Here is a 114,104-nt window from a genome sequence, read left to right as displayed (position 1 = left end):
TGAAATGAATGAGCATCAGCCCGATTTTAAAGAGTGGAAAGCCAATATTAACGGAGTTGATTTAAACAATCAGTTTCCGTCTGATTGGGAAATAGAAAAACGGCGTAAACCCCCTAAATCACCATCATATCGGGACTACCCCGGAGATGAACCGTTGACCGAGCCGGAGGCGATTGTCATGAGGGACTTAATAGCCAGCCAGCCGCCTGATCGTCTTGTAGCTCTTCATACGCAGGGAGAGGAAATTTATTGGGGGTATAAAGGACTTGAGCCTCCTGAATCTAGCAAGGTGATTCAAACATTTGAGCGTCTCAGCGGATATAAGGGAGTCAGATTTATTGACAGCTATGCCGGTTTTAGAGATTGGTTCATTCATTTTTATCAAAAAGAAGGGTATACAGTTGAACTTGGAAAGGGAAAAAACCCTTTACCGCTGAGCCAATTTGACGATATATATTGTAAAAGCAGAGGAATACTTTGGGCATCCTGTTTTTTTGAGAGCTGAAACTTTTTGCTCTGCAGATCGTAAAGTTAGACAGCCAATCATTTATGGAGGGAGAATGGCCGGTTTGAGAGTTTCATTATGGATCATTGCCGCTGTGATGACGGGGTTAACAGCTGCCTGTGCTCCTTTACACAAGGGCGGCTCAGAAAGCGTTTTTCAGGATGAGTCCGAAGGAAAGCGGAAAAGCGATGGAGAAGTTCATGAAAAAAAGATTATAGCGCTCAATGACCGGCGATTTGATGAGACGGCGGGTTGGCTTGATAATGAAACGATTTTATATACAAGAACAGATCCGATTGCAGGAAGTGAAGTAAGATCATATGATATATTTAAAGGGGCGGGCGAAACGATTTACAAAACGGATGACAGGCTGATATCTGCGGAATTGAACAGGGAAAAAGGCATGATTCTCATCCAAACCATGGGAAATGACTCTGAAATCAAATTGACGTTGATAAATTTGCAGGGTGAACAGCTGTTTGAAAAAAGGTTTCACAGCCATGAACTACAAGTCGACTGGAATGAGTACGATCCTTATCTTTTATATGTGACAGCATTTACGAAAGATTGGAATTTTGATTCATTTTTGATCAATGCAAAAGAAGATAAAACGGAAAAGGACGTCGCTCAGGCGGCATTTATTCACTGGACATCCTCAAGCTCTTTCGAATATATCAAATGGAATAACCAGGACCGGGAGAAGCCGGCTCCTGTTTATTCCAATGACATAAACGCCGGACGGGAAAAGAAAGTCGCCGATGATGCCATACTGCTCGACGTTTTCAAAAATCTGCGGATGATCGTCACTTCATCAGCAGACAGCGGGAATGGCACTTACATATTTTCAGATGTGTCTTCTTCGAAAAAGCGGCTGTCTTTCACGCTTCCGCTGTTCTCGCAATATTCAAGTCTTTCTCCGGCGGAATACAGCTATGATGACAAAAATGAATTGTTTTACACATATCAGCCGAGTGAATCCAGCTCTCTGTTTGATCTGATTGCCATCAATCTCAGGTCGGGGGAACGGCAGGTCATTCGTAAACATGCAGAAATGCTTCCGATTACAATATCTCCTGACGGGGAATATGCATTGTACGGCTATACGCAAAATGAAATTATATCACTCGGTTCGAAAAAATCCGAGCCCCTTGTGATCAAGGAATAGAGAGGAGTATGAAACAGTGGCAATAGCAGATGTAACCATTATACCGATAGGAACAGAAACTCCGAGCGTCAGCGCCTATGTTGCGGACATTCAAACGATCTTAGAGGGATTTGAAAAAGAAGGAAAAATCAAATACCGGCTGACACCGATGAATACTCTAATTGAAGGGGAATTAAGCGATTTATTTCAGGTGATTCAAACGATTCACGAAGCGCCTTTTCAAAAGGGCATCCACAGAGTGGCGACAAACATCAGAATCGATGACAGACGCGATAAGAAAACGACGATGGAAGGAAAGCTTTCAAGCGTTCAACACCATTTGAATCAATAAGAAAACAGCCTTGTTCCGGAAATGGCGGAACAAGGCTGTCCATAAGGGAAGGCCGTTAGTGCGCTGTCGGGTACCCGCTGTTTATGATCGTCATGACTGTAAACCAGCCGAAGACGATAAAAGCCGCTCCGCCAAACAATATCCCAAGAAGATTGATTTGTTTAAGCGAACGAAGAACCCCAAAAGCAGATAATATTGTGACAAGGCCGAAAATGATCACAAGCAACATCAATATAAACCCCCTTCGTTTGGATCCCCTGCAGTTTATTTCCAATTTCATTTTAACCGTTTTCATCCCTTTTGTCGAGGGCAACCTGATTGATTGAAAGTTTCTCACAAAACCTTCATAATGGAACAAAGACAGATCATTTCGAGGTGAAAAGAATGAAGTGGAGAAGAATGCCCTTAGGGCCTATTCAAACAAATGCGTATATCTTAGCAGATGACGATGGCACATGCCTAATATTTGATCCTGGCAGTGAAGCAGGCAAATTAAACGGATACATAAAAGAAAAAGGACTTAAACCGCTTGCTGTCCTTCTGACACACGCTCACTTTGACCATATCGGAGCGGTGGACAAGGTAAGAAAAGAATGGGGTATTCCTGTATATGTACATAAAAATGAAGCTGACTGGCTGCAAGATCCATCATTAAACGGTTCAGCTCTGTTGACGGGGCAGCCGATCACAGCGGAGAAAGCCGATCATCTCATCGAAGAGGAACAGGAGCTTAAGATCGGTTCATTTAAACTCCGCGTTTTCTTCACGCCGGGCCATTCCCCGGGAAGCATTTCTTATTATGCGGAAGAAGAACAGCTGATCATCTCCGGAGATGTTTTGTTTAAAGGGGGCATCGGCCGTACAGATCTGCCTGGAGGAAATCACGAGGTTTTGCTTGACAGCATTCATAATAAGCTTCTCTCGCTCCCAGAAGAAACGCTTGTGCTAAGCGGGCACGGTCCTGAGACAGATATTGCGACAGAACAGGAACAAAATCCGTTTATCAACGGATTCACCATCTAGCCAAAAAAAAGAGACGTATCCAAGAGGATCGTCTCTTTTTCTTAATGGCCGCCTTGACCGGGAACCATAATAAAAACAGAATAGTATGTAAAAGCAGCAAAAAAGACAGTCAAGTATGCCCCGAAAATATAAATATACATCCGTTCAGTCAAGTTGAGATACGATAAGAAAACGAAGAACACCGTTTGACCGAAAAACAGCAATGATGCATCTTTCATATTTCCTAAATAAAACATGACCGCAAAGATACCTGTCCAGAAACCTAATACGCGGAACATGCGATTCATTGATATCCCTCCCAAAAGCCCCTTTGCCTCTATTATAAATCAATTTATCTTAAAATGTAAACATTTTCATTTTGGGAAAATCAATTCATTTTTTACAATTTTGTGATGGAATCGAGGATCGAAAAATAATTCAGATCGTGTTTAATGAAAAAAGATCACGGGTACTACACATAACAAAGACAAAGGCAGATCAATCAAAGGAGGAGCAATAACATATGGAAGAGCTGATTTTTTATTCATACCCAAGCTGTACATCTTGCCGGAAAACAAAACATTGGCTGAAAGCAAATCAGGTTGAATTTACGGAGCGCCATTTATTCAGAGAGACACCAAGTCAAGAAGAACTAAAACATATTTTGTCGCTCACGACTGAAGGTATTGATGAAATATTGGCGACAAGGAGCCAGGCATTTAAACAGCTTAATCTGAATATTGAAGAATTAAAGGTAAGCGAAGTATTGGAGCTGTTAATTCAAAAGCCTAAACTGCTGAGACGGCCGATTATTGTTAATGGGGAAAAGCTGGTTGTCGGATATCATCCGGCCGAGCTGTTAAAATTAAAGAAAAACACGCTGCATCGATCTGTTTCATGAAAAAAACGAAGATTGCTGAAAGGACATTTCAGCATATCTTCGTTTTTTCGCCTGGAAAGACTGGGCTAGCTGGATTCGAACCAGCGCGTCACGGAGTCAAAGTCCGTTGCCTTACCGCTTGGCTATAGCCCAACGCATGATAGGACTAGTTTTGGCAATATGTTTTGTTTTATACATATGTATGAAAACAAATTCAACCTTAAATGCCCGCTGTACAAGCCCGTGTTAGAAGCAATTCAATGAGGAGGATTGGCATGGAAAGCGAAAATTCAGCCCTTTATGATTATCTGATGAAACAGACGGACAAGATGGCGGATGAATGGCTGTCCCAAACAAAGGCTGAAAAAGAAAGCACTGCAAAGCAATATCACAATTTTATTCATGCGGTTTTGAATATACTAACCGAAAGAAAATCGACGAATGATTGGGAAGAAGCTGTAGGATGTACGAAGGAAATGGCCCATGACAGGGCGGTGAACCAAATTTCCGTCATTGAAAGCATAAAAGGATTTAAAATTTTCCGCAGTCTATTGATGGATGAAATCGAGGCGTTTTCAAATGAATATGAACCCGGCTGTTCAAAAAAAAATATTTTGGCTTGGAATAGACGTCTTCACTTGATCATTGATGAAATCGTTGAACAATTTATTGCGGAATATGATCAGACGACGACAAGCCAGCTGAAAGCCCAAAAGGAAATGATTCATGAATTAAGCGCTCCGGTCATTCCAATATCGACACATATCGGTGTTCTGCCGCTTATTGGAGAAATTGATACACATCGGGCAAGAGTCATTATCGAATCGGCTCTCGGTCAATGTGCAGAACTCCGCCTGTCCCATCTGTTTATTGACATTTCGGGTGTGCCGCTTGTCGACACGATGGTTGCCTATCAATTATTCAAGGTCGTTGACAGCACAAAACTCTTAGGCATTGAAACGATTATTTCCGGCATCGGTCCGGAAATCGCCCAGACGGTCGTAAAGCTCGGCGTCGATTTTTCACATATTAAAACGGAACAGAGTCTTGCGAAAGCTCTTCGCAATAAAGGTTTCTGTATCAGGGAAGAGGATGGTCTGCCTGAAAATGAAAACAAAGTCGGTAAAAGTATGATTTGATGAGACATTTTTTTAAAATGAGTGCGGAAAGCTCTGCAAAATAGCAGATTCCACCGTATAAAAATTATTTTTTTCCTTGTCATCAACCCGATTTTCGCTTTTTGATCATTTGAGGCCTCTGGTGCTTTTCGTTTAAACTGCGATTAGAAAGGAGGCGCAAGGATTTTGTACACGATTGAATCATTAAGCGGGAAGCTCATTGAAGAGGCATGTATGATGAATGCGTCGGATATTCATATTGTTCCGGGAGAAAATGACGCGGTGATACGTTTCAGAATTGATGATGAATTATTTAGAAAGCACAGTGTGACGAGAAATGAGTGTGCGCGGCTCATTTCTCACTTTAAATTTCTATCTTCCATGGATATTGGTGAACGAAGGCAGCCGCAAAGCGGTGCGTTAACCCTGCATGTCAAAAATAGACCGGTTCATTTAAGAATGTCCACTTTGCCAACCATACATGAAGAAAGCTTGGTGATCCGCATTCTTTCGCAGACAAGCACTCAGCCGCTCGCAAAGCTGTCATTGTTTCCGAGCGCAACGGCTAAGCTGCTGTCTTTCCTGAAACATTCCCACGGCCTGATGATCTTCACTGGTCCGACCGGATCAGGAAAAACGACGACCCTATATTCGTTGATTGAATATGCGAAGCGGCATTTTAACCGAAATATTATTACTCTGGAAGATCCGGTTGAATCACGCAGCGAAAATGTTTTGCAGGTACAGGTGAATGAAAAAGCGGGCATGACTTATTCGGCAGGTTTAAAGGCCGTGCTCCGCCATGATCCTGATATGATCATTTTGGGGGAAATCCGCGATGCCGAAACAGCCAAAATCGCAGTAAGAGCCGCGCTGACAGGACATCTCGTATTATCGAGCATGCATGCGAAAAATGCAAAAGGGGCGATTTACAGACTGCTTGAGCTTGGCATTGATATAACTGAAATCGAGCAGACACTAATCGCTGTCAGCGCTCAGCGTCTAGTCGGGCTTACCTGTCCTTTTTGCGGAGACAGGTGCTCCTTATATTGCAGGCTGTCAAGGTCTGTGAGAAGAGCAAGCATCTTTGAGCTTCTGTATGGGAAGAGCCTCCAGCTTTGTGTGAAAGAGGCCAGGGGCGAATATGTCATCAGCCGTACAGAAACCTTGAAATTGCTGATCAGAAAAGGTATAGCGCTCGGCTATCTGCCGTCGGAAGCCTATGAACGCTGGGTTTATGATGAGACAGATTAAAAACAGGTGGCCTGTCCGGGAACAGGCGGAGCTTCTCGAAAAGCTTGGTAAGATGATGGTAAGGGGTTATACGCTTCTGGACGCTTTAAAAATGTTAGAACTGCAATTGAACAAAAAACAAAGAGCGGACATATCATTCGGGATGCGAAAACTGACTGAAGGGTATCCGGTTTTTCAAGTGATGAATCTGATTTCGTTTCATAAAGATGCCGTCAGCATCATTTATTTTGCCGAACAACATGAGAATCTGGCCTTCGCTTTCAGCCAAAGCGGAGAGCTGCTTCAACGCAAAATCGATCAGGCCGAAAAAATCAAGAAGGCTGCGAAGTATCCGTTATTCTTAATTATGACAGTCTGTATTATTGCTTATATTTTGAAAGCTGCTATTGTTCCGCAATTTTCCGCGATTTACGACTCCATGAATATAGAAACACCCTTTCTGACAGCTTCTATACTTTCACTTTTCGACAGCTTCACGTTTTTGTTTATTTTGATGCTGCTCATGTTTATGGCTGCGGCTGCGTACTATTTGTTCCGCTTACGAAAGCAATCTCCTGAAGCCCGAATGCTTTTTTTCATCAGAATTCCCCTGTTGGGCAGAATCCTCAAATTATTTAACAGCTACTTTTTATCGCTTCAGCTGAGCAATCTTCTAAAATCGGGCTTATCGATATACGAAAGTCTAAAAGCGTTTGAAAGCCAGCCCTTTTTGCCGTTTTATCAAAAGGAAGCAAAGTGTTTCATCAAGAGACTAAAACAAGGGGAAGCGATCGATGAAATTTTAAAAGGGCGTCCGTTTTATGAAAAAGATCTGTCAAAAGCGATCGCTCACGGCCAGTTAAACGGTCAGCTTCACAGAGAGCTGTATTCATACAGCCAATTTTTGATCGGTCGGCTGGAAAAGAAGGCTGAACAGTGGACGGGCATCATCCAGCCGCTGATTTACGGGTTTACCGCGGCCATGATTTTAATTCTTTATCTGTCTATGCTTTTGCCAATGTATCAAATGATGAATCAATTATAAAGGAGGTCGGCAAATTGAATGAAAAGGGATTTACATTAATTGAAATGCTTGTCGTCATGCTTGTCATATCCATCCTGCTACTGATTACCATCCCAAATGTCACAAAGCATAATCAAAGTATTCAAAAAAAAGGCTGTGAAGGCTTGAAAAATATGATTCAAGCGCAAATCACGGCTTATCAGATGGATCATGACGGTCAAACGCCGAGTATCGGAGATCTTGAATCAGAAGGATATATCAAGAAGAATTCAACATGTCCCAACGGGAAAGCCATTGTGGTTTCAAATGGCAGGGCGCAGACCGAGTAATGACGATAGATCATAAAGGGTTTACCCTTCTTGAAAGCTTAACCGTTTTAATGATCAGTTCAATTATGATGATCACTTTGTTTTCCGGACTGCCTCCCATTTATGAAAAAAGAGTCGTTCAGCACTTCGTTTCCCAGCTTGAAGAGGATTTGCTTTATGCCCAGCAGACTGCTCTTGCTCAAAATGCAAAGGTGAAGGTGCATCTTGATTTCGACCGTTTCAAGTACGCCATTATGCCCGCGGACGAAAAGGCAGATCCTTATCTTGTCAGAACTTTTGATCATAAAATCGCCATAAAGGAATCGACATTGAGACAACATTTAACATACAGTCCGAACGGAGTTCCGAATCAAGGAGGAAAAATAGTGATTGATACGCCTTGTGCCTCTTTTCAACTGACGGTTTATTTAGGGAGCGGAAAAATCAATGTTCAAAAGAAATAAAGGCTTTACGACAATTGAAACGGTTTCCGCACTCGGAATATGGACGATGATCACCGTTTTGTTTATTCCGATGTTCCATCAGCTCGCATTAAAAAATGAAATGGCAAGAAAAGAGGAAGAGGCATACCGCCTATTGGATGAACAGATCAGCCGCTATACGCTGACCGGTTCCTTTCAGCCGCAGGAAACCGCGGTTTATCAGGGAACCGCCTATTATATAGAATGGAAGGAGAAAGGAGATGACTATAAAGTCTGTATTTCCATCAAGCCTGGAAAAGAACAAAAGCACTGTCTCTCGATTTTGCAGACAAAAGGGCTTTACCCTTCTTAATGTTTTAGCCGCATTAACGGTTTATATGTTTATTGCGGGGACAATGGCATCGATTTTTCATCTGTTTTTATCTCAGGAAAGAAAAGAAACAGACATTCATCCGCAGGAATGGACCATAACGGCAGAGCAGATTTTAAAGGAATGCAGAAATGCCCTCGATATAAAAGCAGCAAACGGCCATCATGCGCTGGAGATGACGAACTCAAAGGGTGAAACGGTCCGCTATGAACAATATCAAACAACCATTCGAAAAAGGGTCAATTCTAAAGGTCATGTGCCGATTTTGCAGCATGTCAAACATGTCACGTTTAAGATACAAGATCATCAATTGATGATTGAAGCTGTTAGTCTCAGCGATAAGACATATCATGCAGCATTTCCAATCTATCATTCAGCTTAAGGGTGGTTCATGTGAACAATTCAAAAGGGTTTATTTATCCCGCAGTGGTTTTTATGGCTGCTGTCTGCATGCTGTGTGCTGGTCATTCGGCTGTCTCCTTTATGATCAAGCAAGGCTTTGCCAAACAAACAAAAGAGTTTTATACTCAGCAAAATCTCCTGCAAAATGGAATTCTCCATTCCATCAGGCATATTCAAGAAGACACGGAAGGAGAGGTGAAAACGGCATATGGAGTGGTAACATATGCTGTTTCAACTACTGCTGATAAGCAGATGAAGGATGTGAAAATAACGGTAAAGACGACAGCTGGAGCGGCTGGAGCAATGAGAAGCGCCGAATTTCAATTTTATCTGTCGGAAAAGAAAATCACTCATTGGAAGGAGTATTAACATCTTGGGTGTAAGATGAAGAATGTATAAAAAAAAGGCCGTGGGACAACACTTCATCATATAGGAATGATGAGGTGATCTGATGAAAACAAACGATTACGTAAAATATATGACCGAACAGCTAGTTAAGTATATGGACACACCAAAACATGAAAGAAGAGAAATGAAAGAGAAGAGAAAAGAGTCTAAGCCCTCGTCAAGGGTTTATCGATGGTTCGGCATAATTCCGATCGGCTGCGCTATGTTATTCAAGCGCCATAAATAAGGCAGCAGCCCGATCAAGAGATCAACTTAGTCAGGTAAGAGCGTGATTTTCTGCATTCAGTGTGTAGACGCCTCGTATTCATTGTCAGGTCTGCGAGTCTGTGCTCATGTCCAGGGAAGGAACGGCGGATAAATCGCTCCAGTCGTCCTGCCTGAACGCCGCCGTGAGAAAATCCGCTCCGATGACTCCCTAAAATTCCAGGATTTTAAGGTCACACTGAAAAGATGACAAAACCCTAAAACTTAAACCGTTTTAGGATTTTGCCAAACAATCTAAACCGCTTTGCATCGCAAAGCGGTTTATTTATATTCTTCAACGACTACCACTTTATTCACTTTATGTGTTGTGGGTTCATATGAGATGGTGACAAAAACTCCAAAGTGTTTATTTCCTTCGCTAAGAGTCACGTGATATTGTTTGACTGCTTCGTCTGTGCGTTTTCGATCCCATACTTTTTTTGTGAGGAGCACTTCGGCTGTCGGATACCGTTTTTTCGCTTCCTCAACAGCCCTCTCTTCCCATTTTGACATGCGGGATGTTTCATGAGCTGTTGCATGAGCATTCAGCGGTCCGAACCCTGCAGATAGCAAAAAAAAGCATAACATGATGTTTTTCAGCATGGGTCATCATCCTTTCTTCACTATTTTTTTCCTTGTCAACACGATTTATACAAAGAATAAGAAGAAATTGTGTACACTATAAAGAACTTCAAAGTTTTCAAAAAGATGAGAATTTGAGAGGTTTTTTGAGAAATTAAACGATAATGTTCTATAAAACGAACTCAATCGACTTTTTTGACAGTTTTCAACCTTCCTCTTGTTCTTTATACTCTAACTATAAAGTTCTTTAAAACGAACGAAAGCCACTTCAGACTCACTAGGAGGGTAGTCATGATCCGATTATCTCGAACTAGGAGATGCCGAAAAAGAGACAAAAAAACAGTCATCGGTTTTCAAATGATGTTGATCATTTACCTTTTGATTGGTTTGGCTAGTCAGCTGAATCAACATACAACCGCATCCTTTCATGATGTGGAAAAATACAGCATGCCAATGAAAGCGTCTGCAGTATTCGATCATGCGGATGACAAACAGTGGGACGGAAGCGATCTGAAGCTTCAAAAACAGACAAAGACGAAAGGAACGGTATGTGCACCTTTAACATTATTTGCAGAATTTAAAAACCGCGGTCAAAAAATAACCAGCTCCGACTGGAACTGGGAACTGCATAAAATAGAGAATTCAGCAAAGCCGCTTAAAGATGGAGTTGTCATAGACAAAGGCGCGGTTTCAAAAGAGGGCACAGGCCGTGAGTACAGGATAGAGTCAAAGCGTGCGGTAAAGGGAGGATTATATGCCTTTAAATTGATCAAACCTGAAGGCCATCCAGATTATAAACGTGGAAAGTCCGTCATTTGGTCGAAGGTAATGGAACTTCAAGATTGCAAGGAAGAAACGCCAAAGCCTCCTAAAAAAGCTTCTTCACAGCCAAAACAAAAAGAACAAACACAAGCACCGCAAGAGTCTGAACAAGAACAAAAAATACAAAAAGAAACGACAGACGAGAGTCGTTCCGTAAATGAAGAAAAAAGTAAAGAAGAACATTCATTGGAAAGCGGGGAAGCGTCATGAAAAAAGTGATGAAATGGGTCAGCAATTTCTTGTATGTGATTATTTTCACGCTGATCATCGCGGCGATCATCGTCGTAATTTCAACAAAGTCGTCCGGCGGAGAGCCGCAGCTGTTTGGCTATCAATTGAAAACTGTTTTATCCGGATCGATGGAACCGGAGTTTCAGACAGGTTCTGTAATCGCCGTTCAAAAAATGAAAAATCCCGAGAATTTGAAAAAGGGAGATATCATTACATTCATGCAAGACCAAGACACAATGGTTACCCACCGAATTATCGGTATAACAAAAAATAAATCAAATCTTATGTTTAAAACAAAGGGTGACAACAATCAAAACCCTGATTCCGATCCTGTTTTGGCGGAAAATGTTGTAGCTGAATATTCGGGAATTACGGTTCCGTATGCCGGATATTTGCTGGATTTTGCAAGTAAACCTATCGGCACGGCCATCTTGTTAATCGTGCCTGGACTCTTGTTGATTCTTTACGCAGTCATTACTGTGTCAGCGGCTTTGCGAGAAATAGATCAAAAAGCAAAAGCGATCGAAGCCGCCGGAAAAGATCAATCAGTCTCCATGTAATCTTCGTTGGCAACCTGATATTCAGGTTCCATATATAGCAGTTTTCTTATTATAAAAGGAGGAGTTATCAATGGGTACAAAGAAAAAAATCGGATTGGGCGTTGCGTCTGCTGCGCTGGGATTGGCATTAGTAGGAGGAGGAACTTGGGCTGCGTTCAATGATATTGAAACAACTCAAGCAACATATGCAGCAGGGACGCTTGACTTAAATGCTAAAGATACATCTGCAAGAGTCAGCTTGTCTAACTTAAAACCGGGTGATAAATTCAAAAAAGAATTTGAATTTAAAAACGACGGCTCGCTAGCTATTAAAGAGGTGCTGATGCAGCTTGGATACAGCAATTTCGTTGATGCAAAAGCGAAAAACGGCGGGAAAAACTCTGCTGAAGACTTCCTGAAACAATTTAAAGTCAGCCTGCTGACAGTCGGAGTTGAAGGCGGAAACGGCTATCCTAAAAACATCATTTTAGATTCCGCAAACCTCTATGACCTGTACAATATGTCTGCGAAAAAAGACAAAGCTGCATATGAAAAAGTCAAAAAATTAATTGAGCCGGGCTTCTTGCATGACAACGGCAAAATCAATGTGGCGACAATCAACGGAAAAACTGCGCCAGAATATGATGGAGTTCCTAAAGATCCATTTGATTTTGACAAAGTGGAAATGGTTATTGAATTTGTCAATGATACAACAACAGACAGCAGCGGCAAAATGCTTCAAAACAAATATCAAGGAGACTCTGTAGAGCTTGACTTCTCATTTGAAGCCACTCAATGGAACGGCTTAACAATCGACGGCAAAAAACATGCTGATGAAAACGGATATGTTAAAGAGAACGAAAGAGCTCACAGTGAAGATAAATAAGAGGGAAGCAGAAAAAACGGATCTTTCAGATCCGTTTTTTTTTATGTCATTCATAAGGAATTGGCGCTGTATCCGCTTAAAAAATACCAAAGGGAGTAAGATATGCGGCCCCTTACTCCTTTTCCTGTCTTTTCTTCCATTTTTGATAATCTAAAAATTCTCGAAATTGTTTTTTAGAAACCCCTGAAGCCATAGCGTCACGTACTAGATTTTCCCATTCACTATCTAATTGACCATCGTATTCGGTTTCATCTTTTTCATCAAGCAGGGTATGAACCGAGACGTCCAGAACTGCGGAGACTTTTTCTAGAAATTGAATGGAGGGGTTTGTTTGTAAGTTTCTTTCTATAGAACTTAAATAAGACTTCGCTACCCCAGCCTTTTCAGCTAGTTCAGATAGTGAGTAGCCTTTTTCTTTTCGATATTGTTTAATACGCTGGCCAATCAATGTCATCACCTTCCTTTCGATATTATAGCACATTCAGAAAGGATTTATTGAATGACTTCTTTCAATTGATGTGGAAGCTTTGGAAGACTTCTTTCCTAAATTGAGAAAAAATCGTATTTCATCTGGACTAATACCTTCCTTCAGGGCGTTTTTTATCAGCTCAGCCCACTCTTCATCCAATTCTTCTTTCTCATTTTTATCTTTATTCATACATTTCCCCTCCCAAAATACTTGATTATGTATTTCAGTCAACCGTGCTGTGATAAACAAAGATAAATCTCAAGACTCAACACTTTTCCATCCTTGTCCAATTCATGTTACGAAAGTTTTCCTTGTCTCCGTAGTTCTATTATAAGCTCCTCTTCATGAATAAAAACAAGAACGGTGTCGAATCGGAAGAATTATCCTGAGATTTTTTTCTGTAAATAAAATAATCCTCCGTTTTCAACCTTAATTTCGATTTTTGGCTCGTAAAGCGCTTGGAGCGCTTTTTTCTCAATTTCATATTCTTCCGGTTTTTCTTCTGTTTCTTCATAAAATTGATTCAGCAGCGCAAGGTCATTTTTCCATCTTTTAATGGAAGCTTCCGCCCAATCAAGCGGTTCATTTCTGGCGGACTGTTCGATATACCGCTCAAGACGTTTGATGCCGCTTTCCGGTTTGATCAAAGGCGACATGGTGTAGCAGTAGTCGGATATTTGCGAAGAGAGCGGCTGGGCCTCCATTTGCTCTTGAAACCCCTCTATGAGCTGTCCGCTGATTAGATGGAGGCCGAGAGACAGCAGCTTATCTTTTTTCTTGTCAGACTGATAGGAGATGGTCACATTTATGCCGAGCCATGGTTCAAGGGGAATGTGCGCCCCTTGTGAACAGATTTTTTCATACAGGCGAATAAATTTGCCGTTCTTTTTAACAGCCTGAAACATTTGAAAAAGTCTTGGAGAGCCAAAATGAATAAATTCACCTTCTATATCAGCCGGAGCCTGATCTTCATCCGTAATCAGGGTGATTTTCATCGGATTCGGCTCGCCGCCCGTCTTTTCAAGCCAATGCCAGTAAAATGGCCTGTTCATGATTTGCTTATCGACTTCAGCAGTCAGCTGCACGGTTAAATGGCCGGCGCTTTTGTCTGTGATGGTGCAGCCGTTTGCTGTGAAAAAGCGTTCCAGAAACCGGTGTATTTCTTCCTGCCGCATATGTTAGCCTCCAATCTGTTTGTGGTTTGAAACGGCTTCATTCCCATAGGAAATGAATGATGTCAGGTTTTCCATTTTGATTTTCATTTCTTCGTCCGTAGCCGAATAAAAAAGGATGTCATGCAGATGCTCTTCGAAATTTCCGACCTCTATTTTAGTTAAAATATCATCTAAATCACCGACTACTTTTTCGAACAAATGAATTTTTTCATAGAGCAGTTTTAAAATATGTTCCTCAACCGTATGCTTTGTCGCCATATTGTAAATGTACACGTCCCGTTCCTGGCCGAGGCGGTGAATCCGTCCGATCCTCTGTTCAAGACGCATCGGATTCCACGGGAGGTCATAATTGATGATTTTGTTGCAGAATTGAAGGTTGATCCCTTCACCGCCAGCTTCGGTCGCGATCAGAACCTGAACTTTGCCGCGGAATAAGTCTTTCATCCAGTCTTTCTTTCCTCTTTTAAAACCGCCTCTAAACGGAACAGAGCTGATGCCGTTTTGCTGGAGAAACCATTGCAAGTAAATTTGCGTGGCTCTGTACTCTGTAAAAATAATGACTTTGTCATTGAGTTCTTGAATCAGTTCGACGACTTTCATTGCTTTTGAATTTTGCGCCACTTCATTTACCTTGCCGATCAGATGATGAATCACAGCTTCTCCGATAACGGGGGCTTCGCGGTCTTTCCGGTCAAGCATGTTTTTCAGCGTCATGTAGACGGCCTCTCTGCTTGAACAGCATTCGCGCTCCAATGTCATAATCGAAAACATGCTTGATGAATGGAGATGATCTTTTTTCAGTTTTCTAATCTCATCATATAAAGCCTGTTCAGTCGGTGAAAAGGAAATGGGCACGGTTTCGACGTGGCGCTTTGTCCAGGTGATGCCCGTATCCTGCCGCCTGTTCCTGATCATGACTTTATTGACCAGGGATTTCAAGCGTTCATGCGTTTCCGCTGAATTGATTTGTTTTGAATAATCTTTGTTAAAATTGCTTTCATTGCCCAGATGCCCGGGCTTTAATAAGGAGACGAGGTTGAATATCTCGTCAATCTTGTTTTGGATAGGTGTAGCCGTGAGCATCAGGCAATATTTTTTCTTTAAATTGCGGACGAACTCGTAGTTTTTGGTTTTATTGTTTTTCAGTTTGTGAGCTTCATCAATGATCACCACATCATATTGAATGGATAAAACGGTTTCCCTGTGCGGCGATCTTTTGGCTGTATCGAGAGAGGAGACGACAACGTCACACTGCTCCCATACATAGCTTTTTTTCTGTTCGACAGCCGAGATTAAGAACTTTTCGCGCAGCTCTTTCACCCATTGGGATACAAGGGAGGCAGGCACGAGAATCAAAATTTTCTTCGCCAGCCCGCGAATCATGTATTCTTTTAAAATCAGCCCGGCTTCTACGGTCTTCCCGAGACCCACTTCATCGGCTAAAATGGCTTTTCCGTTCATCTGCTCGACCACTTTCTGCGCGACTTCGAGCTGGTGGGGAAGCGGGGTGAAATCAGGCAGGTGAAACGGAGCCTGCAGTCCTTCAAAGGTTGGAATCGCCAGCCTTTTTTGCACCTCGCAGGAAAGTTTGTAAAGCTCCCAATTCGCCCATGGTCCGTCCTTATCAAGGTGTTTTTTGAACTGTTCTGGCCACTCATTGTCAAAATGAATGTCTGGTCTCATCATAACGCCGCCTTTCCTCTATCATAAATCAAATAAAATGTTCTCTTTTTTAAGGGAATCTTGTGTGAATGAAGCTGATTTTATACAGAAATCAATAAAAGACGAACATTTCGATCGTAAAATAATTGAATGTTAACGATTTTTTCTATTGCCCAAACGCTTTGATGATGGTAGGATATTTGTAGATCATCAGTGAAAAAATCGTAAGCTTTATTTAGTATGTCCATGATAAGAAATGAATATGAGCGAATGACAGCAAGGGGAGAGACCGATAGGGGAGACCTTACCACGGCGCCGAAGGAGCAAACTAGAGAAATAGTGAATCTCTCAGGCAAAAGAACTCTTGCTTGACGCAACTCTGGAGAGAGTTTGTATCATAATCATGTTTAACAAACCGCCAAAGGGGACATCTTTGCTTTTACGCAAAGTAAACTTTCAGGTGCCAGGACAGAGAACCTTCGAATTGTCAAAGGGGGTTCTCTGTCCTTTTTCGTGCTGTCAAAGCGACAAACTTTTTAAAAAATGGTGACGGAATCTTTCGCGTTTTCTGATGATTGGCAAACTTGTTTCTAGTTTGAAAAACAAAGGGGGAAGCAGAATGCTTAAACGAACGCCTTTATTTGATCTTTATAAAGAATATGGCGGGAAGACGATTGATTTTGGCGGCTGGGAGCTGCCTGTTCAGTTTTCATCGATTAAAGAAGAGCATGAAGCGGTTAGGACGAATGCTGGACTGTTTGACGTTTCGCATATGGGGGAAGTCGAGGTTTCTGGAAGCGACAGCCTTCCGTTTTTGCAGAAACTTTTGACCAATGATGTTTCCGCCTTGGCGGAAGGCGGTGCACAGTATACGGCAATGTGTTATGAAAACGGCGGGACGATTGATGATCTTTTGGTTTATAAAAGAGGGCACAGCCGCTATCTGCTGGTTATCAACGCAGCCAATATCGACAAGGATATCGATTGGCTGAACCGGCATGCCGAGGGCGATGTTTCGGTCAAAAACTTGTCTGACGAGATCTCATTGCTCGCGCTTCAAGGACCGAAAGCCGCACAGATTTTAAAACATGTGACAGACATTGATCTTGCCGCGCTAAAGCCGTTTACCTTCAGGGATGAAGCAGCGGTCGGCAGTGTTCGGGCGCTTGTGTCCAGAACGGGGTACACAGGAGAGGACGGCTTTGAAATGTATTGCAGGAATGAAGATGCGGCCTGCATTTGGAAGCTTCTCCTGAAAACAGGCAGGGACGACGGCTTGGTGCCGTGCGGCCTCGGGGCAAGGGACACCCTCCGGTTTGAAGCAAAGCTGCCGTTATACGGGCAGGAGCTTACAAAGGAGATTACGCCGATTGAAGCGGGCATCGGATTTGCCGTAAAAATAAAAAAAGAGTCTGATTTCTTCGGCAAGTCCGTTTTGGCAAGCCAAAAAGAGCATGGAGCAGACAGAAAACTGGTCGGCCTTGAAATGCTTGATAAAGGGATTCCGAGATACGGATACACCGTTTTTTATCAGGGTGAAAAAGCCGGTGAGGTAACAACTGGAACACAGTCGCCGACTTTGAAAAAAAATGTCGGCCTTGCACTGCTGAAAAAAGAAGCCGCTGACATCGGCACCGTCGTCGAAGTGGAAGTCAGAAAAAAGCGGCTCAAAGCAAAAATTGTGAAAACCCCATTTTATAAACGGCAGCCGTAAGTTTGCCATGATCATGAAAGGAGACTGAAGATGAAGCATCGCTACCTGCCAGCGACAGATCAGGATAAAAAAGAAATGCTTGAGGCGATTGGAGTCGGCAAGATTGACGATTTATTCTCTGATATCCCGGAAAGCGTCAGATTTAAAGGCGAATATCAGATCAAAAAGGCAAAGTCCGAGACGGAGCTCACCAAAGAGCTCGTAAAGCTTGCGGCAAAAAATAAGGACACGGGGGCATACGCCTCATTTTTGGGGGCGGGCGTTTATGATCATTATCAGCCCGTTATCGTCGATCACGTGATTTCGCGGTCTGAATTTTATACGGCCTATACACCGTATCAGCCGGAAATTTCTCAAGGAGAGCTTCAGGCGATTTTTGAATTTCAAACGATGATTTGCGAGCTGACGGGAATGGATATCAGCAACTCATCGATGTATGACGGAGGAACGGCATTAGCGGAAGCCGCGATGCTTGCTTCAGGGCATACGAAAAAGAAAAAAATCGTCGTGTCCGAAACCGTTCACCCGGAATCGCGCGAAGTGTTAAAAACATATGCAAAAGGGCAGTACATCGATGTGATTGAAGTCCCTTCCAAAAACGGAACAGCAGATCTTACGGCCCTCGATGAGGCAGTCTGTGAGGAAACCGCTGCAGTGATCGTCCAATACCCTAACTTTTTCGGACAGATTGAACCGCTGAAAGAGATTGAGCCGATCGCCCATAAAGGAAAATCCATGTTCATTGTTTCCGCCAATCCGTTGGCTCTCGGCCTCTTAACACCGCCTGGGGCATTCGGTGCGGACATCGTCGTCGGAGATGCCCAGCCATTTGGGATACCGGCCGCTTTCGGTGGGCCGCACTGCGGGTTTTTTGCCGTCACGAAAAAACTGATGAGAAAGGTCCCGGGGCGTCTGATCGGGCAGACTGAAGATGAAAATGGCAAAAGAGGCTTTGTTTTAACACTGCAGGCGAGGGAACAGCATATCAGGCGCGATAAAGCGACATCAAATATTTGCTCCAATCAGGCGCTCAATGCGCTTGCCGCTTCTGTAGCCATGACGGCGCTCGGCAAAAAGGGCGTCAGAGAGATCGCTTGGCAGAACATGCAAAAAGCGGCTTATGCAAAAGAAGCCGCTAAACGGGCGGGCCTTGCAGTCGCCTTTGAAGGACCGATGTTCAACGAGTTTGTTGTCAGGCTGAATGAGCCTGTTTCAGAAGTTAACGAACGCCTGCTTGAAAAAGAGATCATCGGCGGCTACGACCTCGGCGCTTCATACCTTGATTTAAACCAGCATATGCTGATCGCTGTCACAGAGCTCAGAACAAAAGAAGAAATTGATACACTCATGAATGAATTGGGGGATCGCCATGAATAATCAGGATCAATCGCTTATTTTTGAAGTGTCGAAAGATGGCCGGGTCGGCTACAGCCTGCCTGAGCTGGACGTCCCTGAAACAGATGTATCAGACCTCATTGCTGAAGCGTATATCAGAGATGAGCCGGCTGAGCTCCCCGAAGTGTCTGAGCTCGATATCATGCGTCACTATACCGCTTTATCAAGGCGCAATCACGGCGTCGATTCTGGCTTTTATCCGCTCGGTTCCTGCACGATGAAATACAACCCGAAGCTGAATGAAAAAATCGCGAGGATTCCCGGTTTTTCTTCGATTCATCCGCTTCAGGATGAACGGACTGTGCAAGGGGCACTAGAGCTGCTGTATGACTTGAGCAAGCATCTGGAAGAGATTACAGGAATGGATGAAGTCACACTTCAGCCGGCTGCTGGGGCGCATGGAGAGTGGACCGGTCTGATGATGATCCGAGCTTTTCATGAAGCAAACGGCGATCATAAAAGGACAAAGGTCATCGTTCCAGACTCTGCACACGGCACAAATCCTGCGTCGGCAACGGTTGCCGGTTTTGAAACGGTTACAGTCAAATCAAATGCTGACGGGCTTGTTGATCTTGAGGATTTAAAGCGGGTCGTAGATAAAGAGACAGCAGCTTTGATGCTGACCAATCCAAACACCCTCGGCCTTTTTGAGGAAAATATTTTGGAAATGGCTGAAATCGTCCACCAAGCCGGAGGAAAGCTGTATTATGACGGAGCGAACCTGAACGCCGTACTCAGCAAAGCGCGACCGGGCGACATGGGATTTGACGTCGTGCATTTAAACCTCCACAAAACCTTCACAGGCCCTCACGGAGGCGGAGGACCAGGCTCAGGGCCCGTCGGTGTCAAAAAAGAGCTGATTCCGTATCTGCCGAAGCCTGTTCTAGTGAAAAAAGACGGCCGCTATACATTTGACAATGACCGCCCTCAATCAATCGGCAGGGTCAAGCCGTACTACGGAAATTTCGGCATTAATGTAAGAGCCTATACGTATATTCGCTCAATGGGGCCGGACGGGCTGAAAGAGGTCACAGAAAACGCCGTATTAAATGCGAATTATATGATGAGAAAACTGGCGCCTTATTACGATCTGCCGTTTGACCGCCATTGCAAGCATGAGTTTGTACTGTCGGGAAGGCGCCAGAAAAAGCTTGGAGTCAGAACGCTGGATATCGCCAAGCGTCTGTTGGATTTCGGCTTCCATCCGCCGACGATATACTTCCCGCTTAATGTTGAAGAATGCATCATGATCGAGCCGACAGAAACAGAATCAAAAGAAACGCTCGATGCGTTTATCGAAACAATGATCCAGATTGCCCGAGAAGCGGAGGAAAACCCTGAAATCGTTCAGGAAGCACCGCACACAACCGTGGTCAAACGAATGGATGAAACGAAAGCGGCCCGCCAGCCCGTGCTTCGATTTGAATAGGCTGAATGAAAGCCGGCGAATTTGATTCGCCGGTTTTTTTCATTTTTTATAATGAAAGAATCCATTCGGTGTAAGCGGATTCTTTAGCGGGTGAGAAGGATTTTACCTTTATCAAGCAGTTAAATTCATAAAATTTAAATTAAAAATAATAATTATCTTCGAAAACATGATAGTTTCAGTGTTTTCTCATGATGTAATGGTTTAATTTACCTTAATAAAAGAGGATTGCAGAGCATTTAGAAGCATTTGCAAGGTTGCAGAGGGATAATCGATTATATGAAGGTATGATACAAAATTAAAGCGAATATGCCGTTTGTCTCATATGTTACATAAATGTTACGGTATATTAGATTGCTTAATACGGGAGGAGAAATATGAGTCCAGACGATAAATCAATTAAGATAAAAGTCGAAAAAGTATCCAAGGTTTTTGGAAAGCAGACAAAAAAAGCCACACAGTTGCTTGCCAGCGGTAAAACCAAAAAAGAAATTCTGAAAGAAACCGGAGCAACCGTTGGGGTGAATCAAGCAGACTTCAGCGTATACGACGGCGAGATATTTGTCATCATGGGTCTATCAGGGAGCGGTAAATCAACTTTGGTTCGGATGTTGAACCGGCTGATTGAACCGACTGCCGGAAATGTATATATAGATGGTGACATGATAACAAATATGTCCAAAGACCAGCTTCGTGAAGTGAGACGAAAAAAAATCAGTATGGTCTTTCAAAAGTTCGCTCTCTTTCCGCATAGAACAATTCTTGAAAATACCGAGTATGGATTGGAGCTGCAGGGAGTAGACAAAAGCAAACGCCAGCAAAAAGCGCTTGAATCCTTAAAGCTCGTCGGCCTTGAAGGATATGAGCAGCAATATCCTGATCAGCTGAGTGGCGGGATGCAGCAGCGTGTCGGGCTGGCCCGTGCCTTGACGAATGATCCCGATATTCTGCTGATGGACGAAGCGTTCAGCGCTCTTGATCCGCTGATTCGTAAGGATATGCAGGATGAACTCTTGGATCTGCATGAATCGGTGGGAAAAACGATTATTTTCATCACTCACGATCTGGATGAAGCATTGCGAATCGGCGACCGCATCGCGCTGATGAAAGACGGAAACATCGTGCAAATCGGCACGCCGGAAGAAATCCTGATGAATCCATCAAACGAATATGTTGAAAAATTCGTTGAAGATGTTGATTTATCTAAAGTGCTGACGGCCGGACACATTATGAAGCGTGCGGAAACCGTGCGTGTTGATAAAGGTCCGCGCGTTGCATTGACGCTGATGAAAAATCTGGGGATCTCATCCATTTACGCTGTCGATAAACACAATAGGCTTCTTGGCACAATTGATGCGGAGACCGCCAAGAAAGCGGCTGAAAAAGGCCAGGTTCTTGAGACGGTGATTTCAAAAGAAATGAAGACGGTACAACAGGATGTTGTACTGACTGACATTTTTGAAATGGTTTCTGACGCCAGCATTCCAATCGCTGTTGTCGATGAAAAAGAGCGGATGAAAGGCATTATTGTCAAAGGCGCTCTGATCGGAGCCCTTGCCGGCAGTGACCAATATATCAACGTAAATCATGTATCAACTGATGAAATTGAAGCCGTTATGCAGGAGGTGAGATAAAGCATGTTTACATTTTCCTCACTTCCCCGTATTCCTTTAGCCGATTGGATCGATCAGTTTGTGGATTGGCTGACCATGTCGTTCGGAGGCGTATTTGACGGAATTGCAAAAGGGGTGGAAGCTTTTGTTGATGTGATTGTCCAAGGCTTAGGCTTTATTCCGCCGGTGTTATTGACCGTTATATTTGCGGCTCTCGCTTGGCTGATCAGCAAAAAGGGAATTGCACTCTTTACATTGATCGGATTTTTTATTATCGATTATTTGGGTTATTGGGACGCAATGCTGCAGACATTGGCACTTGTCGTCACTTCCGTTCTGATTTCAGTCATTATCGGAATTCCGGTCGGCATCTGGGGTTCTCAAAAGAAAACAGTCCAGAGAATCGTTACGCCTATCCTTGACTTAATGCAGACGATGCCGGCATTCGTTTATTTACTTCCAGCTATTTTCTTCTTCAATATCGGAGTTGTTCCGGGTGTTGTGGCTTCCGTTATATTTGCGATGCCTCCAACCATCCGGATGACGATCTTAGGTATTCAGCAAGTGCCTGAGGATCTGATTGAAGCAACAGAAGCCTTTGGTTCTACGACAAGTCAGCGGCTCTTTAAAGTTCAGCTGCCGCTCGCAACAAAAACCATTTTGGCGGGTATCAACCAAAGCATCATGCTTGCTTTGTCAATGGTTGTTATCGCATCTATGGTGGGCGCTCCGGGACTCGGAGAAGAAGTCTATCGCGCTGTCACACAGCTGAAAACAGGTACTGGTGTAGAAACCGGGCTTGCGATTGTCATTATCGCAATCGTACTGGACCGGGTTACACAAAATATAAGAATGAAAAAAAGCAGGGGGAATGCGTAATGTGGAAAAAGATAGCAGGAATTGGCGCCGCAGCCGCACTGACATTAGGTCTGGCTGCTTGCGGCAGCAGCAATGATGAAAATGCTTCAGTAGGTGATCAGGTCGATTATAAAATTACAGGCATTGACCCGGGGGCAGGCATCATGACTGCGACGGATCAAGCGGTGAAGGACTATGATCTCAGCAAATGGACAGTAACATCTGGGTCAAGCTCAGCGATGACCGCTGCTTTGAAAAAAGCGTACGACAAAAAAGAACCGATTATCATTACGGGATGGACGCCGCATTGGATGTTCTCAAAATACGATTTGAAATACTTGAAAGATCCTAAAGGTTCATACGGTGATGCTGAAGAAATTCACACCATCACGCGCAAAGGGTTTAAAGATGATCATCCAGGCGCAAACAAACTGCTGAGCCAGTTCAGCTGGACAGAAGATGATATGGGTGAAGTCATGCTTGCCGTTCAGGAAGGCAAAAAACCGGAAGAAGCTGCAGCTGATTTCGTGAAAAAACATCAAGATCTCGTTGAAAAATGGACAAAAGGCGTCGATAAAGCAGACGGCGAAGAAATTAAGCTTGGCTATGTCGCGTGGGACAGTGAAATTGCCAGCACACATGTAGTAGGCAAAATTCTTGAAGATCTGGGCTACAAGGTCACGCTCAGCCAAGTTGAAGCAGGCCCGATGTGGACCGGAATTGCAGATGGAAGTGTCGATGCTTCACTCGCTGCATGGCTTCCGCAAACGCATAAAACATATGCCGAAAAATACGATGGCAAATTTGAAGATGTCGGTACAAGTATGACAGGCGTAAAAATTGGCCTTGTCGTTCCGACATATATGAAAGATGTCAATTCAATTGAAGACTTGAAAAAATAATGAACAAAGCCGGCGAAACTCATTCGCCGGCTTATTTTTGGTTATAAAAAAGCTGTCTCAGATCGAGACAGCCTTCCATTATTTCTTCGTTTTAATTTTTCCGCCCCATTTTTTAAAGCCGCCTTTCAGGTTGTAAATCTCCTGACAGCCGTGTTTGCGCAGTGTCTGTGCGGCTCGTCCGCTTCTGACATTGTTTTGGCAGTAAAGATAAACAGGTTTGTCAGGACGGACTTCGATTTTTCTTTGCTTAAGCTGTGAAAGCGGAATGTTTCTCGCACCTAAAATATGGCCGCCTTCAAATTCGTTCGGTTCACGCACATCAATGAGCTGTGCTTTGCGATAGCCGGCCCGGAATTCTTCTTCTGACAAGGTTTTCATAATGCGCTGCTGGTAGATGTATGAAACCACCGCGTAAATGATCAGCGCGGCGCAAATGATGAGAACGATAATGCTGCTGGTAGACAATCTGATCCGACTCCTTTTTGACTCATCCCGCCTGAATGCGGGAACTTTTTATCGATATGTTAAGACACATACTATTATAGTAAAGGCTAGGAAATCTGTCATCTGATTAGCCCGAATTTATTTTCAATTTTAAGAGGGAATGGTAGACTTATTTTATATCAAAGAAAAAGAGGGTAGGTTATGGAAAAAGAAACATGGCGTTTTATTGACTCGGGACGGCAGGCTCCCGCTTTTAATATGGCTCTTGATGAGGCGCTGCTTTATTGGCACAGCCAAAAAAAAATTCCGCCGACGATCCGCTTTTACGGATGGAACCCGCCAACGCTTTCGGTCGGCTATTTTCAAAATATTGAAAAGGAGATCGATCTTGAGGCTGTCAAAAAACACGGTTTGGGCTTTGTCAGAAGGCCGACCGGCGGAAGAGGCGTTCTCCATGATCAAGAGCTCACCTATAGTGTGATTGTATCTGAAGAACATCCGGAAATGCCGCAGACGGTGACAGAAGCATACAGAGTTATTTCTGAAGGCATCCTTAAAGGGTTCAGAGAACTGGGGCTTGATGCATATTTCGCAATTCCGAGAACGGAAAAAGAAAAGCAGAGCCTCAAAAGCCCAAGGTCATCCGTCTGCTTTGATGCGCCGTCCTGGTATGAGCTCGTTGTCGAAGGCAGAAAGGTCGCCGGAAGCGCTCAGACGAGACAAAAAGGGGTTATTCTGCAGCATGGATCGATTCTGCTTGATCTGGATGAGGACAAGCTGTTTGATCTGTTTATCTACAAAAACGACCGCCTCAGGGAGCGCATGCAGCGGAGTTTTAAACAAAAAGCGGTTGCCATAAATGAGCTGACAGCTAAAAAAGTGACAATTGAAGAAGCGAGCGCAGCATTTAAAAAAGGGTTCGAAAAAGGCCTGAACATCGATCTGCAGCCTTATGAGCTTACGAAGGAAGAAATGGAGTTTGTCGAGGATCTGTCCCGGACCAAATATGCGACAGATGAATGGAATTTTAAAAGATAATACCGGCTGAAAACGTTATCCGATTGCTTGTTTTTTACATGCACATAGTGTAAACTTGTTATGATTTGAATAGGTGTGATTTGGAGGGATTTGATGACAACACCGAGTATGGAAGATTACATAGAACAAATTTATATGCTGATAGAAGAAAAAGGATATGCCAGAGTCTCAGATATTGCAGAAGCTTTAGCCGTCCATCCCTCCTCGGTTACAAAAATGGTTCAAAAACTCGATAAAGACGAATATTTGATTTATGAAAAGTATCGCGGCCTCGTGCTGACGCCTAAAGGGAAAAAAATAGGCAAACGTTTAGTATACAGACATGAATTATTGGAGCAGTTTTTACGAATCATTGGTGTTGACGAAGAGAAAATTTATGATGATGTCGAAGGAATTGAACATCATTTAAGCTGGAACAGCATTGACCGTGTCGGAGATCTTGTGCAATATTTTGAAGATGACCGCAAAAGAATCGACGACTTGAGAAACGTTCAAAAAAGAAATGAACAGGACAATCAATAGAAAAAGCTGACCGGATCACCGGCGGCTTTTTTCATTTTGCCGGCTTATTGTCTCATGGTCTTTTTTAACCGTTCCCTTCTTAAAATGGTGTTAGGGCCATCTTTTAAGGGGGGAGAACGACATGTACATAGACGGGGTTTTCTCAGGCGGCGGAATGAAAGGCATTGCACTTGTAGGGGCATATGAAACGCTTGAAAAACGAGGCTTCCGTTTTAAGAGACTGGCCGGAACAAGCGCCGGTTCGATCATTGCATCACTTATCGCAGCCGGATATACGAGCGCGGAGATCAGCCGTATGATGGAGGAATTAAATGAACGTGAGCTCCTCGATCCGAGGTTTTCATTTTTGCCTTTAAAAATGCTGCAATGGGCTTCAATTTATTGGCGGCTTGGCCTTTATAAGGGAGATAAATTAGAAAACTGGATTTCCGAAAAATTAAAAGCAAAGGGCATTTCGGTGTTCGGCGATTTTGACAAAGGAAAACTGAAGCTGATCGCTTCAGATTTAACGAATGGCAAAATGCTTGTTCTGCCTGATGATTTAAACAGATACGGCTTGAACCCCGAGCGTTTTTCCGTCGCCAGGGCGGTGCGGATGAGCTGCAGCATCCCTTACTTTTTTGAACCGGTTAAACTGAAATCTTCCGCCGGCATCTGCACAGTGGTTGACGGCGGGGTGCTGAGCAATTTTCCGATCTGGCTGTTTACCGCCGAAAAAAAACGGCCGGTTTTAGGTGTTACATTAATGCCCAATGAAAAAGAAAGACCGAAGAAAACGATCGGTAATGCGTTTGAGCTGTTCGGAGCGCTTTTTGAGACGATGAAGGAAGCCCATGATGCCAGACATATCGCAACTAAACATGAACGGAACATTATTTTTTTGCCGGTTGAAGAAGTGCTGTCGACAGAATTTGCGATTTCGGCAGAAAAAAAACTAGCTCTGATTGAGCTAGGAAAAAAACGAACAGAATTATTTTTGAAACAGTGGACGTATTAAAAGAAAGCCCTGTTTTTCTTTTTGCTTTTTTTGCCTTCAATCACCGTCAGCTGAGTCTGGCTTTTTTTCTTAACCGAAACGGGCTTGGATTTATTGATAGACGGCACACTTCTAAGATGATTGACCCGGCCTTTTACGGAGCGCTTTTTATGATCCTGAAAACGCCTGTTGGATTGTTTGGCTGCTTTCTTAAAAGCGGCTCCTTCACTCCCCATATCGCGATTGGAAATGCGTTTGATCACAAAGTAAATGATCGCGCCGACCGCGGCAAATACAAGCAGGTATTGCAGCAGCCGGCCCGGACTTGTGATAGCGAAATAGACAAACCCAAAAATACCAAGCGCAATAATTAAAGCTGAGACAGGATGTACGCGTTGCTTCATAACTGTCCACCTCCCAAAAAATTAACCAATTCGTTAGAATTTAAATTACGATATTAGAAGGTTCCTTCTGTTCGTCCTCTGCTTTGGTCTCCATATGAAGAAGTTCGTTAAAGCTTTCGATTGCCACTTCCACCTGGTCGTCAGACGGCTCTTTTGTCGTCAAAAGCTGCAGCCAGAGGCCCGGATAGCCCAAGACCTTAAGCACTGGTATGTTTCTCACTTTGTTTGTCAGCTGCAGCACTTCAAAGGAAATGCCGAGAACAACCGGTATCAGCGCGATTCTATTCAAAATACGGACCCAGAGAGGGTCAGCAGGAACAAGCAAGTAAACAAACATGCCCACGATCACGGTAAATAAAATGAAGCTGCTTCCGCATCTGTAATGAAGCCTTGACTGGCGCTGAACATTTTCAACCGTAATCGGCAAATTTTGTTCGTAACAGTTTATGACCTTGTGTTCGGCTCCGTGATATTGAAAAACCCTTTTAATAAAAGGAGTGCACGATATCGCGTAAATATAGCCTAAGAGAAGGATCAGCTTAAAAAAGCTCTCGATCATAATCTGTGCGACGTCAGACTGGAAGACCGGCCGGGTGAGCTCCGCTAGAAAAACGGGAACAAGTGTAAAGATAAATTTGCTGAAAAGGAATGAAAGCACACCGACTGCGGCAAGGCCGAAGATCATCGTTAGTTTTGACTGCTTCTCTTCTTGCAATTGATCATCTAAAGAGGGGTCGCGGTCATATCGTTCACTTGAAAAGTTCAAATGCTGGGTGCCGTTTGCGCTGGCCTCAACAATTGCGATGATCCCTCTGAGAAAAGGGATTTTCTTCAATTTTTCAAGTGTCGGGTTTGTTTTGCGGCGCAGCCTGAAAAATTCAATGCTCCGGTCTTTCCTGCGGATCGCGGTTACATAATGGCGTCTGCCGCCAAACATAACCCCTTCGACGACAGCCTGCCCTCCGTAAGCGGGCCGTTTATTTTGATTTGACATATGCATCAACCTATCTGTATCAATCTATGATTAAATTAACCATTTCCTTACACCTATTGTACAGGAAAAACGCTGAAACCTCTAGATTGACGAGCCTAAAAATTTAAGAATTTCGAACCCCTGCGAATGTCAAATCTAATTAAAGTATACCCTTTTTCGTTATTTTTACACGCCGGTTTAAAAAACTTGGCAAAATGATGTTGGGGCCGCTGTTTTTGGACATACTGGAGATGGAGGTGAACGAGAGCAGTATGAGCAATGAAGACAATCAGAAACAGCCGGAAAAATTGGAGCAAAATAAGCGGGAAACCCCTATGTCCTTCACAGGACGGGTGATCACGACGGGTTTTGTCGGCGGCGTTCTCTGGAGCGCTTTAGCTGAGCTCGCCTATCTTTTTAAGTTTTCAGAAGTCAATCCGAACATGATTCTCCAGCCTTTTGTACTCGGTGAGTGGAAAAACGGATTTCTTGGAACGGTAATCAGCATTCTTTTGATCGGGGTTATTTCCATCGGGGCGGCATTGATTTACTTCGGCTGCCTGAAACAAGTAAAAGGCATATGGGGCGGTGTGGTATTCGGAGCTGTTTTGTGGGTCATTGTGTTCTATCTGTTTAATCCGATGTTTCCAGATGTTCAGACTGTGCCTGAATTAAAGAGGGAAACGGTGGTGACGACACTTTGCATCTACTTGCTGTACGGTTTGTTTGTCGGCTATTCGATTTCATTTGAATACAATGAATTGAATTCTGAAAAGCTTTCGCGGGCGCTTGGAGAATCAAGAGAATAGTGTTGATAAGTAAAGCAATATGATAAAATGTTCACTGTAAGTGGACATTTTTTTTGGCGTGAAGTTCTTGAATTAAAAAAGGAGGAAAAGAGTTGCCGCATATTTTAATATTGAACGGTCCGAATTTAAACCGATTGGGAAAGCGCGAACCTGAAGTTTACGGGAAAGACACATTAACCGATTTGGAAAAAAAGCTTTTTCAATTTGCTGAAGGCGTTCAAGCTGAGCTGACTTTTTTTCAATCGAATCATGAAGGAGATATCATTGATGCGCTTCATGAAGCAGAGGAGCAATACGATGGCGTTGTTTTAAACCCGGGTGCTTTTTCGCATTACAGCTATGCCATCCGCGATGCAGTGGCTGCCATCAGCATACCGGTGGTCGAAGTTCATCTTTCAAATCCTCAGGCAAGAGAAGCGTTTCGCCATCAGTCAGTCATTGCTCCTGTCGCGAGAGGCCAGATCGCCGGACTTGGTTTTGAAGGCTACAAGCTTGCCGTCTGTTATTTTTTGAACAATAACAAATAGGGGGGACTTAAGACAATGAAACTTAATAAATTGAGAGAGCTTTTCAGCGGTCTTGGAATCGAAGGGCTTTTGGTTACGAGCAGCATCAATTTGCGGTACATAACAGGGTTCACCGGCTCTTCAGGTCTTGCGGTCATTTCTGAAGACAAAGCGGTCTTTATTACGGATTTCCGTTATATGGAGCAGGCGAAAAAACAAGCCAGCGGCTTTGAAATCGTTCAGCATTCCGGCGGAATCGTGCAAAAAACCGCTGATGTGATCAAAGAAATGGGACTAAATAAAATCGGATTTGAGCAGGAAAAGATGACATACGGGACATATGCTTCCTACAAAGACAGGCTTGGTGCGGCCGAGCTTGTTCCGGTTTCTCAATCGGTGGAAAAGTTGCGCTTGATTAAGTCAAGTGAAGAGATTAAGATATTAAAGGAAGCTGCAAAGATTGCAGATGATGCATTCAGCCATATTCTGACGTTTATCAAGCCCGGCATCGCAGAAATTGCAATCGCCAATGAGCTTGAATTTTACATGCGAAGCCAGGGGGCGGATCATTCTTCATTCGATATGATCGTTGCTTCAGGATTGCGCTCAAGTCTGCCTCACGGCGTGGCAAGCGATAAAGCCGTCGAGAAGGGCGACCTTGTGACGTTGGATTTTGGGGCCTATTATAAAGGATACTGCTCGGACATTACGCGTACGATCGCGGTAGGCGAGCCGAGCGACGAACTGAAAAGCATTTATCAAACCGTATTTGAAGCGCAGGCTATCGGCATGCGGAATATCAAGCCGGGAATCACCGGAAAACAGGCTGACGCTTATACAAGGGACTATATTTCTTCAAAGGGCTACGGCGATTATTTCGGCCATTCAACAGGCCACGGCCTCGGTATGGAAGTACATGAAAGTCCGGCGCTTTCAGCACGTTCAGATCAGCCTCTTGAAAAAGGCATGGTCGTAACGGTTGAACCGGGAATCTACATACCGGGCACAGGTGGAGTCAGAATAGAGGATGATATCGTGCTCACTGACGGAGGGAACGAGTCCCTTACCCATTCCGCAAAAGATTTAATTATTTTATAATCCGTTGATTGGAGCAATAGGAGGATAATCATGATTTCAGTAAACGATTTTCGCACAGGTTTAACAATTGAAGTAGATGGTGGCATCTGGCGCGTTGTTGACTTCCAGCACGTCAAGCCTGGAAAAGGTGCTGCCTTTGTCCGTTCAAAACTGAGAAATCTCCGCACAGGCGCGATTCAGGAAAAAACATTCCGTGCAGGGGAAAAAGTGGCGCGCGCCCAAATCGAAACAAAAACGATGCAGTATTTGTATGCAAACGGCGATCAGCACGTTTTTATGGATACAACCAGCTACGAACAGCTTGAGCTGAATGCGTCGCAAATCGAACACGAGCTCAAATTCTTGCTTGAAAACATGTCCGTTCACATCGTGATGTATCAGACGGAGACACTCGGAATCGAACTTCCGAATACAGTCGAGCTGAAGGTTGTGGAAACAGAACCTGGCATTAAAGGCGACACAGCGTCTGGCGGAACAAAACCAGCAAAAACTGAAACAGGTCTGGTTGTCAACGTGCCTTTCTTCGTTAACGAAGGGGATAAGCTCGTTGTCAATACTTCTGACGGATCTTACGTATCAAGAGCATAAATCATATTAGAGAGACAAGAGCCGGCTTTTATAAAGCCGGCTCTTTTTCTGCTGCCTGAATCTTGTATAAGAGCTCCCAATAGAAAAATCAGAAGACTACTTTTTAAAGAGAGAGCATAGATTGTAAAAAAAGCCCGAAGTGTTACTGGAGGTTTAAGATGATGAAGTTTTTCTTTGGACAAGTCAATCCGACGGTATTGTCAATGGCGGCTTTAAGAGTGGTGTCTTCCCTGATCGAGCTGACGGCGGCTGTTGTGATGCTCATGACGAACGACGTCCGTAAAGCCGTGGCGGTGAACAGCGTTCTTGCAATGGTCGGACCGCTGATCTTTATTATTACGATGACAATCGGAATATATCAAATTGCAGGGCAGCTTTCATATGCAAAGCTGATATTGATTTTTATGGGAGTTGTTTTCATTATTGCGGGCATCTACAAATAAAGAAAGCAGGCTGAGAGAGTCCGACTTGTCATAAAGTCTTCCTTTGATCATACATTTTTATAGAAGACAAGCTAAAAAGAGGAGGGAGTGTTTTTGCATCACATCACAGAGATTCTCCCTGATACGATTAAACGTGCGCTTAGCGGAATTAAAGAACATGAAGTTGATCAGATAGAAGAAATTCGGATTAGGACAAGTCGTCCGCTCGAACTGGTCAAGAAAGGCAGTCCGCTTTTTTTGAATTATGCGGCAACATCTGAAGATGCAGCGCTGCTCTTGAACAGGCTGGGCAATTACAGTATGTATACGCTTGAAGAGGAATTGAGAAAAGGATATGTCACCATCAGAGGCGGACACCGCGTAGGTCTTGCCGGGCGGGTTGTCGTAGAAAATGGGGCTGTAAAAGGAATCAGGGAAATTTCATCATTCAATATTCGCATTGCAAAAGAAAAAATCGGCATATCAAAGCCGTATGTGCCGCATTTATTTCAAAGCGTCTGGCTGAATACGCTGATCATCGGCCCGCCTCAAACCGGTAAAACAACCTTGCTCAGGGATCTTGCAAGACTGATCAGTACGGGAAGCGGCAGCATCCCCGCCAAAAAAGTCGCGATCATTGATGAAAGATCTGAGATTGGCGGGTGTGTAAACGGCATTCCCCAATATCGGTTTGGTGACCGCGTAGATATTCTTGACGCCTGCCCAAAGGCGGAAGGTCTGATGATGATGATCCGGTCGATGAGTCCGGAGGTGGTGATTGCAGATGAGATTGGCAGAATGGAAGACGCCGAAGCGCTTTTAGAAGCGGTGCATGCGGGTGTTTCGGTCATCGTCTCCGCCCACGGATTCACATATTCAGATATCGCAAAGCGGCCTTCGCTGAAACTGCTCAGGGAATACGGTGTTTTTCAGCGGATCGTAGAGCTTTCTAGAAAGAACGGACCCGGCAGCTTAAGCCGCATCTACAACGGAGACGGAGAGCCGCTCAAAACGAATCAGAGGGTTTTATCATGCTGAAGCTTTTGGGGGCCGTGCTGATTTTGGCCGCTGCCACATGGACGGGGTTTGAAATGGCCAAACCTTTCAGTGAAAGGCCGAAGCAAATCCGTCAGCTTCTTGCCGCTTTACAGTCATTGGAAGCTGAAATCATGTACGGACACACACCGCTCCGCATGGCTTCAAAACATATCGCAGAACAGCTGTCGAAACCCGTTTCCTCCTTGTTTGAAACATTTTCAGAAAAACTGGAAGAAGGCAGCGCTTCAGCCGGAGCAGCCTGGGAGGAGAGTTTGCAGACCGTATGGCCTGAAACGTCTCTTAAGAAAAAAGAATTTGATATTTTAAGGCAATTTGGAGAAACCCTTGGCCGTCATGATCTGATTTCTCAGCAAAAGCATATCAAACTGGCGTTAACCCATTTAGAAACGGAAGAAACTGAAGCAAATCTCGCCCAGGCAAAAAATGAAAAAATGGTCAAAAGTCTTGGGTTTTTATCGGGACTGCTGCTGATTCTTCTATTGATGTAATGAAGAGGGGAGCATACATGAAATGGGAGTAGACGTAAATATTATTTTTCAGATAGCCGGCGTCGGAATCGTCGTCGCATTTCTCCACACCATACTGGATCAAATGGGGAAGAAAGAATATGCCCAATGGGTCACGCTTTTAGGATTTATTTATATTTTATTCATGGTGGCTACTGTCGTCGATGATCTGTTCCAAAAGATAAAAGCTGTCTTTCTATTTCAAGGATAGGGGGGCTCACTCATTGAAATCGTTCAAATCGTAGGATTAGGAATGATTGCAACCTTCCTCAGCTTGATTGTTAAAGAGCAGAAACCGACATTTGCTTTTCTGATTGTCGTTTTTGCAGGCTGCACGATCTTTTTATTTCTAGTGGACCAGGTCTACGAAATCATCCGTATGATTGAAAAAATAGCCGCCAATGCAAATATCAATATGATGTATGTCGAAACGATTTTAAAAATCATCGGAATTGCTTATATCGCGGAGTTTGGCGCGCAGCTGACAAAAGATGCCGGGCAGGGGGCGATTGCCTCGAAAATTGAACTGGCGGGAAAAATCCTCATTTTAGTCATGGCCGTTCCCATTTTAACCGTTATTATCGAAACCATCATCGGGCTGATCCCTTCCATGTCATAGTCAGAAAGGAGGATTTCCTGAGTATGAAGCGTTTTCTGTTCTGGCTGTTTGTCATCGGAATCATCTGTTTCGGAGCGCGTGATGTACAAGCTGTGCAAAAAGACGGGGAAGAGCCGCAGGCTGAAGCGGGAGCAGCTGAGAAATCAGCCGAAGCGATGGCGGAAAAGCAGGCTGAAACACTGGAACTCGACCGGGTCGGAGAGTTTTGGAACAAGATTATGACAGACTATGGCGGACACCTTCCTGAAAGTCAAAAAGGAAGTTTACTGGAATTTGTCAAGGGGGAAAAGCATTTTTCGCCTGAAGAGTGGGTCAAGGCGCTTTTTTCCTACATGTTCCATGAAGTGCTGGCAGGAGGCAAGCTGCTCGGAACCTTGATCCTCTTAACCATTTTCTGCGTGTTGCTTCAGCTTTTGCAAAATGCGTTCCAGCAAAGCACCGTCAGCAAAGTCGCCTATGCGATCGTTTACATGGTTCTGATCATTCTTGCGCTGAACAGCTTTCGGATCGCTGTCACATATGCGAATGAAGCGATCCAATCCATGACAAGCTTCATCTTATCGCTCATTCCCCTGCTTCTCGCGCTTATGGCGTCCTCGGGAGGGGCTGCTTCAGCCGCCTTTTTTCATCCTGTGATTCTCTTTTTAATGAACTCAAGCGGTTTGTTTATCCAATTTGTCGTCCTGCCGCTTTTGTTTTTATCAGCGATTTTGAGCATTGTCAGTACCATGACAGAGCAATACAAAGTCACACAGCTCGCCCAGCTTTTAAGGAATGTGGCAATCGGGACGCTGGCCGCTTTTTTAACCGTATTTCTCGGGGTCATATCGGTTCAGGGCGCCTCAGCTGCTGTCACGGACGGGATCACGTTGAGGACGGCGAAATTCATCACCGGCAACTTCATTCCCGTATTGGGCCGCATGTTTACGGAAGCGACAGATACCGTGATCAGCGCTTCTCTTCTGCTCAAAAACACCGTCGGGATTCTCGGGGTTGCGATCTTGATTTGCATCGCTGCTTTTCCCGCTATCAAAATCCTCTCGCTTGCGCTGATATACAAAATAGCTGCCGCTGTTTTGCAGCCGCTTGGGGGAGGCCCGGTCATCAGCTGCCTTGATGTCATCAGCAAAAGCGTCATCTACATTTTTGCGGCGATGGCTATTGTGTCTCTCATGTTTTTCTTAAGCTTAACCGTCATTATTACAGCCGGGAATCTGACCATGATGATGAAGTAGGGGAGGGTCTGATGTGGGATTTTTGACGGAATGGCTCACAAATATTATTTTATTTATTCTGCTTGCCATCGTCATCGATATGCTTCTGCCGAACTCCAGCATGCAAAAATACGCGAAGATGGTCATCAGCCTGCTGCTGATCGTTGTCATACTGAATCCGATCTTCACGTTATTCCGTACAGATCCTGACGTCATCTTTGAACAGCTGACGAAAAACGGACAAGTTCAATCAGGAGAAATAAAAAATCAGCTGAATTCAGAAAAAAAAGAAATACAAGCCTCACAACAAGCATATATTTTAGAACAGATGGCTGCCCAATTAAAAAAGCGTGCAGAGGAGATGTTCAATCATGACAAATATATGATAGAACAAGTGAAAATCTCTTCAGACGGACACTTGAAATCTGAGAAAGACATCGCTGAACATATGAAAGTCTCAGTCTTCATGAACTCCGCTTCCGAAAAAACGGTCCAAGCCGTCGCTCCAGTTGACATCAACCCGGGGGAAAGCTACGAGTCCAAGCGCGGCGAACAAAAGAAAGAGGCCGCGAACATCCAAGAGCAGCTTGCAGGCATATGGGAAATGAACCCCGAGAAGATTACAGTTCATATAGAAGGGGGAGAAAAAATCGGCGATGAATAAAAGAAACTGGATCGAGAAGCTGATCGGGCATCTGCTCCCGAAAGAAGAGAAAGAAGGAAAAAAGCTTACGAAATATCACTATTTCCTGCTATTGTTTGTTCTCGGCGTTTCCTGCATGCTGGTAAGCCAGATCTTTTCTTCCGAACCTTCCCAAGATAAAGCGGATCAGCCAGTATCATCATCGAAATCTCAGCCTGAAAACAACGGACAGGGCCAGGAAAAGGAAGTGTTTAAACCGGCTGGTGATGACAAACCAAAGGACTCTATCAAAGATTATGAACAAGAATACGAGAATCAGCTTAAAGAGATTTTGGAAACGATTATCGGCGTAGAAGATGTGTCGATCATCGTCAATGTTGATGCGACATCATTGAAAGTGTTTGAGAAAAATAAGAAAACGCAGGAGACATCGACAAGTGAGACAGACAAACAAGGGGGAAAACGAACCGTGTCTGAAATCTCTTCCGATGAAGAAATCGTCATCATCAAAAACGGCCAGGAAGAGACACCGGTTGTCGTTCAGACGAAAAAGCCCGATATCAGAGGTGTTCTCGTTGCCGCTCAGGGAGTCGACAACGTTCAAATAAAAAAGACCATTATTGAAGCAGTGACAAGGGTTCTTGATGTTCCGAGCCATCGTGTCGCTGTTGCCCCTAAAAAAATGAAGGAGGATTCATAAAGTGATGCTGAAAAAACAAACGGTCTGGCTTTTAACCATGTTAAGTCTTGTCGTTGTGCTGAGTGTTTATTACATCATGTCGCCTGAAGGAGAGAATGTCGTCTCGGTCGATGATGAAGGACAAGTCGCCGCAGAAAAGGAAAAACCAAAGGAAGAAAAACCGATGAAAGAGGAGCCGGCAAAAGATAAAGGTGCAGAGTCCGAAAAAGGCAAAACCGAGGGGAAAGAAACAAAGGATAAAGAAACGTCAGCCAGCGAACAAAGCGGTGAGAATGGAGCGGTTGTGACAGAAGAATCTTCGGGCGAAGACTTATTTACGACCTACCGCATGGAAATGGACGATCAGCGCAGCAGGGAAAGAGAGGAATTAACCGAAATTGTCAGAAGCGACAAAGCGACAGCAAAGGAAAAAAGCGAAGCCTACGATAAAATGACTGAGCTCAGCGAGGCGCAAGGAACGGAAAAAACGCTTGAAACCTTGATCAAAACAAAAGGGTACAAAGACGCTTTAGTTAATGCGGACGGCGACAAAGTCAACATTACGGTAAAGGCGAAAGAGCATTCCAAAGCTGCTGCTACCGATATCATTGACCTCGTCGCAAAAGAAGTAAAGAACCTGAATGATGTGGCCGTTACGTTTGAGCCAGCAGAATAAGAACATTTCCCGCTTGCGGAAAGCGGGTTTTTTTATGTCTTAAGTACCGACTAATGAGGCGCTCTTATGATAGTAGTTGAATTCGCCATTCCTCTCCTGTAAGATAAATATAGTATGTACTTTTAGTACTAACTGATAATAACCATTGATAAATTTTTCATTAGGGGTGCGATAGCATGTTAAAAATTGATGAAATTAGAGAATTGATAAAATTAATTGATGAATCTTCGATAAATGAATTTACATATGAAAGCGAAGGATCGAAGGTTGAGCTGAAAAAACAGAGCAATGCTGTACAGACCATTCAGCAAGCGCCGGCTGTTCCTGTTCAGGCGCCGGTTGCAGAAGCTGCCGTTCAGGCAAAGCAAGCACCTGTCCAAGAGGCGCCGGTCAAAGAAGAAGCTGCGCAAGATAACGGAAACCTTCATAAAATCACGTCTCCGATGGTTGGAACGTTTTATGCGTCTTCTACGCCTGAAGCTGATCCTTATGTAACCGTAGGTTCAAAGGTTGCGGAATCTTCTGTTGTCTGCATTGTCGAAGCGATGAAGCTATTCAATGAGATTGAAGCGGAAGTAAAGGGCGAAATCGTTGAAGTCTTGGCTGAAAACGGCCAGCTTGTTGAATATGGACAACCTTTATTTTTAGTAAAAGCAGAGTAAGGAGCAATAAGATGATCAAAAAGCTATTAATTGCGAATCGGGGAGAAATTGCTGTCAGAATTATCAGAGCTTGTAAAGAAATGGGGATCGATACGGTAGCCGTCTTCTCAGAGGCCGACAGAGAGGCGCTTCATGTTCAGATGGCGGATGAAGCATTCTGCATCGGACCGAAGCTTTCAAAAGACAGCTACTTAAACATCACCAACATCGTCAGCGTTGCTAAGATGACCGGAGCGGATGCGATTCATCCGGGCTACGGCTTCCTGGCGGAAAACGCGGATTTTGCCGAGCTTTGCGAAGAAGTAAACGTAACATTCGTAGGGCCGACGTCGGAAGCGATCTCCAAGATGGGGACAAAAGATGTTGCAAGAGAAACGATGCAGCAGGCCGGCGTTCCGATCGTACCTGGATCTAAAGGAATTATTGAAGAAATTGAAGATGCGGTTTCATTAGCACGCGATATCGGGTATCCTGTGATTATAAAGGCAACTGCCGGCGGCGGCGGAAAAGGTATCAGGGTTGCCCGAACAGAAGAAGAGCTGATCAACGGAATCAAAATCACCCAGCAGGAAGCAGCAACAGCATTTGGAAATCCGGGTGTGTATATTGAGAAGTATATAGAAGATTTCAGACACGTTGAGATTCAAGTACTTGCCGACACACACGGAACCACGATTCATTTGGGTGAACGTGACTGCTCGATCCAAAGAAGGCTGCAAAAACTGCTGGAAGAGACCCCTTCACCTGCGCTGGATGAAGGGATCAGGGAACAGATGGGCCAAGCGGCCGTCAAAGCGGCGGAAGCCGTTCAGTATACGGGTGCGGGAACAGTCGAATTTATTTATGACTACCGTGAGCAAAAATTTTACTTCATGGAAATGAACACGCGGATTCAGGTTGAGCATCCGGTGACAGAGATGGTGACAGGCGTTGATTTGATCAAAGAGCAGATCAAAGTGGCATCAGGCGAAAAATTAAGTCTTACACAAGCGGAAGTTACCTTTAACGGATGGGCGATCGAATGCCGGATAAATGCGGAAAACCCTGAGAAAAACTTCATGCCTTCACCGGGGAAAATCGAGATGTACCTGCCTCCTGGCGGCCTTGGCGTCAGAGTGGACTCAGCGGCTTATCCGGGCTACTCGATTCCCCCTTATTATGACAGCATGATTGCGAAAGTCATCACCTACGGACAGACGAGGGAAGAAGCTGTTTCTAGAATGAAGAGGGCTTTGAGCGAATTTGTGATCGAAGGTGTTCATACGACAATACCTTTCCATTTGAAACTGCTTGAGCACGAGACATTTGTAAGCGGAGAATTCAACACGAAGTTTTTAGAAATATATGATGTAATGGGGTCGTAATTTTTACGGAGGTGAGCAAATTGAAAGACGACAACAGCTTATTGGAAATGAGCCATGAAGAAAATCATTTAGGGAAAGTGGAGATCGCTCCGGAAGTCATTGAGGTGATTGCCGGAATCGCAGCTTCCGAAGTCGAAGGCGTGGCCGAGATGCGCGGCAATTTTGCAACAGGCGTTGTAGAACGCTTTGGCAAAAAGAATCACGGAAAAGGCGTCAAAGTTGATCTGTCTGACGGCGGAATTACGATTGATGTATACTGTGTGATGTTATTCGGCGTTTCCATTCCGAAAGTTGCAAATGCTGTCCAGGATAATATCCGCCAGACACTCCTCAATATGACGGCTCTTTCGATTAATGAAATTAATATTCACATCGTTGGAATTCAATTTGATTCAAAAACACAAGAAGTGGAAATTGATCAAGAGATGTAGCGCGGTTGAATGGGAGAACCAAGGGGAATGACGGCCCTTTGGTTTTTTCATGTTCCGTGTTTCTAAAAAATCATTTTCATAAGCATCATTCCGGCGGTGTCGATCAACAATAAAAGAAATGGCAATAAGTTTTAAAAACGAATGATATAAAGTATTTTTTATTTATTATTCGGTTATAACCGATAAAACCGTGATTTTTCCATGCGAAAAGACCAAAAATATGATATGATCTCTTTGTGGCTTAAGCGGCTGCAGCAAAGAGGATTAAAGGAGAAAAAGTAAGAATGAAAAGAAGAACAGCAAGAGAAAAGGCTTTGCAGTCACTATTCCAGATTGATGTCAGTGATATTGAACCAATAGAAGCGATGCAGCATGCCCTTGATGGCCAGGAAAGCGACGCTTTTTTCGAACAGCTTGTTTACGGGGTCTTAGAGAACAGAGAAAAAATCGATGAGATGATCACGCGCCATCTCGTCAATTGGAAGCTTGACAGGCTCGCCAATGTGGACCGTGCGATTCTGCGTTTATCTGCTTATGAAATGGTGTTTTTAAACGACATACCTGTCAATGTCTCTATGAACGAAGCGATCGAACTGGCAAAACAATTTGGGGATGACAAGTCGGCGAAGTTTGTAAACGGTGTTCTTTCTAACATTAAATCCGATCTTGAATAATTTAGGAGGAGAGCAAATGACAGCAACCATCATCGACGGAAAAGAAACAGCAAAAGAAAAGCGCGGGCAGCTGGCCAAGGAAGTTGAAGAGCTAAAAAAACAGGGAGTTACCCCGGGACTGGCCGTTATTTTAATTGGTGACGATCCGGCGTCCCTTTCATATGTACGCGGAAAGAAAAAGGCAGCAGAGGCTATGGGGATGCGTTTTCAATTGGATCATTTTGACGCAAGCTTCTCTGAACAGGAGCTTCTTGAGGTCATTGACCAATACAACAATAATGACGACTTTCACGGAATTCTTGTCCAGCTGCCTCTTCCGGAGCATATTTCCGAACAAGCGGTGATTGAAAGGATATCTCCTGACAAGGATGTCGACGGTTTTCATCCGTTGAACGTAGGGAAGATGCTGCTTGGCGAAGATACATTCCTGCCTTGCACACCTGCGGGCATCGTCGAGCTGTTAAAGAAAACCGGCATCGATCTGTCAGGGAAAGAGGTTGTTGTCGTCGGCAGAAGCAATATCGTCGGGAAACCGGTAGGTCAGCTGCTTTTGAACGAAAACGCAACCGTCACATATTGCCATTCAAGAACGGCCGATATTACGGCGCACACGAAGAAAGCCGATATTCTCATTGTGGCTGTGGGGAAAGCCAATTTTATCACAGCGGATCAAATCAAAGAGGGAGCCGTTGTCATTGATGTCGGCGTCAACCGTCTTGACAACGGAAAGCTCGCCGGAGATGTGGCGTTTGACGAGGCAAAAGAAAAAGCCTCCTATATTACACCTGTACCGGGCGGCGTCGGTCCGATGACGATCACAATGCTGGCCCATAACACGGTTAAATCAGCGAAACGTTTTAAATAACGCGAAAGCCGTTCACCCGCCAGACTTGATCTGGCGGATGAACGTTCATTGTGTCCGCATAAGAAAGGAGACTGTGCCATGAGTGAAGTATCATTTGTCACGGTCACGGCATTGACAAAATATATTAAACGCAAATTTGACGTCGACCCCCATCTCGATGATCTGTGGATCAAGGGTGAGCTGTCAAATGTTAAAATACATAGCAGAGGCCATATTTATTTTACGCTCAAAGATGACAATGCCCGCATCCAAGCCGTCATGTTTGCCAGACAAAACAAAAGCCTCAGCTTCACTCCCGAAAGTGGAATGAAGGTGTTGGTAAGAGGCGGCATTTCGGTCTACGAACCAAGCGGCAGTTATCAGCTTTATGCAAAAGAAATTCAGCCCGACGGCATCGGCGCGCTTCATCTGGCTTATGAAGAATTAAAGAAAAAGCTTTCACAAGAAGGTTTGTTCGATGAAAAACATAAAAAGACCATCCCCGCCTTTCCATCTGTCATCGGTGTTGTCACTTCTCCTACAGGAGCGGCTGTACGGGATGTCATCACCACCATTAAAAGACGATACCCCCTCGTAAAAGTCATCGTCCTCCCAACTCTCGTCCAGGGAATAAATGCGAGCCAGTCCATCGTCAACAGCATTGAAGAGGCCAACCGCAGGCAATTATGCGATGTATTAATTGTCGGGCGCGGCGGAGGATCGATTGAAGAGCTGTGGGCGTTTAATGAAGAGGCTGTCGCCAGAGCCATATTTTCTTCCGGCATACCGATTATTTCCGCTGTCGGGCATGAAACGGATTTTACAATCAGCGATTTTACAGCTGATCTGCGCGCGGCTACTCCGACGGGAGCTGCAGAGCTTGCGGTCCCTAATGTGCTTGATTTGTTGGAGCGCCTGAAAACGCTGGAAGCAAGAATGACGAAAACGATGCAGCAAGATTTGAGAAAACGGCAGGAACGAGTGAAAAACCTTCAGTCCTCTTATGCTTTCAGATATCCAAAACGCCTTTACGCGCAAAAGGAACAGGAGTTTGATCTCGTATTTGACCGTTTTCAAAAACAGCTTGCCCTGACACTAGATCGAAAAAAGCAGAAGCTGAACGAACAGACTTACAAATTGGAAATGCTTCATCCTGCAGAACAGCTGAAACAAGCGAAAAAGCGCCATGTAGAACAGACAAACCGGCTGAAACGGAACATGAATGTGCAGCTCAAGCAGATTCACTCGCAGTTTCAAACGGTTCTTGGTAAACTGAATGCATTAAGCCCTCTCGAAGTCATGGAAAGAGGGTACAGTCTGACATATAAAGAAAATGAACTGATTAAAAGTATTGAACAGGTTCAGGAAAAAGATGAACTCCTGATTAAATTAAACGACGGGACGCTGACCTGTGAAGTACAGCAAAAGAGAGGCGAAACAAATGGCTGAAGATAAGAAGAAAAACCAAGAAGATCTAACCTTTGAAGAGGCCATGAAAGGTCTTGAAAAGATCGTATCAAAGCTAGAAGAAGGGGACGTGCCTTTGGAAAAAGCGATCGACTATTTCCAGGAAGGCATGGTTCTTTCGAAAATGTGCCACGAAAAACTGCAGAATGTCGAAAAACAAATGGACTACATTTTGCGGGAAAACGGGGAATTAGCTCCTTTCAGCGTTCGGGAGGAGGAAAAAGGTGAGAGTTAAGCTGGATGGTTTTTTAAAAACAAGAAAAGCATTAATCGAAGAGCGCCTTCCTTTATATATTCAAGATTTGCAAGCGCCGTCAACCCTTAAACAATCCATGCTTTATTCTTTGGAAGCAGGAGGAAAAAGGCTGAGACCGATTTTGGTGCTTGCGCTTCTTCATGCTTACGGCAAAAAAGAAGAGAATGGAATTCCGGTCGGCTGTGCGGTCGAAATGATCCATACGTATTCATTGATCCATGACGACCTGCCTTGTATGGATGATGATGATTTACGGAGGGGAAAACCGACAAACCATAAAATGTTTGGAGAAGCGACGGCCGTTCTTGCAGGAGACGCATTATTGACTGAGAGCTTTAAATTGATCACCTCCCATATGCCGGCTGAAGTGCCGGCTGAAAAACGCCTCAGGCTTGTAAATGAGCTTATTTCAGCCGCTGGAGCTGAAGGAATGGTCGGTGGTCAGATTCTAGACATGGAAGCGGAATCAAGATCCATTTCCCTGCAAGAGCTGCAGTCGATTCATGAAGGCAAAACGGCCAAACTTCTCAGTTTCAGCGTGATTGCTGGAGCTGTGCTTGCAGATGCTCCTGAAGAAGAAATTGAAAAGCTTCGCGAATTCAGCCATCATATCGGAATCGGCTTTCAAATCAGAGACGATATGTTGGATCTGGAAGGATCCGAAGATAAAATCGGCAAACGGATCGGGTCTGACACAACCAATGAAAAATCAACCTATCCGGCAATCCTTTCGTTAGAAGGAGCGAAACAAAAGCTGGACGAACATATTGAACAGGCCAAACAGCTGATTTCAGAGCTATCCCTTGAAAAAGAGCTCCTTTATGAATTCTGCGACATGATTGCCCGCCGGGACCATTGAAATACCGGGGCTTCCATTTGAGCATTAAAGGCTGATTATGATAAACTGTAAACAGTTGAACAATCAAACGCCGCGCCGTTATCACGATGTGTTAGCGGCTGTTTTTTCAGACTGGAGCGTCCGCATATGCAAGTTTGCGCACGAGGGTGAGTTCATCATATAATAATCCAAGCTGGCAAAATGGAAGCTATCCTTTTTAAATAAACTTTAAAAATGAGCAAGGCGCATACTTGCAGAAATCATGCTGAAAGTGAGTTGATCCGATTGGATCTGTTATCTATAAAAGACCCTACGTTTTTAAAACATCTTTCAAATCAAGAATTGGAAAGCTTGAGCGCTGAGATTCGCCGTTTTTTAATTGAAACGCTTTCTGAATCTGGGGGCCACATTGGTCCGAATCTTGGCGTCGTTGAGCTTACCATTGCTTTGCATAAAGAATTTAACAGCCCGAAAGATAAATTTTTATGGGATGTCGGGCATCAATCTTATGTACACAAGCTCTTGACCGGCCGTGGAAAGGATTTTGCGACGCTGCGTCAGCATAAAGGATTGTGCGGCTTTCCGAAACGGAATGAAAGCGAACACGATGTCTGGGAAACAGGCCACAGCTCAACCTCTCTTTCCGGAGCCATGGGAATGGCAGCTGCAAGGGACTTAAAAGGAACAAACGAATATATCATCCCGATCATTGGAGACGGCGCTCTCACGGGCGGTATGGCACTTGAAGCGTTAAACCATATCGGACACGAACAAAAAGATATGATTGTCATTTTAAATGACAATGAGATGAGCATTGCTCCGAATGTCGGAGCGATTCATTCCATGCTCGGACGGCTTCGTACAGCCGGGAAATATCAATGGGTGAAAGATGAGCTCGAATATTTGTTCAAACGGATTCCCGCTGTTGGCGGAAAGCTTGCTGCAACAGCTGAGAGAATCAAAGACAGCCTGAAATACCTTTTGGTATCAGGGATGTTTTTTGAAGAGCTCGGTTTTACGTATTTGGGGCCTGTAGACGGACATTCCTACGATGAGCTGTTTGAAAACCTGCAATATGCGAAGAAAACAAAAGGCCCTGTACTCCTTCACGTCATTACAAAGAAAGGAAAAGGGTATAAGCCTGCCGAATCCGACAAAACCGGTACATGGCACGGAACAGGCCCTTATAAGATTGATACGGGAGACTTCGTAAAGCCGAAAGCGGCTGCTCCGTCATGGAGTGCGCTTGTGAGTGAAACGGTCCGGAGGCTTGCCCGGGAAGATGAACGGATCGTAGCCATTACCCCGGCCATGCCGGTTGGTTCAAAGCTTGAAGGTTTTGCGAGTGAATTTCCGGAGCGAATGTTTGATGTCGGCATTGCAGAACAGCACGCCGCCACGATGGCCGCCGGTCTTGCAACACAGGATATGAAGCCGTTTTTGGCGATCTATTCCACCTTCCTTCAGCGCGCTTATGACCAGGTTGTCCATGACATATGCCGGCAAAATTTAAACGTATTTATCGGAATTGACAGAGCGGGGCTTGTCGGTGCGGATGGCGAAACCCACCAGGGCGTATTTGATATTGCCTTTTTAAGACACATTCCAAACTTGGTTCTGATGATGCCGAAAGATGAAAATGAAGGCCAGCACATGGTCAACACGGCAGTCAAATACGATGACGGCCCTATCGCTATGCGCTTCCCGCGCGGAAACGGACTGGGCGTCAAGATGGATGAAGAGCTGAAAACGGTTCCGATCGGGACATGGGAAGTGTTGAGGCCTGGAACAGACGCGGTGATTTTAACGTTCGGCACCACCATTCCAATGGCGCTTGCGGCTGCGGAAGACCTTCAAAAAGAAGGAAGGTCGGTCAGAGTGGTCAACGCCCGTTTTATCAAACCGCTTGATGAAAAAATGCTGGGGGATATTCTGCATGAAGGGCTTCCGATTTTAACCATTGAAGAGGCTATGCTTCAAGGAGGATTCGGCAGCTCCATTCTAGAATTTGCCCATGACCATCAGTCATACAGCCCAATGATTGACAGGATGGGGATACCTGATCAATTCATCGAACACGGAAGCGTTGCAAAGCTTCTTGAAGAGATCGGCATGACGAAAGAAGATGTCATCAGACGAATAAAGATGCTGACCCCCGTAAAGACTCATAAAGGAATTGGATCATGACAGCTAAAAAAGAACGGCTCGATGTTTTATTAGTAGAAAGAGGGTTAATGGAAACACGGGAAAAAGCGAAAAGAGCGGTCATGGCAGGCATTGTCTACACGAATGAAAACAGGCTGGACAAGCCGGGTGAAAAGGTTGACCGCACCATTCCGTTAACCATTAAAGGAAACCCGTTAAAATACGTCTCAAGAGGCGGACTAAAGCTTGAAAAAGCATTGAAGGAATTTCAGCTTTCCGTCCGCGGCAAAATGATGATCGATATCGGCTCGTCAACAGGCGGCTTTACAGACTGCGCCCTGCAAAACGGAGCTGCACGCTCTTACGCGGTCGATGTCGGCTATAATCAGCTTGCTTGGAAATTGAGGCAGGATGAACGCGTCATCGTGATGGAGCGCACCAATTTCCGGTATTGCACACCTGCCGATTTTACGGCGGGGCTGCCGGAGTTTGCAACAATAGATGTTTCTTTTATATCGCTGAAAATCATATTGCCTGTGCTTAAAACGATTTTAGTGGCGGGCGGCGACTGCATCGCTTTGGTGAAACCGCAGTTTGAAGCCGGACGGGAATCGGTAGGAAAAAAAGGAATTGTCCGTGATCCTCTCGTTCACAGGGCTGTGCTGGATGACATCAGTCAGTTTGCGGCCCGGGAAGGCTATCATTGCAAAAGCGCATCATTTTCTCCGATTACCGGCGGCGACGGAAATATTGAATTTCTTCTTCATTTGCATTGGAGCGGGCAAGATCAGCCCGGAACACCAATATCTGAGGATATGATCAATCAAATTGTCGAAGAGGCTCACAAGACATTAAAAGCGAAAAAGTCGGTTGAAAAGGAATAATAGTGGGCTATTATTCCTTTTTTACTGTAAACATGTACTTTCTCGTCAAAATCGTATAACATAATTGTATAAACATACACAATGTGTGTATAAACAGAGGTGTAAAATGAACAAAGGTCAAAGGCATATTAAAATCAGGGAAATCATCACTGCAAATGAGATTGAGACACAGGATGAACTTGTCGATATTTTAAAAAAGGACGGCTATAATGTCACGCAGGCGACCGTCTCGCGCGACATCAAAGAGCTTCACCTCGTGAAGGTGCCGACAAACAACGGTTCCTATAAATACAGCCTGCCTGCCGATCAGCGGTTTAACCCGCTCTCCAAATTAAAAAGATCATTAATGGATGCGTTTGTTAAAATTGATTCCGCAAGCCATATGATCGTCCTGAAGACAATGCCTGGAAACGCCCAGGCGATTGGTGCGCTGATGGACAATTTGGATTGGGAGGAAATCATGGGAACCATCTGCGGCGATGATACAATTTTGATCATCTGCCGGACAAATCAAGATACGGATTTGGTTCAGAAAAAAATCTTGGAACTTTTATAAAATGAATGCCTGAAAAGAGGTGTCACAAAACCTTGTTAGCTGAATTATCGATCAAAAACTTTGCCATTATTGAAGAATTAACCATTTCATTTGAAAAAGGGCTGACCGTATTAACCGGAGAAACAGGCGCCGGAAAATCGATCATCATCGATGCCGTATCATTGCTTGTCGGAGGCAGGGGATCGTCTGAATATGTCAGGTATGGAGAAAAAAGAGCCGAGTTAGAGGGGCTTTTTCTGCTTGACAGCGGACATCCGGTTTTTGATCTGTGCGGCGAACTCGGAATTGAAGCTTCAGACGAAATGATCGTCATGAGAAGAGACATTAACGCAAACGGCAAGAGTATCTGCCGTGTCAATGGAAAACTTGTAACTATCGCCGCTCTTCGGGAAGTCGGCAGACTGCTGCTGGACATCCACGGTCAGCACGACAACCAGCTGCTCATGGAAGATGATCAGCACCTGCAGCTTTTGGACAGATATGCAGGCGAAGACATTGATCAAGCAATAAAGGCGTATCAAGAAGTATACAACCGCTACATGAATGTCATGAAAAAGGTTAAACAGCTTTCTGAGAGCGAACAGGAAATGGCGCATCGGCTCGATTTGATCCAATTCCAGCTCGATGAAATCGAATCCGCAAATCTCCAGCCGAAAGAGGACGAGCTCTTACAGGATGAACGGAAGCAAATTTCAAATTTTGAGAAAATATATGAAGCGCTGCAAAATGCCTATAATGCGCTGCGCCATGAGCGGGCGGGGCTCGATTGGGTCGGAATGGCTTCAAGTGAGCTTGAGAATGTCTCCGGCATTAACGATGGACTCAAAAAAATGTCTGAATCAGTTGCCAATGCATACTACATTCTTGAGGATTCAACCTTTCAGATCAGAAACATGCTTGATGAATTGGAATACGATCCTGAACGGCTCGATTTCATTGAATCGCGCTTGAATGAAATCAAGCAGCTAAAACGTAAATACGGCGCTACTGTCGAAGATATTCAAGCCTATTCAGCCCAAATTGAGGAAGAAATCGACCGCATCCAAAATCGAGACAGCCACCTTCAAACATTGAAAGCAGAGCTAGAGTCGGTCGGCAAAGATGTCGCGATTGAGGCAGCCAATGTATCAGACATTCGGAAATCCTGGGCGAAAAAGCTCGCCAAGCAAATCAAGCAGGAATTAAATGAGCTTTACATGGAGAAGTCGACATTTGATACAGAATTTCAAATCAAAACGGCGGATGCCCGTGATGATGCGCCAATCGTCAACGGCACTCCTGTCCAGCTGACAAAGCAAGGCATTGACAGCGTTCGCTTTTTAATCTCAACAAATACGGGAGAACCGCTCAAATCTTTGTCAAAAGTCGCTTCAGGTGGTGAATTGTCAAGAATCATGCTGGCGATGAAAAGCATTTTTTCGGCGCAGCAGGACGTCACCTCGATCATTTTTGATGAAGTGGACACAGGCGTCAGCGGAAGAGTCGCACAGGCGATCGCCGAAAAAATTCACCGTGTATCGATCGGTTCTCAAGTTTTGTGCATTACCCATTTGCCGCAAGTGGCCGCAATGGCGGATACCCACCTTTTGATTACGAAACAATCGAAAGACGGGAGAACGACGACGAGCGTTACACCTTTGTCAAAACAGGAAAAAATATCTGAAATCGGCCGGATGATTGCCGGCGTTGAAGTGACAGATTTGACAAAGCGCCATGCAAAAGAACTTTTACATCAAGCCAACCTCGTCAAAACCACCGGATAAGCTGTTCATCGTGAACAGCTTATTTTTTATGGGCATTTTCTTATACACACGTTTCTTTATCATTTTATCCAATGATTTTCTTCCGTTCACAGTTATAAATCACTGTCAGGAAGGCAAAAGTAATGATGTAGCGTAAAGAAATTTTCATGGTGTGGGTTAGGTGCGAGGAGAGTGAAAAGGTGGATGTTGAAAAAATCAGAAAAGCTGTGGGTATAATTCTCCTTGTTGCTTTAATAAGTGTAGGATTTTACAAACCGGTCAAAGAATACATTGAGATACCAAAAAACATGAACATTTTTGAGACGGGTTCACGAGCCATAGAAACAAGTTTATCCGTCCGTACTCCCCAAGATGAATCATCAGAAGCATTCACATTAAAAGAGAATCAACATGAAGTGGAAATCAAAGGCGAAAAAAACGGAAAGGCGGACCTCGTTTATGATTTTGCCGGATTTCCGGTTAAAAAAACAAAAGTAAATGTTCTGTCTGATTTAAAAGTCGTACCAGGCGGGCAGTCGATTGGTGTTAAACTTCACTCTGTAGGCGTATTGGTTGTCGGTTTTCATCAAATCAATACGGCTGACGGCAAAAAATCGCCCGGTGAAGCCGCCGGAATCGCGGTAGGCGACATTATCACCGAAATCAACGGCACAAAAATTGAAAAAATGAATGACATCACGCCTTTCATTCAAAAAGCAGGGAAAACAGGCGAGACCTTAAATCTGTTAATCAAGAGGGATAAACAGGAAATCAAAACAAAACTTGTTCCAAAAAAGGACCAAGCTGAAGATAAATACAGAATCGGCTTATATATCAGGGACTCTGCCGCAGGAATCGGGACGATGACCTTTTATGAACCGAAATCGAAAAAATACGGGGCGCTCGGCCACGTGATTTCCGATATGGATACGAAAAAGCCGATCGTTGTGGAAAACGGCCAAATTGTTAAATCGACGGTAACCTCAATTGAAAAAGGAAAGGGCGGAAACCCCGGTGAAAAACTGGCGCGCTTTGCTTCCGAACGAAAAGTGATCGGCGATATTAACAGAAACAGTCCTTTTGGAATCTTTGGCACGCTTCATGAATCCATCAAAAACCGTGTTGCCGACAAAGCGATTCCGATCGCATTTTCGAATGAAGTCAAAGAAGGACCGGCACAAATTTTAACAGTCATTGAAAACGATAAGGTTGAAAAATTCGATATCCAGATCGTCAGTACAACCCCGCAAAAGTTTCCTGCCACAAAGGGAATGGTGCTGAAAATCACAGACCCTAAGCTGTTGAATAAAACAGGCGGCATCGTTCAAGGGATGAGCGGCAGTCCGATCATTCAAAATGGCAAGGTCATTGGAGCGGTCACACACGTTTTTGTCAACGATCCGACGAGCGGCTACGGTGTTCACATTGAATGGATGCTGTCAGAAGCGGGGATCGATATTTACAAAAAGGATAAAGCGAGCTAAAAACTGCCGGAGACACCGGCAGTTTTCTGATTTCACCTTTTATTCTTCAGCATTGTGAGTTAAAATAAAAATGGAAAGATTTTTCGACAAATTCACGTTCTCCCGTTTGTCAAATCTCATTTCTAGTCGAAAAATCGAGAAAATCAGAAAAAAACCGAAAATAAACGAGATATACCACTAATATTGGAAAATTCATTTTTAAAAAAAGGGAATAAAGTGGTGCTGTCGAATTAAACATATTAGAAAAAGAATGATGAAATTTATCAACATACACATTGGGGAGGAAGAAACGTGGAGAAAATTAAAGTATGTGTTGCTGATGATAACAGGGAGCTTGTCGGCCTATTAAGCGAATATATTGAGGGGCAAAACGACATGGAAGTGCTCGGTGTGGCATATAACGGACAGGAATGCCTTTCTTTGTTTAAAGACAAGGAGCCTGATGTGCTTGTGCTGGATATTATTATGCCTCATCTTGACGGTTTGGCTGTGCTTGAAAGGCTGCGGGAGTCCCAGCTGAAAAAACAGCCGAACGTCATTATGCTGACGGCGTTCGGCCAGGAAGACGTGACGAAAAAAGCTGTTGATTTGGGTGCGTCGTATTTTATCCTTAAGCCATTTGATATGGAGAATCTAGTCGGTCATATCCGTCAAGTCAGCGGAAACGGTTCTCCAATGGCACACCGCGCGCCGTCTGCGCAAAGCAGTGTGCTTCGTCCGCAGCCGGAATCGCCAAAGAAAAACTTAGATGCCAGCATCACGACCATCATCCATGAAATCGGCGTACCTGCTCATATCAAAGGATATCTATACTTGCGAGAAGCCATTTCCATGGTGTATAACGATATTGAACTGCTCGGCAGCATTACAAAAGTGCTTTATCCTGACATCGCCAAAAAATTCAATACAACTGCAAGCCGAGTCGAACGGGCAATCCGCCACGCCATCGAAGTCGCATGGAGCAGAGGCAATATCGACTCCATTTCGTCTCTGTTCGGCTACACGGTCAGCATGTCAAAAGCAAAGCCGACCAATTCAGAATTCATCGCGATGGTTGCCGATAAACTGCGGCTCGAGCATAAGGCTTCTTAAGCGTTGATGTAACGCGGGTTTGGCGCTGATTTATACGTTGAATTGACGTAGCTTTTCTAACGAAAAGTTTATCGTAATTCCGATGAATTTTTCGTCCTTATTGCGATGAATTTGTCGCTAGTTCTTACGCGATAAGGGTATTACTAAAAACGAAATAGCGCAAGAATTTTCGCCGTCCGGTAATCGGGCGGTTTTTTCTTTTCGATGTTGCAATCGGTTGTTACAAGTTTATAATTGGGGTTTTCGCTGTGAACGCGGTCTTGCCGGCTACTACAACGGCGTGCTGGACCGGCTGTTACGAGACAAGATTCGATTCGTTACCCGTCTCGTTAACGCCCTCGTTCGTTAGTTCGTCGTGGAGCTCCGTCTATTCATTGTTCCGTTTTTCATTAATATATTGTCTCTATTTGCGTTATATAGTTCGGTTTTTAATTGTGTTCTTTGTTTTTTTCTTGTGTTAAAAAGACTATATTTCGGTTTTTGCTTGAATCACGAAAAAAGTTAAGCTATTCTGACATTGAGGAGGGGATGGAGTGTACATGCGGGGGAAACGAAGGCCAACGATTAAACAAAATGTCGAAAAGAAAAATACATACAAAAGTAAGACCCTCTCTGATGTGTGTAAGCAGATATGTATCGTAAAGATGTCGGAAGGGCTTACGAAAGAAACAATTGATCGTTACCGACGGGTTTGTGAGAGCGTTGAAGAATTTGCGAAAATTAAAGGTCTGTCCACTAATATTGAGTCTATTGATGTTGGCTTTGCAAGGGAGTATATGACCTTTATATCCTGCGCGAGAAGAAAACATTTAAAGGACATAGATATAAACCGGATAGAGTAAAAACTCCAGGATGTTCTCCGACGTATGCAAATGACCACCTGAAAACTTTGAGAACCATTTTTACTTTTTGTGTTGAAGAAGACATGGTTAATGAAAATCCATTTCAAAAAGTAAATAAAGTTAAGCAACCGGAGAATATGGTTCAAATACTATCTGTGGACGAGATGAAAAAGCTTTTAAAAACACCAAACAAACGAAAATTCTTAGAGTTTAGAGACTACGTGGTTATGATGTGTTTAATTAATTCTATGGCCAGAATAGGGGAAATCGTCACCTTAGAAGTCGAAAATATAAATTTTGAATTGAATTATATTATCCTTGATGCGCGAAAAACCAAAACAAGAAAAGGTCGTATGATACCTTTAGACAAAAATACGATGAAGTTATTAAAAAAATTGTTGCTAAGGAATACACGATTTAAGCCTAGCAAGTACGTCTTTATATCAGAAGAAGGGACGAGACTAACGACTGACAATTTTAGAAAACGACTCGGGATTACGTTGAACGGGCTGGAATAAACAAAAGAGTCCATCCGCATTTATTTAGACACACTGCAGCTAGTATGTTTTTGCAGGCTGGAGGAGATCTCAGGCGATCATCGGCCATAAAGATTTACGAATGGTGTTGCGCTATACTCACCTGTCGTTAGAATCGCTTACAAGGCAGCAGAATGAATACTCGTTAATAAATCGAGTGATAGATGACTTAAATAAATCAAGGAAGACAAAAAAGAAAATACGAAGGTAGGCGTTAGGATGACTCAAAAAAAATTTTCACGGTAGAAGAAAGCCTTCCTGATCTTTCCGACATGTTTAGTAATTCCTCCGAATCACCTAAACCAAAGCGAATTACAATCGAACAGGCACTTGCGGTTATTCTCCGACAGATGGAAGTGGGCGGGAATAGGGAACGTACGATTAGCGATTATCGTCTTCATGTGTCTCATTTTAAGAAATCAGAAGAGTTAACATATCTGCACGAAATCACATACGAGTCAATTCATTCATGGCTTGAAAAAATGGACGTTAGCGCACAAACGAGGCTCACACGTTTGAAATGTTTTAAAGCGTTTTTGTCGCCCTGTTTCGATAATGGATGGTTCAAATCGAAGTTTTGGAAGAACGTTAAGGTCAAAGTTGACAGGCGGATTAAAGAAGGTGCGACGGAACTTGAAATCAAAATTTTACTTTTGGTATTAGATTTAACCGATTTTGTCCAATTACGTGATGCGGCAGCAGTGCTTCTCATGTATAAAACAGGTATGCGTGAGGGACGCTTGCAAATTTAAAAGAAGAACATATTGATTTTAGCGGGGACATCATTAAAAATCGCGAGCCTTTACTATTACCCTTTGACGACATTCTTGCTCAACTTCTCTCCATAATGCTGAAGAAAAACGGCGAAATCCGCCGAGCGTACAATAAGGATAATACATTTGTTTTTATAACAAAGTACGGTAATCAAATAGCGGCAGGGCCATCGAATAACAATATTCAAAAACGATTGAACAGGTATGCGCGTGAGTACGGATTAAAGAATATAAATCCACACGCTTTACGGAGGGGCTTTGCGAAGGTTTTTATAGTAATGAAATTTCAAACTAACCACCTACTTATAGAAGTGAAATACATCTACAGTTTTACACAATTAAAAGGGGGATATGATGAAGCGTTTTCCCCCTATGTTGAAATTTAACCTATATACATTGGTTTTGCATACGGCCACTTGGTATTCTTTAAAAATAGACAATAACATTCATGTTCAGGATTGATCACCAGGAATCCTGAATTTTAGTTTAAATGTTAGCTTGATAATGGCCAATGTACCAGCCGTTAGAATACTTAATGTCTTTTAAATACCACGTGATTCCATTTCTTGTGAATGAGTTAGCAAATTTATTCTCTCTACTATAAACGTAGTCATCAACGAGTTCTTGTGTAGAGGCATCAGATTGAATCGCAACACTTTGAGTTTCAACATGACCGGTACTTGCAAAAGATGGAACACCAACTGTCAATAAGGAAAGAGAGAGAGCTGAGCACAGTAAAATTTTTTTACCATACATTTGAAACACTCCTTTAAATTTTTTGGTGATCAAATATATTAATTCGACGAATGGATGTATTTACCTTGTAAAAATGTGTAAACATTTTGTGAATTAAATTGATATGCTCATTAAACCGGTATTTTTCCTCTCATGATAACTTCCAAAACGAAACTTAATCTTTTTTTATGCAGTGTTACATCATTCATAAGTATGGGGGATTCTTTATGATACGATATCCATTTTTAAAAGAGCGTGCAACGATTGGAGTTACTGCTCCATCTTCAGGAATGCCGCATGAGCTGCATGAATTGCTGAAGGCTGCGTGTGAACGTATGGAAAAGATGGGCTTTAGCGTCATATGCGGCGATACGGTTTGGAGTCAGAATAAGGCGAAATCAGCTCCTGCTAAAAAACGGGCGGAAGAATTTAACCGTATGATGCGCTGTGAGGATATTGATTTCATTTTTCCTCCTTGGGGCGGGGAACTGCTGATTGAGACGCTTGAATATATTGATTTTGAAAATATGAAGAATAAGTGGGTGCTGGGCTATTCTGATGTTAGTCTGCTGCTTTTGGCTATTACATTGAAAACGGGTATAGCTACTGCCCATGGAACAAATTTGGTCGATTTAAGAGGAGAGTATTCTGATCAGACGACAGTCATGTGGCAAGCTGTTTTAACGACAAAAGAAAGTGAGTCAATCCTTCAGCACTCATCAGAAAAGTACCAGAAGGAATGGCAGTTTGATCAACCTACCTCCTGTATTTTTAATCTAACCGAAGAGACCGATTGGAAAACAACGATAAACAATAAAGTGAAGATAGAGGGAAGGCTGCTCGGCGGCTGTATTGACGCGGTCAGGCATCTGGTTGGAACACCTTATGGGGATGTGCGGAACTTTAAAGAAAATGTTATTCACGGAGATCCTCTGATTTGGTTTTTCGAAAATTGTGATCTGTCAACAACTGATTTGCGCAGGTCGCTCATCCAGATGAAATTAGCTGGCTGGTTTGAGGATTGTTCAGGCATTATGTTTGGCCGAAGCCCTGTTCATGCTTCTATTCAAGGTTACACAGCTGAAGATGTTTATCATGAGCTATCAGAGGAACTTCACTTCCCGATTATATTTGATATTGACTGTGGTCATGTTCCTCCGCAAATGACGTTTATCAATGGAGCATATGCCGAAATAGAGTCGAATCATGGGAAAGGGACGGTTTTGCAGCATTTGAGATGAACATTCAAACTCATATAAGAGGGAGATTCTTATCAGAATGGGGTCTCCTTTTTAGTTTGCTGTGCATCTGTCTAAATTTCGATGATTGTCTCACGGGATTTCGTCCTTATCATAAACTGAATCATATAAAGCGAGAAGCCGCATGTTAAACGTCTTTTTCCAAAAGAAAAAGGCGTTTTTTTATTCAGAAAAAAATCGATCATCGATGTCTTGTAAAAAAATGATGAAAAAGATCTGATTTCTTCCATTTCACATCCAATTCCCGCCTGTGTTAGATCGTTTTTCATGGACGGATCAGAGCGAATGGCTGCTAACAACCGGAAATCGCTGAGCCATTAGGCGGTGGAATGTCGGATATAGGAGATGGTGTAAGCAGCTTTACAGCTGAGGAGGATGAAAGATAATGTACATGGTGAAGAAAAATCCAGCGGATGAGGTGATCGACATGAAAAAGGGAGTCATCCTAGTTTTGTTCACTGTGCTGCTTTTGGCAGGCTGCGGCACATCGCAACAAAAAGGCCGGGAAGGAAATGGCGCAGAAACATTGACAAAGGAAGGCACCTTTGTCGGATTGGCGGATCAGCATACTGTCGCTGTCAACATTGACGGCAAAGAGACTATGCTGCAGGTTCCTCCCGAAAAACGGGACAAATATAAAGGAATCGAAGAATACACAAAGGTGGAAGTGGAGTATACGAAAGCAGAGGACGGAACATTACAGCTTGAAGATATGAAAAAGAAAGAATGATAGATGATAAAACGGAGATGTAGGAGGAAGAAACTGTGAAATTGCTAGCGAAGAGCTTGTTTTTACTGCTGTATTCGTTTGTGATGATTCTTCCCGGTGCTTTTGCGGCAGAGACGCTTTCGGGAAAAACGATTTATATCGATGCAGGGCACGGAGGAGAAGACAGCGGTGCGGTCGGAAACGGTCTTTTGGAGAAGGATGTCAATCTCGACGTATCGAATTTGCTGAATGAAAAACTGAAAGATGAGGGAGCTGACACGGTCATGACCAGAACGGATGATGCGTTTTTGTCCCTTGAAGAGCGTGTGGCCAAGGCGAGCGCAAACGGTTCAGACCTTTTCATCAGCATTCATGCAAACTCTGCCGTTCCTGAAGCGTCAGGAACAGAGACGTATTTTGACTCCACCTATAAAGCGGCTGACAGCGAACGGCTTGCTTCAGAGGTTCAAGAACGGCTTCCCGGTGCTTTGGACACCACAGACAGGGGAGTGAAAGAATCGGGGTTTTACGTCATCAAAAATTCAAAGATGCCGAGTGCTTTAGTGGAGCTGGGCTTCATTACGAATGACGCAGACGCCGATAAACTCAGAAGCTCGGAATCTCAGAAAAAAGCAGCGGATGCGCTCGCTGAAGCGGTGGTTTTTTATTATGAATAAACCGAAAACCCCGGCATCGCCGGGGTGTTTTTAATGTTGAAGAAAAACGTTATATTTATGTTAAGAAAAGCCTTAACTGTGGAAAGAAAATGATAAAGCCTTCATAATGAGGGATAACTTATTTCTTTCAGGGGTGAACAATACATGACGAAAATTTTTGCACACAGAGGCGCTTCAGGGACGCTCCCTGAAAATACAATGACTGCATTTGAACATGCGGCCGCTGCAGGCGCCGACGGCATCGAGTTGGATGTGCAAATGACGAAAGACGGCCGACTTGTCGTGATTCACGATGAAAAGCTTGACAGGACGACCTCGCTGAAGGGCTATATTAAAGATTATACATATGAAGATATGAAACAGGGGGATGCAAGCTACCGATTTTCTGAAAAGACCGGTTTTGTCGCCGTGCCGACGCTCGAAGAAGTTTTTGATTGGGCGGCAAAAGGCGATTTTCTTCTTAATGTTGAGCTGAAAAACAGCATTGTCCGCTACGAGGGGATGGAAGAAAAAGTGATGTCCCTCATTGAAGCGTACAATCTTCAAGACCGGATCATTCTTTCTTCCTTTAATCATGAAAGCCTTGCTTTATGCAGCAGGATCAATCCCGATATTGAATTGGCTGCGCTCTTTATGGATGTTCTATATCAGCCTGAACAATATATCGATATGATTCCCGCCTCCGGCTTTCATCCGTATCGCCGCTCCATGTCGGAAGACACGATTCAAAACGCCCATCTGAAACAAAAAGCCGTCAGGCCGTTTACCATCAACCGTGAGGAGGATATGAAAAAACTGATTGAAGCGGGAGTTGACGGCTTTTTCACCGATTTTCCCGAAAAAGCGCTGAAAATAAAGAAAGAGATGACATGAAAAAAGCCGCGGAATTCTGCGGCTTTTTGCTGTCTGATAAAGCGCTCATGCCCCGCGATCGCGCTGTTTTTTTCTGAAACGGGGGCTCACCTGGTTTCTTTTTCTGTCTCTGTAAAAAATAAATCCGCCTAAAAGATAAAGCCCGCCCGCAAAAAATATGATGCCTGTCAGTCCCTGAAGCCAAAGGATCTGAAAAGGATTGATTAAAACCCCGAAAACAGTGTCCCTCATCAATTTAATGCCGGCGGCCGCCAAACATCCCGGAATCAGCAAAATCAGCAGTGCGATCAGTCTCCCCATACACGAATCCCCTTACCAAAGATTTACCTTTATTGTCTATTTGAAAAAAAAGTTTGTCAAGAAAGGAAAACGTGATAACATAGATGTTGTGCAAATTGTTGCAAATGAACGTTATGGTGTGCAAAAAATTTCATACAAAGGGGTTAAGGGATGATACAAAAAGTGCTCATTGTAGGTGCTGGAAAAGGGGGAACAGCTCTCTTAGATTTGCTGCTGAAAACAAAAACGATGCATATTGCCGCCGTCATTGATAAAAACCCGAAGGCTCCGGGGCTGTTGTTCGCACAAAAAAACAATATCGAAACGGCTCTGGACTGGACGCCATACATAACAAAACAGATTGACATCATCATTGAAACGACCGGAGATTCTGATGTATTAAAGCAGCTGATGCAGAACAAACATGACAGAACGATTGTTGTGCCGGGATCGCTCGCCTATATTATTTCTCAGCTGATGAATGAAAAGCAGCAGCTGATCCAAATGCTGAAAGAACAAACCTATAAACATGACCGCATCTTTCATTCTATGAATGACGGTATGATCTTTATCGATATTCAAGAAGAGATTATTTTATTTAATAAAATGGCCGAAGAAATGACCGGAACAAAGCGCCATGAAGCAATCGGCCAGCATATTCAACAGGTCATACCGACCACGAAGCTTCCGCGCATACTGAATACGAGAGAGCCTGAATACAACCAAAAACAGTTTTTGCATCCAAACAGGCAGATTGTCACGACAAGAATACCGATCATTGATGATGGGGGAACGCTTTTAGGCGCGCTCAGTATTTTTAAAGACATTACCGATGCGGTCGAGCTGGCCGAAGAGGTGACAAACCTGAAAGAAATCAGGACGATGCTTGAAGCGATCATTCAATCTTCCGATGAAGCTATTTCTGTTGTCGACGAAAACGGAAACGGGATGATGATCAACAGGGCGTATACGAAAATGACAGGTCTGACGAAAGACCAAGTCATTGGAAAACCCGCGAACACAGACATTTCTGAAGGCGAAAGCATGCATTTGAAAGTGCTTGAAACGAGGCGTCCTGTCAGGGGCGTCAGAATGAAGGTCGGTCCGAATAAGAAGGAAGTCATCGTCAATGTCGCGCCGATTATCGTCGACGGTATTTTAAAAGGCAGTGTCGGCGTTATCCATGACGTTTCAGAAATTCAGTCGCTGACAAATGAGCTGAACAGAGCGCGCCAGATTATCCGCACGCTGGAAGCGAAATATACATTTGCCGACATTATTGGTTCAAGCGAGCAGATGCTCGTCGCGCTTGAACAGGCGAAATTGGGGGCGAAAACGCCTGCGACGATTTTGCTGAGGGGCGAATCGGGAACGGGAAAGGAGCTTTTTGCCCATGCTATACATAACGAAAGTGACCGAAAGTATAATAAGTTTGTCCGGGTAAACTGTGCGGCCATTTCGGAATCATTGCTGGAATCAGAGCTGTTTGGCTATGAGGAGGGCGCTTTTTCCGGAGCGAGGCGCGGCGGAAAAAAAGGTTTTTTTGAAGAGGCGAATAACGGAAGCATTTTCTTGGACGAGATCGGAGAGCTCTCGCAAAATACGCAGGCGAAGCTGCTTCGCGTTCTTCAAGAAAAAGAAATCGTCAGGGTCGGCGGGACAAAACCGATTCCTGTGAACGTCAGAATTATCGCCGCAACAAACGTCAATATTGAAAAAGCGCTGGCTGAAGGCAGGTTCCGCGAAGATTTGTACTACCGCATCAACCGTTATCCGATATCGATTCCGCCGCTCAGGCAGCGAAAAGAAGATATTGATGCCTTAAGCCGCCATTTAATCGCAAAAATTAATCAAGAGTACGGCCGCAATGTAAAGGGACTTACGAAACATGCGCTCAAATCATTGACGGCGCGAAAATGGCCGGGGAATGTCAGAGAGCTTGAAAATGTCCTGGAGCGGGCCATGATCTTTTTAAAACCGCAAATGGAATGGATTGATCTTGAACATCTGCCTGAAGCAGACCGCCCGAAGAAAAAGGTTGAAGTCGGGCTCGCTTTTCCTGAAATTGAAAATGAAAAGCTTTCAGCCGCCGTTGAGCGGTTTGAAGCTCATGTTATTAAAGAGACGCTTGAAAAGCATCAGTATAACAGAACAAAAACAGCAAAAGCGCTTGGAATCAGCATCCGCAATCTTTATTACAAAATGGATAAATACAACCTTGCAAAAGACAGCATGCAATAATTTGCAGTAATTCGTGCAGAATCTTGCAAAATGTAAACAGGTTCACAGTACCGAACCGCATTTATGATACTGGCACGAAACTTGCATAATAAAGAGAGCGGATGTTTGCTGAGAAAGGTGGGTACTATGAAGCTGACACAACTATTTCAAAAAGCGGCGGAGCTGGAAAATAAAACGGTCGCCGTCGCACATGCAGAAGATGATGAAGTGCTTCAAGCCGTCAAACTTGCGGTTGACAAACAATTCGCCCGATTTTTATTGATTGGGCACAGAGAAAAAATCAGATATATGATGACAGAGCAGAACATTTCAAAACGGCATGTCGATATCATTCATTCGGAAACGCCCGCAGACTCCGCAAGAATCGCTGTTCAAGCTGTAAAAAGCGGAAATGCGGATGTTCTCATGAAAGGAAATGTCCCGACAGCCGTGCTTTTAAAAGCCGTTTTGAATAAAGAATACGGGCTGCGTTCCTCTCATGTGCTGTCACATGTTGCGGCATTCGAAGTCAATGGGTTTGACAGGCTGATTTATGTGACAGATGCGGCAATGAACATCAATCCGAAGCTTGAAGAGCTAAAACAGATTTTAGAAAATGCCGTGCGCGTCGCAAGAGCAGTCGGGGTCAAAATGCCGAAAGCTGCTTGTCTTGCCGCTGTCGAAACGGTGAATCCCGTAATGGAAGCCACTTTGAATGCAGCGGCTTTAACGCAAATGAATCACAGGGGGCAGATCAGGGACTGTATCGTTGACGGTCCGCTTGCTTTAGATAACGCGATATCAGAGCTTGCCGCCCGGCATAAAAACATTTCTGGAATTGTGGCGGGTCAGGCCGATATTCTGCTTGTTCCTTCAATTGAAACGGGTAATGTGCTCTACAAATCATTGATTCATTTTGCGGGTGCAAAAGTGGGGGCCATTTTAGCAGGAGCGAAAGCACCCATCGCCTTGACGAGCAGGGCCGATTCCGCTGAAAACAAGCTGTATTCGATTGCTTTGGCGCTATGTACGTCAGAAGTACGACATGAGGAGGAATAAAAAATGGAGTTATTTCGATATATGGAGCAGTATGACTATGAACAATTGGTGTTTTGCCAAGATAAACAGTCCGGTTTAAAAGCGATCATCGCGATTCATGATACGACACTCGGACCGGCTTTGGGCGGAACGAGAATGTGGACTTATGAAAATGAAGCAGCCGCAATTGAAGATGCGCTCCGCCTTGCGCGGGGAATGACCTATAAAAACGCGGCAGCCGGATTAAACCTCGGGGGAGGCAAAACAGTCATCATCGGAGATCCCCGCAAAGATAAAAATGAAGAAATGTTCCGCGCTTTCGGCCGCTATATTCAAGGGTTAAACGGAAGGTACATCACCGCCGAAGATGTCGGCACCACTGTTGAAGATATGGATATCATCCATGATGAGACAGATTTTGTAACAGGGATTTCACCGGCTTTCGGTTCGTCAGGCAATCCGTCTCCTGTCACGGCCTACGGTGTATACAAAGGGATGAAAGCAGCGGCGAAAGAAGCGTTCGGTACGGATTCGCTTGCAGGAAAAACCGTGGCGGTCCAAGGCGTCGGCAATGTCGCGTACAACCTTTGCCGCCATCTTCATGAAGAAGGTGCAAAACTGATCGTCACAGACATCAATAAAGAAGCGGTCGAACGCGCTGTTGCTGAATTTGGCGCCCGTGCTGTCGACCCTGATGATATTTATTCGCAGGATTGTGATATATATGCGCCGTGTGCACTCGGAGCGACGATCAATGATGATACGATTCCGCAGCTGAAAGCGAAGGTGATTGCGGGTGCGGCCAACAATCAGCTGAAAGAAACCCGTCACGGAGACCAGATCCATGACATGGGCATCGTCTATGCGCCGGATTATGTCATCAATGCCGGCGGCGTCATCAATGTTGCCGATGAGCTTTACGGCTATAATTCTGAACGCGCGCTGAAAAAAGTCGAAGGCATTTACGGAAACATTGAACGGGTGCTTGAAATATCGAAACGCGATCGAATTCCGGCATATTTGGCGGCGGATCGGTTAGCCGAAGAGCGGATTGAGCGCATGCGCCAATCAAGAAGTCAATTTTTGCAAAACGGCCATCACATTTTAAGCAGACGTTAACATCACAACCCTTTTATACTGGAGGCTTAAAGCAAATGCAGGTAATGGAAAAACGTATTCTCGTCATCAATCCGGGATCAACATCTACAAAGATCGGCGTTTTTCACGATGACCGTTCAATATTCGAAAAAGCAATCCGTCATGACGAGGCAAAGCTGCAGCAATATCAAACAATCATTGATCAATATTCGTTCAGGAAGCAGGCTATATTGGAGACGCTGCATGAACAGGGAATCAATATATCAAAACTGAACGCCGTGTGTGCGAGAGGGGGCCTTCTCCGCCCTATCGAAGGCGGCACATATGAAGTAAATGACGCGATGATCGAGGATTTGAAAAACGGCTATTCAGGGCAGCATGCCTCAAATCTCGGCGGAATCATCGCCAGGGAAATCGCCGCCGGATTAAATATTCCGGCTTTTATCGTCGACCCCGTTGTCGTCGATGAAATGTCTCCTATCGCAAAAATTTCCGGCACACCGGCCATTGAAAGAAGGAGCATTTTTCATGCTCTCAACCAAAAAGCGGTCGCCCGCAAAGCGGCCTGGCAGTTTGGGAAGCGCTATGAAGATATGAAAATGATCATCACCCATATGGGAGGCGGGATTACGATCGGCGTCCATTGTAAAGGACGTGTCATCGATGTCAACAATGGCCTCCATGGGGAAGGTCCGCTCAGTCCAGAGCGGGCCGGAACCATTCCGGCTGGCGATCTCATCGATATGTGTTTTTCCGGCGAATATACCCGTGACGAGCTCATGAAGATGCTTGTCGGCGGAGGCGGTCTTGCCGGCTATCTCGGAACGACCGATGCGGTGAAGGTTGAAAAAATGATTCAGGAAGGCGATCAAAAAGCAGCGCTCATCTATGAAGCGATGGCTTATCAACTCGCCAAAGAAATCGGGGCGGCCAGCGCCGTTTTACAAGGAGAAGTCGACGTCATCATTTTGACGGGCGGCCTGGCTTATGGAAAAGCGTTTATTTCCTCGATCAGAAAATACATAGACTGGATTTCGGATGTCGTCGTATTCCCCGGCGAAAATGAGCTTCAAGCTTTGGCGGAAGGCGCTTTTCGCGTGCTGAATGGAGAAGAACAGGCAAAACAATATCCGAACTAGAGGAGGGAAAGTCATGGCAACTGAATATGATCTCGTCATCCTAGGTGGAGGAACGGGCGGCTATGTTGCGGCAATCAGAGCTTCGCAGCTGGGGCTGAAAACAGCCGTCGTGGAAAAACGAAAACTCGGCGGCACATGCCTTCATAAAGGCTGCATCCCGTCAAAGGCGCTGCTGAGAAGCGCCGAGGTATACCGGACGGCGAAAAAAGCGGAAGAATTCGGAGTGGTCATTCCCGAAGTCGAACTGCGGTTTTCTCAGGTTCAAAGCAGAAAACAAAAAATTATTGATCAGCTTTATAACGGTGTCAAACATTTGATGAAAAAAGGAAAAATCGATGTTTACGAAGGAATCGGGCGAATTCTCGGACCGTCGATTTTTTCTCCGATGCCCGGCACGGTGTCCGTTGAAATGGCAAACGGAGATGAAAACGAAATGCTCATTCCTAAAAACGTCATCATCGCAACCGGTTCAAGACCGCGCGCGCTTCCCGGGCTTGAGCCTGACGGGGAGAGCATTCTCTCATCAGATGAAGCGCTTGAACTTGAGCAACTTCCATCTTCCATCCTGATTGTCGGCGGCGGTGTCATCGGAATAGAGTGGGCTTCAATGCTCAATGATTTCGGCGTTGATGTGACGGTGATTGAATATGCGGAACGCATTTTGCCGACGGAGGATGCTGATATTTCTAAAGAAATGCAGACCCAGCTGACGAAAAAAGGCATCAACATTATCACCGGTGCGAAAGTGCTGGCAGACACCCTGAAAAAGGGAGAAACGATCAGCATTCAAGCAGAAAAAGGCGGAGAAGCGCAAGAATTTACCGCTGAAAAAATGCTGCTGTCAGTCGGAAGGCAGGCCAATGTTGAGGGAATTGGCCTGGAAAACACAGAGATTCAGGTGGAAAAAGGTTTTATCTCAACAAACAGCATGTATCAGACAAAGGAGTCCCACATCTATGCAATAGGCGATGTTATTGGCGGGCTTCAGCTGGCTCATGCGGCTTCTCATGAAGGGATTACCGCTGTTGAGCATATCGCTGACGGGGAGCCTCCTGCCATCGACTACTCGCTTGTGTCTAAATGCATCTATTCCAGCCCTGAGGCGGCGTCAGTCGGCTTGACCGAGGAAGAAGCAAAGGCGGAAGGCCGCAAGATCAAGGTGGGCAAATTTCCGTTTCAGGCGATTGGCAAGGCGCTCGTATACGGTGAAACAGACGGTTTCGTCAAGATAGTCGCAGACGAGGAGACAGATGATATTCTGGGCGTCCATATGATCGGTCCGCACGTGACGGATATGATTTCCGAGGCGGGGCTCGCTAAGGTGCTTGATGCGACGCCGTGGGAAGTCGGTCAAACGATCCATCCGCATCCGACGCTTTCTGAAGCCATCGGAGAAGCCGCTCTTGCCGTGGATGGAAAAGCGATTCATTTTTAAAAAGCATGAAGGAGTGAAAAGAATGAGCAATAATCGTCATGAAGCAGCGGGATTAACAGATGAACAAGCAATCGAAATGTACAAAACCATGCTTTTAGCCAGAAAGCTCGATGAGCGGATGTGGCTCTTAAACCGTTCCGGCAAAATCCCATTTGTTATTTCCTGTCAAGGGCAAGAAGCAGCGCAGGTCGGTGCGGCTTTCGCTTTAGACCGCGACAATGACTATGTGCTTCCGTATTACAGAGATATGGGGGTTGTGCTCGCTTTCGGCATGACCGCAAAAGATTTAATGCTGTCAGCTTTCGCGAAAGCGGAGGATCCGAATTCAGGGGGCAAACAGATGCCGAGCCATTTCGGCCAAAAGAAAAACCGGATTGTCACAGGGTCTTCTCCTGTGACGACGCAAGTGCCCCATGCTGTAGGTGTAGCGCTTGCGGGAAGGCTCGACAATAAAAATATCGCGACCTTTGTCACCTTTGGAGAAGGGTCTTCAAATCAGGGAGATTTTCATGAAGGGGCCAATTTTGCAGCGGTTCATAAGCTTCCTGTCATTTTCATGTGTGAAAATAACAAATACGCGATCTCGGTTCCTTACGAAAAACAGGTGGCCTGCGAAAATATTTCCGACCGCGCCGTCGGCTACGGCATGCCCGGCCTGACGGTTGACGGAAATGACCCGCTTGAAGTATACAAGGCGGTGAAAGAAGCAAGGGAACGGGCCGGAAGAGGCGAAGGCCCGACATTGATCGAAACGATTTCATACCGGCTGACCCCGCACTCGAGTGATGATGATGACCGAAGCTACCGAGAACGCGAAGAGGTGGCGGAGGCGAAGAAAAACGATCCGATCATCAAATTCGCACAATACTTAAAAGAAGCTGGACTTCTTGATGAACAATCTGAAAAAGAAATTTCAGATGAGTTGACAAACATCGTCAATGAAGCAACAGATTATGCTGAACATGCTCCATATGCTGATCCTGAAGAGACGCTGCGGCATGTTTATGCAGAGTAAGGGGGAAAAACAATGCCTGTTATGTCATATATAGATGCTGTCACTTTGGCTATGAAAGAAGAAATGGAACGAGATCCCCGCGTCTTTGTGCTTGGCGAAGATGTCGGAAAAAAAGGCGGAGTATTCAAAGCGACTGCCGGCCTTTACGATCAGTTTGGAGAAGACCGGGTGATGGATACGCCTTTGGCTGAATCCGCGATTGCCGGAGTCGGCATCGGCGCTGCGATGTATGGAATGAGGCCGGTTGCCGAAATGCAGTTTGCCGATTTTATCATGCCCGCTATCAATCAGATTATTTCTGAAGCGGCAAAAATACGCTACCGCTCAAACAATGATTGGGATTGTCCGATTGTCATCCGCGCTCCTTACGGCGGAGGCGTTCACGGAGCACTGTACCATTCCCAGTCGGTAGAGGCGTTGTTTGCCAACCAGCCCGGATTGAAAATTGTAATGCCTTCGACACCTTATGATGTGAAGGGGCTTTTAAAAGCGGCCATTCGCGATGAAGATCCGGTTCTGTTCTTTGAGCATAAACGAGCCTACCGTCTGATCAAAGGCGAAGTACCGGATGATGATTATGTATTGCCGATCGGAAAAGCTGATGTTAAACGGGAAGGCGACGATATCACCGTCATTACTTACGGACTTTGCGTTCACTTTGCGCTTCAGGCTGCAGAGAGACTGGCAAAGGACGGTATTTCCGCCCATATCCTTGATTTGAGAACGGTCTATCCGCTTGATAAGGAAGCGGTCATTGAAGCGGCATCCAAAACGGGCAAAGTTCTTCTCGTCACCGAGGATACGAAAGAAGGCAGCGTCATGAGCGAAGTGGCTGCCATCATTTCAGAGCATTGCTTATTCGATTTGGACGCGCCGATCAAGCGTTTGGCGGGGCCTGATGTACCGGCCATGCCGTATGCGCCGACAATGGAAAAATATTTTATGGTCAATCCGGATAAAACAGAAGCGGCAATGAGAGAACTGGCCGAGTTTTAAACATATAAGGAGGACAATCGTATGGCAGTGGAACAGATGACAATGCCCCAGCTCGGAGAAAGTGTGACCGAGGGAACGATCAGCAAATGGCTCGTCAGCGCCGGAGATCATGTCAACAAATATGACCCGATCGCTGAAGTGATGACAGATAAAGTCAATGCTGAAGTGCCTTCCTCATTTACTGGAACGATCACCGAGCTTGTCGGAAAAGAAGGGGAGACACTGCAGGTTGGAGACATCATCTGCAAAGTCGACACAAATGAAGAATCAAAACAAGATAGTAAGCCTGCTCCTCAGGAAGATCAAATAGCGGCTGAACCTGCACCGCAGAAATCAGCACCGGCAGACACATCCAATAAGAAACGCTATTCACCGGCCGTTTTGAGACTGGCAGGAGAACACAATATTGATTTGGAACAGGTGGAAGGAACGGGAGCCGGCGGCCGTATCACCAGGAAAGATATTCAGCGCATCATCGAATCAGGTGCCGTTCCTGCAACAGAGACAGCTCGGGAAAAACAGCCGGTTGAACATGCAAAGCCGGCTTCAGAACCTGTCCAAAAAGCTGCAGCGCCGTCTCCTCAAAGCGCAGCGGGCGACATCGAAATTCCGGTTACGGGCATCCGCAATGCCATTGCTTCCAATATGGTCAGAAGCAAGCATGAGATCCCTCATGCCTGGACGATGATGGAAGTGGATGTAACAAACCTCGTCAGCTACCGCAACCGCCTCAAAGACGAATTTAAGAAGAAAGAAGGTTTCAATCTCACCTTTTTTGCTTTCTTCGTCAAAGCGGTTGCACAAGCGCTGAAAGAGTTCCCGCAGATGAACAGCATGTGGGCCGGCGATAAAATCATTCAGAAAAAAGACATTAACATCTCCATTGCAGTGGCGACAGAAGATGCTTTATATGTTCCTGTCATTAAGCATGCCGATGAAAAAACCATCAAAGGGATCGCCAGAGAAATTGCCAACTTGGCGAACAAGGTGAGAAACGGCAAGCTGACAAGCGATGATATGACGGGCGGCACGTTCACAGTGAACAATACCGGTTCATTTGGCTCTGTTCAGTCGATGGGGATCATCAATCATCCGCAGGCGGCGATATTGCAGGTTGAATCGATCGTTAAGCGTCCGGTCGTCATGGAACACGGAATGATCGCAGTCAGGGATATGGTTAATCTATGCTTATCACTCGACCACAGAGTGCTTGACGGCCTGATTTGCGGCAGATTCCTGGCTCGTGTGAAAGAGATTTTGGAACATATTGATGAAAATACATCTGTTTATTAAACAGAAAAAAAGCTGGCCCAATAAGGGTCAGCTTTTTTCTCTATCTGCCGGGGTAAGCATGCGGAGATGCCCGTTCAGCACTTCAATGGAAGCGGGTGCTCTTGTGCGAATTTCGCCGTCAGTATCGGCGTCCATCTGTTCAGCCGGTTCCACTTTGATTGTCTTTCCCTGATAATACGAAAGCTCTCCTTTAAAGGATTCAGGTTCCGGATCATCCATGGCAAAGAGCTCTTTTAATGCTGCAAGATTCGTGTTCCGGCAGATCAGGACATCTGCTTTGCCGTCATGGATGCTTGCTGCCGGAAGCGGAATCCGGTTGGTTCCGATGAACCGGCCGTTCAGCACCAAAACCATTACCGCTTCATCTGTCAAATCTTCCCCGTCGATCGACAGCTTGACAGGGAAAGGCTTGAGATTGGAGATCGTCCGCAATGCACTGGTAAAATAGCTGATTCTCCCCAACACCGCTTTTTCCGTCTGCTTGATGCCGCTCGAAGCTTCTGTAATAAACCCGATGCCCCAAAAGTTTAAACAGTAATGATCCTCTGTTTTCAGCACATCGACCGAGACCGTCTTCCCGTTGACAAGCGCTTCCGCCGCTTTTTCGATGTTTTGCGGTATCTCGAGCGCCCTCGAAAAATCGTTGCATGTTCCGCCCGGGAGAATGCCGATCTCAGGCTTTTCATCCAGCTGGCTGATTCCGTTTATGCAATCGTGGACCGTACCGTCCCCGCCTAAAATAAACAGCCGGTCTATATCTTCTCCGATGTGCCGGCAAAAATGAAAAGCACCATCCTCTCGTTTTGTCGGTTTAATGATCAGTTCATCTATTGTTTGAGAAAGGATTGGCACCGCCATCCCAAGCGTTTTCTCGATGTTTTTTTGTCCGGCATTGCCGTTGTAAATCAACATGGCTTTTCGTCGGCTCATATGGTTCTCCTTTACCTGAATTGCTTTTTCTTTTTATTTTCCCCTATTGGTTCATTAGGTAAACCCCATTGAAATTGAAACGCCTGATTTGCGGTATGAACCGTTTCAAAGTATCATAAGAAAAGATGATCAAACAGCACTTGGCTTGAAACAATGCCAAGCGGCTAAAAAGGAGAGGTCTTAAAGTGAACATGGATTTTAATTTGTTTATGAATGACGTCGTACGCCAGGCCAGACAGGAAATCACAGCTGGCGGCTACACTGAGCTGACAACGGCTGAAGAAGTGGATGAAGCGCTGACGAAAAAAGGGACAACACTAGTCATGGTAAACTCCGTCTGCGGCTGTGCAGGAGGAATCGCCAGACCTGCCGCACATCATGCAGTCCACTATGATAAGCGCCCTGATCAGCTTGTGACTGTATTTGCGGGGCAGGACAAAGAAGCTACCGCAAGAGCAAGGGAATATTTTGAAGGATACCCGCCTTCCTCCCCGTCATTCGCTTTGTTAAAGGACGGCAAGATTTTAAAAATGGTTGAGCGCCATGAAATAGAAGGATATGAGCCGATGGCTGTCATAACGAAGCTTCAGGGATTGTTTGAAGAGTATTGTGAAGAAGTATAAGACATAAGAGAACACAGAACACCGCCTGCCGAACATATACGGCAGGCTTTTTATATGTATAAAAATGCTATATATATGCAATTGGACAGATGGAAACAACAGTCTTTCACCGTTTTATAGATGCTTTACACAAAGGTTTTTAATTATTTTTTAAAAGGGTATTGCATCAGACTGAGAAAATGTTTAAAATACATAACAACGAATAAATATTCAAACAGATTCAGGGGGATATACAACATGAAAAAATGGATTTTACTGTTAGTGACAGCTTGTGTCACAATTGCTTTGGCCGCTTGCGGGACGAGCAGTTCTGACGATAAAAAAACATTGGTGATGGGAACTTCTGCCGATTATCCGCCGTTTGAATCGAAGGACGGGGATAAGATCGTCGGCTTTGACGTTGATCTGGCCAATGCGCTCGCCAAAAAAACGGGCCATGAAATTGAAGTCAAAGACATGGACTTCAACGGTCTTGTAACAGCTCTTAAAACGAATAAAGCAGACATTGTGCTGTCCGGTATGACGCCGACTCCTAAGCGCAAAAAGCAAGTCGATTTCTCAAACGTCTACTATACGGCTCACAACATGATCGTCACAAAAAAATCGAGCGGTATCAAATCGCTTGACGACCTGAAAGGAAAAACGGTCGGTGTACAGCTGGGCTCCATTCAGGAAGAAAAAGCGAAAGAACTGACGTCTGACTACGATTTAAAAGTTGAAAACCGCAACCGCATTTCGGATTTAACAGAAGAAATCAAAGCGGACCGATTTGATGCAGCCATTATTGAAGACATTGTGGCTGAAAAATACATTCAAAAAAACGAAGAACTCGTCGGCTACAACTTGCCGAAAGAACCGGATGAAAAGGCCGGATCCGCGATCGCGTTTAAAAAAGGAAGCGAACTGACGGACAAGTTCAACAAAGCGCTTGAGGAAATGGAGAAAGACGGAGAATTGGATAAGCTGAAAGAAAAATGGTTCAGTGGAGAAACAAAAAAGTAAGCGTAAAAAAGTTCAACTTTTTGTTGAACTTTTTTTTCTAAAGCGATTGTACGCCTCATTTGTTATCGAGGCGGGAGAGGGAGAGTCATCATGAATTTTCTTGATTTTTCAAGTACGATACCTGAGATGCCTTTTATACTGGAAGGCCTGGGCGTTACATTAAAAGTAGTCGCGGCTGCGGCGGTATTTGGATTTTTGCTCGGGGTTTTGATCACGCTGATGAAAATCAGCCCGTTTAAACCCCTTGCCTGGATTGCGGATTTTTACACATCGATATTCCGGGGGACACCGCTCGTTCTCCAGTTGATGATTGTTTATTACGGATTGCCTCAAGTACTGGGGTTTGATATTGATGCCTATTGGGCGGCTGTGACTGCGTTCGGCTTAAATTCAGCCGCCTATGTATCAGAAATCATCAGAGCCGGAATCAATGCGATTGACAAAGGCCAAAAAGAGGCGGCAATGGCTCTCGGAGTGCCATATCCGAAAATGATGAAGGATCTGCTGCTTCCGCAGGCTTTTAAAAACATCATGCCCGCTCTGATTAACGAATCGATTACCCTGACAAAAGAATCCGCGGTTGTCACAGTCATCGGGCTCGGCGATATTATGAGACGGAGCTATCAGGCCGGAGCGGCTATTTACAGCCCATTGGAACCGATGCTGTTCGCAGGACTCATCTATTATGTGCTCGTTCTTATTCTGACGTTTGCCGGTAAAGCGATTGAAAGGAAGCTGAATATCAATGATTAACGTTAGCCATCTCTCAAAATCTTTCGGAAAGCACGAGGTGCTTAAAAATATTTCTGTTTCCTTTGAAAAAGGCGAGGTCGCCGCAGTCATCGGACCATCGGGTTCAGGCAAGTCCACATTTTTGCGCTGCCTGAACCTGCTTGAAAAACCGACGAAAGGAAGCATTTACATCCAGGATGCGGAGATTACAAACTCAAAAACAAATGTCCTGAAAGTCAGAGAGAATATCGGAATGGTCTTTCAGCATTTTCATTTATTTCCGCATAAAACCGTTCTTGAAAACATTACGTATGCGCCTGTTCATGTAAAAAAAGAAAGCAAACAGGCGGCTGCTAAAAAAGCGGAAGAACTGCTTGAGAAAGTCGGCCTTCTCGATAAAAAAGACGATTATCCAAACCGTTTGTCAGGCGGCCAAAAGCAGCGCGTCGCAATCGCGAGGGCGCTGGCGATGAATCCGGATATCATGCTGTTTGACGAGCCGACGTCAGCCCTTGACCCTGAGATGGTCAAGGAAGTGCTTCAAGTCATGCAGGATCTGGCGAAAACCGGAATGACGATGGTGATTGTAACCCATGAAATGGGATTTGCAAAAGAAGTCGCGGACAGAGTGCTGTTTATGGATGAAGGGACGATTGTCGAAGACGGAGATCCAAAAGCATTTTTTTCGTCTCCGAAATCAAAAAGAGCTCAAGACTTTTTAGAGAAAATACTATAAAATAAGCTGAAGAAGATCAAGATCTTCTTCTTTTTCATTTTAGCCAACTATAGAAGAAAAGATTGGGGTTTACGATGTTTAAAATAGGTTATCGCACATTAAAAACAGCGCTTGGAACAGCATTGGCCATCTATATTGCGCAGCTCTTGGGCCTTCACAATTTTGTTTCAACAGGCATTATCACCATACTCTGTATTCAAGTGACGAAAAAGCGGTCTCTTCAGGCGTCATGGGCCCGTTTTGCCGCATGCTGTCTGGCGATTGTTTTTTCATACTGCTTCTTTGAACTAATCGGCTATCATCCGATTGTTATTGGGATCATGCTGTTATTTTTTATTCCCACAACCGTTTTTCTCAAAATAAAAGAAGGGATCGTCACAAGTTCCGTCATCGTCCTTCATCTTTATATGTCAGAGGGAATCACCCTTTCCCTTATTTGGAATGAATGTTTAATCATTATTACCGGCATCGGTGTCGCCCTTCTCATGAACTTGTATATGCCGAGCATGGACAAGCACCTCAAGCAGTATCAGCAGAAAATCGAGGACAATTTCGCTAAAATTTTTGAGGAAATCGAACGCTACTTGCTGACCGGGGAGCAGGACTGGACGGGAAAGGAAATCCCTGAGACGCACCGTTTGATCGATGAAGCGAAAACATTAGCATACCGCGATGTTGAAAATCATTTTCTGCGTCATGAAAATCTTTATTACCATTATTTTGAAATGCGGGAAAAACAGTTTGAAATTATTGAAAGGGTGCTGCCGAAGATCACTTCGATTTCGATGACGGTAGAACAGGGGCATATGATCGCAGCATTCATTCATGACTTGAGAGGAGCTATCCATCCCGGAAATACGGCTCATAAATTTTTAAAACGCCTCGTCAAGATGAGAGAGGAATTTGAAGAGATGGAACTCCCCACGACACGCGAGGAATTTGAAGCCCGAGCAGCTCTTTTCAACTTTCTCGGGGAAATGGAACAGTATTTGGTGATCAAAAGCTATTTTAAAGGAATTAAATCTCCTGCCTGAATCGCATGAGTTTCTCCTTCATTGGTCAATCTAATGAAAAAGGAGGAGCTTATGCGATCTTTTTTATTTGCACTGTTGATTGTCGGACTGTCGCCAATCTGGCCGATCGGGCAAAATCCGCTTCCGGGGGATCCGTATGTCATCGTCAATAAAGAGACGAACCGGCTGGCTTTTATTCATGAAAATAAAGTGGCCGCCGTGTATGAAGTGGCGACGGGAAAAACAACTGATCTCACCCCGGAAGGTGAGTTTTCGATTATTGTGAAAGCCAGAAATCCTTACTATCGAAAGAAAGACATTGAAGGCGGTTCGCCTGATAATCCGCTTGGGCCGCGCTGGATCGGTTTTGACGCCGGCGGCACAGACGGCAGAATGTACGGGATACACGGCACCAACCGGGAGTATTCCATTGGCAAATATATGACATCGGGCTGCATCCGCATGCATAACAAAGACGTGATTCATTTATTTGACCAGCTGCCGATTGGAACAAAGGTGCTGATCACGAAAGAAAAACGGCCTTTTGCCGAAATGGCCGCTGAAAAACACGCCTTGACAAAAAAGCAGGCCTCTCCATAAGAAAGCCTGCTTTTTCAGCCGGATGTATGCATATTAAAATATCATGCTGATTCCCGCAAGCAGGCTCGTCAGCACCATGACACTGATCATGACAATAACCATGATTTTAATGAATTTTTGAGACAAGCTGTTCACCTCTGTTTTTTATTCTTCCACTATTTTATCCTGCTTTTCTTCATCGGACAAGTTTCGCGAGAGAACAGCATTATTAAGAGAAGGAGCAAATATGATGGATATGTTTGAAAGAGTCGATGGTTTATATAACAGCCGCCGAATGGCATCTCTCGGGGGAGGAAAGGAAAAGATCGACAGACAGAAGCAAAAAGGGAAGCTGACTGCCAGGGAACGAATCGAGCTGCTGCTTGATCGGGGAAGCTTTATGGAACTGAACGCCTTTGTGAGAAGCAGGCAGTCAGGCGGCCCTTTAGGCGACGGCGTTGTAACGGGTTTTGGAAAAATCCACGGGCGGCCGGTTTATTTATTTTCTCAGGATTTTACTGTGACCGGTGGAGCGCTTGGGGAAATGCACGCCAAAAAAATCGCGGCCGTCATGGATCTTGCCCTTAAAAATAAGACCCCTTTCATTGGCCTGAACGACTCAGGTGGTGCGAGAATTCAAGAGGGTGTGCTATCATTAGATGGATACGGTCATATTTTTTACCGAAATGTCCTTTGCTCTGGCGTCATTCCGCAAATCTCTGTCATTCTTGGACCTTGTGCCGGAGGAGCTGTGTATTCTCCGGCTTTGACCGACTTTGTCTTTATGAACGAAAAGACCGGGCAGATGTTCATTACCGGGCCGAAAGTCATCAAAACAGCAACAGGAGAGTCTGTCAGCGCCTGTGAATTGGGGGGCGCGTCTATACATAATTCAATCAGCGGAAATGCACATTTTTCCGCTGCTTCTGACGAAGCCGTCCTCAAGGAGGTGCGGAAGCTGTTATCCTACATCCCCCAGAATCACGAAGAAAAGCCTCCTGCTCAAGCCAGACCTGAAAAAGATGATGATATGAGACCTGCCCTGATGACTGTATTGCCTGAAGACGTCCGGCAGCCGTATGATGTGAAAAATGTCATTTTCGAAATCGCGGACAAGGGTACATTTTTTGAAGTGCAGCAGCATTTTGCAAAAAATGCCGTGGTCGGTTTTGCAAGAATTGCCGGAGAAGTGGCTGGAGTCATCGCTAATCAGCCGAAACATTTGGCCGGCAGCCTGAATATGGACGCTGCTGATAAAATTTCTCGATTCATCCGTTTTTGCGATTCTTACCAAATCCCCATTTTGACATTGGTGGATGTTCCCGGTTTTCTTCCGGGAATACGGGAGGAGCACGGCGGGGTGATCAGACATGGAGCAAAAATCCTTTATGCATATGCAGAAGCCACCGCCGCCAAGGTGACGGTCATTTTAAGAAAAGCGTACGGCGGAGCATATGTGGCCTTAAACAGCAAAGCGCTTGGAGCAGACGCCGTGTTTGCCTGGCCGAATGCCGAGATCGCAGTGATGGGGGCGGAGGAAGCAGCTGATATGCTGTTTGCCAATGAAATAAAAAGCGCGGCAAACCAGAAGGCGGCAAAGGAGCAGAAAGTCCGGCAATGCATGCAGGCCGCAAGTCCCTTTATCGCCGCCCGCCACGGGATGGTCGATGATATCATTGATCCGAAAGAGACGCGCAAAAAGCTGATTCAAACTTTCGAGATGCTAAAGAGCAAGCAGGAAAATCGGCCGAAAAAAAAGCATGGCAACATACCGCTATAAAACTGGAGGGGAACAAGCATGAATGAAAAACGCCTACTGGAAGAGTTTTTAGAACTTGTGCAAATCGACTCTGAGACTAAACATGAAGCAGACATCTGTAAAGTGCTGAAAGAAAAATTTACGGCTCTTGGAATGGATGTCGTTGAAGACGACAGTGCGCCTTCAACCGGGCACGGAGCCGGCAACCTGGTGTGCACACTTCCCGGAATAAAAGAGGCAGACACGATTTACTTTACGTCGCACATGGATACGGTAGTGCCGGGTAAAGGTGTAAAGCCTGTTATTGAAGATGGCTATGTCAAAACAGACGGCACAACGATTTTGGGAGCGGATGACAAAACAGGACTTGCAGCCATGCTGGAAGCTGTTAAGGTGCTTAAAGAAAAGAACATCCCGCACGGAACGATCCAATTTATCATTACAGTCGGTGAAGAATCGGGGCTTGTCGGCGCGAAAGCCTTAGACCGTTCACTGATCAAAGCGGAATATGGATATGCCCTTGATTCAGACGGTAAAGTCGGCAATATTATCGTGGCTGCGCCGACACAGGCGAAAATTAAAGCAACGGTCTACGGCAAAACCGCCCACGCCGGAGTTGAACCGGAAAAAGGAGTCTCCGCGATCACGATCGCTTCAAAAGCGATTGCCAAAATGCCGCTTGGCCGCATTGATGAGGAAACGACAGCAAACATCGGCCGCTTTGAAGGCGGAACACAAACGAATATCGTCTGCGATCAGGTTGACATTTTGGCGGAAGCCCGCTCTCTCGTCCCTGAGAAAATGGAAAAGCAAACCGAGAAAATGAAGCAGGCGTTTGAAACGGCAGCCGTCGAAATGGGCGGCAGAGCCGAGGTGGAGATAGACGTCATGTATCCAGGCTTTAAATACAAAGACGGGGATCTCGTTGTTGAGGTCGCAAAAAAAGCCGCCCAAAACATCGGCCGTCCATATGAGCTGCTGACAAGCGGCGGAGGAAGCGATGCCAATATCATCGCAGGCCACGGCATTCCAACCGTCAACCTTGCAGTAGGATACGAACAGATCCACACCAAAAATGAAAAAATGCCGATTGAAGAGCTGTCCAAAACAGCGGAAATGGTCATTGCGATTATTGAGGAAGTGGCAAATCCATCATAAAGGCAGGGGTTTTACATGGAAAATCAACATGCCATTCTTTTTCAAGTGAATCAGGAAGAATTCGGGGTGGGCATCCGTTATATTCAAGCGATTGAACGGATGGGAAATCTAAAAGAGATCAGCGGGCTTCCGAAAGAAGTCCGCGGAATCACCAATATTAGAGGTGAAATGATCCCGGTGATTGACGCTGGCGTCATTTTGCATCATCAACCGCTTTCGATTAACGAGAAAAGCAAGCTGCTGATTTTTTCATCAAACACAGGACCGGCCGGCTTGCTGGTAACAGAAGCAAAAGAGATGATCGAGATCAATGAGGACGACATCAAACCTTTTCATCTGCAGGCTGATGAATTCAGCGGTGTTCTTGAACGAAACGGGCAGCTGATCATTCAATTAAACCCGGATGTCATCGTGCAAAAAATCGAAGGTTTTGAGCATATTTCCGATCAGTTTGAAGCTGAAGAAACGGCGGCCGGATAAAAGTAAAAAAAGGCTGCGCCTTGTTAAAGGCGCAACCTTTTTATTTTGATGCCGGTTCAGCAGATTGAACCGCTTTTTTATTCTTTTGGTACACTTGATGAAAGACGACGGACTGAACGGTCAGGAGCAGCCCGCTTGTCATCCAGTAAAGCGGCAGAGCAGCCGGGACGTTGAGAGAAAAGATCGTCATCATGACCGGGAAAAACAATCCCATAATCTTCGCAGACTGCTGAGCCGCCGGATTTGATTGGGCAGATGACTGCGCGTTCAGCTTTTGCGACACATAAAACTGGATGAAATACATCAAGCCTGCGCATAAAGACATGATCATATCCGAATGCCCCAAATTAAACCAAAGGAAAGAATGGGAAGCAATTTCAGGCGTTGACCGAATGGCGTAATAAAGACCGATCAAAATCGGAAATTGAATCAGCATCGGAAGACAGCCGATTGCCAGCGGATTGATGTTGTGTTTTTGGTATAGCTGCATCATTTCCTGCTGGATTTCCTTTTGTTTCACAGGATCTTTCGTCTTTTTTAATTTGCTTTGAATAGCGTCCATTTCAGGCTTGACCAATGCCATTTTTTCCTGCATCGCCCGCTGTTTTTTAAACTGGTTGGCAAACAGAGGCATGACAAGAAAACGAACGATGATCGTCACAACAATAATGGACAGTCCGTAGCTTCCGTGGAAAAAACCCGCGATTCCCTTGATCAGCTCAGAAAATGGAACCACCACATACTGTTGGAATATGTTGCCGCTCTCTGCCGAAGCATTTCCGGTGGCAGCAGAAGCATGCTCCCCAATCATCATGGTCATCAACAAAAACATTACAGTCGTAAATATTCGCTTTAATTTCGTGTTCAACACGTTCTCCTCCTTCTTCAATGAGGCGCTCTTCATCCGAGGCCCCTTGCACGTTTTAAAATGAAAGAAGAAGGGAACGATGGTCTTCATCATCATTCGATGAAGCCTTCATGCGTATAACTTTACTTATCCATACCGTAATGCGATGATATAGGATAACGAGAAAATCAATTTTGTAGATAAAATGAATCGCTTTATATTCTTCAAACCGTTTTGTTTTCCAATCTTCACCCGTATTGCAATCCCTTAAGATAAGGGCGATGCCAATGGCGGTCAGTGCGGGAAGAATGATTGTGAAAAACTCAAACAGAAAAAAAGCATCATTAAAAGATTCGAGAATCATCATTATCACTTCCGTTTCAATAACATCTTACTATATGAACGTTTGTATGTCTAATGAAAGCATCAGGAGGGAGCCGCTTTGACTGCAGGAAAACAAAAGGGAAGAGTCATCTTTCATATCGATATGAACAGTTTTTACGCATCTGTTGAAATGGCGTATGACCCTTCGCTGAGCGGCAGGCCGCTTGCCATCGCGGGAAATGCGAAGGAGCGCAAAGGGATTGTCGTGACATGCAGCTATGAGGCGAGAGCCCGCGGAGTCAAGCCGCCGATGCCGCTTTGGGAGGCGAAGCGCATCTGCCCCGAACTGATTGTAAAGGCGCCGAATTTTGACCGCTACAGAAGCTCTTCAAAAGAAATGTTTCAAGTGCTCAGGGAGTACACGGACTTAGTGGAGCCCGTTTCGATTGATGAAGGATATATGGACTTGACACAGACGCCTTATCGAGATCAAGCATATGAAACAGCCGTGAAAATCCAAAAGCGCCTTCAAAAAGAACTCCTGCTGCCCTCAAGCATCGGAATTGCGCCGAATAAATTTTTGGCGAAAATGGCTTCGGATATGAAAAAACCGCTCGGGATTACGATTCTAAGAAAGCGGGAAGTGCCTCAATTGCTATGGCCCCTCGATATCAGCGAGATGTACGGAGTCGGCCAAAAAACCGCTGAAAAGCTTAAAACGCTGCAAATTGAAAAAATCGGGGATTTGGCTGCCGCTGATGAGCACGCTTTAAAGCAGCTTCTTGGCATCAACGGCCCGAGGCTGAAAAGGCGGGCAAACGGCATCGACTTGGGCGAGGTCGATCCCGACAGGATTTATGAATTTAAAAGCGTCGGCAATTCCTCGACTCTTCCGTATGACAGCACAGATGAAAGAGAGCTCACCGGCCTTATCGACAAACTGTCCGTTTCAGTCAGCAACAGGCTGAAACGCAAAGAAGTCATGGCTTCAAAAATCTTTATCATGATCCGCTATGCAGACTGGACGAACATAACGAGAAGCAAGACGCTTCTAAATCCGTCCGATGCCGCAGACGAGATTGCGAATGAAGCGAAAGCGCTTTTTAAACGGCATTGGCGCGGAAACGCCGTCAGGCTTTTAGGGGTAACGGGAACAGATCTTGTCAAACGGAAAGAAGCTGTCAAACAGCTTGATTTGTTTTCATTTCAGGAGGATGCCAAAGAGGAACCGATCCAGAAGCTGATGGAGAAACTGAATGAAAAATACGGAACAGACCTCATCCAAAAAGGGATCAAAATCGTTAAAAAAGAGAGCAATACGAGCGGAACAAGCTTTAACAAAGATTTTTTCCAGGACGGGAGAAAAGATCAATAGCTTGAAAAGGTAGGTCAAAGTGTGGTAATTTCAATTTAAATCAAAATTAAATTATGATGCTAAACGCTTTAGAAGGGACGTTAGACATGGCAAAACAACAAATTGGTGTAGTTGGTTTAGCAGTTATGGGAAAAAACTTGGCTTTAAATATTGAAAGCCGCGGGTTTTCGGTTTCTGTATACAACAGATCAAGCGCGAAAACAGAAGAATTTCTCGAAGAAGCGAAAGGGAAACAAGTTGTCGGCACATACAGCATTGAAGAGTTCGTTGAATCTCTTGAAAAGCCGCGCAAGATTTTGCTGATGGTCAAAGCCGGAACACCGACTGATGCCACGATTCAATCGCTTCTGCCTCATCTTGAGAAAGGCGATATTTTGATTGACGGCGGAAATACATATTATAAAGATACACAAAGAAGAAATAAAGAGCTTGCCGAAAGCGGCATTCATTTCATCGGAACAGGTGTTTCCGGCGGTGAGGAAGGCGCGCTCAAAGGCCCGTCTATCATGCCCGGCGGACAGAAGGAAGCTCATGAGCTTGTCAAACCGATACTCGAAGCCATTTCCGCAAAAGTGGACGGAGAACCTTGTACGACATATATCGGACCGGACGGTGCCGGCCACTATGTGAAAATGGTCCATAACGGCATCGAATACGGCGACATGCAGCTGATTTCAGAGTCTTACTTTATCCTTAAGCACCTTGTCGGTTTATCCTCTGATGAGCTTCACGAGGTATTTTCAGAATGGAATAAAGGAGAGCTTGACAGCTACCTGATCGAAATCACAGCAGACATCTTTACGAAAAAAGACGACGAAACGGGCAAGCCGCTTGTTGACGTGATTTTAGACAAAGCCGGCCAAAAAGGAACAGGAAAATGGACGAGCCAAAGCGCACTCGATCTGGGCGTTCCGCTGCCGATCATTACTGAATCCGTTTTTGCCCGCTTCATCTCTTCCATGAAAGAAGAGCGCGTCAAAGCAAGCAAGATTCTGGCAGGTCCTGAAGCCAAAACAACTGCGGAGAACAAAGAAGAATTGATTGAAGCGGTCAGAAAAGCCCTCTTCATGAGCAAAATTTGTTCTTATGCACAAGGCTTTGCCCAAATGAAAGCCGCTTCAGAAGAATACGGATGGGATTTGAAATACGGTGATATCGCAATGATTTTCCGCGGAGGATGCATCATTCGCGCGGCCTTCCTGCAAAAAATCAAGGAAGCGTATGACCGCGATCCGGAACTCGATAACCTGCTGCTTGATCCATATTTCAAAGATATCGTTGAAAGCTATCAGGGAGCACTTCGCAAAACGATTTCCCTTGCCGTTGAACAAGGGATTCCTGTACCTTGCTTCTCAAGCGCTCTCGCTTACTTTGACAGCTACCGCACTGCAACACTGCCGGCCAACTTAATTCAGGCCCAGCGCGATTACTTTGGCGCGCATACGTATGAGCGCACAGACAAAGAAGGCATTTTCCACACTGAGTGGATGAAATAAACGATGAAAAGATGACAAAATCCTAAAACATTAAACCGTTTTCGGATTTTGTCTGCAGTCTCGAAAACCGCAGCCAGAAGGCTGCGGTTTTTTTGATGCTCTCCCGAATGCATGCTTTAAACCAATCTGTGGAAACCTATCAAAGCAAAAGCGTTAAAAGGAGGAATCAATACGATGTATCCAAATTTAGAGGGAAAAACGGTTGTCATCACAGGGGCGGGCACAGGTCTTGGAAAAGCGATGGCACTGCGCTTCGGAGCGGAAAAAGCCAATGTTGTGATCAATTATTTTAAAGAAGAAGAAAATCCAGAGGAAACGGTTAAAGAAATAGAAAATGGCGGTTCCCGTGCGGTTGCCATTCAAGGAGACGTTTCAAAGGAAGGGGATGTGAAAGCGCTTATTGACAAAGCGGTTGATAGATTCGGTTCAGTTGATGTCATGGTCAATAATGCTGGCGTAGAAAATGAAGTCCCTTCGGAAGATTTATCCTTGGAAGATTGGAACCGCGTCATTTCAACAAATCTAACCGGTATGTTTCTGTGCTGTCGGGAAGCGATTTCTTATATGCTTGAGCATGACATAAAAGGATCTGTGATCAATATGTCATCCGTTCATCAGGAGATTCCGTGGCCTCACTTTGTCCATTATGCGGCAAGCAAAGGCGGCGCCAAATTATTGACGGAAACACTAGCCCTTGAATACGCTCCGAATGGCATTCGGGTAAACGCCATCGGGCCTGGTGCAATCGATACGCCGATTAACGCTGAAAAGTTCGCGGACCCCGAATTAAAAAAAGGCGTGATTGAACTGATTCCAATCGGCTATATCGGAAAACCGGAAGAAGTCGCAGCATGTGCGGCCTGGCTGGCCTCGGAGGAAGCGAGCTATGTTACTGGGCTGACACTATATGTGGACGGCGGAATGACACAATATCCGGGCTTTCAAGCTGGAAAAGGGTAATGGTAAAGAAGGCGTGAAGCCTTCTTTTCATCATAGGACATAAAAATTTACATAAGATTAATAGACGGTAAAAGTCCTGTTTACATTACAGTGATAGTGTAGGCTTGTCAACAAAAAAGCAGGTTTTTGGAGGGGGTACATGATGAGTTTTATTCGCAACAGGATCATCGGCTTTACCTTGGCGGGCGCTGTGGCATTAGGATCAGTGGGAACAGGCAGCGCAGCGATGGAGACGGCGAAAAAAAAGGAAGATAAAAAAGTCAAAAACGTGATCATGATGGTGATGGACGGAACAAGCTCCACGGCAACAACTTTGGCACGCTGGTACAAAGGCGAACCTCTTGCATTGGATCAGATCGTCACTGGGGGCGTCAGAACGTTTTCGGCTGAATCGGCGATCACAGATTCAGCGCCAGCCGGAACGGCAATGGCAACGGGACGCAAATCGAACTCATCTTATGTCGGTGTACTTCCATCAGTGGTCAATTCACCGGGAGCAGATCCAGTCAGCAAGGAAGATCATTTCCGTCCTGTCGCAAATGTGTTGGAGGGAGCGAAGCAGACAGGCAGAGCGACCGGGCTTATCGCAACATCGGAAATTCAGCATGCGACACCTGCGGCCTATTCCGGCCATCATATGAATCGAAATAATTTTGAAGTACTGGGCGAACAGCAGGTTTATCAAAACATGGATGTTGTGCTCGGCGGAGGAAAAGAATCGCTTCTGCCCGGAACGAATGAAAAAAGCCGCAAAGATCATGAAGACCTCGTAAAAGTGATTAAAGACAAAAAATATGATTTCGTTGAAACAAAACGCGATCTGAATCAGTCAAAATCGAAAAAAATCTGGGGGGCTTTCTCTCAGCGCGATCTCGCTTATGATATGGACCGCGGCACGACGAATCCCGAACAGCCGACACTGGCAGACATGACGAAAAAATCGATTCAGACGCTGTCAAAGGATAAAGACGGTTTCTTCTTATTCGTGGAAGGAAGCAAACCGGATTGGGCAGCCCATCAAAATGATCCGATCGGCATCATTAGCGATGTCCTGGCATTTGATGATGCGGTGAAAGAGGCATTGGAATATGCCAAAAAAGACAAAAACACAATGGTCATTGCCGTCGCTGACCATGGCAACAGCGGCATATCGATCGGCAACAGCAATACGACAAAAGGATATGATCAAACACCTGTATCGGCATATATTGATCCGCTTAAAAAAGCGAAAATGACGCTGGAAGGTGCAACAGGCAAATTAAAAGATGATTTATCAAATATAGAAGAATCCGCACAGCTCTATGGTCTTGACCATTTAACAGCATCAGAAAAGGAACAGCTTAAAGACGTGAAAGACAAAAAAGCGGCAGCTTCCGTATTTAGCAAACTGCTTGCTAACCGGGCGAATCTAGGCTTTACAACAGGCGGCCATACAGGGGAAGATGTCTTCCTTTACTCCTATGGACCGAAAAAACCGCAGGGACTTCTTGACAATACCGACATCGCCAAAACGATGGCAAAGGCAATGGGCTTTCATCTAGACAAATTAACAAGCGAATTGTTTATGGATGCAGAGAAGGCATTTCAAAAAGCCGGGGCCCGTGTGACAATCGATAAAAAAGATCCTGCAAATCCAGTGCTGGTTGCAGCGCGCAAAAACATAAAAGCAGAGATGCCGGTCAATAAAAACATCATCAAGATAAAAGGGAAAGACTATGAATTAGACAGCGTGATTGTAGAAAGCGACGGAACATTTTATGTGCCGAAAGAAGCAGTCCGTTTGTTTAAAAAATATGCCCGTTAACTCTTTTAAAACCCCTCTCAAATGCGAGGGTCAGCGTGTCGACAAACCCTCGCATTCGTTGTCAGGCCTGCGCGTCGGTGCTCACGAATTCCAACATTCGCTCCGCTCCGATGCTCGTCCTTCCTAGACTGCAAGGGTTTTCAATCACGCTGAAAGGATGACAAAATCCTAAAACTTTAAACCGTTTTAGGATTTTGTCAACAATCTGCCCCTCTCAGAGGGGTTTTTTTATGGTTCGAAATAAATACAAACATTTATTTTTAAATGTCTAGACATTTAAAAATAAAAAGATATAATAATAGTTAGTGAAAGCGCTTTTAAAAAAGAAAGGAGATTTCATCATCATGAAGAAAATTTTATTGGCATGCAGTTCAGGAATGTCGACAAGCCTCCTTGTTACCAAAATGGAGGAATACGCCAAATCGATTGGCGATGAGGTAAAAATTTGGGCGGTCGGACAAGATCAGGCCAAAAAAGAAATGGAAGAAGCGCATGTGGTGTTAATAGGGCCGCAAATGAGCTTTTTGAAAAGCGAAATGCAAAAGGAAGCGCAAGAATACGGAATTCAGGTTGATGTGATTGATATGGTGGCATATGGAATGGCAGACGGCAAGAAAGCATATGAGCAGGCATTAAGCCTGATGGGGGATTGACTGTGATGGAAAAAACAGCGTTTGGTGAATTGACAGGCGAACAAGTATGTTTTCAGCTGATTCTCCACAGCGGAAATGCCCGCAGCAAAGTCATCCAGTCCCTCAGGGAATACCGGGCCGGCAGTGTACAGAAAGCAGAGGAGCTGCTCGTTCAGGCTGAAGAAGACTTGCGGCAATCCCACGACATTCATTTTCAAATGATCCAAAAAGAAGCGGGCGGGGAGAAAAACGACTTTTCTTTGCTTCTGATGCATGCGGAAGACCATCTCATGTCAACGCTTACGATGAAGGAACTCGTATGTGAATTATTGGGGATTTTCAAAGAGAAAAATCTATGAGGGCTGCATTGCCAGAATAGAAGGGGGATAAGTGACGATGTTTGAAAAACTGAGCAATCTTTTGGTTCCGATTGCCGGAAAGCTGAATAACAATCGGTATTTAGGCGTGCTTAGAGATGCGTTTATGCTGGCATTTCCGCTGACGATTTTTGGATCGATTATCGTTGTATTAACAAATTTGCCGTTTCTCAATAAAATGATGAGCAAATCGGCGCTTGAAAATTTTCAGTCCATTTTAAGCATAGCGCCGAATGCCACGATCAATATCATGTCGGTGTTCGTCGTATTCGGGATTGGGTATTATTTGTCAAAACACTATAAAGTCGAGGCGGTTTTCGGAGGAGTCGTTGCGCTGGCATCATTCCTCCTTTTGACACCGTTTGTTTTAAACGGTGAAGGCGGGGAAGTGGTTTCAAATGTCATTCCCATTGACCGGCTCGGCGCGAAAGGGATGTTTCTCGGAATGATGACGGCCTTTACATCGGCCGAGATATTCAGATTTTTTGTCCAGAAAAATTATACGATTAAAATGCCGGCGGGTGTTCCACCTGCGGTTTCAAAATCATTTGCCGCACTGATTCCGGCGGTGATGACGCTCTCAGTCTACTTGATGATCAACATCTTGATCACCCAGGTATTCAGTACAAATATGCATGACTTGATCTACACCCTCGTGCAGGCTCCGCTTGTCGGTCTTGGAAGCGGTATTATTCCGACTTTGGTCGCGATATTCTTTACACAGCTGCTATGGTTTTTCGGACTGCACGGGCAAATTATCATCAACTCTGTCATGGACCCGATCTGGAATACGCTGTCTATTGAAAATTTGAACAGCTATACAGCAACAGGTGAAGTGCCGCACATCATCAATAAACAGTTTATGGAGGTTTACACCGTCGGAATGGGCGGCACCGGGATGACGCTGGCCGTCATCGTTGCGATCCTATTGTTTATGAGAAGCAAGCAGATGAAGCAGGTGGCGAAACTTGGTGCGGCTCCGGGCATTTTCAATGTAAACGAACCGATTATCTTCGGGCTGCCGATCGTTATGAATCCGCTGATTTTCATTCCGTGGGTCATCTCGCCGATGATCGTCACACTGATCACGTATTTTGCCATGGCCTCCGGCCTCGTCCCGCCGCCTACCGGTGTCACGATTCCATGGACAGTGCCGATTTTTATCAGCGGCATGATGGCCACCAATTCGCTTGCCGGCGGAATCTTGCAGATTTTCAATTTAGCCGTTGTCTTTACGATATGGTTCCCGTTTTTGAAATTCATCGACCGCATGAATATGAAAAAAGAACAGGAACTCAATACATCTGAACAAAATAAGACGACGATAGGTTTGTAAAAGGAGACTGATGACATGACAAAAACAGAACTGAAAACTGAGCAGATTCAATACCGCTTTCCAAAAAGCTTCTGGTGGGGATCGGCAGCTTCCGCGACTCAAACCGAAGGGGCGGCGGACGAAGGAGGAAAAGGAAAAAATATTTGGGACCACTGGTATGAAAAAGAACCAAACCGGTTTTTTGACGGGGTGGGCCCAGAGAAGACTTCGCGTTTTTACGAGACTTATAGAGAAGATATTCAGCTGATGAAGGAGCTTGGCCACAATACTTTCCGGTTTTCAATTTCATGGTCAAGGCTGTTTCCGGAAGGAAATGATGAGTTAAACAAGGAAGGCGCATCTTTTTACAATCATGTCATTGATGAGCTGCTGGCGGCTGGAATCGAGCCTTTTATTAACCTTTATCATTTTGATATGCCGGTGGCGCTTCAGGAAATCGGCGGCTGGGAAAACCGGAAAGTGGTTGATCATTTTGTTTCATACGCTGAAGCCTGCTTCCGTCTGTACGGAGATCGGGTTAAAAAATGGTTCACCCATAATGAGCCGATCGTTCCGGCAGAAGGCGGCTATTTATACGATTTTCATTATCCGAACGAAGTGGATTTTCAAAAAGCTGTGCAGGTTGCCTACCACGAAATCTTATCAAACGCCAAAGCAATCGAAGCCTATCGGAAGCTTGGCGGGAACGGGAAAATCGGCATTATTCTAAATTTAACGCCATCCTATCCGAGAAGCCAGCATCCGGCTGATGTGAAAGCCTCCGAAATAGCGGACGCTTTCTTTAACAAATCATTCCTCGACCCGGCCGTGAAAGGGGTGTTTCCTCGACTCTTAACCGATATTTTAAAAGACGAAGGATACATGCCTGCCATGGAACAGGACGACTTAGAGGTGATCAAAGAGAATACGGTTGATCTGCTCGGGATCAACTATTACCAGCCGAGGCGGGTAAAAGCAAAAGAACATCTGCCGCATCCAGATGCGCCTTTTATGCCTGAGCGTTTCTTTGACGATTATGAAATGCCGGGCAGAAAAATGAACCGCCACCGCGGCTGGGAGATTTATGAAAAAGGCATTTATGATATTTTGATAAATGTCAAAAACAACTACGGCAATATAGAATGCTTTATTTCTGAGAACGGAATGGGGGTTGAAGGAGAGGAGCGTTTTCGCGGCGAGGACGGCATGATCCACGATGATTACCGGATTGCGTTTATTAGCGAGCATTTAAAATGGGTGCACAAGGCCATTCAGGAAGGTTCAAATGTTAAAGGCTATCATCTGTGGACTTTCATGGACAACTGGTCATGGACGAACGCCTATAAAAACCGCTACGGGTTTGTGTCTGTCAATCTTGATCAAAATGGCGAGCGGACCATCAAAAAGAGCGGCTATTGGTTTAAGCGTGTGACGGAAAACAACGGTTTTTAAGCTTTCACCGCTAGGGATTTAGAATCAACATACATGTTAAAGAGATGGTCTTATGGGCCATCTTTTTATTTCCCATTGGAAACCGATATAATAGTAAAGAAAGTGCTGACATAAAACAGAATCCTTAGTAATGGTGGTTAAAACATGAGAAAATACGAATATATTTCAAATGAAATGAGGAAGCGGATTCAGGGAGAATATTATCCGATAGACCAGCCCATACCTGATGAGCTTTCTCTCGCCAAAGAATTTTCATGCAGCAGAATGACGATGAAAAGAGCCCTTGATATTCTCGTTTCTGAAGGCATGCTGTACCGCAAACGGGGACACGGCACATTCATTGTCAAGTCGTCCATTCAAAATGTACCCGTCAGCGTGACGGACCGCGAAAACATTGGGCTGACAAAGCTTCTCGCCAACAAACAAATCGACAGCCATATCATTCAATTTGATGTTGAATTTCCGCCAGATGAGGTGGCAAAACGATTATCGATTGAAAAGACTGTGCCAGTGTATCACATCATCAGGCTTCGGAAAGTCGAAGGTGAACCGTATGTCATTGAAGAAACATACATGCCTGCAAATGTCATTTCAGAATTAAATGAAGAAGTTCTCCATGGCTCTGTCTATCGGCATATCACGGAAACGTTAAAATTGACAATCGCCGGCTCCCACCGGACAATCAGGGCGGATAAACCGACAGAGCTGGACCGGAAGTATTTGGAATGTGCTGCTGACGACCCGGTGCTTGAAGTCGAACAGGTCGCTTTTTTTAATACCGGAGAGCCGTTTGAATATTCATTTGCAAGGCATCGCTATGATAAGTTTGTGTTTTCAAGCGTTCATATTCGGAAATGAAAAACCTGCAAGAATGCAGGGCGAAAGGCGTGTTGCATAGCCGAAAGTGTGTCTAAAATGGAAAAGGATCGCTTTTTTTAAAACGATCCTTTTCCATTTTATTGTGTACTGCCTCTTCTATATAAGACGCTTGTTGAAATATGGAATCAATCACGAGAGGCAGCTGCACTAATAAATAAAAAATTAGCAGGTTTGTCTGTTTTGTTAAACCAGTTGTGAGGTTTGGTTGATTCTATATGAATGCTGTCCCCGGGGAAAAGATCGTATTCTACGTCATCAAAAATGATGGTCATAGTGCCTTCGATGACGTAAATAAATTCCTGTCCTTCATGAGAAAAAGGTGTGCCTTTTTTATCTCCAGGCAATAAGGTAACTAAAATGGGCACAAACAAGGGATTCGATACATTGCCAGATAGATCTGAATACGTAAAGGACGTCTTATGTTCAACTTGTCTGTCAGTTGCTCTTCTAATCATGTCTTTGTCGATTTGTATAGTGTCAGGAAAGAAATAACTGGGACTGACCCCAAGAGCTTCAGATATTTTTCGTAAGGAGAGTAACGTAATGGAACAAAGAGAACGTTCTACTTGGGACAAGAAGCTGATCGATAAGCCTGTTTTTTCAGAGACTTCCTTCAATGTCATTTTTTTCTCTTTGCGGAGCCTTTTTATTAGATTTCCTAAATCTGAATCCATTTTTTACCCCCCAAAAAATAATATAAAATAAGCTGATGTTAAATATGAGAGAAGATCCGGGTTAAATGAATGACTCTTACATCAAACAAGGCTTCTGAAAAACCTTTATGGTTAAGGGTTTAGTGATGAAATGAAATCATGTGTTTCATTTTAAAATTTAAGTTTCACTTAAAAGAATTAATTTTTAATTATTCTTAATTTTAACATATTAACCTGGGGAAGTGAAGCTATCTCATTTTTAAAAACGACTGGACCAAAGTTCAGCTTTAAGAAAATCATAAAATGATTGAATTTTTAGAAAATGAAAAGTATAATAACATCAACGCTTAAAATTTAAGTGACACTTAAAATGTTAAATTCGTTTTAATATATGTACCTTAGGGAGGTGAAGTTATCTAATTAGAGTTCTTCATTTTATATATATATCTTATTTTTAGCCTAAAATTTAATTGTCACTTAAATTTTTAGATGTTGATTGCAGTGTCCATTCAATTCTTGGATTTTTTCGCTCAGGCGTTTGCAAAATGTTGTAATACCGCAGATAGGGTATCACTGGGGTGGCTAACCGTTTTTATTTTACTTTATCTGCATCGAATTAAAAGCGATTACAAAGGGAGAACGGATGAATACGTAGAGAGAGGTTCTTTACATGATAAGGGGGACTTTAAATGAAAAATACTTTGTCGGCAGGAAAACTTATTGCTGTCGGTCTTATGTTATTGGCGATGTTTCTCGGGGCTGGTAACACCATATTTGCACCAATGGTCGGTCAACTTGCAGGAACGAACACGTGGATTGCGATGTCAGGATTTTTGGTCACAGGTGTCGGACTTGTCTTATTAGCCATTATCGCATTAGCCATATCGGGAGGTACGGTAGAGAACCTTGCTGCAAGAGTACATCCAAAGTTCGGTATGTTATTTTCGATCGCCCTTTTTTTAACTTTAGGACCAATCTACGTCATTCCAAGAACGACATCAGTCGTTTATGAAATATCGGTAGATCCAATCATCACTGAGATGACTCAGTCAAATCATGTTTTCTTATTTCTGTTTTCTTTTCTCTTTATTCTAATGACTGTTTTACTTTCTCTTAACCCAAGTAAGTTTGTAGATAGGTTGGGTAAAATGATAACGCCTATATTTGTTACGCTTTTAATGATCTTAATCGTTAAGTCATTTATGACCCCAATGGGGAGCTTTGGTGAACCCAGAGAACCGTATACACAAGATACGTTTTTTAAAGGGTTTGTTCAAGGATATTATACAATGGATGTTCTTGCCGCGTTTACATTCGGAGGAATTTTTATCAAGTCGATTAAAAATGTGGGAGTTGAAGGGAAAAAAGAAATATCCATTGTTTTTATGAAAGCAGGAATGATAACTGTAGTTGGTTTGGTGCTCTTGCAGTTATCTTTAGCTTGGATAGGAGCATCGAGTGTTGATGCCATTGGATATGCGAGCAATGGCGGAGAAGTGTTAGGAAAAAGTGCTATCCATTTATTTGGATATGTCGGAATATTCTTGATAGGTACTGTTATATTTTTAACCGGAATCACAACAAACATAGCGTGCTTATCATCAGTAGCAGAATATTTTAATAGAATCTATCCAAATATTTCTTATAAAAAATGGGTCATACTATTAGCAGTTATTAGTTTAATCATTACCAATTTTGGTTTGAATACAATACTTGAGTTAGCGTCGCCAATTCTGCTTCTTTTATATCCAATAGCGATTACGTTAATTATTCTTTCCTTTATCAATAATCTATTTAAAGGTTTTCAATCCGTATATATAGGTTCAATTATTGGCAGTGGATTTGTCGCACTGTTAGATGCTTTAAAAGAAGCAAATGTGTTTGCTGATTTTATTAGTCATTCTTTTTCCTTCATTCCACTGTTTAATATTGGGGCGGGATGGATCATAACTGGACTGATTGGAGCTGTTATCGGTATGATTATCGCTATTTTGAATAAATCAGAAGAAAGAAAGCTTGATATAGGGAATGAAGAAGTTTCCTGATAAGGTTCCTTTAACATTGTAACTGTCTAACTATCATTTCAGTTTCATCCCGTATTCATAAAGTAGAAATTGAGGTGTTTCCAGTGAAAGAAGATGAAATGATCATATGCAGGTGTGAAGAAGTGAGTTATAAGGAATTGGAGAATACAGCTGCCAGGTATAAATGTTCGGCTCGGGAATTAAAGCTTCGTACTAGGGCAGGCATGGGCTATTGTGGCGGAAGATCATGCCGGAATATTGTAGATCAAATAGCGGCGGCAGCGAATGAGCCAAATCCGACATGTGTATCATTGAAATATCAGCCGCCCATACGACCGGTTAGCTTCAAAAATTTAGGAGGGGAAGATCAATGACGCGCAGAATCTTAGACCACCCTATACTCGGAAAAATTGAGGATGATCATTATGTTTCCTTCACATTTAATCATAAGGTCTATAAAGGGCTGGAAAATGAATCATTGGCTGCGGCACTTTTAGCCAATGGAATTCGCACGCTTCGATACCATGAAAAGAGCGGGTCGCCAAGAGGTATTTATTGTAATATTGGCCATTGTTATGAGTGTAGAGTGTCGGTAGATGGTCAACAGGGTATACGGGCATGTCTTACACCTCTTAAAGAGGGAATGGTTGTCGAAAGTAGCGGCCAACTACAACCAGCCAGTAAAGAAGATGGAGGACTGGAAAATGGATAATGCGATTATTATAGGCGCCGGACCTGCAGGTTTAACAGCGGCAGTGGCTTGTGCAGAAAATGGAATAGATGTTGTCGTCATTGATGAATATATGAGAGCTGGCGGCAGGTTGCTCGGACAGCTTTATGAAGAACCGAATGGGTCCTGGTGGAATGGGATTAAAGAATCAACTACATTGTATGAAAAAGCAGTGAAGCTTGGCGTGAAGTTTCATTTAAATATAGCGGTAAATCATATCGAAAAATCAAATGGGCGATGGGTTGTTTATACAGAAAAACAAACATTTTATACCAATCATTTGTTATTAGCAACCGGTGCGGCCGAATCTCCTCTACCTGTACCTGGTTGGACATTACCCGGCGTTATGTCGGTTGGCGCCGCACAGGTGATGACAAATGTTCATCGGGTCAAACCCGGAGAACGTGGGGTGATGATCGGTGTGAATGTTCTCTCGGCTGCTATTGCGATGGAATTACAACTAGCTGGCGTAGAAATAGCTTGTCTTACTTTACCAAAGATGAACCGTATGACAAAGGGTGCTGGTCAACCAAGAGAAGTAGTGGATTCACTTCTTCATGTATCCCATATGGCTCCGTCTCCATTTGTTCGGTATGGCAGCAAATTCATGAAGAATGATTTTATGAAAAAACTGGGCGTTCAGTTATACCCTAAAAAAGGGGTGAAGATGTGGGGTATTCCCATTCAACTTCGAAAAGCCGTCATCGAAATTTATGGTGAGAATGAAGTGGAAGGCGTTACATTAGCAACCATTAATGCTGATGGAGAAGTCGTTTATGGCAGTGAGGAACAGATTCAAGTGGATTTCGTTTGTATTGCCGGAGGTTTATACCCATTAGCTGAATTAGCAGCAGTTGCAGGCTGTCCATTTTATTTAGTGGAAGAATTGGGAGGCTATGTTCCTTTACATAATGAACGGATGGAAACCCCTCTAGAAGGACTGTATGTTGCAGGAAACATTACGGGTATTGAAGGAGCAAAGGTTGCTGCTGGACAGGGGAAAACGGCAGGTTTATCAATTGCGCGCCGTTCCGGAATGAAAGGGTTGGATATGAAGATTCAAGATTCTATTAAAATGACCGAACAGATCAGGAATAGCGCATATATACAATTCCATCCGGAAATAGAGGTAGGAAGAAAGAAAATCTTGCAGCAATGGGAAGCTTATCAATCTAATAAAAGAAAGTCCAGTTGATTGAACATACGAGGGGGAGTAACATGAATAGCACATTTCATCGCGATGTTGTTGTCATCGGAGGGGGAATTATCGGTTCATCGATCGCTTACTATTGCTCAACATCCGGTTTAGATATAACGGTTCTCGAAAAGCATGAATTGGCGAGTGGAACATCCTCTAAATGCGATGGAAATATTTTAGCAGTGGATAAAGATCCAGGCTTTGATAGTCAAATGGCTCTGCAAAGCCAACAATTGGTGCATGAATTAAGTCAGGAGCTTGATATCCCATTTGAATATCGGAACCCTGGCAGTGTTTTAGTTTGTGAAAACGAAACGGAAATGGAAGCTGCACAAAAATGGGGACAGCAACAACAAGATGCAGGCCTGGATTTTCGAATATTGGATCGGGAAGACCTGCGCAATGAATCTGCTTATTTTTCAGACGATCTCCCAGGCGGGCTTGAGTGCAGGACTGATTCTATCGTCAATCCCTATATGCTCACATATTCGATGATTCATCGTGCCAAACAATTGGGTGCGAAAATACATACGAATACGGAAGTGAAACATCTTTATAAAAATCAAGTCAATCAATTTGTCATTGAGACAAATAACGGAACCTTTACAGCGAATAAGGTTGTCAATGCATGCGGGGTATGGGCTCCGTTTATTGGAGAGATGTTAGATATAGACATTCCAATAAAACCGCGTAAAGGTCAGATCATTGTTGCGTCTAGACAACAGCCTGTTGGATTAAGAAATGTCATGGAATTTGGCTACCTCATTTCAAAATTTGGCGGGGAGAGGAAAGTAGATCCATTAACTGATCAATACGGAGTTGCATTGGTTTTCGAGCCTACCGAAAGCCAAAACTTTTTAATTGGCAGCAGTCGTCAATTTAATGGATATGACACAAAAGTGAATCATGAAGTAATGAAATGTATCGCAAAAAGAGCTGTGCGTTTTTACCCTAAAATTGCCGATATGACGGTGATAAGAACATACGCAGGATTACGGCCGTGGACTGCTGACCACCTTCCCATCATTTCACATGTTGAAAAGGTGCCGGGGTTTTATATAGCAGCGGGACATGAAGGGGATGGCATAAGTTTAGCGGCGATTACAGGTAAAGTAATTTCAGAAATGATCAATGAACATGATACATCGATTCCAATTGAACCACTCCGGTATAACAGATTCAATCTCAATGTAAAGCAGTGATCGTAATGAATACACAAAATATATTAGGAAAATCCAGATATATCTATGATGTCTGCAGGAAAGGATGAAAAAGCATGTTAATCTTAAACACTGATGAACAAAAAAGTTTAGTCAATATGAATGAGATCATTGAATGCGCTGCTGTCGCATTGAAAGAATTTTCAGAAGAAAGAACAATTACACCGATTCGCGCCGCATTACAGTTTGATCGTGGTCAAAATACTGCATTAGTCATGCCTTCTGTGGCTGAAGAGCTCGGGACCCTTGGATTAAAAGTAGTAACCGTAGCTCCTCATAATAAGAACTTAGGGAAGAAAACCATAAATGGTGTTGTGATGCTGTCAGACTTCAAAACAGGAGAACCAATCGCTCTTTTGGAAGGCTCTTATTTAACGATGATGAGAACAGGCGCCTTATCAGGTGTAGCAACGAAATATTTATCCCGTCAAGATTCAAAAAAGTTATGTATTATCGGTACAGGAGAGCAAGCAAAAGGTCTGGTTGAAGCTGTACTTTCTGTTCGAGACATTGAAGAGGTTTTACTTTATAACCGAACAGAACAAAAAGCTCAAGAATTTAATGAATATATTAAAAAGAAATTTAATAAACGAGTACGAGTCTATTCAGATCCAAATGAAGCAGTACGCGAAGCTGACATTATTGTAACGACAACTAACTCTTCAACACCGGTTTTTTCAGAGCGATTAAAACAGGGGGTCCATGTCAATGCAGTAGGTTCATTTAGACCAGCAATGCAAGAGTTACCATCTCATGTCATGTCTCTAGCCGATAAAATCGTAGTGGAATCCAGAGAAGCAGCATTAGAAGAGACTGGTGATTTACAAGTTCCGATAAGCGAAGGCGTTTTTAAGCCTAGCGACATCTATGGAGAGCTTGGGCAAATTGTAAGCGGAGAATGCAACGGAAGAGTCAGTGATCAAGAAATCACTGTGTTTAAATCAGTTGGATTAGCTGTTGTGGATATTGTGGTAGCTAAATATTTTTACCAAAAGGCTATTGAAAATAAGGTTGGGACGAGTATTCATTTTTAAGTGATTTACCATTCTTGAAAAATGTTTGATATTTTCATTGCTCTTTTGAGTGAGATTAAAAACTTTTTTTATTTACCATGCGAAATGCAAAAAATTTTTTAATGCACTTTTCATTTATGTCACACTCAAAGTGATCATGTTCTGAATGAGCATCTTCCTCTTTTTTGGAGGCGGATGCTCATTTTTGGCGTGCTTCTTTATGTTGAGTTGTTGACAATCGTGTCATTTCCCACTTCGACTTTTTTCAAAGCCAATGATCGGAGACTTCGTCATGTCATTTCGTCCGAGTAACAAAGCACTCAATATACCCCGCAGCGTGAGTTAACATTCGACTATGGGAGGGGACCAGCTGGTATACGTCCGGTTGATCCAGCTCGTGCAGCAGCAGGCGTTGACTTCAATTCACTCCTCCTTTTATCCCCGTCGTATTGCCATTTTTCGTGTCCCCCTTGTGTTGCTCAGAAGGTGCCACTTGATCAGGTTCTCGTTTTTTCCTTTGTGTTACAATCATCGACTTTGCAGCTGGTGGACGAGCATAGCCCGGTGAACGGATTTTCCGAGGGCATGGCATATTAAGAACCGGACACACATAAAATTAACTAAACAATTAGAAATGAAAGAATATATTGACAATTCATACATTTTTCATGGTACGATAGAATTGTTATTTGTCCAACAAGAAAAGGGGGAAAATGAATGAAAAAGTGGAAAGGCTTATCAGGGATGGCATTGATGCTGACTCTCGTCATGGGGATGGCTGCGTGCGGAAGCAACAATGCATCAAGTGATAAGGACGGCGGTTCTGCGTCAAAAGGATCAGGAAACTACAGTCTGCTTACAGGCGGAACTGGCGGTACATATTACCCGCTTGGCGGCCAGTTTGCGAATCTTTGGGAAGATGCGACAGGCGACCAATTTACGACGCAGACAACCGGGGCTTCGGCCGAAAATATGGCCACTCTTCAAAAAGGAGAAGCTGAAGTCGCTTTTTCTCAGACCGATATTGCAACTTATGCCATCGAAGGCAAGGAGATGTTCAAAGAAAAAATTGACGGAATCAAGGCAATCGCCGCTTTGTATCCTGAAACGGTGCAGATTGTGACAACGGAAAAAAGCGGGATTAACTCGATTGAAGAATTAAAAGGGAAAACGGTTTCCGTGGGCGCTGCCGGAGCAGGGGTTAATATCAATGCCAAGCAAATTTTGGAGGTTCACGGGCTCAGCTTTGACGACATCAAACCGCAAAATCTATCGTTTGAAGAATCAACTGACGGCATTCAATCAGGTGCGATCGATGCTGCCTTCATTACAGCCGGAACGCCTACTGGCGCTGTTGAGGGGCTTTCTGCACAAAATAAAATCAAGATCTTAAGCATTGAAGAAGACAAACAGAAAGAGCTGATGGAAAAGTACCCGTTTTACGCTCAGGATACGATCAAAAGCGGAACTTACGGCATTGACAAAGATATCAGCACAGTGGCGGTCAAAGCGATGCTTGTTGCAACCGACAAGCTGGATGAAGACACGGTCTATAAGATGACAAAAGGGCTGTTTGAAGCTGATAAAATCAATCATGCAAAAGGCGAATTTATTAAACCTGAAACAGCTCTTGAAGGATTGGGCGATATCGACATTCATCCGGGAGCCGCCAAGTATTACAAAGAAAAAGGGATAAAAAAATCGTAAACCGTGGACCGTTTTGACTGATGAATAAGCCCGGAAATCGATAGACCGTTGCCAGAAAACTTCGGTCTATCGTTTTTCTGTTCGGCAGGGGATATGGAAAAAATGGGAAAATCTAAACTGGTGAAATGGCTGTGTGCTTTAGTGTTGATCATCATGTTGTTTGCGGCGTGTCTGATCCCTTATCAACCGGCCGTTGTGTTCATGAAAGAAGACAGCGGTGATGTTATCGCTTTTCTTCCCCTCCAAAAGAAGAAAAACTTTGATGTGATCTATACGCATTCTATCCATAAGACAAAAGTGATCGAATCGTACGTGTGGGAAAATCAGATGATTAAGCAAACGGCTCTGAGCTACCATGATCCGGCAGTCGGAATGCCGGCAAACGCAGAAGAAGGGGAACAGCTCGTCATCAAAGATGGCATATATACCATTTCCAATATGAAGCGGACGTTTCCATATATCGATATGAGAATCGGAAGAGTAAGGGCGAACCACCGAATCAGATACAACGGCGACGTATATGAATTAAAGCGGTATATCCGCCCTGGGTCTTGGACAAGGATGTCCGTGCTAAAAATCAATGTCTTGCAACAATTGAGGGGAGTGAAGATAGATGGCTGAGCAAAAGGAACACGGTCTCGAATTTTCGGAAAAAGAGCAGCAGGAGCTTCTGGAAAAATACGATCCAGAGGCAGGGACGAGAAAGCTGAAGGGATTTGCCGGGGTTATTGCGTTTATAGGGCTGCTCGCTTTTTCATTGTTTCAATTATATACAGCCATTTTCGGAGTTTTACCGGCACAAATCCAAAGGTCCGTTCATTTAGGATTTGCGCTCGGTCTGATCTTTTTATTGTTTCCGGCGACAAAGAGCCTGCGAAAAACCGGAAAGTTTAAAGTGGCCTGGTATGATGTGATATTAGCCGTTTTAGGGGCTGGCGTCGGCGCTTACTGGGTCATCAATTATGAAACGATTGCAGGCGGGATCGGCCTGATTACAACTAATGACTTTTATGTCGGTCTGCTGGCTGTCCTGCTTGTATTGGAAGCGACAAGAAGAGCGGTCGGCCTGCCGATTACGATCATAGCCGGCTTGTTCCTTCTTTATGGACTATACGGCGCTTATCTGCCCGGCTTTCTGTCTCACAACGGCCTTTCACTGGAAAGGCTCGTGCAGACGATGTATTTTACGACAGAAGGTATTTTGGGAACTCCGCTTGCTGTCTCCTCGACCTTCATCTTTCTGTTTATTTTGTTCGGCGCTTTTCTTGTGAGAACCGGTGTGGGACAATATTTTAATGATCTTGCCGTTGCCATCGCCGGACGGAGCACCGGGGGGCCTGCAAAGGTGGCGATCTTTTCCAGCGCTCTGCAAGGAACGATCAGCGGCAGCTCTGTTGCCAATGTGGTGACTTCCGGATCGTTTACGATTCCGATGATGAAAAAACTGGGCTATAAAAAGGAATTTGCCGGTGCCGTCGAAGCGTCCGCTTCAACAGGCGGACAGCTGATGCCGCCGATTATGGGTGCGGCCGCCTTTTTAATGGTGGAATTCATCGGCGGCGGGATTACGTATTGGGACATTGCAAAAGCGGCGATGATTCCGGCCGTCCTTTACTTTACAGGAATCTGGATTATGACGCATTTTGAAGCAAAGCGTCTCGGATTAAGGGGACTTTCGAAAGAAGAGATGCCGAATCGGAAGGAAGTATTCAAAAAGATTTATCTTTTGCTTCCGATCATTTCAGTCGTTTTGCTGTTAATGTCGGGAGTCATCGTCATGCATGCCGCGCTGTATTCCATCGTTTTGGCCATTATTGTCGGCTTTTTCAACAAAGAAACAAGACTGGGGCTCAAAGGGATTGTGCTCGCTTTGGCAGAAGGGGCGAGAATGGCGCTTTCGGTTGCGGCGGCAACCGCTGCGGCCGGCATCATCGTCGGCGTCGTAACAAAGACAGGGCTTGGGCTTAAGCTGGCTAACGGACTGTTGGATTTGGCGGGCGGCGCTTTACTGCCTTCGCTTTTCTTGACGATGATTGCCGCTCTGATTCTCGGAATGGGATCGCCGACGACGGCGAACTATGTCATCACATCGACGATTGCCGCGCCTGCGCTGATCTTGCTGAATGTGCCGGATCTTTCGGCCCACTTGTTTGTGTTTTATTTTGGAATTGTGGCAGATATCACCCCGCCTGTTGCCTTGGCTGCTTTTGCCGCTGCAGGTGTTGCAGGAGGAGAGCCGATCAGGACGGGAATCAATTCTGCCAAGCTGGCCATTGCTGCCTTCATCATCCCGTATATTTTCGTTTTGTCTCCGGAGCTGCTCATGATAGATGCGCACTGGTACGAAATCATCTGGGTGATCTTTACCGCATTGTCGGGAATGATCGCCATCGGGGCGGGGATGATCGGTTTCTGGATGAGAAAAGTGTTTTGGTTTGAAAGAATACTGGCGGCTCTTAGCGGTCTCTTGCTGATTTATCCTGAAGGATACACGGATATAATTGGACTCGGGATGTTCGTTCTTCTGTTCGTGCTTCAGCTGATGTGGAAGCGGGACAGAAGCCGCCCGGAAGAAATCTCGGCTTTAAAAGCATAAATAAAAACAGCCTTCAAAGAAATTTCTTTGAAGGCTGTTTTTGAGATTAAAGCGGCCACCACTGAAAGCCGTCTTTTGCTAGAAGATCGTCAGAAGCTTTAGGCCCCATGGAACCTGCTTCATAGTTAGGGGAGAGTGTTTTATGCCGCTCCCAATTTTGCGAAATCGCATCAACAAAGCTCCAGGAGAGGGCGACTTCATCCCAATGTGCAAAGTTCGTTGCATCACCGTGCAAACAGTCCAAAATCAGCTTTTCATAAGCTTCAGGCGTGTTGATTCCGTCTCCGCAGTTATGGCAGTAGTCCAGCTTAATCGGCTGAGCAAATGTGCCGCCTCCAAGCTTTCTCGCATTTAAATGAAGAGTGATGCCTTCATCCGGCTGGATATGAATCACCAAAAGGTTAGGATGCATCGTATTGCCGTTTCCGTAGTAGAGATTCATCGGAATGTCTTTAAACTGCACGACGATTTGCGTTGATTTTTTCTTCATGCGTTTTCCTGTCCGGATATAGAACGGCACTCCTGCCCAACGGAAGTTGTCAATCAGCAGCTTTCCGGCAACAAAGGTTTCCGTATTTGAATCCTCGGCGACATTTTGTTCATCGCGATAGGCGGGAACTTGTTTTTCATCCATAACCCCTGCATCGTACTGTCCGCGCACGAAATATTGGTCAACCTCATCCTTTTGAATAGGGCGGAGGGCTCTAAGCACCTTTACTTTTTCGCTGCGGATTTCTTCGGTGTTCAGTTTGATCGGCGGCTCCATCGCAAGCAGCGCCACCATCTGCAGGATATGGTTTTGGACCATGTCCCTAAGCGCACCTGATTTTTCATAGTATCTCGCCCGGTCTTCAACACCTAAATCTTCGCTTGATGTAATTTGAATATTCGAGATATAGCGGTTTGTCCAAAGCGGCTCGAAAATCGCGTTGGCAAAGCGGATGACTTCGATGTTTTGAACCATTTGCTTGCCTAAGTAGTGGTCAATTCGATAAATCTGATTTTCTGTGAAGGCTTCGCGAATTTCTTGGTTCAGTGCCTTTGCACTTGGCAGATCATGGCCGAACGGCTTTTCAATGACAAGCCTTGACCAGCCGCTTGTGGAAGTGACGCCTTCCGACTTTAAAAACTTAGCAATTGTCCCGAAGAATTCAGGAGCCATCGCCAAATAAAACATCCGATTATTCGGGATATGATATGTACTTTCAAGTTTTTCCAAAAGTCCGTTCAATTCTTGATAAGAACCTGGATTAGTCACATCGAAAGGATGGTAGTAAAAGTGAGATGTAAACTCATCCACATCCTTCTCGTTTAACGGAAACTTTGAAATCGATTGTTGGACGGTATCGCGAAAATCTTCATTTGTCCAAGGCCGTCTTCCCACTCCGACGACAGCGAATTCATTGCCGATTTGATCATTTTCGTAAAGCCTGTGGATTGATGGATATAGTTTTCGTTTTGCCAAATCCCCTGTTGCGCCAAATATAACGATAACTGCTTTTGGTTCCATTTGATCTTTTCTCAACTAAACGTACCTCACTTTATTCGAGCATAAGTTTATTTTCTTCATTTTAAAGCTAATAGTCCTTTAAAGCAAACATTTGAGATTATTTCATATGAAAAGATTACCGAAAATAGACGGGGCATTTGACTTAAGCTGGGATTGAATACTGCTCTGAAAGGCCTGCATTTCTTTTTTTTCAGACTTCCTGTATGCTTGTAGTAAGATGTTTGATCAGCTACAGGAGGAAAGGATATTGGAATTATTATTTTTAGGAACGGGGGCAGGTATTCCTGCAAAAACGAGGAATGTTACATCTGTCGCACTGAAGCTTTTAGAGGAAAGACGGTCTGTTTGGCTGTTTGACTGCGGGGAAGCCACACAGCATCAAATATTACATACATCCATTAAACCGAGGAAAATTGAGAAAATCTTCATCACCCATCTTCACGGCGACCATGTGTACGGGCTTCCGGGACTGGTCAGCAGCCGCTCTTTTCAAGGAGGGGAAAGCCGTCTGACCGTCTATGGGCCGAAAGGAATCAAAACATATCTTGAAACGGCGCTTGATTTGACGGGAACACATGTCACTTATCCATTGGCCATTGAGGAGATTGAAGAGGGAACAGTCTTTGAAGATGATCAGTTTATCGTAACGGCTAAACCCGTGTCACATGGAATATCGGCTTTTGGCTATCGGGTGCAGGAAAAGGATATTCCCGGCGCTCTTCATGCTGATGCACTAAAAGAGATTGGGGTTTCTCCAGGCCCGGTTTATCAAAAGCTGAAAGACGGCGAAACGGTGACATTGGAAGACGGCCGGACGATTAACGGTTCAGATTTTATCGGTCCGCCGAAAAAGGGACGTGTTGTTGCCTTTTCCGGAGATACGAAGCAATGTGAGAATGTCAAAGTGCTGGCGGAAGAAGCAGATGTCCTTGTGCATGAAGCGACATTTGCCAAGGGCGATCGGGAGCTTGCTGGCGATTATTTTCACAGCACAGCGGAGCAGGCGGCCGAAACGGCTAAAGAAGCCTGTGTCCAAAAGCTGATTTTGACTCATATCAGTGCAAGGTACCAGGGAGAAAGCGTGAATGAATTAAGCAATGAAGCAAAAGAGATTTTTCCAAACAGTACGGCAGCCTATGATTTTTATGAGTATGAAGTGAAAAGAAGATAAGCGGTGAAAGAAGCTTCTTGTTCCGTTCGAGGAATATAAGAAGCTTTTTTTTGTTGACAATGTGCTATGGTCCTGTATAATAAAACGTAATGATTACGCTTTATTGAGGAGGATCAGCATGAGAGTTAAAATTACATTGGCATGTACTGAAACAGGAGATCGTAATTATATTACGACAAAGAATAAGCGCACGAACCCAGACCGGCTTGAATTGAAAAAATATTCTCCGCGTCTGAAAAAATACACGATTCATCGTGAAACCAAATAATAAAAAAGCCGGCAGTCGACAATCTGCTGGCTTTTTTTATTTTAGTTGGCTGTTTGATAGACAAACCTGTGCTGCTGTGCAGCATACCACACATCATAAATCGCGAGCTGCACGATATGAGGTTCGTCAAAGTGGATCAAATGTGAGCTGTTTTTCGCCTGAATCCAGCCGCTTTGATGAGAAAGCGACAGCAGTCTGCTGTGCAGCTTCAGCCATTCATGATGGGCGTTTTTCATTGCTGCCGACCGTCTCCCTGCCGAGAGGACAAGCAAAGGAGCGGCGCCTAGGTGCTTTTCCTCTTGCTTCAGCCTTTTCAGGCTTTGCTTAAATTCTTCATGCGAAGCTTCGAGAGAAAACTGTTTGTAATAATCCTCCTGCGCTTTTTCCGGCAGGAGCGGCAGCACTTTCTGCTCCTGATCTTCACAAGCGGGATCAAGCAGCACCATGCCGATGATGTCATCATGGTATCGGCTTGCAAACAGCCTTGCAATGACGGCGCCGAACGAATGGGCGACAAACAAGTAAGGGGGGGTTATGTCAGCTGCTTCCAGGAGCGCTTTTAATTCCTTGACCATTTGATCCGCCGTTCTTTTTTTACCGCTCGGCCCGCTGTTTCCGAGCCCGGCACGATCATATGAAAAAAGGCCGAGATCTTCGTCTATATCAGGTAAAATGGGCTGCCACGTATCTGAAGAGAAACCATAGCCTGCTTCAAAGATAATCGTTGCGCACTTGTTTCCTTTTCTATGTTTTGTATAAAATGTACACCCTTCAACTGTATATGTTCTTTCCATTAAAGCTGGATTCATGGAGGTCATCCTCTCTCTGTATATGGTGTTCTATTAGGGAAGACGCATAAATAAGGCAAATCGTTTCTCTCAAGATAAAAAAAGAAAATATCCCGTCAGCAGACGGGATATTTGAAAAGGAAAACTACCAGGCTCTGCTGTACTGAACAGGCCCTTCGATTTCTGTATTCAGCTGTTTGGCGGCCGTTTTTGGCCAATACGGATCTCTTAGCAGCTCTCTTGCTACAAATATGAGGTCTGCCCGTCCATTTTGAAGGATTTCTTCAGCCTGCAATCCGTTCGTGATTAATCCGACCGCGCCTGTTTGAATGTCGGCTTGTGCGCGGATCGTATCGGCGAAGCCGACTTGGTATCCCGGAAACACATTGATGTCTGCAGGCACAACTGCACCGGAGCTGACATCGATCAAATCAACGCCTTGTTCTTTCATCCATTTGCCGAAACCGACATAGTCGGCAACATCAAGGCCGTTTGTTTGATAGTCAGAAGCTGAAACCCGCACGAATAAAGGCCCGTCCCAGACTTCTTTTACCGTGTCAATCACTTCGCGGAGCAGGCGGTAGCGGTTTTCCGGTGAACCGCCGTATTCATCTTCGCGCCGGTTGGAAAGCGGGGATAAAAATTCGTTGATCAAATATCCATGCGCTCCGTGAATTTCGATGATATCAAAGCCTGCTTTTTTCGCCCGTTCAGCACCTTTTTTGAATGCCTGAACAGTATCTTGTATGTCTTCTAATGTCATTTCAACTGGCGTCCTCGCGTTTTCGTCAAAAGGAATTGCTGAAGGGCCGTAGATTGCGCCTTCCACTTCGGCTTTTCTTCCGGCGTGGGCCAATTGAATCGCCGTTTTGCTGCCGTAAGGCTTAATTTGCGATGTTAAAGCGGCCAGGCCTTCAATATGTCCGTCATCCCAGATCCCCAGATCCTGATCGGAAATTCTTCCTTCAGGCGTGACAGCGGTGGCTTCAACCATGATCAGCCCGACTTGTCCGATAGCGCGTGATATGTAGTGCGTCATATGGAACGGCTGCACTTTTCCATCCTTTTCGTGGGAGGAATACATACACATTGGCGACATCACGATCCGGTTTTTTAGTGTAACTCCTTTTAAACTCCATGGTGAAAATAGTTTTCGATTGCTCAATCTCTTTCGCCTCCCGTAAGTTTTCGAATCGATTATACCAATTATGACCATTCTCGTCATATAAACTGCTCAAGTCATTCTCAAAAGAAAGAATCTTCAGTACAATAAAACCATTCATATTCTATTTTTGGCAAAATATGATATGGAATACATCACAGGGAACGAGGGGGGCTTGCTTCGTGAAGTGGCAGACAGAAGAAGAATTAAAGCAGCTGTTAATTTCTCTCATTCAATATGAAAGCATATCAGGCACAGTCGGGGAAGTAGCGCTTGCGGAGTATATGTACTATTTATTAAAGGATTGTACTTACTTTCAAAAACATCCTGAGCATTTAAAACTTCATCCGATGAAAGACGGCCGCTCTTTTTTGACCGCTCTTGTCAAAAAAGAGGCGAAACAAAATACAGTGCTCTTGCTGAGCCATTTTGATGTCGTCGATACGGCAGACTACGGGGAATTCAAACATATGGCATGCAAGCCGGTGGAGTTAATGGATTCATTGGCTGAAAAAAAAGAATTGCTGCCAGAGCGAGCCAAAAAAGATTTGGAGAGCGGCGATTGGCTGTTTGGAAGAGGAAGCATGGACATGAAAGCCGGCCTCACGGTTCAGTTTTCCATGCTTGAACGGGCCATGAACGGAGAATTTGACGGAAATCTTCTTCTAATATCAGTTCCCGATGAAGAGGTCAATTCACAGGGGATGCTTGAGGCGGTGCCAGTGCTGAAAGCATGGGAAAAAGAGTTTGAGCTTCACTATACATCTTGTTTAAACTGCGAGCCGATGTTTGAAAAATATCCGGGAGATCAGAAGCAGTACGTATATTCAGGAAGCATCGGCAAAGTGCTGGCCGGTTTTTTCTGCAAAGGAATTGAAACCCATGTGGGCGAACCGTTTTCAGGATTAAATGCAAATTTAATGGTATCTGAAATTAACCGGCTTCTTGAATTAAATGCCGGATATTGCGAAGAAGCAGACGGAGAAGTTACACCTCCTCCGGTCAATCTGATGCAAAAAGATTTGAAGGAGGCCTACTCTGTACAGACTCCGCATACGGCTGTGTCGCTGTTCAATGTGCTGACGATGAAACGGTCGCCTGGGGAGCTTCATAAGATGTTGTTGGACACCGCTAAAAAAGCGGCCATCAACATCAAAACGAATATTGAACATAAAACACTCGATTATCAGCGGTTTGACTCATTTACGCCAATTGAGCGCCGCGTCACTGTGCTGACATTTGAGGAGCTGTGGAACAGGGCCGAAAAAAAAGCCGGCAAGGCTGAGACGGAGCGCATTCTTAATTTTGCATTCGCCAACAGAGGGGAGCTTGGAGACCGGGATTTTTCAACGAAAATCGTTTCTGAACTAGCCTCGCTCTGCAAGGAAGATGCACCGTTGATCGTTTTGTTTTACAGCCCGCCGTTTTATCCTGCCGTTTCTTCAAAAGATGACCCGCTCATCCGTGCGGTGATCGGCGATGTTGCAGAATATGCGGCTCAACGGTACGGGCTTGAATTTAAAGAAGTTCAATATTTTCCCGGACTCTCGGATTTAAGCTATCTCCAGCTGCAAAAACAGTCGGTTGACGCCTTTACAGCCAACATGCCGCTGTTTAATCAAGGCTATTCACTGCCTTCCGGACGGAAGAACGCGCTGTTTGTGCCGGTCATCAATATCGGCCCCGCCGGCAAAGATCCGCATAAATGGACAGAGCGGCTCCATATGTCTTTTTCATTCGGGCAGCTGCCTGATTTGCTCCAGCTTGCGATTCGCAAATTGCTGCAGTGATCGGGCGAATATGTCTTTATCCCAAAAGAACATAAAAAAACCGGAACAAGATCAAAATTGTTCCGGCTTTTTTTATATTTTCACCGCAAACTGCTCCCTGATTTCAGCAGAGCGATGAGCCGCTTCTTTCACGCATGATATCACGGTTTCTTCAAATTGAAGCTCATCAAGAATTTGAATGCCGGCTTCTGTCGTACCCCCTGGGCTGGTGATGTCCCTTCGCATTAAAGAAGGGTCTCTTCCGGTTTCCAGCATTTTGGCCGCTCCTGTCATCATATCGATGATAAGCTTTTTAGCTGTCTGTTCATCAAGGTCCAATTCCCGCGCAGCTGCTTCCATTGCTTCAACAAAACGATAAACAAAAGCTGGACCGCTTCCTGCAATGGCTGTTACCGCATCGAGAGCGGCCTCTTCAACAATTGTCACACTGCCGATCGCTGCAAAAAGATCGGCTGCTTCCCGAATCTGTTCCTTTGAGACGAGCGGACTGACTGCGAAAGCAGTAGCTGATTTTTGAATGGATGCCGATGTATTTGGCATCGCTCTGACAATCGGCAGTTCCTGTCCTGCATAATGCTGTATGGTATGAATCGGAATGCCGGCAAGAATCGAGATCAAAAGCTGTCCTTCTTTTAAGTAAGGCCTGATGCCGGCAATGCCGTTTGCAGCATCCTTCGGTTTCATTGCTAAAACAACTGTATCCGAAAAATCGATGATTTTTGCTGTATCTGATTCGCCGCGAATCCCGTATGTCTTCTCAAGCTTCTCTAACCGGGCGCTGTTTGAATGATTTGTAGCGGCAATCTGTCCCGGTTCAACCGAACCCTTTTTGACAAGTCCTTTGATCATCGCTTCGGTCATCGAACCTGCTCCGATAAATCCAATTCGCTTCATCTTGTTTCCTCCTTCTGCCAAACAAAAAACCTCTCCGTCTTCTTAAAGGACGAAAAGGTTTCGCGGTACCACCTAAATTAGCATATCCATGCTCAGCTCTTGTCCCATAACGCGGGAAACGTTTAGGTTTGCCTAAGCGCTCTGAGGGCAGGTTCAACAGGAAAGCGGGCTGTGAAATCTTTCAGCCGGGAATTTCACTCTCTTTCAGCCATTGCCTGTTTACTATTCCTCTTCATTGCGTCTTCTGTCATTTTAGCATCATATGTTTGTTGTTCATTATGCTATGAGGGAAGAGCATATGTCAACAGGCATTTGAAGCAAAAATGACACACGCGGGAGAAAAAGGTAAAATATGATCAACATCAATTTGCGAGGAATGAGGAGAAGAATATGATAACAGATGAAAGGATCATACCCATTTCGCTGCCGACTCCTTTTGCAGTCGGAGACGTCAACATTTATTTGATAAAAGGAGAGGCGCTGACATTGATTGATGCAGGTCCGAAAACAAAGGAAGCTGCCGATGTTTTAAAGAACAGGCTTAGCGGGCTGGGGTTCACATTAAGCGACATCGACCAGGTGGTCCTGACCCATCATCACGCAGACCACGTCGGACTGCTGGATGAATTTCCTGACGGCGTAAAGATTATCGGCCATCCGTTCAATGAACCGTATATCAGCAAAAATCCCGTTTTTATCGAAAACCAGCAGTCCTTTTTTACATATTTATTTAAACAGCTCGGCGTACCTGTCGACATGGGTTTACTAAGTCTTACAGTGAAGCGATCATACCGGTTTTCCTGTCAGCGGTCATTGACGGAAACCATTTTAGAAGGGTCTCAGATTGATGGGCTTGAAGGGTGGCGGGTCTTGGAAACACCAGGTCATGCATCTTCCCATATTGTCCTCTTGCATGAGGGAAACGGAAGCATGATCGGCGGAGATTTGCTGTTAAAGCCGTCTTCTTCCAATCCTTTATTGGAAATGCCCCAAACAAGTGAAAAACGTCAGGCTCCGCTCCTGGATTATGTGGCCTCGCTTAAACGGCTGCTTGAGCTTCCTGTACGGGTTATGTTTCCGGGGCACGGCGAAAAAATAACCGCTATTCAAGAGCTTATTGCAAGACGGCTGGAAAAACAGCAAAACAGGGCGGAAGAGGTGTACCGGCTGCTTGCTGAAAGTCCGCAAACCGCATTTGAACTATGCCGAAAGCTGTTTCCCGCCGTCTATGAGAAAGAGCTGTTTTTAACAATGTCTGAAACGGTCGGGCAGCTCGATGATTTGGAATCGCGCGGCCGCATGACTAGCAATGAAAAAGACGGTATCCTTTATTATTGTACAAAGTAGGTGAAGAAAATGGGAAGAAGTTTAAAAGACAAAAGGATTCTGATTACAGGCGCCTCCGGCGGTCTTGGTGAGCGGATCGCTTATTATTCCGCCAGGGAAGGAGCAGAAGTGATTCTGGCGGCGCGCAGAGAAGAACGCCTTGATGCATTGAAGCAAAGAATGTCTGATGAACTTGATGCAAAGTGCCGAACGATCGTTTTAGATGTCAGCAGGACGGATGAAATTGAAGCGGTGTTTCAAACGATCGGGCCGATTGACATTCTTGTCAATAATGCGGGTTTCGGCATTTTCGAACCTGCCCTCGAAGCGTCTCTTGAAGATATGAAATCGATGTTTGAAGTCAATGTCTTTGGCTTGATCGCTTGCACGAAGATGGCGCTCCCTCATATGATCGCGCAAAACAGCGGCCATATTATCAACATCGCTTCACAGGCCGGTAAAATTGCAACACCGAAGTCAAGCCTTTACACTGCGACAAAACATGCGGTGCTCGGCTATTCCAACAGTCTCAGAATGGAGCTTTCAGAAACAGGGGTCTACGTGACAACGGTGAATCCGGGACCGATCAAAACCGAGTTTTTCAAAAGAGCTGATCGAAAAGGAGAGTACGTGAAAAGCGTCGGCAAGTGGATGCTTGACCCTGATCAAGTGGCCGGGAAAATCGTTTCGATTATGATGACGAACAAGCGCGAAATCAATCTGCCGGGCTGGATGAACGGCATCAGCAAACTCTACCAGCTGTTTCCGGCTCTCATTGAAAAAGCCGGCCGAAACGCCTTTCATAAAAAATAGGGTTGTCGATAAAATACAGAATGGCAGTTTATTGAGAGCTGGAGCTCCGATTATACTTTAAGGGAACAGATTTGCCTGAGGCAAGTCTGTTTTTTTTATTAAGATTATCCTTGTTCAGCTAAAATGGGTGATGCAATATATCATATAAAAGCAGGAAGACTTTATCCCCCTTGAAAATAGGAAACGAATGCCCTCTTCAAACTTTATCCTCCCGGTGATCTAAAGGCACCTGGACAGTGTAAGGCGATCGATATAAAAACTGCGCTCCAAAATAGATTCTGTGCCTCAGGAAACACGTACGGACCTCTCGTGAAAAATAAGGTAAAGGTCGCTTTCATTCCGTCGTTCTCGTTATATAAAATGGCAAATGAGCGAACATTATAAGTAAATATTTACCAATTTTTCGAAAGTATCTCTGTTTAGGGCGAATTGAGAGGAAGTAAAACGCAGCACAAAATACAATAATGAAGGAGTTTCTAACGTTGCAGGAAAAATGGAACCAATTGATGAAAAAACGATGCATCATATGGTTGATAATGGGAGTGTGCACAGCCGTCATTTGTCAATGCCCGACGAATAGCCAAGCGTCTGGAATTCTCGATAAGTACGCAAACTTTGCAGAGCTTGCTGAAAACGAAATAGAAGGTGAGGATTACCGTATAGAGTATACAGACATGGGAACTGATCTGCTGATTTTATCCCCGCACGGCGGCGGGATCGAAGGCGGAGTCAGCGAACTTGTACATGCCTTCAGCAATGAGTATACAACCTATTTGTTTGAAGGAATAAAACCAGCGCAAAATTGGGATCTGCATGTTACGAGCAATCATTTCGATGAGCCGACAGCGCTGGAAAAAGTCAGTGAACACCGTTATGTTTTAGCCTTTCACGGATATGATGATACAGAAGAGCATACCCTTGTAGGAGGAACAGACAGGGAGGGCGGCCAAGCAATTGCCGATGCGTTGGAGGAACATGGCTTTTCTGTCGAACTGGTGGGGGAAAACCACAAATTTGCCGGAACAGATCCGGAGAATCTGAATAACAAATGCAAAACAGGTTTAAGCATTCAATTGGAGATCAGCACTCCTCAACGGGAGGCTTTTTTTTCGCGGTTTGGACTGTGGACGAGGGAAAGCTCCTATAATAAATTGTTTTATGATTATGCCGCAGCGATTAAAGAAGTGCTGGAAGAAAGATATAAATAAGAAATGTATGTTTGGGCCACATTAAAGGCAAGACGTCAAGCGGAGGGTGAGCATGTTGATCTATATTTATAACTGTTATGGCGGCACCCATTCATCTGCCCTGGCCGCCGCTTATCATCTTAAAAAACTTCCGTTCGGCAGAAAGCCGACCAAAAACGAAATTTTAAACACGGATTGTTTTAATCGATTAACCCCGAAAGAAATGGGGAAATTAATCTTTCACGGCCTTGATGAAGAAGGCAGCGAGGTGTATACCATCGGCAGAGGTTCGTCAAAAGCTGTCATTCCGGCAATGCGGTGTGTTCTTGAGCGGTTTGAAAAAAATGAAATGCTGGACGAGAAAGTGATTTTTTCAAACACGTCCCCCACAGTGCCTTTGGCTATGACATTTGGAGGCTTGTTTTCCAGGAGGCTGAAAATCGATCCGCTTGGAGTCCCTTTATTGGTTTTAGGTTCACAGCAAGCCTATAAAGACATCATCAAACTGGTTGAGCGTACGAAAGCTCATGCCAAAACAACCTCGTCTTTGATTGAAGTGCTCGACAACGGCTTTATGAGCCAGTCTGTGAAATGAGAGATTGAATATGATTCAAATGCTTCCCGTATGAGGAATTGTCAGTTGCACCTGATGGGGCAGACATGCATACAGGAAGCGTTTTTTATTTAAATTTCATTTTATTTATATAATATTTATTTTTGAGAAAGGAGATTTTCTAAAAAATTGAATATGAATAGAGGATATTGTTGAAATAGAACGAACCTATAACCTTAGAATTATTTTCATTTTTTTATAGACATTGTAAATTAGAGGGGTGATATATGTAAATTTCGCTTTTTTAGATGAACAATTGTATTTTTGAAGAGGAATATAAGGTGTAGAAAACATCATGGTATACAAGATTCTACATGTAAAATACGACATCTGCCGAATATTAAACAATAGAAGCGGAGCAGAAAAAATTAAAAATGAGAGGCGGGGAGGTGACAGAATAGCGGGCGTCATTTTCTTGAAATAACAAACAGAAACGGATTGTCTGAAAAAGTGTCTACATAGCATGTTGAAAAACAAATAAGGGGGTCCCTATGCAAAAACTGTTTTCCATTTTTCAAAATAAAAATTATGCGCTGCTTTTTTTAGCATCTTTCACTTCGCAAATGGGAGGAATTATTGGACTAACTGCACTTCTGTTTTATCTCCTTGATCGCTTTTCAGAGCAGCCTGCATATGCCACGACAACAGAGCTGATGCTATCTTTGCCTGCATTGGCTGTATTTTTTCTTGTCGGTGTTTTCGCCGATAAGTTTGATCGGCAGAAAATCGCCAAGAATTGCGACTGGATTTGTGCAGCATTATCAATATTATTACTGTTCTCTTTATATATTGAATGGCTGCCGTTTACATTTGCAGTGTTATTTTTAAGAAACGCTGTGAAAAGCTTTTTCACCCCCGCCCAAACGTCTCTCATACAAGGAATATTATCTGAAGGCGATTACTCGGTGGCTGTCGGATTGAATCAAATGGTGGCCAGCTTATTTATGCTGTTCGGCAATGGGCTTGGCGTATTTTGTTATTGGACACTTGGAGTAGAAGGCGCCGTCATGGTTGATGCAGCCAGTTTTGTCGTTAGCGGCCTGCTTATTCAAGCCTGCCGGATCACCAAGGAAGTTCGAATGCCGAATGGAAAACATTCAATTAGACAATTGAATGTAGGAAGTGTATGGAAAGATTTTAAACTTGGCCTCAGCTATATTTTAAATCATAAATTACTGCTGGCCCTCGTTTCAGGATTCAGCCTTTTCGGAGTAGTAAATGGGGGGCTTTCGGTCATGCAGGTGTTTATTTTAAAATACAAGCTTGCTCCCCGAAACTATGAAGAAATGTCCATCCTGCTCGGCATCGTGTTCGGTGCAGGGTTCTTGCTGGGCAGCATCGCTGCATCCATACTTTCTCAAAAATTAAAGCTCCATCACCTTTTGATTTTGGCGCTGATTGTTTCCGGAAGCGCCACGATTTCGGGGGCCCTGGTCAGCAATATTTGGCTGTATATGGTCAGTTCATGCTTAATAGCCCTTTCACTCCCCAGTATCAATGTTGCGATTGGCGGTTGGATACCAAGTATCGTAAACCCGAAAATGATGGGAAGAGTGCAGGGATGGGTCAATCCGCTCATGATGCTGTCACAGTCGCTGACTCTCCTTTTCATTGCAGGGCTCTATCCCGCATTTATAGCACTCGAAAGCCTTTATTGGCTCGTCGGAGGCAGCCTCATTGTTGTCGGCGTATTTTACATGATCATCCTTCCGAAGTTTTTAGAGTTGAAACAGCCAGCTGACGTCACGATAGATTAATTGTTGAATATGTGAGCGCTGCACTGAAATATCACATTAAATCATATATAAATGGAGTGAATGATACAATGATCTTATTTTGTTTGCCGTATGCCGGAGGATCTGAAGTGATATTTTATTCATGGAAAAACGATGTCCATCCGGACATTGACATTTATCCGATACAGCTGAAAGGACGGGGAAGACGCTTTAATGAACCTTTTTATGAAAGCTTGGAAGAAGCGGTTCAAGACATTTTTGAGCAGATCCAAGGCACAGTAAAAAATCATGATTATGCTGTTTTCGGACATAGCATGGGAAGTCTTTTGGCGTATGAACTTTATTATCAATTGAGCAATGCGAATGTAAAAATGCCGGCCCATCTTTTTTTCTCGGGCTATAGAGCGCCTAATCGAATACGGAAAAAAGTAAAGCTGCATGACCTGCCAGATCATGTTTTTAAGAAGAAAATCATAGAGCTTGGGGGAACGCTGGAAGAGCTGATCAATAATGAAGAACTGTTTGAATTGTTTATTCCTCTGCTGAAAAGCGACTTCAAAATGGTAGAAAACTATATTTATCAAGAAAGAGCAGCCAAAATTGAATGTGACATAACCGTTCTCAACGGTAAGGAAGATTCAATGGATGAACAAGATATCTCAGATTGGAAAAAACATACTGATGGAAACTTTAAAGCTCATTATTTTGAAGGGAATCATTTCTTTATCAATCATCATGCTGAAAATATCATCAACATCATCAACCGTACATTGACGGAAAGCCGGAAGCACCACCAATTTTATTAGGGGAATTTTTTCTATCATTCATGTTAAAGCTTTGTCCAATTGTTGATCCTGCTACACTTTCCTAAAAACTTTTATGATAAACAAAACAGTTCAATTTTTAGGTCTTTTCGATCAGATATTGATCAGCCCGACTTGTAAATTCATGTTTCTCACTCTTTTATCTTTGTTTCAAATGTAAACTACTAAAT

General features: G+C 44.4%; 125 protein-coding genes, 1 tRNA gene, 1 pseudogene, 1 riboswitch and 1 other annotated feature (1 of these 129 running past the window's edge). Of the genes and pseudogenes, 105 read left to right on the top strand and 22 right to left on the bottom strand.

Annotated elements, in window-relative coordinates; genetic code table 11:
* The 3 genes from BTA30_RS13700 to BTA30_RS13690 all read left to right on the top strand — a co-directional run.
* A protein-coding gene (locus tag BTA30_RS13700; RefSeq protein ID WP_076761860.1) for a M14 family metallopeptidase crosses the window boundary here: on the top strand, window positions 1-505 show its end. It extends 623 nt beyond the left edge of the window; 505 of the gene's 1,128 nt are visible here — the last part of the coding sequence; its start codon lies beyond the left edge, outside the window; it ends in the stop codon at window positions 503-505.
* 64 nt (window positions 506-569) lie between these two features.
* Window positions 570-1,670: a YqgU-like beta propeller domain-containing protein gene (locus BTA30_RS13695; protein WP_459213282.1), complete on the top strand. Its 1,101-nt coding sequence runs from the start codon at window positions 570-572 to the stop codon at window positions 1,668-1,670.
* A gap of 16 nt (window positions 1,671-1,686) precedes the next feature.
* A complete protein-coding gene (locus tag BTA30_RS13690) occupies window positions 1,687-2,001 on the top strand; it encodes an MTH1187 family thiamine-binding protein (RefSeq protein ID WP_076761858.1) in 315 nt (104 codons plus the stop codon).
* Window positions 2,002-2,056: 55 nt separating this feature from the next.
* On the opposite strand, the gene BTA30_RS13685 is transcribed toward BTA30_RS13690, so the two are convergent.
* A complete protein-coding gene (locus BTA30_RS13685; protein ID WP_076761857.1) occupies window positions 2,057-2,230 on the bottom strand; it encodes a DUF2759 domain-containing protein in 174 nt (57 codons plus the stop codon).
* Between the two features lie 155 nt (window positions 2,231-2,385).
* Between BTA30_RS13685 and BTA30_RS13680 the strand changes: the two genes are divergently transcribed.
* Window positions 2,386-3,024, top strand: coding sequence for an MBL fold metallo-hydrolase (locus BTA30_RS13680; protein WP_076761961.1), 639 nt, complete (start codon window positions 2,386-2,388; stop codon window positions 3,022-3,024).
* 41 nt (window positions 3,025-3,065) lie between these two features.
* On the opposite strand, the gene BTA30_RS13675 is transcribed toward BTA30_RS13680, so the two are convergent.
* Window positions 3,066-3,311, bottom strand: coding sequence for a DUF2626 domain-containing protein (locus tag BTA30_RS13675; protein ID WP_020452180.1), 246 nt, complete (start codon window positions 3,309-3,311; stop codon window positions 3,066-3,068).
* Between the two features lie 215 nt (window positions 3,312-3,526).
* Here BTA30_RS13675 and BTA30_RS13670 point away from each other — a divergent pair, with 215 nt between their 5' ends.
* Window positions 3,527-3,904, top strand: coding sequence for a Spx/MgsR family RNA polymerase-binding regulatory protein (locus BTA30_RS13670; RefSeq protein WP_076761856.1), 378 nt, complete (start codon window positions 3,527-3,529; stop codon window positions 3,902-3,904).
* 60 nt (window positions 3,905-3,964) lie between these two features.
* Here BTA30_RS13670 and BTA30_RS13665 read toward each other — a convergent pair.
* Window positions 3,965-4,036: transfer RNA gene (locus tag BTA30_RS13665), tRNA-Gln, on the bottom strand.
* Window positions 4,037-4,158: 122 nt separating this feature from the next.
* Here BTA30_RS13665 and BTA30_RS13660 point away from each other — a divergent pair.
* The 9 genes from BTA30_RS13660 to BTA30_RS13620 all read left to right on the top strand — a co-directional run bounded on the left by BTA30_RS13660 (window position 4,159) and on the right by BTA30_RS13620 (window position 9,415).
* A complete protein-coding gene (locus BTA30_RS13660; protein ID WP_076761855.1) occupies window positions 4,159-5,022 on the top strand; it encodes an STAS domain-containing protein in 864 nt (287 codons plus the stop codon).
* A 165-nt stretch (window positions 5,023-5,187) separates the two neighbouring features.
* Window positions 5,188-6,255 carry a competence type IV pilus ATPase ComGA gene (gene comGA, locus BTA30_RS13655; protein WP_076761854.1) on the top strand — a complete coding sequence of 356 codons (1,068 nt, stop codon included), beginning with the start codon at window positions 5,188-5,190 and terminating at the stop codon, window positions 6,253-6,255.
* Window positions 6,242-7,279, top strand: a complete 1,038-nt coding sequence (gene comGB / locus BTA30_RS13650; RefSeq protein WP_076761853.1) for a competence type IV pilus assembly protein ComGB — start codon at window positions 6,242-6,244, stop codon at window positions 7,277-7,279. The genes comGA and comGB overlap by 14 nt, the downstream gene beginning before the upstream one ends.
* Window positions 7,280-7,293: 14 nt before the next feature.
* A complete protein-coding gene (gene comGC, locus BTA30_RS13645; protein WP_076761852.1) occupies window positions 7,294-7,587 on the top strand; it encodes a competence type IV pilus major pilin ComGC in 294 nt (97 codons plus the stop codon).
* Window positions 7,587-8,030 carry a competence type IV pilus minor pilin ComGD gene (gene comGD / locus BTA30_RS13640; protein WP_239693695.1) on the top strand — a complete coding sequence of 148 codons (444 nt, stop codon included), beginning with the start codon at window positions 7,587-7,589 and terminating at the stop codon, window positions 8,028-8,030. Before comGC ends, comGD begins: the two co-directional genes overlap by 1 nt.
* Window positions 8,014-8,361: a competence type IV pilus minor pilin ComGE gene (gene comGE, locus BTA30_RS13635; protein WP_076761851.1), complete on the top strand. Its 348-nt coding sequence runs from the start codon at window positions 8,014-8,016 to the stop codon at window positions 8,359-8,361. Before comGD ends, comGE begins: the two co-directional genes overlap by 17 nt.
* The gene (comGF, locus tag BTA30_RS13630; protein ID WP_083696961.1) at window positions 8,270-8,761 is read left to right on the top strand and encodes a competence type IV pilus minor pilin ComGF; all 492 of its coding nucleotides are present in this window, start codon (window positions 8,270-8,272) and stop codon (window positions 8,759-8,761) included. The genes comGE and comGF overlap by 92 nt, the downstream gene beginning before the upstream one ends.
* 11 nt (window positions 8,762-8,772) lie before the next feature.
* Window positions 8,773-9,150, top strand: a complete 378-nt coding sequence (gene comGG, locus BTA30_RS13625; protein ID WP_076761849.1) for a competence type IV pilus minor pilin ComGG — start codon at window positions 8,773-8,775, stop codon at window positions 9,148-9,150.
* Window positions 9,151-9,232: 82 nt separating this feature from the next.
* Window positions 9,233-9,415: a YqzE family protein gene (locus tag BTA30_RS13620; RefSeq protein WP_076761848.1), complete on the top strand. Its 183-nt coding sequence runs from the start codon at window positions 9,233-9,235 to the stop codon at window positions 9,413-9,415.
* Between the two features lie 299 nt (window positions 9,416-9,714).
* Here the strand turns inward: BTA30_RS13620 and BTA30_RS13615 are convergent, their stop codons facing one another.
* On the bottom strand, window positions 9,715-10,035 hold the full coding sequence (locus BTA30_RS13615; protein WP_076761847.1) for a DUF3889 domain-containing protein: 321 nt from the start codon (window positions 10,033-10,035) through the stop codon (window positions 9,715-9,717).
* 270 nt (window positions 10,036-10,305) lie between these two features.
* Between BTA30_RS13615 and tapA the strand changes: the two genes are divergently transcribed.
* The 3 genes from tapA to tasA all read left to right on the top strand — a co-directional run bounded on the left by tapA (window position 10,306) and on the right by tasA (window position 12,492).
* Window positions 10,306-11,046: an amyloid fiber anchoring/assembly protein TapA gene (gene tapA / locus BTA30_RS13610; RefSeq protein WP_076761846.1), complete on the top strand. Its 741-nt coding sequence runs from the start codon at window positions 10,306-10,308 to the stop codon at window positions 11,044-11,046.
* Window positions 11,043-11,627, top strand: a complete 585-nt coding sequence (gene sipW / locus BTA30_RS13605) for a signal peptidase I SipW (protein WP_076761845.1) — start codon at window positions 11,043-11,045, stop codon at window positions 11,625-11,627. Before tapA ends, sipW begins: the two co-directional genes overlap by 4 nt.
* A gap of 70 nt (window positions 11,628-11,697) precedes the next feature.
* Window positions 11,698-12,492 (top strand): biofilm matrix protein TasA, encoded by a 795-nt coding sequence (tasA, locus tag BTA30_RS13600; RefSeq protein WP_076761844.1) that lies wholly within the window; start codon window positions 11,698-11,700, stop codon window positions 12,490-12,492.
* 112 nt (window positions 12,493-12,604) lie between these two features.
* On the opposite strand, the gene sinR is transcribed toward tasA, so the two are convergent.
* The 4 genes from sinR to BTA30_RS13580 form a co-directional block, all read right to left on the bottom strand.
* Window positions 12,605-12,940, bottom strand: coding sequence for a transcriptional regulator SinR (gene sinR, locus BTA30_RS13595; protein ID WP_006637528.1), 336 nt, complete (start codon window positions 12,938-12,940; stop codon window positions 12,605-12,607).
* Window positions 12,941-12,973: 33 nt separating this feature from the next.
* A complete protein-coding gene (gene sinI / locus BTA30_RS13590; RefSeq protein WP_076761843.1) occupies window positions 12,974-13,150 on the bottom strand; it encodes an anti-repressor SinI in 177 nt (58 codons plus the stop codon).
* Window positions 13,151-13,341: 191 nt separating this feature from the next.
* Entirely contained in the window at window positions 13,342-14,136 is a 795-nt protein-coding gene (locus BTA30_RS13585; RefSeq protein ID WP_076761842.1) for a YqhG family protein, read from the bottom strand.
* Window positions 14,137-14,139: 3 nt separating this feature from the next.
* A complete protein-coding gene (locus tag BTA30_RS13580; RefSeq protein ID WP_076761841.1) occupies window positions 14,140-15,819 on the bottom strand; it encodes a DEAD/DEAH box helicase in 1,680 nt (559 codons plus the stop codon).
* Window positions 15,820-16,068: 249 nt separating this feature from the next.
* A riboswitch (glycine riboswitch) is annotated at window positions 16,069-16,172 on the top strand.
* Between the two features lie 245 nt (window positions 16,173-16,417).
* Here BTA30_RS13580 and gcvT point away from each other — a divergent pair.
* From gcvT to BTA30_RS13550, 6 genes are all read left to right on the top strand, one after another.
* Entirely contained in the window at window positions 16,418-17,512 is a 1,095-nt protein-coding gene (gene gcvT, locus BTA30_RS13575; RefSeq protein ID WP_076761840.1) for a glycine cleavage system aminomethyltransferase GcvT, read from the top strand.
* A 30-nt stretch (window positions 17,513-17,542) separates the two neighbouring features.
* Window positions 17,543-18,889, top strand: a complete 1,347-nt coding sequence (gene gcvPA / locus BTA30_RS13570; RefSeq protein WP_076761839.1) for an aminomethyl-transferring glycine dehydrogenase subunit GcvPA — start codon at window positions 17,543-17,545, stop codon at window positions 18,887-18,889.
* Window positions 18,882-20,336: an aminomethyl-transferring glycine dehydrogenase subunit GcvPB gene (gene gcvPB / locus BTA30_RS13565; protein WP_076761838.1), complete on the top strand. Its 1,455-nt coding sequence runs from the start codon at window positions 18,882-18,884 to the stop codon at window positions 20,334-20,336. The genes gcvPA and gcvPB overlap by 8 nt, the downstream gene beginning before the upstream one ends.
* A gap of 374 nt (window positions 20,337-20,710) precedes the next feature.
* On the top strand, window positions 20,711-21,967 hold the full coding sequence (opuAA, locus tag BTA30_RS13560) for a glycine/proline betaine ABC transporter ATP-binding protein OpuAA (protein WP_076761837.1): 1,257 nt from the start codon (window positions 20,711-20,713) through the stop codon (window positions 21,965-21,967).
* 3 nt (window positions 21,968-21,970) lie between these two features.
* Entirely contained in the window at window positions 21,971-22,825 is an 855-nt protein-coding gene (gene opuAB / locus BTA30_RS13555) for a glycine/proline betaine ABC transporter permease subunit OpuAB (protein ID WP_076761836.1), read from the top strand.
* A complete protein-coding gene (locus tag BTA30_RS13550) occupies window positions 22,825-23,706 on the top strand; it encodes a glycine betaine ABC transporter substrate-binding protein (RefSeq protein ID WP_076761835.1) in 882 nt (293 codons plus the stop codon). The genes opuAB and BTA30_RS13550 overlap by 1 nt, the downstream gene beginning before the upstream one ends.
* A 78-nt stretch (window positions 23,707-23,784) precedes the next feature.
* Here the strand turns inward: BTA30_RS13550 and BTA30_RS13545 are convergent, their stop codons facing one another.
* A complete protein-coding gene (locus tag BTA30_RS13545) occupies window positions 23,785-24,171 on the bottom strand; it encodes a rhodanese-like domain-containing protein (protein WP_076761834.1) in 387 nt (128 codons plus the stop codon).
* Window positions 24,172-24,351: 180 nt separating this feature from the next.
* On the opposite strand from BTA30_RS13545, the gene BTA30_RS13540 reads away from it, so the two are divergent.
* From BTA30_RS13540 to BTA30_RS13530, 3 genes are all read left to right on the top strand, one after another.
* Window positions 24,352-25,188: a lipoate--protein ligase family protein gene (locus tag BTA30_RS13540; protein WP_076761833.1), complete on the top strand. Its 837-nt coding sequence runs from the start codon at window positions 24,352-24,354 to the stop codon at window positions 25,186-25,188.
* A gap of 93 nt (window positions 25,189-25,281) precedes the next feature.
* Window positions 25,282-25,710, top strand: coding sequence for a transcriptional regulator MntR (gene mntR / locus BTA30_RS13535; protein WP_076761832.1), 429 nt, complete (start codon window positions 25,282-25,284; stop codon window positions 25,708-25,710).
* Window positions 25,711-25,831: 121 nt separating this feature from the next.
* Entirely contained in the window at window positions 25,832-26,707 is an 876-nt protein-coding gene (locus BTA30_RS13530) for a patatin-like phospholipase family protein (protein ID WP_076761831.1), read from the top strand.
* On the opposite strand, the gene BTA30_RS13525 is transcribed toward BTA30_RS13530, so the two are convergent.
* A complete protein-coding gene (locus BTA30_RS13525; protein ID WP_076761830.1) occupies window positions 26,704-27,090 on the bottom strand; it encodes an SA1362 family protein in 387 nt (128 codons plus the stop codon). The genes BTA30_RS13530 and BTA30_RS13525 overlap by 4 nt on opposite strands.
* Before the next feature lie 40 nt (window positions 27,091-27,130).
* Window positions 27,131-28,084: a DUF1385 domain-containing protein gene (locus BTA30_RS13520; RefSeq protein ID WP_076761829.1), complete on the bottom strand. Its 954-nt coding sequence runs from the start codon at window positions 28,082-28,084 to the stop codon at window positions 27,131-27,133.
* Window positions 28,085-28,335: 251 nt separating this feature from the next.
* Between BTA30_RS13520 and BTA30_RS13515 the strand changes: the two genes are divergently transcribed.
* The 31 genes and pseudogenes from BTA30_RS13515 to BTA30_RS23880 all read left to right on the top strand — a co-directional run bounded on the left by BTA30_RS13515 (window position 28,336) and on the right by BTA30_RS23880 (window position 53,858).
* Window positions 28,336-28,872: a YqhR family membrane protein gene (locus BTA30_RS13515; RefSeq protein ID WP_076761828.1), complete on the top strand. Its 537-nt coding sequence runs from the start codon at window positions 28,336-28,338 to the stop codon at window positions 28,870-28,872.
* A 92-nt stretch (window positions 28,873-28,964) separates the two neighbouring features.
* Window positions 28,965-29,399, top strand: a complete 435-nt coding sequence (aroQ, locus tag BTA30_RS13510; RefSeq protein ID WP_076761827.1) for a type II 3-dehydroquinate dehydratase — start codon at window positions 28,965-28,967, stop codon at window positions 29,397-29,399.
* Window positions 29,400-29,414: 15 nt separating this feature from the next.
* On the top strand, window positions 29,415-30,476 hold the full coding sequence (locus BTA30_RS13505) for a M24 family metallopeptidase (RefSeq protein WP_076761826.1): 1,062 nt from the start codon (window positions 29,415-29,417) through the stop codon (window positions 30,474-30,476).
* 30 nt (window positions 30,477-30,506) lie between these two features.
* Entirely contained in the window at window positions 30,507-31,064 is a 558-nt protein-coding gene (efp, locus tag BTA30_RS13500; RefSeq protein WP_076761825.1) for an elongation factor P, read from the top strand.
* A 161-nt stretch (window positions 31,065-31,225) separates the two neighbouring features.
* The gene (locus tag BTA30_RS13495) at window positions 31,226-31,507 is read left to right on the top strand and encodes a YqhV family protein (RefSeq protein WP_076761959.1); all 282 of its coding nucleotides are present in this window, start codon (window positions 31,226-31,228) and stop codon (window positions 31,505-31,507) included.
* Between the two features lie 93 nt (window positions 31,508-31,600).
* A complete protein-coding gene (gene spoIIIAA / locus BTA30_RS13490; protein WP_076761824.1) occupies window positions 31,601-32,524 on the top strand; it encodes a stage III sporulation protein AA in 924 nt (307 codons plus the stop codon).
* Window positions 32,518-33,033 (top strand): stage III sporulation protein SpoIIIAB, encoded by a 516-nt coding sequence (gene spoIIIAB / locus BTA30_RS13485; protein WP_076761823.1) that lies wholly within the window; start codon window positions 32,518-32,520, stop codon window positions 33,031-33,033. The genes spoIIIAA and spoIIIAB overlap by 7 nt, the downstream gene beginning before the upstream one ends.
* A gap of 22 nt (window positions 33,034-33,055) precedes the next feature.
* Complete coding sequence (gene spoIIIAC, locus BTA30_RS13480) at window positions 33,056-33,262, top strand: stage III sporulation protein AC (protein WP_003183409.1); 207 nt, start codon at window positions 33,056-33,058, stop codon at window positions 33,260-33,262.
* Between the two features lie 12 nt (window positions 33,263-33,274).
* Window positions 33,275-33,670, top strand: a complete 396-nt coding sequence (spoIIIAD, locus tag BTA30_RS13475) for a stage III sporulation protein AD (protein WP_254926369.1) — start codon at window positions 33,275-33,277, stop codon at window positions 33,668-33,670.
* Window positions 33,671-33,693: 23 nt separating this feature from the next.
* A complete protein-coding gene (spoIIIAE, locus tag BTA30_RS13470) occupies window positions 33,694-34,905 on the top strand; it encodes a stage III sporulation protein AE (RefSeq protein WP_076761822.1) in 1,212 nt (403 codons plus the stop codon).
* A gap of 13 nt (window positions 34,906-34,918) precedes the next feature.
* The gene (gene spoIIIAF, locus BTA30_RS13465; protein WP_076761821.1) at window positions 34,919-35,548 is read left to right on the top strand and encodes a stage III sporulation protein AF; all 630 of its coding nucleotides are present in this window, start codon (window positions 34,919-34,921) and stop codon (window positions 35,546-35,548) included.
* Window positions 35,541-36,227 (top strand): stage III sporulation protein AG, encoded by a 687-nt coding sequence (spoIIIAG, locus tag BTA30_RS13460; RefSeq protein ID WP_076761820.1) that lies wholly within the window; start codon window positions 35,541-35,543, stop codon window positions 36,225-36,227. Before spoIIIAF ends, spoIIIAG begins: the two co-directional genes overlap by 8 nt.
* 4 nt (window positions 36,228-36,231) lie before the next feature.
* Window positions 36,232-36,882 carry a SpoIIIAH-like family protein gene (locus tag BTA30_RS13455; protein WP_076761958.1) on the top strand — a complete coding sequence of 217 codons (651 nt, stop codon included), beginning with the start codon at window positions 36,232-36,234 and terminating at the stop codon, window positions 36,880-36,882.
* 176 nt (window positions 36,883-37,058) lie between these two features.
* Window positions 37,059-37,544 carry an acetyl-CoA carboxylase biotin carboxyl carrier protein gene (gene accB, locus BTA30_RS13450; RefSeq protein WP_076761819.1) on the top strand — a complete coding sequence of 162 codons (486 nt, stop codon included), beginning with the start codon at window positions 37,059-37,061 and terminating at the stop codon, window positions 37,542-37,544.
* Between the two features lie 11 nt (window positions 37,545-37,555).
* Window positions 37,556-38,908 carry an acetyl-CoA carboxylase biotin carboxylase subunit gene (accC, locus tag BTA30_RS13445; RefSeq protein ID WP_076761818.1) on the top strand — a complete coding sequence of 451 codons (1,353 nt, stop codon included), beginning with the start codon at window positions 37,556-37,558 and terminating at the stop codon, window positions 38,906-38,908.
* A 47-nt stretch (window positions 38,909-38,955) separates the two neighbouring features.
* Window positions 38,956-39,339, top strand: coding sequence for an Asp23/Gls24 family envelope stress response protein (locus BTA30_RS13440; RefSeq protein WP_076761957.1), 384 nt, complete (start codon window positions 38,956-38,958; stop codon window positions 39,337-39,339).
* A 284-nt stretch (window positions 39,340-39,623) separates the two neighbouring features.
* Window positions 39,624-40,013, top strand: coding sequence for a transcription antitermination factor NusB (nusB, locus tag BTA30_RS13435; protein ID WP_076761817.1), 390 nt, complete (start codon window positions 39,624-39,626; stop codon window positions 40,011-40,013).
* Window positions 40,014-40,029: 16 nt separating this feature from the next.
* Window positions 40,030-40,878 (top strand): bifunctional methylenetetrahydrofolate dehydrogenase/methenyltetrahydrofolate cyclohydrolase FolD, encoded by an 849-nt coding sequence (gene folD, locus BTA30_RS13430; protein WP_076761816.1) that lies wholly within the window; start codon window positions 40,030-40,032, stop codon window positions 40,876-40,878.
* A gap of 78 nt (window positions 40,879-40,956) precedes the next feature.
* Window positions 40,957-42,306, top strand: a complete 1,350-nt coding sequence (gene xseA, locus BTA30_RS13425; protein WP_076761815.1) for an exodeoxyribonuclease VII large subunit — start codon at window positions 40,957-40,959, stop codon at window positions 42,304-42,306.
* A complete protein-coding gene (locus BTA30_RS13420) occupies window positions 42,299-42,559 on the top strand; it encodes an exodeoxyribonuclease VII small subunit (RefSeq protein WP_076761814.1) in 261 nt (86 codons plus the stop codon). The genes xseA and BTA30_RS13420 overlap by 8 nt, the downstream gene beginning before the upstream one ends.
* Window positions 42,549-43,439: a polyprenyl synthetase family protein gene (locus tag BTA30_RS13415; RefSeq protein ID WP_076761813.1), complete on the top strand. Its 891-nt coding sequence runs from the start codon at window positions 42,549-42,551 to the stop codon at window positions 43,437-43,439. The genes BTA30_RS13420 and BTA30_RS13415 overlap by 11 nt, the downstream gene beginning before the upstream one ends.
* Window positions 43,440-43,703: 264 nt before the next feature.
* Window positions 43,704-45,605: a 1-deoxy-D-xylulose-5-phosphate synthase gene (dxs, locus tag BTA30_RS13410; protein ID WP_076761956.1), complete on the top strand. Its 1,902-nt coding sequence runs from the start codon at window positions 43,704-43,706 to the stop codon at window positions 45,603-45,605.
* On the top strand, window positions 45,602-46,447 hold the full coding sequence (locus BTA30_RS13405) for a TlyA family RNA methyltransferase (RefSeq protein ID WP_076761812.1): 846 nt from the start codon (window positions 45,602-45,604) through the stop codon (window positions 46,445-46,447). Before dxs ends, BTA30_RS13405 begins: the two co-directional genes overlap by 4 nt.
* 106 nt (window positions 46,448-46,553) lie before the next feature.
* Entirely contained in the window at window positions 46,554-47,003 is a 450-nt protein-coding gene (ahrC, locus tag BTA30_RS13400; protein WP_076761811.1) for a transcriptional regulator AhrC/ArgR, read from the top strand.
* Window positions 47,004-47,035: 32 nt separating this feature from the next.
* Complete coding sequence (gene recN / locus BTA30_RS13395; RefSeq protein ID WP_076761810.1) at window positions 47,036-48,766, top strand: DNA repair protein RecN; 1,731 nt, start codon at window positions 47,036-47,038, stop codon at window positions 48,764-48,766.
* A 146-nt stretch (window positions 48,767-48,912) separates the two neighbouring features.
* Window positions 48,913-50,229 carry a SpoIVB peptidase gene (gene spoIVB / locus BTA30_RS13390; protein WP_076761809.1) on the top strand — a complete coding sequence of 439 codons (1,317 nt, stop codon included), beginning with the start codon at window positions 48,913-48,915 and terminating at the stop codon, window positions 50,227-50,229.
* Window positions 50,230-50,520: 291 nt separating this feature from the next.
* Window positions 50,521-51,321 (top strand): sporulation transcription factor Spo0A, encoded by an 801-nt coding sequence (spo0A, locus tag BTA30_RS13385; RefSeq protein WP_076761808.1) that lies wholly within the window; start codon window positions 50,521-50,523, stop codon window positions 51,319-51,321.
* Between the two features lie 533 nt (window positions 51,322-51,854).
* Window positions 51,855-52,163, top strand: coding sequence for a phage integrase SAM-like domain-containing protein (locus tag BTA30_RS23895; RefSeq protein WP_239693693.1), 309 nt, complete (start codon window positions 51,855-51,857; stop codon window positions 52,161-52,163).
* Window positions 52,164-52,246: 83 nt separating this feature from the next.
* Window positions 52,247-52,812 (top strand): annotated as a pseudogene (locus BTA30_RS23890) (tyrosine-type recombinase/integrase).
* 402 nt (window positions 52,813-53,214) lie between these two features.
* Complete coding sequence (locus BTA30_RS23885) at window positions 53,215-53,451, top strand: site-specific integrase (RefSeq protein WP_239693692.1); 237 nt, start codon at window positions 53,215-53,217, stop codon at window positions 53,449-53,451.
* 11 nt (window positions 53,452-53,462) lie between these two features.
* The gene (locus BTA30_RS23880) at window positions 53,463-53,858 is read left to right on the top strand and encodes a tyrosine-type recombinase/integrase (protein ID WP_326140189.1); all 396 of its coding nucleotides are present in this window, start codon (window positions 53,463-53,465) and stop codon (window positions 53,856-53,858) included.
* A gap of 100 nt (window positions 53,859-53,958) precedes the next feature.
* On the opposite strand, the gene BTA30_RS13370 is transcribed toward BTA30_RS23880, so the two are convergent.
* Window positions 53,959-54,228: an LCI fold-containing protein gene (locus BTA30_RS13370; RefSeq protein ID WP_076761807.1), complete on the bottom strand. Its 270-nt coding sequence runs from the start codon at window positions 54,226-54,228 to the stop codon at window positions 53,959-53,961.
* A gap of 206 nt (window positions 54,229-54,434) precedes the next feature.
* Between BTA30_RS13370 and BTA30_RS13365 the strand changes: the two genes are divergently transcribed.
* From BTA30_RS13365 to BTA30_RS13345, 4 genes are all read left to right on the top strand, one after another.
* Entirely contained in the window at window positions 54,435-55,448 is a 1,014-nt protein-coding gene (locus tag BTA30_RS13365; protein WP_076761806.1) for a S66 family peptidase, read from the top strand.
* A gap of 445 nt (window positions 55,449-55,893) precedes the next feature.
* On the top strand, window positions 55,894-56,196 hold the full coding sequence (gene lytA, locus BTA30_RS13355) for an acidic lipoprotein LytA (RefSeq protein WP_076761955.1): 303 nt from the start codon (window positions 55,894-55,896) through the stop codon (window positions 56,194-56,196).
* A gap of 35 nt (window positions 56,197-56,231) precedes the next feature.
* Window positions 56,232-56,852, top strand: coding sequence for an N-acetylmuramoyl-L-alanine amidase family protein (locus BTA30_RS13350; RefSeq protein ID WP_076761804.1), 621 nt, complete (start codon window positions 56,232-56,234; stop codon window positions 56,850-56,852).
* Between the two features lie 144 nt (window positions 56,853-56,996).
* The gene (locus BTA30_RS13345; protein ID WP_076761803.1) at window positions 56,997-57,725 is read left to right on the top strand and encodes a glycerophosphodiester phosphodiesterase; all 729 of its coding nucleotides are present in this window, start codon (window positions 56,997-56,999) and stop codon (window positions 57,723-57,725) included.
* Between the two features lie 45 nt (window positions 57,726-57,770).
* Here BTA30_RS13345 and BTA30_RS13340 read toward each other — a convergent pair whose 3' ends face one another.
* Window positions 57,771-58,025 carry a DUF2627 domain-containing protein gene (locus BTA30_RS13340; RefSeq protein ID WP_076761802.1) on the bottom strand — a complete coding sequence of 85 codons (255 nt, stop codon included), beginning with the start codon at window positions 58,023-58,025 and terminating at the stop codon, window positions 57,771-57,773.
* A gap of 153 nt (window positions 58,026-58,178) precedes the next feature.
* Here BTA30_RS13340 and BTA30_RS13335 point away from each other — a divergent pair, with 153 nt between their 5' ends.
* The 8 genes from BTA30_RS13335 to BTA30_RS13300 all read left to right on the top strand — a co-directional run bounded on the left by BTA30_RS13335 (window position 58,179) and on the right by BTA30_RS13300 (window position 68,238).
* Window positions 58,179-60,245, top strand: a complete 2,067-nt coding sequence (locus tag BTA30_RS13335; protein WP_076761954.1) for a sigma-54 interaction domain-containing protein — start codon at window positions 58,179-58,181, stop codon at window positions 60,243-60,245.
* 126 nt (window positions 60,246-60,371) lie between these two features.
* Entirely contained in the window at window positions 60,372-61,283 is a 912-nt protein-coding gene (yqiS, locus tag BTA30_RS13330) for a phosphate butyryltransferase (RefSeq protein WP_076761801.1), read from the top strand.
* A gap of 3 nt (window positions 61,284-61,286) precedes the next feature.
* The gene (bcd, locus tag BTA30_RS13325; protein WP_076761800.1) at window positions 61,287-62,381 is read left to right on the top strand and encodes a branched-chain amino acid dehydrogenase; all 1,095 of its coding nucleotides are present in this window, start codon (window positions 61,287-61,289) and stop codon (window positions 62,379-62,381) included.
* 35 nt (window positions 62,382-62,416) lie between these two features.
* Complete coding sequence (gene buk, locus BTA30_RS13320; protein WP_076761799.1) at window positions 62,417-63,499, top strand: butyrate kinase; 1,083 nt, start codon at window positions 62,417-62,419, stop codon at window positions 63,497-63,499.
* Between the two features lie 13 nt (window positions 63,500-63,512).
* A complete protein-coding gene (gene lpdA / locus BTA30_RS13315) occupies window positions 63,513-64,934 on the top strand; it encodes a dihydrolipoyl dehydrogenase (protein WP_076761798.1) in 1,422 nt (473 codons plus the stop codon).
* A gap of 22 nt (window positions 64,935-64,956) precedes the next feature.
* Window positions 64,957-65,949, top strand: coding sequence for a thiamine pyrophosphate-dependent dehydrogenase E1 component subunit alpha (locus tag BTA30_RS13310; RefSeq protein ID WP_076761953.1), 993 nt, complete (start codon window positions 64,957-64,959; stop codon window positions 65,947-65,949).
* Window positions 65,950-65,961: 12 nt separating this feature from the next.
* Window positions 65,962-66,945, top strand: a complete 984-nt coding sequence (locus BTA30_RS13305; RefSeq protein WP_076761797.1) for an alpha-ketoacid dehydrogenase subunit beta — start codon at window positions 65,962-65,964, stop codon at window positions 66,943-66,945.
* Window positions 66,946-66,966: 21 nt separating this feature from the next.
* Window positions 66,967-68,238, top strand: coding sequence for a dihydrolipoamide acetyltransferase family protein (locus BTA30_RS13300; RefSeq protein ID WP_076761796.1), 1,272 nt, complete (start codon window positions 66,967-66,969; stop codon window positions 68,236-68,238).
* A gap of 27 nt (window positions 68,239-68,265) precedes the next feature.
* Here BTA30_RS13300 and BTA30_RS13295 read toward each other — a convergent pair whose 3' ends face one another.
* Complete coding sequence (locus BTA30_RS13295) at window positions 68,266-69,168, bottom strand: YegS/Rv2252/BmrU family lipid kinase (protein WP_076761795.1); 903 nt, start codon at window positions 69,166-69,168, stop codon at window positions 68,266-68,268.
* A gap of 185 nt (window positions 69,169-69,353) precedes the next feature.
* Here BTA30_RS13295 and BTA30_RS13290 point away from each other — a divergent pair, with 185 nt between their 5' ends.
* From BTA30_RS13290 to BTA30_RS13265, 6 genes are all read left to right on the top strand, one after another.
* Window positions 69,354-69,791, top strand: a complete 438-nt coding sequence (locus BTA30_RS13290; protein ID WP_076761794.1) for a BrxA/BrxB family bacilliredoxin — start codon at window positions 69,354-69,356, stop codon at window positions 69,789-69,791.
* Between the two features lie 237 nt (window positions 69,792-70,028).
* Complete coding sequence (gene artP, locus BTA30_RS13285; protein ID WP_076761793.1) at window positions 70,029-70,793, top strand: arginine ABC transporter substrate-binding protein ArtP; 765 nt, start codon at window positions 70,029-70,031, stop codon at window positions 70,791-70,793.
* 90 nt (window positions 70,794-70,883) lie between these two features.
* Window positions 70,884-71,546, top strand: coding sequence for an arginine ABC transporter permease ArtQ (artQ, locus tag BTA30_RS13280; RefSeq protein WP_076761792.1), 663 nt, complete (start codon window positions 70,884-70,886; stop codon window positions 71,544-71,546).
* Complete coding sequence (gene artM, locus BTA30_RS13275; RefSeq protein WP_076761791.1) at window positions 71,539-72,261, top strand: arginine ABC transporter ATP-binding protein ArtM; 723 nt, start codon at window positions 71,539-71,541, stop codon at window positions 72,259-72,261. Before artQ ends, artM begins: the two co-directional genes overlap by 8 nt.
* A 74-nt stretch (window positions 72,262-72,335) precedes the next feature.
* Entirely contained in the window at window positions 72,336-73,295 is a 960-nt protein-coding gene (locus BTA30_RS13270) for an aromatic acid exporter family protein (protein WP_076761790.1), read from the top strand.
* A 51-nt stretch (window positions 73,296-73,346) separates the two neighbouring features.
* Complete coding sequence (locus tag BTA30_RS13265; RefSeq protein ID WP_076761789.1) at window positions 73,347-73,874, top strand: L,D-transpeptidase; 528 nt, start codon at window positions 73,347-73,349, stop codon at window positions 73,872-73,874.
* Window positions 73,875-73,907: 33 nt separating this feature from the next.
* On the opposite strand, the gene prli42 is transcribed toward BTA30_RS13265, so the two are convergent.
* On the bottom strand, window positions 73,908-74,009 hold the full coding sequence (gene prli42, locus BTA30_RS23175; protein ID WP_239693691.1) for a stressosome-associated protein Prli42: 102 nt from the start codon (window positions 74,007-74,009) through the stop codon (window positions 73,908-73,910).
* Window positions 74,010-74,103: 94 nt separating this feature from the next.
* Here prli42 and BTA30_RS13260 point away from each other — a divergent pair, with 94 nt between their 5' ends.
* Genes BTA30_RS13260 through BTA30_RS13250 form a run of 3 tightly spaced genes read left to right on the top strand, consistent with a single transcriptional unit; the run spans window position 74,104 to window position 77,250 of the window.
* Window positions 74,104-75,633 (top strand): acyl-CoA carboxylase subunit beta, encoded by a 1,530-nt coding sequence (locus BTA30_RS13260; protein WP_083696957.1) that lies wholly within the window; start codon window positions 74,104-74,106, stop codon window positions 75,631-75,633.
* A gap of 18 nt (window positions 75,634-75,651) precedes the next feature.
* On the top strand, window positions 75,652-76,770 hold the full coding sequence (locus BTA30_RS13255; protein ID WP_076761787.1) for a tripeptidase T: 1,119 nt from the start codon (window positions 75,652-75,654) through the stop codon (window positions 76,768-76,770).
* Window positions 76,771-76,785: 15 nt separating this feature from the next.
* Window positions 76,786-77,250 (top strand): chemotaxis protein CheW, encoded by a 465-nt coding sequence (locus BTA30_RS13250; protein WP_076761786.1) that lies wholly within the window; start codon window positions 76,786-76,788, stop codon window positions 77,248-77,250.
* A 40-nt stretch (window positions 77,251-77,290) separates the two neighbouring features.
* On the opposite strand, the gene BTA30_RS13245 is transcribed toward BTA30_RS13250, so the two are convergent.
* Together BTA30_RS13245 and BTA30_RS13240 are read right to left on the bottom strand one after the other, a co-directional pair.
* Entirely contained in the window at window positions 77,291-78,082 is a 792-nt protein-coding gene (locus BTA30_RS13245) for a membrane protein insertase YidC (RefSeq protein WP_244948958.1), read from the bottom strand.
* A 91-nt stretch (window positions 78,083-78,173) separates the two neighbouring features.
* Window positions 78,174-78,461 (bottom strand): hypothetical protein, encoded by a 288-nt coding sequence (locus BTA30_RS13240; protein WP_076761784.1) that lies wholly within the window; start codon window positions 78,459-78,461, stop codon window positions 78,174-78,176.
* Between the two features lie 78 nt (window positions 78,462-78,539).
* On the opposite strand from BTA30_RS13240, the gene BTA30_RS13235 reads away from it, so the two are divergent.
* From BTA30_RS13235 to BTA30_RS13195, 9 genes are all read left to right on the top strand, one after another.
* Window positions 78,540-79,796, top strand: coding sequence for a DNA polymerase IV (locus tag BTA30_RS13235; RefSeq protein WP_076761783.1), 1,257 nt, complete (start codon window positions 78,540-78,542; stop codon window positions 79,794-79,796).
* Between the two features lie 86 nt (window positions 79,797-79,882).
* Window positions 79,883-81,292: an NADP-dependent phosphogluconate dehydrogenase gene (gene gnd / locus BTA30_RS13230; protein ID WP_076761782.1), complete on the top strand. Its 1,410-nt coding sequence runs from the start codon at window positions 79,883-79,885 to the stop codon at window positions 81,290-81,292.
* 174 nt (window positions 81,293-81,466) lie between these two features.
* Window positions 81,467-82,252, top strand: coding sequence for a glucose 1-dehydrogenase (locus BTA30_RS13225; RefSeq protein WP_076761781.1), 786 nt, complete (start codon window positions 81,467-81,469; stop codon window positions 82,250-82,252).
* 142 nt (window positions 82,253-82,394) lie between these two features.
* Entirely contained in the window at window positions 82,395-84,056 is a 1,662-nt protein-coding gene (locus tag BTA30_RS13220; RefSeq protein WP_076761780.1) for an alkaline phosphatase, read from the top strand.
* 344 nt (window positions 84,057-84,400) lie between these two features.
* Complete coding sequence (locus BTA30_RS13215; protein ID WP_076761952.1) at window positions 84,401-84,709, top strand: PTS sugar transporter subunit IIB; 309 nt, start codon at window positions 84,401-84,403, stop codon at window positions 84,707-84,709.
* A 5-nt stretch (window positions 84,710-84,714) separates the two neighbouring features.
* Complete coding sequence (locus BTA30_RS13210) at window positions 84,715-85,047, top strand: PTS sugar transporter subunit IIA (RefSeq protein WP_076761951.1); 333 nt, start codon at window positions 84,715-84,717, stop codon at window positions 85,045-85,047.
* A gap of 37 nt (window positions 85,048-85,084) precedes the next feature.
* Window positions 85,085-86,401 (top strand): PTS cellobiose transporter subunit IIC, encoded by a 1,317-nt coding sequence (gene celB, locus BTA30_RS13205; RefSeq protein ID WP_076761779.1) that lies wholly within the window; start codon window positions 85,085-85,087, stop codon window positions 86,399-86,401.
* A gap of 15 nt (window positions 86,402-86,416) precedes the next feature.
* The gene (locus BTA30_RS13200) at window positions 86,417-87,832 is read left to right on the top strand and encodes a glycoside hydrolase family 1 protein (protein ID WP_076761778.1); all 1,416 of its coding nucleotides are present in this window, start codon (window positions 86,417-86,419) and stop codon (window positions 87,830-87,832) included.
* Between the two features lie 144 nt (window positions 87,833-87,976).
* A complete protein-coding gene (locus BTA30_RS13195) occupies window positions 87,977-88,690 on the top strand; it encodes a GntR family transcriptional regulator (protein WP_076761777.1) in 714 nt (237 codons plus the stop codon).
* A gap of 146 nt (window positions 88,691-88,836) precedes the next feature.
* Here BTA30_RS13195 and BTA30_RS13190 read toward each other — a convergent pair whose 3' ends face one another.
* The gene (locus tag BTA30_RS13190; RefSeq protein ID WP_076761776.1) at window positions 88,837-89,385 is read right to left on the bottom strand and encodes a helix-turn-helix domain-containing protein; all 549 of its coding nucleotides are present in this window, start codon (window positions 89,383-89,385) and stop codon (window positions 88,837-88,839) included.
* A gap of 668 nt (window positions 89,386-90,053) precedes the next feature.
* On the opposite strand from BTA30_RS13190, the gene brnQ reads away from it, so the two are divergent.
* The 9 genes from brnQ (at window position 90,054) to BTA30_RS13145 (ending at window position 99,852) form a co-directional block, all read left to right on the top strand.
* Window positions 90,054-91,409: a branched-chain amino acid transport system II carrier protein gene (brnQ, locus tag BTA30_RS13185; RefSeq protein WP_076761775.1), complete on the top strand. Its 1,356-nt coding sequence runs from the start codon at window positions 90,054-90,056 to the stop codon at window positions 91,407-91,409.
* Window positions 91,410-91,507: 98 nt separating this feature from the next.
* A complete protein-coding gene (locus BTA30_RS13180) occupies window positions 91,508-91,762 on the top strand; it encodes a (2Fe-2S)-binding protein (RefSeq protein ID WP_076761950.1) in 255 nt (84 codons plus the stop codon).
* Complete coding sequence (locus BTA30_RS13175; RefSeq protein ID WP_076761774.1) at window positions 91,759-92,100, top strand: (2Fe-2S)-binding protein; 342 nt, start codon at window positions 91,759-91,761, stop codon at window positions 92,098-92,100. The genes BTA30_RS13180 and BTA30_RS13175 overlap by 4 nt, the downstream gene beginning before the upstream one ends.
* A complete protein-coding gene (locus BTA30_RS13170) occupies window positions 92,093-93,313 on the top strand; it encodes an NAD(P)/FAD-dependent oxidoreductase (protein ID WP_083696920.1) in 1,221 nt (406 codons plus the stop codon). The genes BTA30_RS13175 and BTA30_RS13170 overlap by 8 nt, the downstream gene beginning before the upstream one ends.
* A 23-nt stretch (window positions 93,314-93,336) precedes the next feature.
* Window positions 93,337-94,518: an NAD(P)/FAD-dependent oxidoreductase gene (locus tag BTA30_RS13165; protein ID WP_076761772.1), complete on the top strand. Its 1,182-nt coding sequence runs from the start codon at window positions 93,337-93,339 to the stop codon at window positions 94,516-94,518.
* 74 nt (window positions 94,519-94,592) lie between these two features.
* Window positions 94,593-95,570 carry an ornithine cyclodeaminase family protein gene (locus tag BTA30_RS13160; protein WP_076761771.1) on the top strand — a complete coding sequence of 326 codons (978 nt, stop codon included), beginning with the start codon at window positions 94,593-94,595 and terminating at the stop codon, window positions 95,568-95,570.
* Between the two features lie 696 nt (window positions 95,571-96,266).
* A complete protein-coding gene (locus tag BTA30_RS13155; protein ID WP_076761770.1) occupies window positions 96,267-97,256 on the top strand; it encodes a TAXI family TRAP transporter solute-binding subunit in 990 nt (329 codons plus the stop codon).
* A gap of 102 nt (window positions 97,257-97,358) precedes the next feature.
* Window positions 97,359-97,877, top strand: a complete 519-nt coding sequence (locus BTA30_RS13150) for a DUF1850 domain-containing protein (RefSeq protein ID WP_076761769.1) — start codon at window positions 97,359-97,361, stop codon at window positions 97,875-97,877.
* A complete protein-coding gene (locus BTA30_RS13145) occupies window positions 97,870-99,852 on the top strand; it encodes a TRAP transporter permease (RefSeq protein ID WP_076761768.1) in 1,983 nt (660 codons plus the stop codon). The genes BTA30_RS13150 and BTA30_RS13145 overlap by 8 nt, the downstream gene beginning before the upstream one ends.
* Window positions 99,853-99,898: 46 nt before the next feature.
* Here BTA30_RS13145 and zwf read toward each other — a convergent pair whose 3' ends face one another.
* On the bottom strand, window positions 99,899-101,362 hold the full coding sequence (gene zwf, locus BTA30_RS13140; protein ID WP_076761949.1) for a glucose-6-phosphate dehydrogenase: 1,464 nt from the start codon (window positions 101,360-101,362) through the stop codon (window positions 99,899-99,901).
* A gap of 247 nt (window positions 101,363-101,609) precedes the next feature.
* Here zwf and rnz point away from each other — a divergent pair, with 247 nt between their 5' ends.
* A complete protein-coding gene (gene rnz, locus BTA30_RS13135) occupies window positions 101,610-102,533 on the top strand; it encodes a ribonuclease Z (protein ID WP_076761767.1) in 924 nt (307 codons plus the stop codon).
* Between the two features lie 118 nt (window positions 102,534-102,651).
* Entirely contained in the window at window positions 102,652-102,801 is a 150-nt protein-coding gene (gene rpmG / locus BTA30_RS13130; protein WP_046132377.1) for a 50S ribosomal protein L33, read from the top strand.
* Window positions 102,802-102,842: 41 nt separating this feature from the next.
* On the opposite strand, the gene BTA30_RS13125 is transcribed toward rpmG, so the two are convergent.
* Window positions 102,843-103,610 (bottom strand): alpha/beta fold hydrolase, encoded by a 768-nt coding sequence (locus BTA30_RS13125; protein ID WP_076761766.1) that lies wholly within the window; start codon window positions 103,608-103,610, stop codon window positions 102,843-102,845.
* A 124-nt stretch (window positions 103,611-103,734) separates the two neighbouring features.
* Window positions 103,735-104,805, bottom strand: coding sequence for an NADPH dehydrogenase NamA (namA, locus tag BTA30_RS13120; RefSeq protein WP_094777337.1), 1,071 nt, complete (start codon window positions 104,803-104,805; stop codon window positions 103,735-103,737).
* A gap of 128 nt (window positions 104,806-104,933) precedes the next feature.
* On the opposite strand from namA, the gene BTA30_RS13115 reads away from it, so the two are divergent.
* On the top strand, window positions 104,934-106,541 hold the full coding sequence (locus tag BTA30_RS13115; RefSeq protein WP_076761764.1) for a M20/M25/M40 family metallo-hydrolase: 1,608 nt from the start codon (window positions 104,934-104,936) through the stop codon (window positions 106,539-106,541).
* A 72-nt stretch (window positions 106,542-106,613) separates the two neighbouring features.
* Here BTA30_RS13115 and proC read toward each other — a convergent pair whose 3' ends face one another.
* Window positions 106,614-107,435, bottom strand: coding sequence for a pyrroline-5-carboxylate reductase (gene proC / locus BTA30_RS13110; RefSeq protein ID WP_076761763.1), 822 nt, complete (start codon window positions 107,433-107,435; stop codon window positions 106,614-106,616).
* Window positions 107,436-107,477: 42 nt separating this feature from the next.
* Window positions 107,478-107,680 (bottom strand) — a binding site (T-box leader).
* Window positions 107,681-107,828: 148 nt separating this feature from the next.
* Here proC and BTA30_RS13105 point away from each other — a divergent pair.
* The 6 genes from BTA30_RS13105 (at window position 107,829) to BTA30_RS13080 (ending at window position 113,916) form a co-directional block, all read left to right on the top strand.
* A complete protein-coding gene (locus BTA30_RS13105; RefSeq protein WP_094777336.1) occupies window positions 107,829-108,782 on the top strand; it encodes an MBL fold metallo-hydrolase in 954 nt (317 codons plus the stop codon).
* Window positions 108,783-108,791: 9 nt separating this feature from the next.
* Window positions 108,792-109,574 carry an SDR family NAD(P)-dependent oxidoreductase gene (locus BTA30_RS13100; RefSeq protein WP_076761761.1) on the top strand — a complete coding sequence of 261 codons (783 nt, stop codon included), beginning with the start codon at window positions 108,792-108,794 and terminating at the stop codon, window positions 109,572-109,574.
* 482 nt (window positions 109,575-110,056) lie between these two features.
* Complete coding sequence (locus BTA30_RS13095; protein ID WP_083696921.1) at window positions 110,057-110,782, top strand: poly-gamma-glutamate hydrolase family protein; 726 nt, start codon at window positions 110,057-110,059, stop codon at window positions 110,780-110,782.
* Between the two features lie 55 nt (window positions 110,783-110,837).
* Window positions 110,838-111,356 carry a DUF3189 family protein gene (locus BTA30_RS13090; RefSeq protein ID WP_076761947.1) on the top strand — a complete coding sequence of 173 codons (519 nt, stop codon included), beginning with the start codon at window positions 110,838-110,840 and terminating at the stop codon, window positions 111,354-111,356.
* Between the two features lie 509 nt (window positions 111,357-111,865).
* Window positions 111,866-113,131, top strand: a complete 1,266-nt coding sequence (locus BTA30_RS13085) for an MFS transporter (protein WP_076761760.1) — start codon at window positions 111,866-111,868, stop codon at window positions 113,129-113,131.
* A gap of 68 nt (window positions 113,132-113,199) precedes the next feature.
* Complete coding sequence (locus BTA30_RS13080; RefSeq protein WP_076761759.1) at window positions 113,200-113,916, top strand: thioesterase II family protein; 717 nt, start codon at window positions 113,200-113,202, stop codon at window positions 113,914-113,916.
* Window positions 113,917-114,104 lie beyond the last annotated feature (188 nt).

Origin of the sequence: Bacillus swezeyi, from assembly GCF_001969815.1 — a bacterium.
Taxonomy (GTDB): domain Bacteria; phylum Bacillota; class Bacilli; order Bacillales; family Bacillaceae; genus Bacillus; species Bacillus swezeyi.
This window is presented reverse-complemented; position numbering and strand designations above follow the sequence as displayed.

Bases quoted from the DNA above. Each gene is read 5' to 3' on its own strand.
- BTA30_RS13685 (WP_076761857.1), bottom strand. From the start codon at position 2,230: ATGTTGCTTGTGATCATTTTCGGCCTTGTCACAATATTATCTGCTTTT.
- BTA30_RS13680 (WP_076761961.1), top strand. From the start codon at position 2,386: ATGAAGTGGAGAAGAATGCCCTTAGGGCCTATTCAAACAAATGCGTAT.
- BTA30_RS13675 (WP_020452180.1), bottom strand. From the start codon at position 3,311: ATGAATCGCATGTTCCGCGTATTAGGTTTCTGGACAGGTATCTTTGCG.
- BTA30_RS13670 (WP_076761856.1), top strand. From the start codon at position 3,527: ATGGAAGAGCTGATTTTTTATTCATACCCAAGCTGTACATCTTGCCGG.
- BTA30_RS13660 (WP_076761855.1), top strand. From the start codon at position 4,159: ATGGAAAGCGAAAATTCAGCCCTTTATGATTATCTGATGAAACAGACG.
- comGB (WP_076761853.1), top strand. From the start codon at position 6,242: ATGAGACAGATTAAAAACAGGTGGCCTGTCCGGGAACAGGCGGAGCTT.
- comGD (WP_239693695.1), top strand. From the start codon at position 7,587: ATGACGATAGATCATAAAGGGTTTACCCTTCTTGAAAGCTTAACCGTT.
- comGE (WP_076761851.1), top strand. From the start codon at position 8,014: ATGTTCAAAAGAAATAAAGGCTTTACGACAATTGAAACGGTTTCCGCA.
- comGF (WP_083696961.1), top strand. From the start codon at position 8,270: ATGACTATAAAGTCTGTATTTCCATCAAGCCTGGAAAAGAACAAAAGC.
- BTA30_RS13620 (WP_076761848.1), top strand. From the start codon at position 9,233: ATGAAAACAAACGATTACGTAAAATATATGACCGAACAGCTAGTTAAG.
- BTA30_RS13615 (WP_076761847.1), bottom strand. From the start codon at position 10,035: ATGCTGAAAAACATCATGTTATGCTTTTTTTTGCTATCTGCAGGGTTC.
- tapA (WP_076761846.1), top strand. From the start codon at position 10,306: ATGATCCGATTATCTCGAACTAGGAGATGCCGAAAAAGAGACAAAAAA.
- sipW (WP_076761845.1), top strand. From the start codon at position 11,043: ATGAAAAAAGTGATGAAATGGGTCAGCAATTTCTTGTATGTGATTATT.
- tasA (WP_076761844.1), top strand. From the start codon at position 11,698: ATGGGTACAAAGAAAAAAATCGGATTGGGCGTTGCGTCTGCTGCGCTG.
- sinI (WP_076761843.1), bottom strand. From the start codon at position 13,150: ATGAATAAAGATAAAAATGAGAAAGAAGAATTGGATGAAGAGTGGGCT.
- BTA30_RS13585 (WP_076761842.1), bottom strand. From the start codon at position 14,136: ATGCGGCAGGAAGAAATACACCGGTTTCTGGAACGCTTTTTCACAGCA.
- BTA30_RS13580 (WP_076761841.1), bottom strand. From the start codon at position 15,819: ATGAGACCAGACATTCATTTTGACAATGAGTGGCCAGAACAGTTCAAA.
- gcvT (WP_076761840.1), top strand. From the start codon at position 16,418: ATGCTTAAACGAACGCCTTTATTTGATCTTTATAAAGAATATGGCGGG.
- gcvPA (WP_076761839.1), top strand. From the start codon at position 17,543: ATGAAGCATCGCTACCTGCCAGCGACAGATCAGGATAAAAAAGAAATG.
- gcvPB (WP_076761838.1), top strand. From the start codon at position 18,882: ATGAATAATCAGGATCAATCGCTTATTTTTGAAGTGTCGAAAGATGGC.
- opuAA (WP_076761837.1), top strand. From the start codon at position 20,711: ATGAGTCCAGACGATAAATCAATTAAGATAAAAGTCGAAAAAGTATCC.
- opuAB (WP_076761836.1), top strand. From the start codon at position 21,971: ATGTTTACATTTTCCTCACTTCCCCGTATTCCTTTAGCCGATTGGATC.
- BTA30_RS13550 (WP_076761835.1), top strand. From the start codon at position 22,825: ATGTGGAAAAAGATAGCAGGAATTGGCGCCGCAGCCGCACTGACATTA.
- BTA30_RS13540 (WP_076761833.1), top strand. From the start codon at position 24,352: ATGGAAAAAGAAACATGGCGTTTTATTGACTCGGGACGGCAGGCTCCC.
- mntR (WP_076761832.1), top strand. From the start codon at position 25,282: ATGACAACACCGAGTATGGAAGATTACATAGAACAAATTTATATGCTG.
- BTA30_RS13530 (WP_076761831.1), top strand. From the start codon at position 25,832: ATGTACATAGACGGGGTTTTCTCAGGCGGCGGAATGAAAGGCATTGCA.
- BTA30_RS13525 (WP_076761830.1), bottom strand. From the start codon at position 27,090: ATGAAGCAACGCGTACATCCTGTCTCAGCTTTAATTATTGCGCTTGGT.
- BTA30_RS13520 (WP_076761829.1), bottom strand. From the start codon at position 28,084: ATGTCAAATCAAAATAAACGGCCCGCTTACGGAGGGCAGGCTGTCGTC.
- BTA30_RS13515 (WP_076761828.1), top strand. From the start codon at position 28,336: ATGAGCAATGAAGACAATCAGAAACAGCCGGAAAAATTGGAGCAAAAT.
- BTA30_RS13505 (WP_076761826.1), top strand. From the start codon at position 29,415: ATGAAACTTAATAAATTGAGAGAGCTTTTCAGCGGTCTTGGAATCGAA.
- efp (WP_076761825.1), top strand. From the start codon at position 30,507: ATGATTTCAGTAAACGATTTTCGCACAGGTTTAACAATTGAAGTAGAT.
- BTA30_RS13495 (WP_076761959.1), top strand. From the start codon at position 31,226: ATGAAGTTTTTCTTTGGACAAGTCAATCCGACGGTATTGTCAATGGCG.
- spoIIIAB (WP_076761823.1), top strand. From the start codon at position 32,518: ATGCTGAAGCTTTTGGGGGCCGTGCTGATTTTGGCCGCTGCCACATGG.
- spoIIIAC (WP_003183409.1), top strand. From the start codon at position 33,056: ATGGGAGTAGACGTAAATATTATTTTTCAGATAGCCGGCGTCGGAATC.
- spoIIIAE (WP_076761822.1), top strand. From the start codon at position 33,694: ATGAAGCGTTTTCTGTTCTGGCTGTTTGTCATCGGAATCATCTGTTTC.
- spoIIIAG (WP_076761820.1), top strand. From the start codon at position 35,541: ATGAATAAAAGAAACTGGATCGAGAAGCTGATCGGGCATCTGCTCCCG.
- BTA30_RS13455 (WP_076761958.1), top strand. From the start codon at position 36,232: ATGCTGAAAAAACAAACGGTCTGGCTTTTAACCATGTTAAGTCTTGTC.
- accB (WP_076761819.1), top strand. From the start codon at position 37,059: ATGTTAAAAATTGATGAAATTAGAGAATTGATAAAATTAATTGATGAA.
- accC (WP_076761818.1), top strand. From the start codon at position 37,556: ATGATCAAAAAGCTATTAATTGCGAATCGGGGAGAAATTGCTGTCAGA.
- BTA30_RS13440 (WP_076761957.1), top strand. From the start codon at position 38,956: ATGAGCCATGAAGAAAATCATTTAGGGAAAGTGGAGATCGCTCCGGAA.
- nusB (WP_076761817.1), top strand. From the start codon at position 39,624: ATGAAAAGAAGAACAGCAAGAGAAAAGGCTTTGCAGTCACTATTCCAG.
- folD (WP_076761816.1), top strand. From the start codon at position 40,030: ATGACAGCAACCATCATCGACGGAAAAGAAACAGCAAAAGAAAAGCGC.
- xseA (WP_076761815.1), top strand. From the start codon at position 40,957: ATGAGTGAAGTATCATTTGTCACGGTCACGGCATTGACAAAATATATT.
- BTA30_RS13420 (WP_076761814.1), top strand. From the start codon at position 42,299: ATGGCTGAAGATAAGAAGAAAAACCAAGAAGATCTAACCTTTGAAGAG.
- BTA30_RS13405 (WP_076761812.1), top strand. From the start codon at position 45,602: ATGACAGCTAAAAAAGAACGGCTCGATGTTTTATTAGTAGAAAGAGGG.
- ahrC (WP_076761811.1), top strand. From the start codon at position 46,554: ATGAACAAAGGTCAAAGGCATATTAAAATCAGGGAAATCATCACTGCA.
- spoIVB (WP_076761809.1), top strand. From the start codon at position 48,913: ATGGTGTGGGTTAGGTGCGAGGAGAGTGAAAAGGTGGATGTTGAAAAA.
- BTA30_RS13370 (WP_076761807.1), bottom strand. From the start codon at position 54,228: ATGTATGGTAAAAAAATTTTACTGTGCTCAGCTCTCTCTCTTTCCTTA.
- BTA30_RS13365 (WP_076761806.1), top strand. From the start codon at position 54,435: ATGATACGATATCCATTTTTAAAAGAGCGTGCAACGATTGGAGTTACT.
- lytA (WP_076761955.1), top strand. From the start codon at position 55,894: ATGAAAAAGGGAGTCATCCTAGTTTTGTTCACTGTGCTGCTTTTGGCA.
- BTA30_RS13345 (WP_076761803.1), top strand. From the start codon at position 56,997: ATGACGAAAATTTTTGCACACAGAGGCGCTTCAGGGACGCTCCCTGAA.
- BTA30_RS13340 (WP_076761802.1), bottom strand. From the start codon at position 58,025: ATGGGGAGACTGATCGCACTGCTGATTTTGCTGATTCCGGGATGTTTG.
- yqiS (WP_076761801.1), top strand. From the start codon at position 60,372: ATGAAGCTGACACAACTATTTCAAAAAGCGGCGGAGCTGGAAAATAAA.
- bcd (WP_076761800.1), top strand. From the start codon at position 61,287: ATGGAGTTATTTCGATATATGGAGCAGTATGACTATGAACAATTGGTG.
- buk (WP_076761799.1), top strand. From the start codon at position 62,417: ATGCAGGTAATGGAAAAACGTATTCTCGTCATCAATCCGGGATCAACA.
- lpdA (WP_076761798.1), top strand. From the start codon at position 63,513: ATGGCAACTGAATATGATCTCGTCATCCTAGGTGGAGGAACGGGCGGC.
- BTA30_RS13310 (WP_076761953.1), top strand. From the start codon at position 64,957: ATGAGCAATAATCGTCATGAAGCAGCGGGATTAACAGATGAACAAGCA.
- BTA30_RS13305 (WP_076761797.1), top strand. From the start codon at position 65,962: ATGCCTGTTATGTCATATATAGATGCTGTCACTTTGGCTATGAAAGAA.
- BTA30_RS13300 (WP_076761796.1), top strand. From the start codon at position 66,967: ATGGCAGTGGAACAGATGACAATGCCCCAGCTCGGAGAAAGTGTGACC.
- BTA30_RS13295 (WP_076761795.1), bottom strand. From the start codon at position 69,168: ATGAGCCGACGAAAAGCCATGTTGATTTACAACGGCAATGCCGGACAA.
- artP (WP_076761793.1), top strand. From the start codon at position 70,029: ATGAAAAAATGGATTTTACTGTTAGTGACAGCTTGTGTCACAATTGCT.
- artQ (WP_076761792.1), top strand. From the start codon at position 70,884: ATGAATTTTCTTGATTTTTCAAGTACGATACCTGAGATGCCTTTTATA.
- artM (WP_076761791.1), top strand. From the start codon at position 71,539: ATGATTAACGTTAGCCATCTCTCAAAATCTTTCGGAAAGCACGAGGTG.
- BTA30_RS13270 (WP_076761790.1), top strand. From the start codon at position 72,336: ATGTTTAAAATAGGTTATCGCACATTAAAAACAGCGCTTGGAACAGCA.
- BTA30_RS13265 (WP_076761789.1), top strand. From the start codon at position 73,347: ATGCGATCTTTTTTATTTGCACTGTTGATTGTCGGACTGTCGCCAATC.
- BTA30_RS13260 (WP_083696957.1), top strand. From the start codon at position 74,104: ATGGATATGTTTGAAAGAGTCGATGGTTTATATAACAGCCGCCGAATG.
- BTA30_RS13255 (WP_076761787.1), top strand. From the start codon at position 75,652: ATGAATGAAAAACGCCTACTGGAAGAGTTTTTAGAACTTGTGCAAATC.
- BTA30_RS13250 (WP_076761786.1), top strand. From the start codon at position 76,786: ATGGAAAATCAACATGCCATTCTTTTTCAAGTGAATCAGGAAGAATTC.
- BTA30_RS13245 (WP_244948958.1), bottom strand. From the start codon at position 78,082: ATGTTTTTGTTGATGACCATGATGATTGGGGAGCATGCTTCTGCTGCC.
- BTA30_RS13240 (WP_076761784.1), bottom strand. From the start codon at position 78,461: ATGATTCTCGAATCTTTTAATGATGCTTTTTTTCTGTTTGAGTTTTTC.
- gnd (WP_076761782.1), top strand. From the start codon at position 79,883: ATGGCAAAACAACAAATTGGTGTAGTTGGTTTAGCAGTTATGGGAAAA.
- BTA30_RS13225 (WP_076761781.1), top strand. From the start codon at position 81,467: ATGTATCCAAATTTAGAGGGAAAAACGGTTGTCATCACAGGGGCGGGC.
- BTA30_RS13220 (WP_076761780.1), top strand. From the start codon at position 82,395: ATGAGTTTTATTCGCAACAGGATCATCGGCTTTACCTTGGCGGGCGCT.
- BTA30_RS13215 (WP_076761952.1), top strand. From the start codon at position 84,401: ATGAAGAAAATTTTATTGGCATGCAGTTCAGGAATGTCGACAAGCCTC.
- BTA30_RS13210 (WP_076761951.1), top strand. From the start codon at position 84,715: ATGGAAAAAACAGCGTTTGGTGAATTGACAGGCGAACAAGTATGTTTT.
- celB (WP_076761779.1), top strand. From the start codon at position 85,085: ATGTTTGAAAAACTGAGCAATCTTTTGGTTCCGATTGCCGGAAAGCTG.
- BTA30_RS13200 (WP_076761778.1), top strand. From the start codon at position 86,417: ATGACAAAAACAGAACTGAAAACTGAGCAGATTCAATACCGCTTTCCA.
- BTA30_RS13195 (WP_076761777.1), top strand. From the start codon at position 87,977: ATGAGAAAATACGAATATATTTCAAATGAAATGAGGAAGCGGATTCAG.
- BTA30_RS13190 (WP_076761776.1), bottom strand. From the start codon at position 89,385: ATGGATTCAGATTTAGGAAATCTAATAAAAAGGCTCCGCAAAGAGAAA.
- brnQ (WP_076761775.1), top strand. From the start codon at position 90,054: ATGAAAAATACTTTGTCGGCAGGAAAACTTATTGCTGTCGGTCTTATG.
- BTA30_RS13180 (WP_076761950.1), top strand. From the start codon at position 91,508: ATGATCATATGCAGGTGTGAAGAAGTGAGTTATAAGGAATTGGAGAAT.
- BTA30_RS13175 (WP_076761774.1), top strand. From the start codon at position 91,759: ATGACGCGCAGAATCTTAGACCACCCTATACTCGGAAAAATTGAGGAT.
- BTA30_RS13170 (WP_083696920.1), top strand. From the start codon at position 92,093: ATGGATAATGCGATTATTATAGGCGCCGGACCTGCAGGTTTAACAGCG.
- BTA30_RS13165 (WP_076761772.1), top strand. From the start codon at position 93,337: ATGAATAGCACATTTCATCGCGATGTTGTTGTCATCGGAGGGGGAATT.
- BTA30_RS13160 (WP_076761771.1), top strand. From the start codon at position 94,593: ATGTTAATCTTAAACACTGATGAACAAAAAAGTTTAGTCAATATGAAT.
- BTA30_RS13155 (WP_076761770.1), top strand. From the start codon at position 96,267: ATGAAAAAGTGGAAAGGCTTATCAGGGATGGCATTGATGCTGACTCTC.
- BTA30_RS13150 (WP_076761769.1), top strand. From the start codon at position 97,359: ATGGGAAAATCTAAACTGGTGAAATGGCTGTGTGCTTTAGTGTTGATC.
- BTA30_RS13145 (WP_076761768.1), top strand. From the start codon at position 97,870: ATGGCTGAGCAAAAGGAACACGGTCTCGAATTTTCGGAAAAAGAGCAG.
- zwf (WP_076761949.1), bottom strand. From the start codon at position 101,362: ATGGAACCAAAAGCAGTTATCGTTATATTTGGCGCAACAGGGGATTTG.
- rpmG (WP_046132377.1), top strand. From the start codon at position 102,652: ATGAGAGTTAAAATTACATTGGCATGTACTGAAACAGGAGATCGTAAT.
- BTA30_RS13125 (WP_076761766.1), bottom strand. From the start codon at position 103,610: ATGAATCCAGCTTTAATGGAAAGAACATATACAGTTGAAGGGTGTACA.
- namA (WP_094777337.1), bottom strand. From the start codon at position 104,805: ATGGTCATAATTGGTATAATCGATTCGAAAACTTACGGGAGGCGAAAG.
- proC (WP_076761763.1), bottom strand. From the start codon at position 107,435: ATGAAGCGAATTGGATTTATCGGAGCAGGTTCGATGACCGAAGCGATG.
- BTA30_RS13100 (WP_076761761.1), top strand. From the start codon at position 108,792: ATGGGAAGAAGTTTAAAAGACAAAAGGATTCTGATTACAGGCGCCTCC.
- BTA30_RS13085 (WP_076761760.1), top strand. From the start codon at position 111,866: ATGCAAAAACTGTTTTCCATTTTTCAAAATAAAAATTATGCGCTGCTT.
- BTA30_RS13080 (WP_076761759.1), top strand. From the start codon at position 113,200: ATGATCTTATTTTGTTTGCCGTATGCCGGAGGATCTGAAGTGATATTT.